General features: G+C 39.7%; 100 protein-coding genes, 1 tRNA gene and 3 rRNA genes (2 of these 104 running past the window's edge). 73 read left to right on the forward strand and 31 right to left on the reverse strand.

Annotation, left to right across the window (positions count from 1 at the left end; all coding sequences use genetic code 11):
* From rbsK to ilvN, 12 genes are all read left to right on the forward strand, one after another.
* Positions 1-379, forward strand: partial view of a ribokinase gene (gene rbsK, locus BTA34_RS00535; protein WP_151434072.1) — the 3' end only. Its footprint begins 542 nt before the window's first position; the window shows 379 of its 921 coding nt (coding positions 543-921); its start codon lies beyond the left edge, outside the window; its stop codon occupies positions 377-379.
* Positions 380-615: 236 nt separating this feature from the next.
* Positions 616-1,527: an N-acetylmuramic acid 6-phosphate etherase gene (murQ, locus tag BTA34_RS00540; protein ID WP_151434073.1), complete on the forward strand. Its 912-nt coding sequence runs from the start codon at positions 616-618 to the stop codon at positions 1,525-1,527.
* A 42-nt stretch (positions 1,528-1,569) separates the two neighbouring features.
* Positions 1,570-2,934, forward strand: coding sequence for a PTS transporter subunit EIIC (locus BTA34_RS00545; RefSeq protein ID WP_151434074.1), 1,365 nt, complete (start codon positions 1,570-1,572; stop codon positions 2,932-2,934).
* Between the two features lie 24 nt (positions 2,935-2,958).
* Positions 2,959-3,810: a MurR/RpiR family transcriptional regulator gene (locus BTA34_RS00550; RefSeq protein WP_151434075.1), complete on the forward strand. Its 852-nt coding sequence runs from the start codon at positions 2,959-2,961 to the stop codon at positions 3,808-3,810.
* Entirely contained in the window at positions 3,810-4,598 is a 789-nt protein-coding gene (locus tag BTA34_RS00555; protein WP_151434076.1) for a sulfite exporter TauE/SafE family protein, read from the forward strand. Before BTA34_RS00550 ends, BTA34_RS00555 begins: the two co-directional genes overlap by 1 nt.
* 306 nt (positions 4,599-4,904) lie before the next feature.
* Positions 4,905-5,006 (forward strand): leader peptide SpeFL, encoded by a 102-nt coding sequence (gene speFL, locus BTA34_RS18505; RefSeq protein ID WP_109372621.1) that lies wholly within the window; start codon positions 4,905-4,907, stop codon positions 5,004-5,006.
* A gap of 135 nt (positions 5,007-5,141) precedes the next feature.
* The gene (gene argF / locus BTA34_RS00565) at positions 5,142-6,134 is read left to right on the forward strand and encodes an ornithine carbamoyltransferase (RefSeq protein ID WP_151434077.1); all 993 of its coding nucleotides are present in this window, start codon (positions 5,142-5,144) and stop codon (positions 6,132-6,134) included.
* Positions 6,135-6,149: 15 nt separating this feature from the next.
* The gene (arcC, locus tag BTA34_RS00570) at positions 6,150-7,097 is read left to right on the forward strand and encodes a carbamate kinase (RefSeq protein WP_151434078.1); all 948 of its coding nucleotides are present in this window, start codon (positions 6,150-6,152) and stop codon (positions 7,095-7,097) included.
* A gap of 104 nt (positions 7,098-7,201) precedes the next feature.
* On the forward strand, positions 7,202-8,713 hold the full coding sequence (locus BTA34_RS00575) for a YfcC family protein (RefSeq protein ID WP_151434079.1): 1,512 nt from the start codon (positions 7,202-7,204) through the stop codon (positions 8,711-8,713).
* A 241-nt stretch (positions 8,714-8,954) separates the two neighbouring features.
* On the forward strand, positions 8,955-9,053 hold the full coding sequence (gene ivbL, locus BTA34_RS00580; RefSeq protein WP_151434080.1) for an ilvB operon leader peptide IvbL: 99 nt from the start codon (positions 8,955-8,957) through the stop codon (positions 9,051-9,053).
* A gap of 107 nt (positions 9,054-9,160) precedes the next feature.
* Positions 9,161-10,855 carry an acetolactate synthase large subunit gene (gene ilvB, locus BTA34_RS00585; protein WP_151434081.1) on the forward strand — a complete coding sequence of 565 codons (1,695 nt, stop codon included), beginning with the start codon at positions 9,161-9,163 and terminating at the stop codon, positions 10,853-10,855.
* A 3-nt stretch (positions 10,856-10,858) separates the two neighbouring features.
* Complete coding sequence (gene ilvN / locus BTA34_RS00590; RefSeq protein WP_069368073.1) at positions 10,859-11,143, forward strand: acetolactate synthase small subunit; 285 nt, start codon at positions 10,859-10,861, stop codon at positions 11,141-11,143.
* A 94-nt stretch (positions 11,144-11,237) separates the two neighbouring features.
* Here the strand turns inward: ilvN and BTA34_RS00595 are convergent, their stop codons facing one another.
* Positions 11,238-11,816: a helix-turn-helix domain-containing protein gene (locus tag BTA34_RS00595; RefSeq protein WP_151434082.1), complete on the reverse strand. Its 579-nt coding sequence runs from the start codon at positions 11,814-11,816 to the stop codon at positions 11,238-11,240.
* Positions 11,817-12,000: 184 nt separating this feature from the next.
* On the opposite strand from BTA34_RS00595, the gene BTA34_RS00600 reads away from it, so the two are divergent.
* From BTA34_RS00600 to BTA34_RS00625, 6 genes are all read left to right on the forward strand, one after another.
* Entirely contained in the window at positions 12,001-12,747 is a 747-nt protein-coding gene (locus tag BTA34_RS00600; RefSeq protein ID WP_151434083.1) for a sulfite exporter TauE/SafE family protein, read from the forward strand.
* 200 nt (positions 12,748-12,947) lie between these two features.
* Positions 12,948-14,135 carry an MFS transporter gene (locus tag BTA34_RS00605; protein ID WP_151434084.1) on the forward strand — a complete coding sequence of 396 codons (1,188 nt, stop codon included), beginning with the start codon at positions 12,948-12,950 and terminating at the stop codon, positions 14,133-14,135.
* Positions 14,136-14,881: 746 nt separating this feature from the next.
* Positions 14,882-16,228: an NCS2 family permease gene (locus BTA34_RS00610; RefSeq protein ID WP_151434085.1), complete on the forward strand. Its 1,347-nt coding sequence runs from the start codon at positions 14,882-14,884 to the stop codon at positions 16,226-16,228.
* Between the two features lie 127 nt (positions 16,229-16,355).
* Positions 16,356-16,859, forward strand: a complete 504-nt coding sequence (locus BTA34_RS00615) for a GNAT family N-acetyltransferase (protein ID WP_151434086.1) — start codon at positions 16,356-16,358, stop codon at positions 16,857-16,859.
* A 394-nt stretch (positions 16,860-17,253) separates the two neighbouring features.
* Positions 17,254-18,903, forward strand: coding sequence for a Na+/H+ antiporter (locus BTA34_RS00620; RefSeq protein ID WP_151434087.1), 1,650 nt, complete (start codon positions 17,254-17,256; stop codon positions 18,901-18,903).
* A 2-nt stretch (positions 18,904-18,905) separates the two neighbouring features.
* Positions 18,906-19,778: a carboxylate/amino acid/amine transporter gene (locus tag BTA34_RS00625; protein ID WP_151434088.1), complete on the forward strand. Its 873-nt coding sequence runs from the start codon at positions 18,906-18,908 to the stop codon at positions 19,776-19,778.
* On the opposite strand, the gene metR is transcribed toward BTA34_RS00625, so the two are convergent.
* Positions 19,693-20,646, reverse strand: a complete 954-nt coding sequence (metR, locus tag BTA34_RS00630; protein WP_075672279.1) for an HTH-type transcriptional regulator MetR — start codon at positions 20,644-20,646, stop codon at positions 19,693-19,695. The genes BTA34_RS00625 and metR overlap by 86 nt on opposite strands.
* A gap of 106 nt (positions 20,647-20,752) precedes the next feature.
* Between metR and metE the strand changes: the two genes are divergently transcribed.
* Positions 20,753-23,026, forward strand: coding sequence for a 5-methyltetrahydropteroyltriglutamate--homocysteine S-methyltransferase (gene metE, locus BTA34_RS00635; protein ID WP_151434089.1), 2,274 nt, complete (start codon positions 20,753-20,755; stop codon positions 23,024-23,026).
* 178 nt (positions 23,027-23,204) lie between these two features.
* Positions 23,205-24,032, forward strand: coding sequence for a hypothetical protein (locus tag BTA34_RS00640; RefSeq protein WP_151434090.1), 828 nt, complete (start codon positions 23,205-23,207; stop codon positions 24,030-24,032).
* A gap of 70 nt (positions 24,033-24,102) precedes the next feature.
* On the opposite strand, the gene BTA34_RS00645 is transcribed toward BTA34_RS00640, so the two are convergent.
* Positions 24,103-24,495: a YidB family protein gene (locus BTA34_RS00645; RefSeq protein WP_151434091.1), complete on the reverse strand. Its 393-nt coding sequence runs from the start codon at positions 24,493-24,495 to the stop codon at positions 24,103-24,105.
* Between the two features lie 688 nt (positions 24,496-25,183).
* Here BTA34_RS00645 and udp point away from each other — a divergent pair.
* The 10 genes from udp to tatC all read left to right on the forward strand — a co-directional run bounded on the left by udp (position 25,184) and on the right by tatC (position 33,742).
* On the forward strand, positions 25,184-25,942 hold the full coding sequence (gene udp, locus BTA34_RS00650) for a uridine phosphorylase (RefSeq protein WP_151434092.1): 759 nt from the start codon (positions 25,184-25,186) through the stop codon (positions 25,940-25,942).
* A 152-nt stretch (positions 25,943-26,094) separates the two neighbouring features.
* Positions 26,095-26,877 (forward strand): tyrosine-protein phosphatase, encoded by a 783-nt coding sequence (locus tag BTA34_RS00655; protein ID WP_151434093.1) that lies wholly within the window; start codon positions 26,095-26,097, stop codon positions 26,875-26,877.
* Positions 26,878-26,946: 69 nt separating this feature from the next.
* Entirely contained in the window at positions 26,947-27,477 is a 531-nt protein-coding gene (locus BTA34_RS00660) for a DedA family protein (RefSeq protein WP_151434094.1), read from the forward strand.
* 102 nt (positions 27,478-27,579) lie between these two features.
* Positions 27,580-28,920, forward strand: coding sequence for a DNA recombination protein RmuC (gene rmuC / locus BTA34_RS00665; protein ID WP_151434095.1), 1,341 nt, complete (start codon positions 27,580-27,582; stop codon positions 28,918-28,920).
* An 83-nt stretch (positions 28,921-29,003) separates the two neighbouring features.
* Positions 29,004-29,759 carry a bifunctional demethylmenaquinone methyltransferase/2-methoxy-6-polyprenyl-1,4-benzoquinol methylase UbiE gene (gene ubiE, locus BTA34_RS00670; RefSeq protein ID WP_151434096.1) on the forward strand — a complete coding sequence of 252 codons (756 nt, stop codon included), beginning with the start codon at positions 29,004-29,006 and terminating at the stop codon, positions 29,757-29,759.
* A gap of 1 nt (position 29,760) precedes the next feature.
* Positions 29,761-30,402 (forward strand): ubiquinone biosynthesis accessory factor UbiJ, encoded by a 642-nt coding sequence (locus tag BTA34_RS00675; RefSeq protein WP_075672295.1) that lies wholly within the window; start codon positions 29,761-29,763, stop codon positions 30,400-30,402.
* A complete protein-coding gene (ubiB, locus tag BTA34_RS00680) occupies positions 30,402-32,039 on the forward strand; it encodes a ubiquinone biosynthesis regulatory protein kinase UbiB (protein ID WP_151434097.1) in 1,638 nt (545 codons plus the stop codon). Before BTA34_RS00675 ends, ubiB begins: the two co-directional genes overlap by 1 nt.
* 125 nt (positions 32,040-32,164) lie before the next feature.
* Positions 32,165-32,434 (forward strand): Sec-independent protein translocase subunit TatA, encoded by a 270-nt coding sequence (gene tatA / locus BTA34_RS00685; RefSeq protein WP_151434098.1) that lies wholly within the window; start codon positions 32,165-32,167, stop codon positions 32,432-32,434.
* 3 nt (positions 32,435-32,437) lie between these two features.
* Entirely contained in the window at positions 32,438-32,953 is a 516-nt protein-coding gene (gene tatB / locus BTA34_RS00690; protein ID WP_151434099.1) for a Sec-independent protein translocase protein TatB, read from the forward strand.
* 3 nt (positions 32,954-32,956) lie between these two features.
* Positions 32,957-33,742 carry a Sec-independent protein translocase subunit TatC gene (gene tatC, locus BTA34_RS00695; protein ID WP_151434100.1) on the forward strand — a complete coding sequence of 262 codons (786 nt, stop codon included), beginning with the start codon at positions 32,957-32,959 and terminating at the stop codon, positions 33,740-33,742.
* Between the two features lie 62 nt (positions 33,743-33,804).
* Here tatC and rfaH read toward each other — a convergent pair whose 3' ends face one another.
* Positions 33,805-34,305 carry a transcription/translation regulatory transformer protein RfaH gene (gene rfaH / locus BTA34_RS00700; RefSeq protein WP_023583494.1) on the reverse strand — a complete coding sequence of 167 codons (501 nt, stop codon included), beginning with the start codon at positions 34,303-34,305 and terminating at the stop codon, positions 33,805-33,807.
* A 290-nt stretch (positions 34,306-34,595) separates the two neighbouring features.
* Here rfaH and pepE point away from each other — a divergent pair, with 290 nt between their 5' ends.
* The 3 genes from pepE (at position 34,596) to fre (ending at position 37,628) form a co-directional block, all read left to right on the forward strand.
* The gene (pepE, locus tag BTA34_RS00705) at positions 34,596-35,321 is read left to right on the forward strand and encodes a dipeptidase PepE (RefSeq protein WP_100158028.1); all 726 of its coding nucleotides are present in this window, start codon (positions 34,596-34,598) and stop codon (positions 35,319-35,321) included.
* A gap of 120 nt (positions 35,322-35,441) precedes the next feature.
* Positions 35,442-36,911 carry a 4-hydroxy-3-polyprenylbenzoate decarboxylase gene (ubiD, locus tag BTA34_RS00710; protein ID WP_151436708.1) on the forward strand — a complete coding sequence of 490 codons (1,470 nt, stop codon included), beginning with the start codon at positions 35,442-35,444 and terminating at the stop codon, positions 36,909-36,911.
* Between the two features lie 15 nt (positions 36,912-36,926).
* Positions 36,927-37,628, forward strand: a complete 702-nt coding sequence (fre, locus tag BTA34_RS00715; protein WP_151434101.1) for an NAD(P)H-flavin reductase — start codon at positions 36,927-36,929, stop codon at positions 37,626-37,628.
* A gap of 150 nt (positions 37,629-37,778) precedes the next feature.
* Here the strand turns inward: fre and fadA are convergent, their stop codons facing one another.
* Together fadA and fadB are read right to left on the reverse strand one after the other, a co-directional pair.
* Positions 37,779-38,942 (reverse strand): acetyl-CoA C-acyltransferase FadA, encoded by a 1,164-nt coding sequence (gene fadA / locus BTA34_RS00720; protein ID WP_151434102.1) that lies wholly within the window; start codon positions 38,940-38,942, stop codon positions 37,779-37,781.
* A gap of 11 nt (positions 38,943-38,953) precedes the next feature.
* Positions 38,954-41,134 carry a fatty acid oxidation complex subunit alpha FadB gene (fadB, locus tag BTA34_RS00725; RefSeq protein ID WP_151434103.1) on the reverse strand — a complete coding sequence of 727 codons (2,181 nt, stop codon included), beginning with the start codon at positions 41,132-41,134 and terminating at the stop codon, positions 38,954-38,956.
* Between the two features lie 267 nt (positions 41,135-41,401).
* On the opposite strand from fadB, the gene pepQ reads away from it, so the two are divergent.
* The 8 genes from pepQ to rrf all read left to right on the forward strand — a co-directional run bounded on the left by pepQ (position 41,402) and on the right by rrf (position 51,011).
* On the forward strand, positions 41,402-42,736 hold the full coding sequence (pepQ, locus tag BTA34_RS00730; protein WP_151434104.1) for a Xaa-Pro dipeptidase: 1,335 nt from the start codon (positions 41,402-41,404) through the stop codon (positions 42,734-42,736).
* The gene (locus BTA34_RS00735) at positions 42,736-43,356 is read left to right on the forward strand and encodes an IMPACT family protein (protein ID WP_151434105.1); all 621 of its coding nucleotides are present in this window, start codon (positions 42,736-42,738) and stop codon (positions 43,354-43,356) included. Before pepQ ends, BTA34_RS00735 begins: the two co-directional genes overlap by 1 nt.
* A 25-nt stretch (positions 43,357-43,381) precedes the next feature.
* Positions 43,382-44,833 (forward strand): Trk system potassium transporter TrkH, encoded by a 1,452-nt coding sequence (gene trkH, locus BTA34_RS00740; RefSeq protein ID WP_151434106.1) that lies wholly within the window; start codon positions 43,382-43,384, stop codon positions 44,831-44,833.
* Positions 44,834-44,853: 20 nt separating this feature from the next.
* Complete coding sequence (hemG, locus tag BTA34_RS00745; protein ID WP_100158035.1) at positions 44,854-45,384, forward strand: menaquinone-dependent protoporphyrinogen IX dehydrogenase; 531 nt, start codon at positions 44,854-44,856, stop codon at positions 45,382-45,384.
* A 419-nt stretch (positions 45,385-45,803) separates the two neighbouring features.
* A 16S ribosomal RNA gene (locus BTA34_RS00750) occupies positions 45,804-47,346 on the forward strand.
* A gap of 84 nt (positions 47,347-47,430) precedes the next feature.
* Positions 47,431-47,506, forward strand: a tRNA-Glu gene (locus BTA34_RS00755).
* 367 nt (positions 47,507-47,873) lie between these two features.
* Positions 47,874-50,776: ribosomal RNA gene (locus tag BTA34_RS00760) — 23S ribosomal RNA — on the forward strand.
* Positions 50,777-50,895: 119 nt separating this feature from the next.
* Positions 50,896-51,011, forward strand: a 5S ribosomal RNA gene (gene rrf, locus BTA34_RS00765).
* Together the 16S, 23S and 5S rRNA genes with 1 tRNA gene alongside form the textbook arrangement of a ribosomal RNA operon.
* 144 nt (positions 51,012-51,155) lie before the next feature.
* Here rrf and BTA34_RS00770 read toward each other — a convergent pair.
* Positions 51,156-51,815, reverse strand: coding sequence for a GntR family transcriptional regulator (locus BTA34_RS00770; protein WP_151434107.1), 660 nt, complete (start codon positions 51,813-51,815; stop codon positions 51,156-51,158).
* 468 nt (positions 51,816-52,283) lie between these two features.
* Here BTA34_RS00770 and BTA34_RS00775 point away from each other — a divergent pair, with 468 nt between their 5' ends.
* From BTA34_RS00775 to BTA34_RS00805, 7 genes are all read left to right on the forward strand, one after another.
* Positions 52,284-53,534 (forward strand): NRAMP family divalent metal transporter, encoded by a 1,251-nt coding sequence (locus BTA34_RS00775; protein ID WP_151434108.1) that lies wholly within the window; start codon positions 52,284-52,286, stop codon positions 53,532-53,534.
* 13 nt (positions 53,535-53,547) lie between these two features.
* The gene (locus tag BTA34_RS00780) at positions 53,548-54,339 is read left to right on the forward strand and encodes a LamB/YcsF family protein (RefSeq protein WP_151434109.1); all 792 of its coding nucleotides are present in this window, start codon (positions 53,548-53,550) and stop codon (positions 54,337-54,339) included.
* Positions 54,336-55,142 (forward strand): putative hydro-lyase, encoded by an 807-nt coding sequence (locus tag BTA34_RS00785; protein ID WP_151434110.1) that lies wholly within the window; start codon positions 54,336-54,338, stop codon positions 55,140-55,142. Before BTA34_RS00780 ends, BTA34_RS00785 begins: the two co-directional genes overlap by 4 nt.
* A gap of 14 nt (positions 55,143-55,156) precedes the next feature.
* A complete protein-coding gene (locus BTA34_RS00790; protein ID WP_151434111.1) occupies positions 55,157-56,734 on the forward strand; it encodes an urea amidolyase family protein in 1,578 nt (525 codons plus the stop codon).
* A 16-nt stretch (positions 56,735-56,750) separates the two neighbouring features.
* A complete protein-coding gene (locus BTA34_RS00795) occupies positions 56,751-58,502 on the forward strand; it encodes an acetyl/propionyl/methylcrotonyl-CoA carboxylase subunit alpha (protein WP_151434112.1) in 1,752 nt (583 codons plus the stop codon).
* A gap of 182 nt (positions 58,503-58,684) precedes the next feature.
* On the forward strand, positions 58,685-59,482 hold the full coding sequence (locus BTA34_RS00800) for a sulfite exporter TauE/SafE family protein (protein ID WP_151434113.1): 798 nt from the start codon (positions 58,685-58,687) through the stop codon (positions 59,480-59,482).
* 104 nt (positions 59,483-59,586) lie between these two features.
* Positions 59,587-59,817, forward strand: coding sequence for a hypothetical protein (locus tag BTA34_RS00805; protein WP_151434114.1), 231 nt, complete (start codon positions 59,587-59,589; stop codon positions 59,815-59,817).
* Between the two features lie 38 nt (positions 59,818-59,855).
* On the opposite strand, the gene BTA34_RS00810 is transcribed toward BTA34_RS00805, so the two are convergent.
* On the reverse strand, positions 59,856-60,296 hold the full coding sequence (locus BTA34_RS00810; RefSeq protein WP_151434115.1) for a PACE efflux transporter: 441 nt from the start codon (positions 60,294-60,296) through the stop codon (positions 59,856-59,858).
* Between the two features lie 110 nt (positions 60,297-60,406).
* On the opposite strand from BTA34_RS00810, the gene BTA34_RS00815 reads away from it, so the two are divergent.
* Positions 60,407-61,309: a LysR family transcriptional regulator gene (locus BTA34_RS00815; RefSeq protein ID WP_151434116.1), complete on the forward strand. Its 903-nt coding sequence runs from the start codon at positions 60,407-60,409 to the stop codon at positions 61,307-61,309.
* Here the strand turns inward: BTA34_RS00815 and narL are convergent.
* A complete protein-coding gene (gene narL / locus BTA34_RS00820) occupies positions 61,306-61,959 on the reverse strand; it encodes a two-component system response regulator NarL (RefSeq protein WP_151436709.1) in 654 nt (217 codons plus the stop codon). The genes BTA34_RS00815 and narL overlap by 4 nt on opposite strands.
* A 25-nt stretch (positions 61,960-61,984) precedes the next feature.
* The gene (gene narX / locus BTA34_RS00825) at positions 61,985-63,790 is read right to left on the reverse strand and encodes a nitrate/nitrite two-component system sensor histidine kinase NarX (protein ID WP_151434117.1); all 1,806 of its coding nucleotides are present in this window, start codon (positions 63,788-63,790) and stop codon (positions 61,985-61,987) included.
* A gap of 297 nt (positions 63,791-64,087) precedes the next feature.
* Between narX and BTA34_RS00830 the strand changes: the two genes are divergently transcribed.
* From BTA34_RS00830 to narI, 5 genes are read left to right on the forward strand one after another with little or no spacing between them, the layout of a single operon-like run.
* Positions 64,088-65,482, forward strand: a complete 1,395-nt coding sequence (locus BTA34_RS00830; protein WP_151434118.1) for a NarK family nitrate/nitrite MFS transporter — start codon at positions 64,088-64,090, stop codon at positions 65,480-65,482.
* A gap of 52 nt (positions 65,483-65,534) precedes the next feature.
* On the forward strand, positions 65,535-69,296 hold the full coding sequence (locus tag BTA34_RS00835; RefSeq protein ID WP_151434119.1) for a nitrate reductase subunit alpha: 3,762 nt from the start codon (positions 65,535-65,537) through the stop codon (positions 69,294-69,296).
* Complete coding sequence (narH, locus tag BTA34_RS00840) at positions 69,296-70,849, forward strand: nitrate reductase subunit beta (protein ID WP_088493882.1); 1,554 nt, start codon at positions 69,296-69,298, stop codon at positions 70,847-70,849. Before BTA34_RS00835 ends, narH begins: the two co-directional genes overlap by 1 nt.
* The gene (narJ, locus tag BTA34_RS00845) at positions 70,849-71,574 is read left to right on the forward strand and encodes a nitrate reductase molybdenum cofactor assembly chaperone (RefSeq protein ID WP_265576140.1); all 726 of its coding nucleotides are present in this window, start codon (positions 70,849-70,851) and stop codon (positions 71,572-71,574) included. Before narH ends, narJ begins: the two co-directional genes overlap by 1 nt.
* Positions 71,571-72,248, forward strand: coding sequence for a respiratory nitrate reductase subunit gamma (gene narI, locus BTA34_RS00850; RefSeq protein WP_151434121.1), 678 nt, complete (start codon positions 71,571-71,573; stop codon positions 72,246-72,248). The genes narJ and narI overlap by 4 nt, the downstream gene beginning before the upstream one ends.
* Positions 72,249-72,293: 45 nt before the next feature.
* Here narI and BTA34_RS18245 read toward each other — a convergent pair whose 3' ends face one another.
* A complete protein-coding gene (locus BTA34_RS18245) occupies positions 72,294-72,443 on the reverse strand; it encodes a hypothetical protein (RefSeq protein ID WP_265576141.1) in 150 nt (49 codons plus the stop codon).
* Between the two features lie 202 nt (positions 72,444-72,645).
* Here BTA34_RS18245 and ycaC point away from each other — a divergent pair, with 202 nt between their 5' ends.
* Positions 72,646-73,269, forward strand: coding sequence for an isochorismate family cysteine hydrolase YcaC (gene ycaC, locus BTA34_RS00855; RefSeq protein WP_109397726.1), 624 nt, complete (start codon positions 72,646-72,648; stop codon positions 73,267-73,269).
* Positions 73,270-73,390: 121 nt separating this feature from the next.
* A complete protein-coding gene (locus tag BTA34_RS00860) occupies positions 73,391-74,587 on the forward strand; it encodes a lactate oxidase (protein ID WP_109374300.1) in 1,197 nt (398 codons plus the stop codon).
* A 93-nt stretch (positions 74,588-74,680) separates the two neighbouring features.
* Here the strand turns inward: BTA34_RS00860 and eptB are convergent, their stop codons facing one another.
* Positions 74,681-76,372 (reverse strand): kdo(2)-lipid A phosphoethanolamine 7''-transferase, encoded by a 1,692-nt coding sequence (gene eptB, locus BTA34_RS00865; RefSeq protein ID WP_151434122.1) that lies wholly within the window; start codon positions 76,370-76,372, stop codon positions 74,681-74,683.
* 524 nt (positions 76,373-76,896) lie between these two features.
* On the opposite strand from eptB, the gene fdhF reads away from it, so the two are divergent.
* The 4 genes from fdhF (at position 76,897) to BTA34_RS00885 (ending at position 83,180) form a co-directional block, all read left to right on the forward strand.
* Positions 76,897-79,041: a formate dehydrogenase subunit alpha gene (fdhF, locus tag BTA34_RS00870; RefSeq protein ID WP_151434123.1), complete on the forward strand. Its 2,145-nt coding sequence runs from the start codon at positions 76,897-76,899 to the stop codon at positions 79,039-79,041.
* Between the two features lie 300 nt (positions 79,042-79,341).
* Complete coding sequence (locus tag BTA34_RS00875) at positions 79,342-80,919, forward strand: PTS transporter subunit EIIC (protein ID WP_151434124.1); 1,578 nt, start codon at positions 79,342-79,344, stop codon at positions 80,917-80,919.
* Positions 80,920-80,933: 14 nt separating this feature from the next.
* Complete coding sequence (locus BTA34_RS00880) at positions 80,934-82,295, forward strand: 6-phospho-alpha-glucosidase (protein ID WP_151434125.1); 1,362 nt, start codon at positions 80,934-80,936, stop codon at positions 82,293-82,295.
* A gap of 108 nt (positions 82,296-82,403) precedes the next feature.
* The gene (locus BTA34_RS00885; RefSeq protein ID WP_151434126.1) at positions 82,404-83,180 is read left to right on the forward strand and encodes a MurR/RpiR family transcriptional regulator; all 777 of its coding nucleotides are present in this window, start codon (positions 82,404-82,406) and stop codon (positions 83,178-83,180) included.
* Between the two features lie 22 nt (positions 83,181-83,202).
* Here the strand turns inward: BTA34_RS00885 and BTA34_RS00890 are convergent, their stop codons facing one another.
* Together BTA34_RS00890 and BTA34_RS00895 are read right to left on the reverse strand one after the other, a co-directional pair.
* Complete coding sequence (locus BTA34_RS00890; protein WP_151434127.1) at positions 83,203-84,090, reverse strand: 2OG-Fe dioxygenase family protein; 888 nt, start codon at positions 84,088-84,090, stop codon at positions 83,203-83,205.
* A gap of 178 nt (positions 84,091-84,268) precedes the next feature.
* Positions 84,269-85,882 (reverse strand): sigma 54-interacting transcriptional regulator, encoded by a 1,614-nt coding sequence (locus BTA34_RS00895; RefSeq protein ID WP_151434128.1) that lies wholly within the window; start codon positions 85,880-85,882, stop codon positions 84,269-84,271.
* Between the two features lie 415 nt (positions 85,883-86,297).
* Here BTA34_RS00895 and hydN point away from each other — a divergent pair, with 415 nt between their 5' ends.
* The 4 genes from hydN to sugE all read left to right on the forward strand — a co-directional run bounded on the left by hydN (position 86,298) and on the right by sugE (position 88,015).
* Positions 86,298-86,855, forward strand: coding sequence for an electron transport protein HydN (gene hydN / locus BTA34_RS00900; RefSeq protein ID WP_151434129.1), 558 nt, complete (start codon positions 86,298-86,300; stop codon positions 86,853-86,855).
* A gap of 72 nt (positions 86,856-86,927) precedes the next feature.
* Positions 86,928-87,269: a hydrogenase maturation nickel metallochaperone HypA gene (hypA, locus tag BTA34_RS00905; RefSeq protein WP_151434130.1), complete on the forward strand. Its 342-nt coding sequence runs from the start codon at positions 86,928-86,930 to the stop codon at positions 87,267-87,269.
* Between the two features lie 8 nt (positions 87,270-87,277).
* Entirely contained in the window at positions 87,278-87,568 is a 291-nt protein-coding gene (gene hybG, locus BTA34_RS00910) for a hydrogenase maturation factor HybG (protein WP_109374307.1), read from the forward strand.
* A 132-nt stretch (positions 87,569-87,700) separates the two neighbouring features.
* The gene (gene sugE, locus BTA34_RS00915) at positions 87,701-88,015 is read left to right on the forward strand and encodes a quaternary ammonium compound efflux SMR transporter SugE (RefSeq protein ID WP_151434131.1); all 315 of its coding nucleotides are present in this window, start codon (positions 87,701-87,703) and stop codon (positions 88,013-88,015) included.
* Positions 88,016-88,080: 65 nt separating this feature from the next.
* On the opposite strand, the gene frdD is transcribed toward sugE, so the two are convergent.
* From frdD to frdA, 4 genes are read right to left on the reverse strand one after another with little or no spacing between them, the layout of a single operon-like run.
* The gene (gene frdD / locus BTA34_RS00920; RefSeq protein WP_006535438.1) at positions 88,081-88,440 is read right to left on the reverse strand and encodes a fumarate reductase subunit FrdD; all 360 of its coding nucleotides are present in this window, start codon (positions 88,438-88,440) and stop codon (positions 88,081-88,083) included.
* A gap of 14 nt (positions 88,441-88,454) precedes the next feature.
* Positions 88,455-88,847: a fumarate reductase subunit FrdC gene (gene frdC / locus BTA34_RS00925; protein ID WP_151434132.1), complete on the reverse strand. Its 393-nt coding sequence runs from the start codon at positions 88,845-88,847 to the stop codon at positions 88,455-88,457.
* A 14-nt stretch (positions 88,848-88,861) separates the two neighbouring features.
* Positions 88,862-89,599, reverse strand: a complete 738-nt coding sequence (locus BTA34_RS00930; RefSeq protein WP_151434133.1) for a succinate dehydrogenase/fumarate reductase iron-sulfur subunit — start codon at positions 89,597-89,599, stop codon at positions 88,862-88,864.
* A complete protein-coding gene (frdA, locus tag BTA34_RS00935) occupies positions 89,592-91,388 on the reverse strand; it encodes a fumarate reductase (quinol) flavoprotein subunit (protein ID WP_151434134.1) in 1,797 nt (598 codons plus the stop codon). The genes BTA34_RS00930 and frdA overlap by 8 nt, the downstream gene beginning before the upstream one ends.
* 942 nt (positions 91,389-92,330) lie before the next feature.
* Here frdA and epmA point away from each other — a divergent pair.
* The gene (gene epmA / locus BTA34_RS00940; RefSeq protein WP_023583702.1) at positions 92,331-93,308 is read left to right on the forward strand and encodes an elongation factor P--(R)-beta-lysine ligase; all 978 of its coding nucleotides are present in this window, start codon (positions 92,331-92,333) and stop codon (positions 93,306-93,308) included.
* 43 nt (positions 93,309-93,351) lie between these two features.
* Here the strand turns inward: epmA and BTA34_RS00945 are convergent, their stop codons facing one another.
* From BTA34_RS00945 to glpT, 6 genes are all read right to left on the reverse strand, one after another.
* The gene (locus BTA34_RS00945; RefSeq protein ID WP_151434135.1) at positions 93,352-93,765 is read right to left on the reverse strand and encodes a hypothetical protein; all 414 of its coding nucleotides are present in this window, start codon (positions 93,763-93,765) and stop codon (positions 93,352-93,354) included.
* Positions 93,762-94,304, reverse strand: a complete 543-nt coding sequence (locus BTA34_RS00950; protein ID WP_151434136.1) for a LemA family protein — start codon at positions 94,302-94,304, stop codon at positions 93,762-93,764. The genes BTA34_RS00945 and BTA34_RS00950 overlap by 4 nt, the downstream gene beginning before the upstream one ends.
* Before the next feature lie 9 nt (positions 94,305-94,313).
* Entirely contained in the window at positions 94,314-95,387 is a 1,074-nt protein-coding gene (locus tag BTA34_RS00955; protein WP_265576142.1) for a hypothetical protein, read from the reverse strand.
* Positions 95,388-95,423: 36 nt separating this feature from the next.
* Entirely contained in the window at positions 95,424-95,981 is a 558-nt protein-coding gene (locus tag BTA34_RS00960) for a LemA family protein (RefSeq protein WP_151434137.1), read from the reverse strand.
* Positions 95,982-96,384: 403 nt separating this feature from the next.
* Positions 96,385-97,464 (reverse strand): glycerophosphodiester phosphodiesterase, encoded by a 1,080-nt coding sequence (gene glpQ, locus BTA34_RS00965; protein ID WP_151434138.1) that lies wholly within the window; start codon positions 97,462-97,464, stop codon positions 96,385-96,387.
* 135 nt (positions 97,465-97,599) lie between these two features.
* On the reverse strand, positions 97,600-98,952 hold the full coding sequence (gene glpT / locus BTA34_RS00970) for a glycerol-3-phosphate transporter (RefSeq protein WP_151434139.1): 1,353 nt from the start codon (positions 98,950-98,952) through the stop codon (positions 97,600-97,602).
* 380 nt (positions 98,953-99,332) lie between these two features.
* Here glpT and glpA point away from each other — a divergent pair, with 380 nt between their 5' ends.
* Genes glpA through glpC form a run of 3 tightly spaced genes read left to right on the forward strand, consistent with a single transcriptional unit; the run spans position 99,333 to position 103,478 of the window.
* Positions 99,333-100,991 carry an anaerobic glycerol-3-phosphate dehydrogenase subunit A gene (gene glpA / locus BTA34_RS00975; protein WP_211838087.1) on the forward strand — a complete coding sequence of 553 codons (1,659 nt, stop codon included), beginning with the start codon at positions 99,333-99,335 and terminating at the stop codon, positions 100,989-100,991.
* Complete coding sequence (glpB, locus tag BTA34_RS00980) at positions 100,981-102,288, forward strand: glycerol-3-phosphate dehydrogenase subunit GlpB (RefSeq protein ID WP_151434140.1); 1,308 nt, start codon at positions 100,981-100,983, stop codon at positions 102,286-102,288. Before glpA ends, glpB begins: the two co-directional genes overlap by 11 nt.
* A complete protein-coding gene (gene glpC, locus BTA34_RS00985) occupies positions 102,285-103,478 on the forward strand; it encodes an anaerobic glycerol-3-phosphate dehydrogenase subunit GlpC (RefSeq protein WP_151434141.1) in 1,194 nt (397 codons plus the stop codon). Before glpB ends, glpC begins: the two co-directional genes overlap by 4 nt.
* 181 nt (positions 103,479-103,659) lie before the next feature.
* On the opposite strand, the gene BTA34_RS00990 is transcribed toward glpC, so the two are convergent.
* From BTA34_RS00990 to BTA34_RS01000, 3 genes are all read right to left on the reverse strand, one after another.
* Positions 103,660-104,805 (reverse strand): phosphoenolpyruvate-utilizing N-terminal domain-containing protein, encoded by a 1,146-nt coding sequence (locus BTA34_RS00990; RefSeq protein WP_151434142.1) that lies wholly within the window; start codon positions 104,803-104,805, stop codon positions 103,660-103,662.
* Between the two features lie 58 nt (positions 104,806-104,863).
* The gene (locus tag BTA34_RS00995) at positions 104,864-105,967 is read right to left on the reverse strand and encodes a glycerol dehydrogenase (protein WP_151434143.1); all 1,104 of its coding nucleotides are present in this window, start codon (positions 105,965-105,967) and stop codon (positions 104,864-104,866) included.
* Between the two features lie 364 nt (positions 105,968-106,331).
* The gene (locus BTA34_RS01000; protein WP_151434144.1) at positions 106,332-107,006 is read right to left on the reverse strand and encodes a 7-cyano-7-deazaguanine/7-aminomethyl-7-deazaguanine transporter; all 675 of its coding nucleotides are present in this window, start codon (positions 107,004-107,006) and stop codon (positions 106,332-106,334) included.
* A 205-nt stretch (positions 107,007-107,211) separates the two neighbouring features.
* Between BTA34_RS01000 and tusA the strand changes: the two genes are divergently transcribed.
* The gene (gene tusA, locus BTA34_RS01005) at positions 107,212-107,466 is read left to right on the forward strand and encodes a sulfurtransferase TusA (protein ID WP_069368408.1); all 255 of its coding nucleotides are present in this window, start codon (positions 107,212-107,214) and stop codon (positions 107,464-107,466) included.
* 64 nt (positions 107,467-107,530) lie between these two features.
* Here tusA and BTA34_RS01010 read toward each other — a convergent pair whose 3' ends face one another.
* Both BTA34_RS01010 and BTA34_RS01015 read right to left on the reverse strand, forming a co-directional pair.
* On the reverse strand, positions 107,531-109,930 hold the full coding sequence (locus BTA34_RS01010) for a zinc/cadmium/mercury/lead-transporting ATPase (RefSeq protein ID WP_151434145.1): 2,400 nt from the start codon (positions 109,928-109,930) through the stop codon (positions 107,531-107,533).
* A gap of 180 nt (positions 109,931-110,110) precedes the next feature.
* Positions 110,111-110,737 carry a lysoplasmalogenase gene (locus BTA34_RS01015; protein ID WP_151434146.1) on the reverse strand — a complete coding sequence of 209 codons (627 nt, stop codon included), beginning with the start codon at positions 110,735-110,737 and terminating at the stop codon, positions 110,111-110,113.
* Between the two features lie 147 nt (positions 110,738-110,884).
* Here BTA34_RS01015 and BTA34_RS01020 point away from each other — a divergent pair, with 147 nt between their 5' ends.
* On the forward strand, positions 110,885-111,271 hold the full coding sequence (locus BTA34_RS01020) for a DUF2500 family protein (protein WP_265576143.1): 387 nt from the start codon (positions 110,885-110,887) through the stop codon (positions 111,269-111,271).
* Positions 111,272-111,351: 80 nt separating this feature from the next.
* On the opposite strand, the gene BTA34_RS01025 is transcribed toward BTA34_RS01020, so the two are convergent.
* Positions 111,352-111,648 carry a DUF1145 family protein gene (locus BTA34_RS01025; protein ID WP_151434148.1) on the reverse strand — a complete coding sequence of 99 codons (297 nt, stop codon included), beginning with the start codon at positions 111,646-111,648 and terminating at the stop codon, positions 111,352-111,354.
* Between the two features lie 17 nt (positions 111,649-111,665).
* Positions 111,666-112,250 carry a 16S rRNA (guanine(966)-N(2))-methyltransferase gene (gene rsmD, locus BTA34_RS01030; protein WP_151434149.1) on the reverse strand — a complete coding sequence of 195 codons (585 nt, stop codon included), beginning with the start codon at positions 112,248-112,250 and terminating at the stop codon, positions 111,666-111,668.
* Between the two features lie 228 nt (positions 112,251-112,478).
* Between rsmD and ftsY the strand changes: the two genes are divergently transcribed.
* The 3 genes in view from ftsY to ftsX are tightly spaced (at most 5 nt apart) and all read left to right on the forward strand, a layout consistent with a single transcriptional unit that may run on beyond the window.
* Positions 112,479-114,314, forward strand: coding sequence for a signal recognition particle-docking protein FtsY (gene ftsY, locus BTA34_RS01035; RefSeq protein ID WP_151434150.1), 1,836 nt, complete (start codon positions 112,479-112,481; stop codon positions 114,312-114,314).
* A gap of 5 nt (positions 114,315-114,319) precedes the next feature.
* A complete protein-coding gene (ftsE, locus tag BTA34_RS01040; RefSeq protein WP_023583735.1) occupies positions 114,320-114,985 on the forward strand; it encodes a cell division ATP-binding protein FtsE in 666 nt (221 codons plus the stop codon).
* Positions 114,978-115,343, forward strand: the start of a protein-coding gene (gene ftsX / locus BTA34_RS01045) for a permease-like cell division protein FtsX (RefSeq protein ID WP_151434151.1). Its footprint extends 612 nt past the window's final position; 366 of the gene's 978 nt are visible here — the first part of the coding sequence; it begins with the start codon at positions 114,978-114,980; its stop codon lies off the right edge, out of view. Before ftsE ends, ftsX begins: the two co-directional genes overlap by 8 nt.

The raw sequence follows: 115,343 nt of genomic DNA on the forward strand, positions 1-115,343 counted from the left end.
TGTTCCGAATGAAACAGAACTTGAAATATTGACGGGTATGCCAATCACCACAATGGATGAAATTCGTGAAGCCGCTTGTTCTTTATTACAAAAAGGCTTTAAGAATGTCATCGTTACATTAGGTGAAAAAGGCGCATTATGGATGAATGGCGACATTGAAAAATATATTCCCGCCATTGAAGTTGATGCAATAGATACCAGTGGGGCGGGGGATGCTTTTATTGGTTGTTTCTCCCATTATTATGTTCACACCAATAATATTGAAAAAGCGTTAAATAAAGCCGTGATGTTTTCTGGTTTAAGTGTTGCAGGTAAAGGCACACAATCTTCTTATCCAAGCATTGAAGAGTTTGGACAATTTCTAGCGCAAGCAAAGTAGTACACTTCTGCACTACCACATCTTTGTATTCCACTTGCTGTCTTATTTAGAGAACAAGTGGAATTCTTTTTAAATCAATAAATTGTTCTATTTTTCATAGTGACTGTTGGGTTTCTGACAAAGAAAAAAGCTTAACTTAATGTGACTAATTTCACAGAGTGGTGATAATCACCATTGAAATACAATTTCATTAGATGTAATTTTTATTGAAATTTGGTTTCATTAAGGTTGTTATGATGAAAGAAGATGCATTAATCGAATGTCTTAAAAATGAAAGCAATCAAGAAACAACACAGTTTTCTGAATTAAGCGCTTTAGAGTTGGTTACGCTTATCAATAGTGCAGATATGACCGTTGCCAATGCAGTTAAAAAAGAATTACCCGCTATTGCTAAAGCGGTAGAAAAAATTACTGAGCGTTTGCAAAAAGGTGGACGTATTTTTTATGTTGGTGCCGGAACAAGTGGGCGATTAGCTGTACTAGACAGTGCCGAATGTCCTCCTACTTTTGGAGTGTCTCCTACATTAGTGCAGGCGATTATTGCAGGCGGTCATGATGCAATGCTAAAAGCGGTTGAAAATATTGAAGATAGCCAAGAGGCGGCAATTGAAGAGCTTCAACGTCGTCATGTTAGCGATAAAGATGTCGTTATTGGCATTGCGGCAAGCGGTCGTACGCCTTTCACTGTCGCGGCTTTGCAATATGGTAAAAAGTTAAAAGCATTGACTGTATCTATTACTACGCGCGGCAAAAGTATGATGAGTGAAATTGCCGATTTATCTATTGCACCAGATGTGGGCGCAGAGGTATTAACAGGCTCTACAAGAATGAAAAGTGGCACGGCTCAAAAAATGATTTTGGGTATGTTAAGTACTAGCGTAATGACTAAGCTTGGAAAAGTGCATAAAAACCTGATGGTGGATGTGATTGCGAGTAATGAGAAATTGCAGCGTCGTGCTGAAGGCATTGTCAGCGAAGTGTGTGGAATTTCACATGAAAGAGCCAGAACCCTGTTACAAATGGTTAATTATCATCCTAGAAAAGCCATTTTAATGTATGAACTTCACCTGAGTGTGGAGAAAGTTGATCAAATTACACAGCAATATCCTTATCGTTCGTTACAACAGCAACTTGCCCTATTTAACTAATAACAATATGAGTAAACACTCTGAACTTTAGCAGGCACGCATATGGCTAATAAAATAGAACATCTCGACACGTTAGCAATAGAAATAGAAAAACACGCTGGTGGGTTTCAAAATGTGGCAACCCTAACACATTGTATGACTCGTATTCGACTGATTTTAAAAGACAGTTCGCTATTTGATGCAGACGCTTTAAAACAAGTCGAAGGCGTTAAAGGTGTTGTATTTAATGGCGAACAGCACCAAGTGATTGTAGGAATGGGAACTGCAGCAAAAGTTTATTCCATTATGAATAAGCGTATGCAAAACAGTTCGGCAAGTAGTGAAGGGGAGCCTGCGTCAACACCAGTGAAAAAAGGCTTCTCGATTCGTCGTATGCTAAATACATTAGCGGCTATTTTTGTTCCGACCATTCCTGCTTTAATTGGCTGCGGTTTGATTATGGGGTTAATTAATATTATCCGTTTAGTCGCGCCGGGCTTAGTTGAGCAATTCCCTGAGCTATTTAAATTATTCAAATTAATTGGTAGTACGGTATTTGCGTATCTCTCTATTATGATTGGGATAAATACCGCCAAAGAATTGGGAGCATCAACGTCGATTGGTGCGGTAATGGCAGGGTTATTAGCTATGCCAGGGCTTGCTGATATCACCTTATTTGGTGAGAAATTGCAGCCAAACAGTGGCGGGATCTTTGCCGTATTAATGGTGGTCGTATTCTCTTCAAAATTAGAATTATGGTTTCGTAGTGTCGTTAAAGAGAGCCTTGATCTTATCTTAACGCCATTTGTGACTATTTTAGTTTCTTCTCTTGTGGCGATTATGATCTTCCAACCTATTGGCCATTATCTTAATCAGTTATTAGCACAAGGCGTATCATTATCACTTTTAAATCAAGGCGGTGGTGCAGTTGTAACCGGTGCTGCGTTAGGGGGAAGTTTCTTATTTTTACTCTTAACGGGATTACATCAAGGGTTAATTCCTATTCATACCGAAATTTTAAATACTTTTGGTTTAAATTACTTGTTCCCTATTTTAGCCATGGGCGGAATGGGGCAAGTAGGCTCTTGTTTTTGGGTCTATCTACGTACTAAAAATCAACGTTTAAAGAAAACGTTAATGGGCGCATTACCTGTGGGTATTTTCGGTGTCGGAGAACCTTTATTATTTGGTGTTTCCCTTCCATTAGGAAAACCATTTGTTGCTGGATGTATTGGTGGTGCGGCTGGTGGTGCATTAATGGCATATTTCCAAGTTGGGATCATTATTCCATTTGGTACAGCTGGGTTATCATTAATTCCGTTAGTGGGCGATGGGCAAATTATTAAGTTCCTGATCGCAGTATTAGGTGCATGGATTGTCGGTTTTATCGCCAGTATGCTAATGGGATTTACCGATCCAGAGAAATAAGTCAGAAATAAAAAGGATAACAGAATGTCAACACTGACCAAAAAGCTTGAAAGCCTACGAATACAAGGCAAAGGCACAGAACAACGTATTGCTCATTATCTATTAGAGAATAGTGAGAATATTGCCAGTATGAATGCGGCTGATCTGGCAGTTAAAGCCGGTGTAAGTAGTGCTTCTGTTATCCGTTTCTCTCGTCAAATGGGGTATCGCGGTTATCCTGAATTTAAAATTGATTATCTTTCAGAAGAAAAGCAACAAAAAAGCAGTGGCGATATTCTCTATGGCAATCTTGCGAAAACAGACTCGACAGAATTAATTATTTCCAAAACAGGGCATCTGTTTACCAGCGCTATTTTGGATTCATTAGCGTTGTTAGATCCCGATACCATTGATGTATTAGCTGAAAAAATGGTATCGGCAAAACGCATTGTATTGTTTGGTATTGGCGCATCTGCCGTTGTGGCGAGTGATATTTTTCATAAATTAATTCGTGTAAATAAAAACACGTTATTTAGTCCAGATCTTCATGCTCAATTGGCTTATTCTGCCAATTTATCTGCGGATGATATTGCTATTGCTGTTACCGCTAGAGGAAATACGACGGATATTAACCGTATGTTGAAATCAGCAAAGAATGAAGGCTGTTTAACGGTAGCATTAACCCGTTTTGGGCAAGATGAAGCGACTCGTTTATCTGATTACACGTTGCCTTATTTTTATGATGAACAACACTCTCAATTAGGGGTGATTACGCCACAAGTTTTACAAATGGTGGCTTTTGATGTGCTGTTTTTTAAATATATGACATTAGCAAGTGAGTCAGCAGAAAAAGCATTATTAAAAGGGCGAGAAGCTGTGATGCAAGGAAATCAATAATGTTACTTATCACCACATTAGCGGTGGGTGCGGCAATTGGCTTAATTATAAGTACGACGGGCGTGGGCGGCGGTGTTATTGTTTTACCTGTATTGACCTATTTCTTTGGTATGAATGCGCTAATGGCAGTGGCAACAGCAAATTTATTATCTATGTTGATGAAAGTGACTTCGTCTTATATGCATTTTCGCCTTGGGAATATTCCCTTTAAAAGAGCGATGATTGTATTAGGAATAATGCTACCAAGTACCTTTTTAGCCAGTGTTTTTGTTAATTATTTAGGTTCGTTAGCGCAGTATCAGCAACAAGTCGAATGGGGAATTAATGCGCTTGTTGTTAGTGCTATTGTTTTTTCTCTATTTCTCTTTGTACAGAGAATGTTTTTCTTCTTACCTCCCGTTGTGGTTGAAAATACAGCGTTAGTACCTTTAAATATAAAAGCACTATTACTTCCTGCGATTGCCGCGGGTGTTGTTTTAGGGGCAACGGGGGTGGGCGGTGGTGTGGTTGTATTACCATTATTGCTACGCTATGCGAACCTTTCTATTAAGCAAGCTATTGGTACTTCTATATTTACCACAACATTGTTATCAGGCTCTTCTGCACTCGCCTATATGCAAGATGGGCATACAGATATTCATTTGGCGCTTTTGTTATTTTTAGGTTCGCTAATCTCTATTCCGCTGTCTAAGTGGCTGTTGATCAGAATGCCTGACAAAGTGTTTCAGTATGCGACTTTAATTTTAATCATTTGTAGTGCCGTAATGATGTTAGCTAAATTATTCTAGTATCAAAATGTATCATTAATGTTAATTATAAAAATGAGATTTAAATCATAGCTAAGCTAAATAAAAATAAATTTTATTGGCTATTTTTTGATTATCTTATTAATTTAATTGAAGTCATTATTAATATAAAATAATTATCCCTGTTTTATTTGTGTGTTAATAAAATGTATTTTTAATGATTTTATTTTTACTGATATATGGTTTTTATCATAAATAGATAATTGAGATGATAATCACATTAAAGTTAATTCCTATATGTTTCACTGTAACCCTCATTTAATACCTATAGATGAAGGTACTAGTATTATGGAAAATAATAATAGGAAAACACCTCATATTAGACGTATTGCCCATATTATGATGTATAAACAACGTCAGTGCTTCCATTTCTCTGTTTTTAACGGATAAGTTCTCATTATTACACGCTAAAAATATCAAGCCTCTTTCCTAATAACTTTTGTTATTGGGGAGTCTTCTATTTTTTAAATAACAAACTATTTTTTAACTCTATTATTATCAAAATAATTAGGAGATAGGATTATTATGTCTATTAATATTAAAGGTAGAAGTTTTCTAAAATTACTCGATTTTACATCTGCGGAAATTCAATATTTATTGAAGCTATCTAAGCATTTTAAATCATTAAAAATGACAGGCATTCCTCATCGTTCTCTTGAAGGTAAAAATATTGTTTTATTATTTGAAAAAACGTCAACACGTACACGTTGTGCTTTTGAAGTCGCGGGTTACGATTTAGGAATGGGTGTCACTTATCTTGATCCAGGTTCATCACAAATGGGTAAAAAGGAATCGATTGAAGATACTGCGCGTGTATTAGGCCGTTTTTATGATGGTATTGAATATCGTGGTTTTGATCAGTCATTAGTTGAAGAGCTTGCTGCAAAATCAGGTGTGCCAGTATGGAATGGTCTGACAGATAAATTTCACCCAACTCAGATGCTGGCAGATATGCTGACAGTTGAAGAAAACTTTGGTCATTTAAAAGGGCTTAAGCTGACTTTCTTTGGTGATGCGCGTAATAACGTTGCTAACTCTTTAATGGTGGTTTGTGCCAAATTAGGCTTACATTTTACAGCATGTGGCCCGGCATCTTTAATGCCAGAAGAGCAACTTGTGAAGGAGTGTCGTGCAATCGCGGCTGAAAACGAAGGCTCTATCACATTAACAGAAGATATCGAGAAAGGGGCAAAAGAGGCTGATGTTCTCTATACCGATATTTGGGTTTCAATGGGAGAGCCAGATAGTGTTTGGGATGAACGTATTCGCTTATTGAAAGCCTATCAAGTGAATAGTTCTATGATGAAAATGGCAAATCCTCATGCGATTTTCTTACACTGTTTACCTTCATTCCATGACCGTTTAACGCTTATTGGTGAAGATATTTACCAGAAGTTTGGCTTGAGTGAAATGGAAGTGGCCGACGATGTTTTTGAATCTCGCCAATCAAAAGTTTTCGATCAAGCTGAAAATCGTATGCATACCATTAAAGCCGTTATGTTTGCCACTTTAAGCTAAAGCAAGGAGCTGACAATGCCTAAAAAGGTATTCATTGCTTTAGGGGGAAATGCATTAGGAAATACACCGCTAGAGCAAAAGCAAATAGTACGAAAAACCGCAAAGCCCATTGTGGATTTGGTTGAGAAGGGTTATCAAGTCATTATTGGTCATGGTAATGGTCCACAAGTTGGAATGATCAACTTAGCTATGGATTATGCATCACAGCAGAATATTGGTACGCCCTATATGCCATTCGCTGAATGTGGTGCCATGAGCCAAGGTTATATTGGTTATCATCTACAACAAGCGATTAATGACGAATTATGTGCAAGAAATCTGAATAAAAATCATGGTTGTGCCACCATTGTGACCCAAGTAGTTGTTGATAAAAACGATCCTGCTTTTTTATCACCGACAAAACCGATTGGTGCTTTTTATACCCAACAGCAAGCTGAGGTTATTCAAAAAGAGCATGGTTTTCACTTTATGGAAGATGCCGGGCGTGGATATCGTCGAGTGATCCCATCACCTAAGCCGTTAGAAATTGTAGAATCACCGATTATTAAACAGTTGGTTGAACGTAATATTGTGGTGATTACTGTGGGGGGCGGCGGTATTCCCGTTATTCGAAAAGGAGATTTATTAGAAGGTATTGATGCTGTTATTGATAAAGATAATTCTAGCTCAAAATTAGCCGTAGAATTAAAAGCAGACATTTTATTAATATTAACGGCTGTTGATAAAGTCGCTATTAATTTTAATAAACCAAATCAAATGAATTTAGATAAATTAACACTTTCTCAAGCTCAGGAATATATTTCTCAAGGGCAATTTGCTAAAGGAAGTATGTTACCTAAAGTGGAGGCTTGTCTTAATTTTCTAAAAGAGAGTGATAAAGGTGTGCAAGCTATTATTACTTCTTTAGAGAATGCATTATCTGCTTTAGAAGGAAAAACAGGCACAACAATTATTTCTGATTAATATCATACTTATCATTATTCTAAATTTAATTCTAATAATAGACTCTGCCAGATAGATATTATTTCTACTGGCAGAGTAGCCTCTTATTTAAGTCGAGGACGCTTATGAAACTTAAAAAGTTTGCGTTTCCGACCGCATTTACTATTTTATTTGCCATTACAGTAATTGTGGTTGGCTTAACGTGGATAATTCCAGCTGGCGAATATCAACGATTAAGTTATAACTCAGCAGAGCCATCATTAGTGGTTGCAAAAATAGATGGTTCTCATGAAGTGTTACCTGCAACTCAGGCGACATTAAATGATTTAAATGTCTCTATTGAGATTAATAAATTTACCGATGGAACCATTAAAAAACCGATAGCGATACCCGGAACTTATGAACGCGTAGCACAGCAACCCAAAGGGATAATGGATATTACCGAAAGTATGGTAAAAGGGACGATAGAGGGGGCTGATGTTATTGTTTTTATTCTGGTCTTGGGGGGGCTTATTGGGGTTGTTAATAAAACTGGTGCATTCAATGCTGGTTTAACAGCACTCGCGAATCGAACCAAAGGTAAAGAGTTTTTAGTCGTGTTTGGGGTCACGATTATATTATCCATAGGTGGGACAAGCTGTGGGATTGAAGAAGAAGCCGTTGCTTTCTATCCTATATTAGTACCCATATTCTTAATCTTGGGTTATGACGCTATTGTGTGTGTCGGTGCTATTTTCCTTGCCTCTTCAATGGGGGCTGGGTTCTCAACGGTAAATCCTTTCTCGGTTGTTATCGCATCAAATGCATCGGGGATCAGTTTTATTGAAGGGATCGGTTTTCGTACTATTGGGTTAGTGATTGGTACGATAGGTGTTTTGCTTTATTTATATTGGTATTGCAAGAAGATCAAAAAAGATCCAACTTTCTCTTACAACTATGAAAATGCCGAAAGTTTTAAACAGCGCTTTTTAAGTAATTACGATCCTAATGAGATATTAGAGTTTTCGTGGCGTCGTAAAGTGATCCTCTGCTTATTTGTTGCTGCTTTTCCCATTATGGTTTGGGGTGTTATGGACATGGGCTGGTGGTTTCCACAAATGGCAGCTCTGTTTCTTGCTATCGCAATCATTATAATTTTCCTCTCTGGATTAAAAGAGAAAACAGCCATTGATGGATTTATTCACGGGGCGTCTGAATTAGTCGGTGTTTCATTAATTATTGGTTTAGCGCGTGGTGTTAACCTTGTGATGGAACAAGGTAAAATTGCTGATACCATTCTTGAATTTATGTCTCATATGGTTGCAGGAATGCCACCAAGTTTATTCTTATTGGCACAGCTCGTTGTCTTTATCTGCTTAGGGTTTATTGTTCCGTCTTCTTCAGGGCTTGCGGTTTTAGCGATGCCTATTATGGCACCATTAGCCGATGCAGTTGGTGTTCCTCGTTATATGGTGGTATCAGCATATAACTGGGGACAATATATTATGTTGTTCTTAGCGCCAACGGGATTGGTCTTAGCGACATTACAAATGTTAGATATCTCCTATAATAAATGGCTTAAATTTATTATGCCGATGGTGATATTTATGTTTGTACTCTCGGCAACATTATTACTGGTTCAGGTCGCTTTTTTATAATATTGAATGGGTGTGTTTACGTTGATAAAGAGATTTTCGGTTATTCTGTAGCGTAGAATTAATCTGGTTTTTTATGCTGTTACTGGGATTACTTTTTGATTTTCATTAGCAGTGATCTAGCTCTCGTTTTTAACAGTGATAAAAAATAAACCGAAAAAAAGGTTGTTAATTTGTAGAAGTTATGTTTTTTTAAATACAGATAACACGTAAACACATCATTAAATTAATTGATAGGTAACCCATGATCATCACTACTCTACTACAAAGCCTACGACTAACAGCGCACATTGCGGCTGTGGTTGTCGTGCGTGTGGTGATGGTCGTCGGCAAAGCGCCGTAACGGGTCCGAATCAACACAGTTTCGCAACCCCGCCGGCGCATTAACCGGGCGGGGTTTTTCTTTTCTACCGCCCACAAAGTCCGGCTTAGAACAAAGGACAGAGAAAAATGGGTGCTCAACAAAATAACGCCACAAGTAGAACCTTTACTGGCGCACAATTAATCGTTTATTTACTGGAACGGCAAGGCATTACGACAATTGCCGGGATCCCCGGTGGCGCGGCATTGCCTTTGTATGACGCATTAAGCCAAAGTAAATCTATTCGCCATATCTTAACTCGCCATGAACAAGGCGCTGGTTTTATCGCTCAAGGTATTGCAAGAGCAAATGGTAAACCGGCTGTTTGTATAGCCTCAAGTGGGCCGGGTGCGACAAATTTAGTCACTGCAATCGCAGATGCTAAATTAGATTCTATTCCTTTAGTGTGTATTACAGGTCAGGTGTCTTCTGCAATGATTGGCACAGATGCCTTCCAAGAAGTTGATACTTATGGCATGTCTATCCCTATCACTAAACATAATTATTTAGTACGCGATATTGCTGACTTACCGGAAATTATTTGTGATGCGTTTCGTTTAGCGATGTCAGGAAGACCGGGACCTGTTTGGGTTGACGTACCAAAAGATATTCAGCAAGCCACTATTACGTTAGAAGCGCTACCGCCTATTCCACAAAAAGATCCTGTACCCGCATTTAATACTGATTTAGTAATACAAGCGGCACAAATGATCAACCAAGCTAAAAATCCGGTTTTATATTTAGGCGGTGGAATAATTAGCTCAGAAGCATGTAAAGAAGCGATTGAATTAGCAGAGAAAAATAACCTGCCTACAACGATGACCTTAATGGGATTAGGATTAATGCCACCTTCACACCCTTTGTATTTGGGAATGCTGGGGATGCATGCGACTCGTAGTACCAATTTTATTTTAGAAGAAGCAGATTTATTAATTGTATTAGGGGCGCGCTTTGACGATCGCGCAATTGGCAAAGCAGAGAAGTTTTGCCCTAATGCTAAAATCATTCATGTTGATATTGATCGCGCTGAAATTAGCAAGATCAAACGCCCGGATATTGCGATCCACGCTGATGCGAAATCAGTGTTATCACTGTTATTACCATTGATTAATAACAATAAACGTAATGAATGGATAGAACGTGTTACGACACTGAAACAAGAATATCCATTGGAGATGAAAAACGCTGAAAATATTCTGAGTGGTTACGGTATTGTATTGGCGGCTGCGAATTGTGTAGATGATGATGCGATTATTACGACGGATGTAGGACAACACCAGATGTGGGTAGCGCAAGCCTATCCGTTAAATCGACCTCGACAATGGTTAACTTCAGGTGGATTAGGCACGATGGGTTTTGGTTTACCCGCAGCGATTGGTGCCGCGTTAGCGGAGCCGCATAAGAAAATCCTCTGCTTCTCTGGGGATGGTAGCATTATGATGAATATTCAAGAGCTTGCTACCGCGGCTGAACACCAATTAGATATCAAAATTATCTTGATTAATAATCAGGCGCTAGGTTTAGTGCATCAGCAACAAACACTGTTTTTTGAAGAGCGTATTTATGCTGCGGCTTACCCTTATCAAACAGATTTTATTCGTATTGCGCAAGGTTTTGGTTTAGATACCTGTGACTTAAATCAGGAAGCAGATCCTGCGAGTGCATTAAAAGCAGCAATTGAAAAACCAGGTCCGTGTTTAATTCATGTCATGATTGATATTCATGAAAAAGTATTTCCAATGGTACCGCCAGGGGCGGCAAATATTGAGATGATAGGAGCTTAATTTATGTCACAACAATCACAACCTATCGCGCTGGAATTGATTGTTCGCAACCATCCCGGTGTTATGACCCATATTTGTGGGCTATTTGCTCGCCGCGCCTTTAACGTTGATGGTATTTTGTGTTTACCGATGAAAAATAGCGATAAAAGCCGTATTTGGCTATTAGTGCAAAAAGATGATCGGCTAATGCAAATGGTGAGTCAGGTAGAAAAGCTTGAAGACGTAAAAGAAGTGAGATTCAGCGACGATTTACGTGTTTTCGAACAAATGGAAAGCTATTTAAACTAACTTGTTATTGTTATGCCATCAGTGGCTTTATTCTTAATTACGGTATTTATAATTAATAGGAATAAAGCCATATTTTTTATCGTGAATAAAAAAGTTAAGGGCGATGATGATAATGCTGTTGATTGGGGCTAGACATAATGACGGATGCACGCAAATGCCCTTCAACACAAATATAAGAGTGAGGGGTATTACCGTGAAAGGCGTAAAAATCACCCGTTTCGAGTAAGACCGTTTCATCATTATCAAAACGCATCATTAATTTACCCGAATAGACCATAATGTGTTCTTGAGTGCCATCTGCGTGAGCGGGGCTATTGATGATCGCGCCATGCTTCATTTCGATATGCCAAATTTCAGTAATATTGCCGATACCAATACGAAATTTAAACTCTTGGGCATAATCACCCACAATAGGCTTATGTCGTTCTAAACGAGGATATTCTTCTCGTGTGAAACTAAATAAATCCCCTAACGGAAAGCCAAGTGCTATCGCGATAGCCTCTAAGGTATCGATTCTAGGATTAGAATCACCCGATTCTAATTTTGACAATGCAGCCTTGGATATTCCCGATTTTCTTGATAACTCATTAAGTGACAAGTTTCGAGACTGTCTTAATTGTTTGACTTTATTACCAAGGTATTCATTCGTTTTTTTAGGAGGTTGTGGGTTCATTGCCAATTCAAAATATCGTTAGTTTAAAAGTGTCATTCCGACTAGATAATAACACTAATTAACCGTATTCGGAAAAATGAGATCCTGTTTCTGCTGTATTTTGTGAATAGTGTGACGATCTCTGTTCGATTTTTAATAATTACGCTAATATCCTTCATTAAATGATAATTATTCAAGGTTTACTATGATGGACTTACTCAGTTGGTCTGATCTTTTTATTTGCCTACTTACCTTATTCTTTGCTTATGTTATTTTCGGTATGGCTGGGTTTGGTTCTGCGTTAATTGCAGGTCCTGTATTAGCTCTTTATTTACCTCTTTCAATGATAGTGCCTTTATTGGCATTAATCGATTTAAGTGCTGCTGTAGTGAATGTTTTAAGAGATGGTAAACAGGCTGATTTTAAAGAGATACGCTACCTTATTCCGCTGATTATTATTGGTAGTCTGGTTGGTGCTACGATTTTATTAACCACACGACCTGATTTGCTTTCTCTTCTTTTAGGTATCTTTGCTACCTGTTATGCAATTTATGCCTTGTTTTGGAAAAAACAAGAAAGCCAATTTTCTCAACGCTTGGTTTATCCTTTCGGGTTAATTGGTGGTGTGTTTAGTGCGTTGTTTGGCAGTGGTGGCTTTTTATATGCAATTTACTTGTCAGGTAGAATTGCAGATAAAAACAAGTTTCGCATTACACAAACTACATTGATTGGCTTTAGCACACTAACGCGAGTGGTAATTTTCTTATTTGCAGGTATTTATTGGCAATTGGATATTCTTAAGTTAGCCGTTATTTTCTTACCGGCTATGTTTGCTGGTGTATGGTTAGGGCGCAATTTAACATTACGGATGTCAAAAGCACGGTTTATGAGTGTGATTTACACCATTGTATTGGCATCAGGTACTGTGCTTATTTATCGTTATTTTTCTTAAGCGTTGTAGGATAAATAATGGTGAAGTGAGAATATTGTGAAAGGCAAAGATCTTTGTGAGTCAAACGGAGATCTTTCTCTAATTAACATTATTTTTTAAGCATGTTTATCTATTTCTTATCCCCTATAATAAAACAATATTTTATTTAACCACCTTCCTTTTATTACAGAGGTTTCTGTTATTCACAGAAACAAAATAATATGTCACATCAAAATTATCGCCAATCTGAAGTTTTTGCGATAACAACTATCACGGTAAGTATTGGCGTTATCGGGATTGTTATCGGATTAACTATTCCTATGGTGGCACTGCGCCTTAATTTAGTGGGTATTAGTGAATCTATCATTGGGCTTATTTCCGCTGCACCCGCTATTGGGATGTTAATTATTTCGCCTTTTGCTCGGCGTATTGTGCAATGGATTGGCAAACGCTTTGCCATGCTATTAGCAACCATTGTTTCTGCGATAAGCCTATTACCATTAATGGGGAGCTTACCTTTAGAGTTGTTATTTCCTTTACGACTTATCACTGGGATTGCTAGTGGTGTGATGATTTGTTTAGGTGAGACGTGGATTAATGAGCTTTCGCCTGATAATAAACGAGGGCGAATTTTAGCGGTATATACGACGGTATTTACTATTAGCCAGTTATTAGGACCCTCAATTATTGCGCTTTATGGCGTCGCAGATAAGACACCTATTTTAATTAGTGTCTTTATTCATATTATCTCTATTGTCCTGTTTTTAATGATGGATCAGAAAACAGGCGATAAATTACCAAAAGATACGCAAGAGCCTAATTTTTCTATTATCCGCTTTGTTAAAGTCGCGCCAGCAATTTGCGGTGGCATTATTTTCTTTGCTTTTTTTGATGGAACCGTACTTTCTATGTTTCCTATTTATGGACTAAGTATGGGACACACGGAAGCTATTGCCGCCATGATGATAAGCGCTATTTTAGCGGGTGATGCCATTATGCAAATGCCATTTGGCTGGCTTGCGGATCATATGAATAGAACACGGTTATATCGAATTTGTGGTGTAGTGACTTTACTAGCAAGCTTATTATTACCTATCACGATGTCTCATACATTTTTGATTTGGCCTTTATTGCTGGTATTGGGTGCAACAGCGGGTGCGATATACACCATTGCGTTGGTACAAATAGGGCAATATTTCTCAGGCAATGATCTCATGGTTGCTAATGCGTCGGCTGCGATGTTATGGGGAATAGGTAATTTATCAGGACCTTTGCTGGCTGGCGCGATGTCAGAAATTTCTTCATCTTCACTGCCATTCTTGTTGGTTGTTATGACAGGTTTATTCTTAGTATCAACGATGGATCGTTGGAACTTAGGTGTTGAAGCACTCAATAGTAGCTCATCTTAATATTATGTTTTCTCTATCGTATTCCATTTAGGCTGAAAGGAATGCGATAGAGGAAGCCTTCCTTCTCTCGATTTCTAAATACTAAAAATTTATCTTATTGTTTTTTTTAAATGATTGTAATTATCTTTCGTAATTGTACTTATTTTAAAGCTTATTAAGAATAATCTAGAAGTGCTTATGAAAAACGGAAAATTATTTGCTAAAACTGCACCTATTCATCTAACGTTAGAAGTAGAAGATGACGTTATCTTCAGGTAAAAAATAATGAATACTGCAAATCGTTAATCGCCACACATTGGGAACGGGAGGTATTATTTATTTAAGTAACTTATTAAAGTTACTAATAATAGATAAATATACCTAGTTATCATGTCGTTTAATATAAATTCAATAAAAACAATCCATTAAGTTATTTTTCTACTGTGAGATAAACATGATATTGGATGATTGTACAAAAGTAGAATGATGAGGAAAGTAGGTAACTGCTTTCCTCTTTTTCTTTTTTTCTAACTTTAAATTATCTTTTTATGACATTTTTATTAAAAATGTATTTTTTCGCTTGATTCTTACCCTAAAAGCACCAGATAATCGTTTGCGTCAAATTCTCTCACTCAATCCACACGAAAAACCAAACGTTTGCTTTTGACTCCCTCTTAAGATTTTTTTTCGATAAGAGGTTATTTTAATTGGTACGTAATCGTTTTCGTTTTTTGGAGAGTGAACCGTTTTTATGTCAGAGGAATGTAATGTCTGCTAATCAATCAGCAAGCACAGGTAAACTGGATAGCTATTTTCAACTTACAGCACGCGGCACAACTGTTCGCAAAGAAATGATCGCGGGTTTGACGACATTTCTGGCTATGGTGTATTCCGTTATTGTTGTTCCTAGCATGTTAGGGCAAGCCGGTTTTCCACATACAGCGGTTTTTATTGCAACCTGTTTAGTCGCGGGATTAGGCTCTCTTCTAATGGGATTGTGGGCAAATCTTCCTATGGCAATTGGTTGTGCTATTTCATTAACAGCATTTACCGCTTTTAGCTTGGTGTTGGGACAAAACATCTCTGTGCCCGTTGCATTAGGTGCCGTATTTTTAATGGGGTGTTTATTCACCGTTTTCTCATTAACGGGCATTCGCACTTGGATCTTAAAAAATATTCCAATTGGTATCGCACATGGTGCAGGAATAGGGATTGGGCTTTTTCTGCTTTTAATCGCAGCAAACAGTGTTGGATTAGTGGTTAAAAACCCATTTGATGGTTTACCTGTCGCAATGGGTAAATTTACCTCATTTTCTGTTCTGATGTCACTTGCAGGATTGGCCGCTATTTTCGGATTAGAAAAACGTAAAGTACCCGGTGGCGTGCTATTAGTGATTGTGGCGATTTCGATTATTGGTCTTATTTTTGATCCTAATGTGAAATATCAAGGCATCTTTAAAATGCCTCAATTAGGTGAAGAGGGGCTTTCTTTATTGTTTGCAATGGATATTAAAGGTGCCTTACAGCCTTTAGTATTACCAAGTGTGCTTGCGTTAGTAATGACTGCCATTTTTGATGCCACAGGGACTATTCGTGCGGTTGCGGGTCAAGCAAACTTATTAGATAAACGCGGGCAAATTATTAATGGTGGAAAAGCGCTGACTTCTGACTCTGTCAGTAGTATTTTTGCTGGGGTGATTGGTGCAGCACCCGCCGCAGTTTATGTTGAATCAGCCGCAGGAACGGCTGCTGGTGGTAAAACAGGGTTAACTGCAACAGTAGTCGGTATTCTATTTTTACTGATCCTTTTCTTATCGCCTCTCTCTTATTTAGTTCCCGCTTATGCAACGGCACCTGCGTTAATGTATGTGGGTTTATTGATGTTAGGTAACGTTACTAAGTTAGATTTCAGTGATTTTGTTGATGCAATGTCAGGCATGGTGTGTGCTGTATTTATTGTTTTAACCTGTAATATCGTCACCGGCATTATGTTAGGTTTCGGCTGTTTGGTTATTGGTCGTGTATTTGCAGGGGAATGGCGCAAACTCAATATTGGCACAGTGTTAATTACTATTGCTCTAGTGGCATTTTATGCGGGTGAGTGGGCAATTTAATTTAAATAATCGGTTTTAAAGACAAAAGGCGGAATATATTTGTATTCCGCTTTTTTGCTATTTATTTCTCTACTTTTATTCGCTATTGTCGAAATTAAATCTAGTGATTAAATAGTTGGTAGAAGATATGCAAGAAATAAAAATACGCCATGGCGAACCTGACGACGCATCAGCAATTCAACAGTTATATACACATCCTGATTTATATATTTGCACTTGCCAATTTCCTTATCCTTCAGTCACGATGTGGAAAAAAAGATTACTTGAATTTTCAGAACAAAATATCCCTAATTTTGTTGCAACCATTGATGGTCAAGTTGCTGGGCATTTAGCACTGATAATCGATAATCATCCTCGTCGTCGCCACATTGTGAGTTTTGGTATCGGTGTGGGCGCTGAATACTCCGGAAAAGGTGTCGGTAAATTACTTATTAATACAGCAATTGATTATGCTTTCAATTGGTTAGCAGCCACACGATTAGAATTAGAAGTGTATTCAGACAATGAAAGAGGCTTGCATCTGTATAAGACATTAGGTTTTGAAGTTGAAGGTGTACGCCGTAAAGCAGCTTTTAGAGAGGGCAAATATTGTGATGTTGTCATGATGTCGATGTTAAGAACAATTGAATAATCATTAGCATTACGCGTTAGCTCTCAAATTTAATCGCTATTGTTATTTATCTATTATTTTTTATTTAATTACTTAACGTTTTACGTTTTTATACGCTCTATTACATTGCTTAGACCGAAAAAGAGAAATAAAAACGTATGCTTTCTATAATTAATGCCGTTAATAAATAGAGAGTAATAAATTGTGTGCAATGTGCGGTGTTAGATACGATTAATCTTAATTTATAAATATTCTCACAGAGTCTGTGTGTGATCTGTTTAGAATAAGCATAGATAAAGAAAGAGGTATGATGCGCGAATTTTACATAATTTGTTTCTTTATTGTTTGGTAGGTTTTCCTTTTATAAGGGAAAGATGACAGGTTTTCAGGATAAAAATAGGCATGTAAGGGTAACATGGAAATTTTCTTTACTATTTTGATTTTAATACTGGTGGTTTCAGTTTCGGGAGTTATCACAAAATTAATTCCCTTTCGTGTTCCGTTACCATTAATACAGATTGTGATAGGGGCTTTATTGGCATGGCCTCAGTTTGGTTTACATGTCACTTTTGATCCTGAATTATTCCTCGTTCTATTGATCCCACCTTTACTTTTTGTTGATGGTTGGAAAACACCGACACGAGAATTTATCCAAAATGGGCGTGAGATTTTTATTCTTGTGCTTGTTTTAGTCATGGTGACAGTTGTTGGTATCGGTTATCTGATTTATTGGATGATGCCAAGTATCCCTCTTATTTCAGCATTTGCATTGGCGGCAGTACTTTCGCCAACGGATGCGGTTGCACTCTCTTCCATTGTCGGTAAAGGGCGAATACCTAAGCGAATAATGGGCATCTTAGAAGGTGAAGCATTAATGAATGATGCTTCAGGTCTGGTTGCCTTGAAATTTGCGGTTGCAGTGGCAATGGGCACAATGGTGTTTACTGTTGGTGGTGCAACCCTTGAATTCTTTAAAGTCGCTGTTGGGGGATTACTGGCTGGTATCGGTGTCACCTTAGTTTACAGTAAATCTTTACGATTAATGAGTCGTTGGAGCGGAGACGATCCGGCTACACAAATCGTCTTTATGTTATTGCTACCTTTTGCCTCTTATCTTATTGCAGAACATATTGGTTTTTCAGGTATTTTAGCGGCTGTTGCTGCCGGTATGACTATCAGTAAATCAGGCGTTATCAGAAATGCACCTCTTGCGATGCGTTTACGTGCTGATAGCGTGTGGTCAATGCTTGAATTTGTCTTTAACGGTCTTGTCTTTATCATGCTTGGTTTACAGCTTCCTATTATCTGGACAAGCTCTGTTATTCAAGCCGATCTTGACCCAGAAGTTGAAGTCTGGATGTTGTTTGCAGCCGTTTTCGTTATCTACTTTGCACTACTGATCCTGCGATTTACATGGTTATGGCTAATGAAAAAAATCAGCCTGATATTTATGAAAAAACATCCTCTTGATTTCGCTAATTACACAACGCGTGAGTTGTGGTTATCGTCATTTGCGGGTGTTCGTGGTGCGATTACGCTTGCCGGTGCGCTTTCTATCCCACTCTTTTTAACCGATGGCAGTACTTTCCCTGGGCGTTATCAAATTATCTTTATTGCTGCGGGGGTCATTTTACTGTCAATTTTAGTGGGTATTATTTCACTTCCTTTCCTATTAAAAGGTGTGAAGGCAACAGACAAAGAAGCAGATAAAAACGAAGTTCGCTATGCGCGTAAAGTGATGGCAGAAGTGGCAATGGTCAGCCTGAATAAAATGGAAGAGCGCTTAGCCGCAAGTACCGATGAGCAGTTGGATGCAGAAGAAATTAATGAAGTTGCTTCTCGTGTAACGGGTTATTTAAGACGCCGTACTGCAGATCAAGATGAAATGATCCATAACGCGTTAGAAGAAGATCTCGAAAGACGTTTTCGTTTAACAGCATTGCGTGCTGAACGTGGGGAGCTTTATCATTTAAGAGCAACGCGAAAAATCAGTAATGAAACACTCCAACTATTGCTACATGAGTTGGATTTAATGGAAGCGTTATTAGTAGAGAAAGATAGCTAATTATGTGGTTGCTTGTTATTACAACATTGTTATGGGCGGCTTCTTTTAGCCTGATCGGCGAGTATCTCGCGGGTCAGGTTGATAGCTGGCTCTCTGTTTTGATCCGCGTTTCTTTAGCGGCTTTAGTCTTCTTACCTTTCTTACGTTGGAAGGGGATCCGCTTTAAGGTGATCCTGCTTTATATGCTGGTGGGTGCTTGCCAACTCGGTATTATGTATCTGTTCGTCTTCCATGCTTATAACTATTTGACTGTTGCAGAATTCTTACTATTTACGGTATTAACACCGCTTTATGTCACGTTAATTTATGATTTATTAGAACGTCAGAAATTACGTTGGGGTTATGCATTTAGCTCATTATTAGCGGTGTTAGGGGCTGCGATTATTCGCTATGACCATTTAAGTGATGATTTTTGGTATGGTCTGTTATTAGTACAACTGGCTAATATTTTCTTTGCAATTGGTCAGGTGGGTTATAAACGATTAATGGAAGTGCATCCTATTCCACAACATCATGCATTTTCTTGGTTTTACCTTGGTGCCGTTGTCGTTTCATTGATTGGCGCTCTGTGTTTTGCTGATTGGCAGAAAATGCCAACAACATCACTACAATGGGGTGTTTTACTCTGGTTAGGAATTGGCGCTTCTGGGATCGGGTATTTTATGTGGAACTACGGTGCCACACAAGTTGATGCTGGAACCTTAGCTATTATGAATAACATGATGGTTCCAGCAGGATTGTTAGTGAATTTTTCTATTTGGCAGCAACATCCAAATTGGCCAAGTTTCATCATAGGCGCGAGCCTGATTGTTGCATCACTTTGGATCCATCGACGCTGGATACGCCGACCTGCTTTACAAAAGGAAGATTGTTAACCGCGTGCTGACCTGATAAACGAATAAACTCTCGAATTGCCGGTTGATGTTGCTCTCCACTACGGTTAGCGGCATATAACCGGCTCCATAATCCCTCACCTAATGTTTTTGTAACAACTAAGCCTTGTTTTTCAAAATTCTCAACAGCCCAATGAGGTAATGCCGCAATTCCCATGCCGGCTGCAACCATTTGAATTAATAACAACGTATTATCGACATGTTTAAAATGTGGTGTGATCCCCGCAGGTTGTAAGAAATGACGCCATACATCAAAGCGCTCTCTTTGTACGGGATAAATAAATAAGGTTTCTGCAATTAAATCTTGTGGCTGAATATGTAAGCGATTAGCAAGAGGGTGATCTGGCGATAAAACTAATTTCACCTCATAGTCAAATAACGGAGTGTAGTGTAAACGAGGATCATCCAAGATATCGGATGTTAACACGACATCTAATTCACGTTGTAATAATGCTGGCTGTGGATCAAAAGTCACACCCGAATGAAAATCAACAGTCACTTCAGGCCATGTTTGACGATATTGCTGTAATGCAGGGGTTAACCATTGAATACAGCTATGGCATTCAATGGCTATATTCAAATTCACACTACCCGGCTCATTACATGCTTCAATGGCTCTACGAACAATAGGCAATACTTCTTCTGCTAATTTAACGAGCACTTCTCCTTGTGAAGTAAAGCGCAGTGGCTGGCTTTTACGCACAAAAATTCGATAACCAAGGCGATGTTCTAATTCACTAAATTGATGTGAAAGAGCCGATTGCGTTTGATGCAATTGATTTGCTGCGTTAGCAAGAGAGCCTGTGTGCTTCAAGGCTAAGATCGTTTTTAAATGTTTTATTTCTATCATGAGAAACCTTCAAGTTGTTGATGAAAAATTTGCGCTTGTGATTTATACACTACCTGTAGATTATGGATGTGTAAACATCTAGACGGCTAAAAATAGGATTTTAATTATGACAATTCGCAATCACACACTTGGCTTCCCTCGTATTGGCTTAGATAGAGAGCTAAAAAAGGCGCAAGAAAATTATTGGGCAGGCAAGATTTCACAAGAAGAATTGGTTGCGGTGGGTAAAGAGCTTCGCGCTCGCCATTGGCAACAACAAGCAGATGCAGGTGTTGAATTATTACCTGTCGGTGATTTTGCTTGGTATGACCAAGTGTTAGGTACAAGCCTACTGTTAGGTAATGTGCCGCCTCGTCACCGTAATGAAGATGGCTCACTTGATCTTGATACTCTATTCAGAGTCGCTCGTGGTAGAGCGCCAACAGGTAAGCCTGCGGCTGCATCTGAAATGACGAAATGGTTTAATACTAACTATCACTATATCGTGCCTGAATTTCAGCAAGGTCAGTCATTTAGCTTTGCATGGAAAGCGCTATTAGAAGAAGTCGATGAAGCATTAGCGTTAGGTCATAAAATAAAACCTGTTTTACTGGGTCCAGTGACTTACTTGTGGCTAGGTAAAGTAAAAGGCCCTGAATTTGATAGATTAACGCTTCTAAAAGATATTTTACCTATTTATCAACAAGTTATTTCCGCATTAAAAGAGAAAGGTATTGAGTGGATACAAATTGATGAGCCTGCATTAGTACTGGATTTACCTATTGAATGGCAAAATGCGTACCAAACAGCTTATCAAGCATTAACAGGACAAGCTAAATTACTGCTGACAACCTATTTTGATGGTATTTCTCATCATCTTGATATTATTAAAAACTTACCTGTTGAGGGGCTTCATGTTGATATTTCAGCAGGGCAAGATGATTTGCAGCACTTACACCAAGCATTACCTAAAGATTGGGTACTGTCATTAGGTGTGATTAATGGTCGAAATGTGTGGAAAGCAGATTTAAGTACACGTTATCAGCAAGTGATTGTATTAAAAGGGAAACGTCCATTGTGGATTGGTACTTCATGTTCATTACTGCATAGCCCAATTGATTTAAATGCAGAGACGAAACTTGATGATGAAGTCAAAAGCTGGTTTGCTTTTGCTGTTCAGAAATGTGAAGAAGTCGCTTTGTTAGCTAAGGCATTGAATGCACCAGAAGGTGAGTATGATGAACAACTGGCACAATACAGTGCGCCAATTCGTCAACGTCAACACTCGACTCGCGTACATAATGCAACAGTTGAAGCTCGTTTACAGGCAATTGAAGCACAAGATAGTGAAAGAAATTCACCTTATACTCAACGTGCAGAAGTACAACGTACTCGGTTTAATTTGCCATTATGGCCAACCACCACGATTGGCTCATTCCCACAAACAACAGAAATTCGTACTGTCCGTTTAGATTTTAAGAAAGGGCGTATTGATACGGCAGCTTATCGTACAAATATCAGCGAACATATTAAGCAAGCGATATCTGAACAAGAAAATCTTGGTCTTGATGTGTTAGTTCATGGTGAGGCTGAACGTAATGATATGGTGGAGTATTTTGGTGAACATTTTGATGGTTATGTGTTTACGCAAAATGGCTGGGTACAAAGCTATGGCTCCCGTTGTGTAAAACCACCTGTGATTATCGGCGATATTAGTCGTCCAGCTCCGATTACTGTGGATTGGGCAACTTACGCGCAGTCATTAACCGAAAAACCAGTCAAAGGCATGTTAACAGGTCCTGTGACAATTTTATGTTGGTCTTTCCCTCGTGAAGATGTAACACGTGAAACGATTGCAAAACAGATAGCGTTAGCACTGCGTGATGAAGTGGATGATTTACAAAAAGCAGGTATTGGGATTATTCAAATCGATGAGCCTGCGTTACGTGAAGGTTTACCACTGCGTCGTAATGAGTGGCAGGCTTACCTTGATTGGGCAGTCGATGCCTTTAAATTAAGTGCCGCCATTGCTGATGATGAGACACAAATCCATACCCATATGTGTTATTGCGAATTTAATGACATCATGGATTCAATCGCAGCGCTGGATGCTGATGTGATTACAATCGAAACATCACGTTCAGATATGGAATTGCTAGAAGCTTTTGAGCACTTTGATTATCCAAATGAAATTGGACCAGGTGTTTATGACATTCACTCACCTAATGTGCCAAATGTGGAATGGATCGTCGGTTTATTAAGAAAAGCACAATCTCGAATTCCCGCAGAGCGTTTATGGGTGAATCCAGATTGTGGATTAAAAACACGAGGCTGGCCTGAAACACGCGCAGCATTAGCGAATATGGTTGAGGCTGCTAAATATTTACGCCAAAACGCGTAATAAAAGAATTAATTGTTTATTAGCCTGTTATTTTTGAACTGTCACTTTAGATAAGTCGCATAGTCAAAATAGCAGGCTAACTTTATATAAAACTTAAAAAAGGTATTCATTAAAACCCAGAGTAAATCTTATTATTGATATTCATTAGAGTTGCTATACTGCAAAACTCTCTAATTTTATGGATATAATTATTGTGCAAACTAGCATTAAACTTTCGGATAAAGTATTAGATGCTTTTCCAACTCGACCTTTGAAATTAGTTCCACTAAGAGGAGACGGTGGATTATTTCGCACCTTATTCTTAGTTATTTTCATGTTAGCAATGACGGTATTTAGTGCTTATCAAATTCCCAATATTCTTTATGATTATAAAATCAGTGAGAATGCAGTACCTGTTGATGCTACGGTAAATGGCTCTTGTCGTTCTCAACTTTTTGTTCTGACTAACTGTAGTGTTGATTTACGTTATAAAGGCAATGAAGTTTCGCGTAATTTTACTTTTTTAGATTTAGGTCCTAAAGATGTATTAGTTGAACCCGTCGCTGATGCTAATGATCTCAGTAAGATGACCGTTGATGTGGCGATAGATAATATTTGGCTTCGCTTAATGAGTACGATTATTTTTATCGGCTTATTTGGTTTTAGTGTGGTCTTTTTTATTTATCGTCAAATATTAACGAGTAAAGTGAGAAAAGCATTATTATCAGTGGGAACTCAGCCTTTAAAGTTAATCGCTATTCCTGCAAAAATGGTAGTGAGTAATAAGCAATTTATTGCGACTTATCATCTTAATTTAGAGGGTAAAGATATCCGTATTGCTTATTCAGGAAATAAGAAAACACCACCTATTGTGATTGAGCAAAATGGAAATACCTACGTATTAGCCGTTTATTCACCACAACAAAATATCCCTTATGCTTTGGATGTACCTTTAGAACGTATTCAGGCAACGCCTGAAGAGAAACAACGTTTTCATGAAGCGTTGATTGAAGAAGGTTTGCTGTAATCAATTTTGATTATTAAGAATATGATGCGTTTTCTCTTATGGGATATAAGGGAAAACGCAGTCTGTTTATTTAGCCGCCAAAAATTTTCGCTTTTAAAATATCCATACCCGCACTGACTAAGTCTAAGTCTTTAGGTACAACGCCATCTGGGGTGACTTTATCAATTAATTTAGGTAAATATTGTGCCGCCATTTCAGAAGCTTCTGTTGCACTTAAATTAATTTTTGACGCAAGTTCATTAATCACCGGTGATGAAAAAACCGCTACGATTTGTTCAGCACTGATAGGTAAATTTGTCTTTGTACTTATCCAAGATTGTATAAGCTCACTTAAACCTGCTGTATCAAATTGCTTTACTAAGCCTTCAATGCCGCCTTGAGATCCAATCCAGTCAAGGACAGTTTTATATTGATTGATTTTTTCGCCACCTAGTAGGCTCGCAATTTGGTTAAATAAGCTCATGTTCACTCCAATGACGATCTGTTTGTCACATTCGATGTTTTTAAGGGCGGGTAGTTTACTCGTTATGTTCGTTGTACTTCAAGCTACTCGTCATACTTGAAGCTACTCGTCATACTTCAAGCCACAGCGTTGTTGACTGCGCTCATTCGCCATACTCGTCATACTTCAAGCCACAGCGTTGTTGACTGCGCTCATTCGCCATACTCGTCATACTTCAAGCCACAGCGTTGTTGACTGCGTTCATTCGCACTAGTCACATACTTATGTATGCTCCTAGCGACTCATTCACTTGTCGCCTAGCTACTCGTCATACTTCAAGCTGTAGCGTTGTTGACTTCGTTCATTCGCACTAGTCACATACTGATGTATGCTCCTAGCGGCTCATTCACTTGTCGCCTAGCTACACCTCGAATTATTTAGAGTATATGTTCAATAATGTATTTATCGCATCTATACTGATGAGAGAAATGTTTACTTTAGTTAATGATTGATGCTGGCGAATATTGATATTGTGCTTGCGGATCATGTCTTTTATATGCCGCTTTTTGTGATGATAATCACAATTTTATGAAATTGTTACTTTGTTTGTTGCCTTGTAAGTGATGTTGGTCACTAAAAAGGTCTGGAAAACTGATACAGTAACTTTTAATTTAATGATCATTGGTTTTGTCCCATTGAGGAGTCCGATATGTCTGATGTATTTCACTTAGGTTTAACCAAAAATGACCTACAGGGTGCCACTTTAGCAATTGTTCCAGGTGATCCTAAGCGTGTTGAAAAAATTGCAAAATTAATGGATAACCCAGTTCATCTGGCTTCTTTACGTGAATACACGTCATGGCGTGGCGAAATTGATGGTAAAGCTGTCATTGTTTGTTCAACAGGTATCGGTGGTCCATCTACCTCTATCGCAGTTGAAGAATTAGCACAGTTAGGTATTCGTACTTTCTTGCGTATTGGTACAACTGGTGCAATTCAAGAACATATCAATGTAGGTGATATTCTTGTGACTACGGCTGCGGTTCGTTTAGATGGCGCAAGCTTACATTTCGCCCCTATGGAATTCCCAGCTGTTTCTGATTTTGAATGTATGAACGCACTGTACAAAGCCGCTAAAGACAATGGCTCCACTGTACACGTCGGTGTTACTGCATCTTCAGATACATTCTATCCAGGACAAGAACGTTACGACACCTATACAGGTCGTGTTATTCGCCGTTTCAAAGGCTCTATGAAAGAGTGGCAAGAAATGGGCGTAATGAACTATGAAATGGAATCTGCAACATTATTGACAATGTGTGCAAGCCAAGGTTTACGTGCAGGTATGGTTGCGGGTGTTATCGTAAACCGTACTCAACAAGAAATTCCAGATGCGGAATTACTGAAGAAAACTGAGAACAATGCACTCGGTATCGTGATTGAAGCGGCTCGTAATTTAATGAAATAATCTTTCGAATCGCTGATAGAAGCCCTTAATACGCAAGTGTTAAGGGCTTTTTTTATGCAATAATTCATTCGCTTAATATACTATGTCAATAGAACTATATTTTTGATAATGTAATTGAGAATTATTTACAATAAAACAATGAGAAAATAAATATGACTGATATTTTGCAGACACACCCTTCAGTGTTGCCTTTAACCGGTGGAATTAACTTCCGTGATCTAGGAGGTAAAAAATTAAGCAACGGTGGTATTATCAAGCCAGGTATGTTATTTCGTGCTGGAGCACTGGATAGGCTGACGGATACGGATCAATCCCTTCTTATTGATAAAAATCTTTTTCAAATCATTGATTATCGCGATAGTGGTGAAATTGTTGATAAACCAGACCGTGTCTGGGAAGGTGCGCAATATTACCATGCCCCTGCAAACCCGCTATCCAAAGAAGTCTCTGCAAACCTTGAAAAGCTGACTCCTGAAATACTTGAGCAATTTGATGCCAAAGCCTTTATGTTTCAGTTATATAAATTACTTCCTATTAATAATCCTGCATATAAACAACTGGCAACATTATTAAAGCAACCTGAGAAAGGGGGCGTTGTACAACATTGTGCTGTGGGTAAAGACAGAACAGGTGTTGGCTCTGCTTTAGTATTATTTGCGTTGGGTGCATCTTTAGATGTAGTAATGGAAGATTACCTACTTACCAATGAAACATTAGCGCCTTATCGCGCTTATCTTTTAGAAGAACATGCCAAAACAATGAGTGATAATATTGTTGATAAATTTGCCTATGTTTATTCAGTACAAGAAGAGTTTCTGCAAACTGCATTGGCGAGTATTAATCAGCATTACGGTAATGTGGATACTTGGCTAGAGAAAGATATCGGTTTAGATGCTTCTAGCCGAGATACCTTACAAAATTATTTTCTCGAATAATAAAGTGATTTATATTCGGTTAATCAATTTATTATTTCACTTAGGTTAACCGAATTTAAGGTCTCTATTTTGACAGTACAAGACATTATTCATACCATCACTCTCTTTGTGAAAGAGCATGAAATCTGGGCTATTCCGATCGTGTTTTTTCTTGCTTTTGGTGAGTCACTCGCATTTATCTCTTTGCTTATTCCTGCCACAGTGATTTTATTAGGATTAGGCGCCTTAATTGGTGAGAGTGGTTTGTTTTTCTGGCCGATTTGGCTTGCTGCTGCATTAGGTGCTTTCTTTGGTGATTGGGTATCCTACTGGGTAGGATTTCACTATAAAGAGGGCGTGAGAAACATGTGGCCCATTTCACGTTCACCACAAACATTAGTTAGAGGTCATCAATTCTTTAATCGTTGGGGAATTTGGGGGGTGTTTATTGGACGATTTTTTGGACCTTTTCGTGCAATTGTCCCATTAGTTGCGGGTATTTGTGCAATGCCACAACGTTATTTTCAAATTGCTAATTTAACATCAGCTATGATTTGGGCATTCGGTATTTTGGCACCCGGTGCTTTTGGTTTGCAATGGCTTGCGAAATGGGTGGGATAACTGCGTCCTTTATCGCAAATAAAGTCATGATGTAAATTGTTGCTAGACAATATTACTTATGCGTTTTAACGTAGCCCGCTGGAAAGTAAAAAGGTCACTTTAGTGGATATTCAGTTGTTATACGGGATCATTGGTTTATTAGGTGGAGTGCTTGTTGGCGGTGCGCTGGTTTGGTGGTCTATCCAACAACGTTTATCCGATAAAGAAGCCATGCTACGTGAAAATCATACACAGCTTGCTATCGCCCAAGAAAAAGCGGTGATTATCCCCTCTTTACAACAACATATAGAACAGCTAGAGCAAGAATTACGTGCTCAACGAGAAATTATTACTTCCCAAGAAGCAGAATTAAGAGAAGTGACAACTCGTTGGGAAGAAAGCCGCATATCCGCAGAAGAAAAACAGCGATTATTAATTAATAGTGAGCAACGGCTTGCAACACAGTTTGAGAACTTAGCTAACCGTATTTTTGAACAGAGTGGGCGTAAAGCCGAAGAGTTAAATCGTCAAGGATTAACCCATTTGCTGTCACCATTTCGTGAACAGCTCGAAAGCTTTCGGCGACAAGTGCAAGATGGTTTTGGGCAAGAAGCCAGAGAGCGACATACTTTGGTTCATGAAATTCGCCAGCTGCAACAATTGAATGTGAAAATGGCACAAGAAGCCGTTAATTTAACTAATGCCCTAAAAGGGGATAATAAAGTTCAAGGTAACTGGGGCGAAACGGTATTAGCACGTATATTAGAGACTTCTGGATTACGTGAAGGCCATGAGTTTGAAACTCAAGTAAGCATTCGACATGAAAATGGTAGTCGCTATCAACCGGATGTGATTGTGCATCTACCTCATGGTAGAGATGTTATTATCGACGCTAAAATGTCGCTGGTGGCATATGAGAAGTATTTTAGTAGTGATAGTGATAATGAACGTAAACAAGCGCTTTATGCGCATGTGAACTCAATTAAAGCGCATATTAAAGGATTGAGTGTAAAAGATTATCATAAACTACCGGGTATAACGTCTTTAGATTATGTTTTAATGTTTATACCTATTGAGCCTGCTTATCTTGTTGCAATTGGTCATTCTCCAGACTTGCTAGATGAAGCATTGAAAAACAATATTATGTTAGTTGGACCATCTACTTTACTTGTTGCTTTGCGTACAATAGCCGCATTGTGGCGTTATGAATATCAAAGCCAAAATGCGCAAGAAATTGCAGACAGAGCGGCTAAAATGTATGACAAATTAAGGCTTTTCGTTGATGATATGCAAGGGTTAGGAAACAGTATTCAAAAAGCGCAATCCGGCTATCTATTAGCAATGAAAAAACTCTCTGAAGGTCGTGGAAATCTTATCAGTCAAGCGGAAGGCTTTAAATCCTTAGGGGTTGAGATAAAAAAAACGATTGATAATGATCTCATTGAAAAATCAGCATCTGATTGATTTGATAAAATAAAGAGATAAAGACTTCTGAAAACGACCAGTACTAAATTTACTAAATTTTGATTAATTAGCGGGCAAATAATATGACTCAACAAACTAAGGAAACAACAGATTTTGGTTTCCAAACCGTTGACAAAGATGATAAACAAACCATGGTTGCAAGGGTTTTTCACTCTGTCGCGTCTAAGTATGATTTAATGAATGACTTGATGTCGTTCGGTGTTCACCGTATTTGGAAACGTTATACCATTGAAGCAAGTGGCGTAAGACGTAACCAACGTGTTCTTGACCTTGCAGGCGGCACGGGTGATTTAACAGCTAAATTCTCTCGTCTTGTGGGCGAAAATGGGGAAGTTGTTTTAGCTGATATCAATGACTCAATGTTGAAAATGGGACGTGAAAAGCTACGCGATCACGGTATTGTGGGTAATGTTAACTATGTACAAGCAAATGCTGAAGAGTTACCTTTCCCTGATAACCATTTTGATTGCATTACAATCTCCTTTGGCTTACGTAATGTGACCGATAAAGCAAAAGCTTTACGTTCGATGTTCCGTGTATTAAAGCCAGGTGGACGTCTGCTGGTACTGGAATTCTCTAAACCCGTTCTTGATCCTTTAAGCAAGATTTATGATGCTTATTCTTTCCATATTCTACCGAAAATTGGTCAAGTGATTGTGAATGACGCTGAAAGCTACCGTTATTTAACAGAGTCAATTCGCATGCATCCAGACCAAGAAACACTAAAAGGCATGATGGAAGACGCGGGATTTGATCAAGTTACCTATACCAATATGACCGGAGGTATAGTTGCATTACACAAAGGATTTAAATTCTGAGATGGAAAAAGCCACTTTTTCTCATGATATTGCTTCTCAAGTACTGTATCCGCTGTTAACAGCATCTATGGAGACAGCACTTAATCACGTTTTATATCAGGAAAATGTGCTTAAACCTGCCCGCAATCGCCTTGCGGGCAAAGTGTTGGCGCTTTCTATCAATGAGTTTCCTCGTTCCATCTACTTAGTCTTTAGCGAACAACAAGTTGATGTATTAAGTCAGTGGGATGATGAAACTGATTGTTTGATAAAAACAAAACTATTAACTCTGATTAAGCTTCGTGACCGTCAAAAAATGTCAGAACTAATCAACCGTGGCGATATCACTATTGATGGCGATATGCAGGTTGTGCAAAATTGGTCTGCATTATTAGATATGGCGCAGTGGGACCCCGCGCAATATTTAGCACCTTATATTGGTGACATTGCGGCGCAAAGCCTGACTGTTGTTGCAGGAAAGGGCGTTCAGTTATTTTCTTCACTCTTAAGTCACCAAAAAGATTATTTACGTGACGCATTAATTGAAGAGTGGAAAACCGCACCTAGTGCATTAGAAACAGTCCATTTTTATGATGAAATAGAAGAACTTGCACAGCAAACCGCCGAGCTGGAAAAACGGTTAGGCACATTGGAGAAAAAATAATGCTCCTGAGTGAGTTAAAGCGCCTCTATCATATTATTCAGGTATTTTTATCTTATGGGCTTGATGAGTTAATTCCTAAACACCGAATTACCTTACCTGTAAGATTAGGATGCCGAACACTATTTTGGATCAAAAATAAACATCCAGAAAAACCATTAGGTGAACGCTTACGACTCGCATTGCAAACATTAGGCCCTGTTTGGATTAAATTAGGTCAAATGTTATCAACTCGACGTGATCTTTTCCCTCCTCAGATCGCTGATCAGCTTGCCTTATTGCAAGACAAAGTTGCTCCTTTTGATGGTAAGAAAGCACGACAATATATTGAAAACTCATTTGGTTGCCCTATCGACCAATGGTTTGATGATTTTGATGAAACGCCACTCGCTTCCGCTTCTATTGCGCAGGTTCACACGGCAAAATTAAAAGAAAACGGCAAAGAAGTGGTACTAAAGGTTATTCGTCCCGATATCCAACCGGTGATAAAAGCAGATATCCGTTTGATGTATCGCTTGGCAAATTTATTACCGTTTTTACCTGATGGTCGTCGTTTACGACCAAAAGAAGTGATCCGCGAATACGAAAAGACATTACTTGATGAGCTAAATTTACTGCGTGAAGCTGCGAATGCTATTCAGCTACGTCGTAATTTTGAAAATAGCTCTATGTTGTATATTCCTGAAGTGTATTCAGATTATTGCCATGAAAACGTAATGGTAATGGAGCGTATTTATGGTATTCCCGTTTCTGATATTGAAGCGTTGAATGCACAAAAAACGAATATGAAGCTTCTTGCAGAGCGTGGCGTAAAAGTCTTTTTTACTCAGGTGTTTAGAGACAGTTTTTTCCATGCTGATATGCATCCTGGTAATGTGTTCATTAGCTATGATCACCCTGAGAACCCATATTATATTGGTATTGATTGCGGTATCGTTGGCTCATTAAATAAAGAAGATAAACGCTATTTAGCTGAAAACTTCTTAGCTTTCTTTAACCGCGATTATCGGAAAGTTGCAGAATTACATGTTGATTCAGGCTGGGTGCCAGCAGATACCAATGTGGAAGATTTTGAATTTGCGATCCGTACTGTGTGTGAACCGATTTTTGAAAAACCACTTTCTGAGATCTCATTTGGACATGTGTTACTTAATCTTTTCAATACAGCACGTCGTTTCAATATGGAAGTACAACCACAGTTAGTTTTACTTCAAAAAACATTGCTTTATGTTGAAGGGCTTGGGCGTCAATTATATCCACAATTGGATTTATGGAAAACGGCAAAACCTTTCTTAGAAGATTGGCTACATAGTCAAATTGGTATCACGGCATTAGTGAATGGCATAAAGAGCAAAGCGCCTTACTGGATTGAAAAAATGCCAGAGATACCAGAGCTGGTTTATGATAGTCTGAAGCAACATAAAAATATGAAGTTAACGCTAGACAAATTGACGGAACAAATAAGTTCGCAAAGAGTCAAACAGAGACAGTCTCTATTTTTATTGGGTATAGGTACAACACTGTTTTTATGCGGTAGCCTGTTTTTTGTTTCTGGTTTTAAAACATTATTCAGTGTTTTTATCAGTTTAGGTCTTCTTGCATGGATTTTGGGTTGGTTTAGATCTGGTAATGCACAATAAAAACGCATCAAAGTTTGTCTTTGAGCAAATTAAAAGATGAATTCGAGATTCCCGAAAATTGAATTCGTTGTATATAATGGGCACTGTTATTAAGTATAACCCCGAAAATAGTTGAGGAACATAAAATGGGCGGTATTAGCATTTGGCAATTACTCATCATCGCTGTCATCGTTGTCTTATTATTTGGTACAAATAAACTGCGCACATTAGGCTCAGATTTAGGCGCATCAGTAAAAGGCTTTAAAAAAGCGATTGGTGACGAAACTGCAGATAAAGACACCAGCAACGCTGAAAAAACAAATAATGACGCAGATTTTGATACTAAAAATTTAGCGCAGAAGACTTCAACAGAAGAGAAGTCTACAACTGAGAGCAAAAACAAAGAGCAGGTGTAAACCGTGTTTGACATTGGTTTTAGTCAGCTGCTATTGGTCATGGTGATTGGTCTTGTTTTTCTGGGGCCAGAACGTTTGCCCGTAGCAGTAAAAACAATTGCTGGCTGGGTAAGGGCGCTACGCTCTTTGGCTGCGAATGTGCAAAATGAACTGGCTCAAGAACTAAAACTTCAAGAACTCCAAGAGAGCTTGAAAAAAGTTGAAGAGAAAGCGAATTTACAAACGTTGTCGCCAGAGCTGAAAGCGTCTATGGATGAGTTAAAAGAGGCTGCACAGTCTTTAAAACAAACTTATCAAGCTCCTGCAACGCCAGACTCCACGAAAGAGCAGTCTGTAAAAACCGACTCTACGGAACCTTCACCTTCTGATTTAGCTGAACTTGCTGAAGCTGATGAAGTTAATGATGATGCTAATCGCCATAAACCTGTGGCAGAAAGTGTTACAAAGACAGAAGTTCCTGTTACTCAGCCAGTAACAATAGAGAAAAAAACAACTGATCAGGTCAATGGTGAGCATTAAAACATGGCAGTAAATGATACCCAACCGCTGATCAGCCATTTAATAGAACTTCGTAAGCGTTTGATGTATAGCTTAATCTCAGTTCTAGTGGTTTTTTTAGCGCTGGTTTATTTTTCTAATGATATCTATCAATTAGTCTCGGCTCCATTACTCGATAAGTTGCCAAAAGGGTCAAATATGAGTGCGACAGATGTTGCCTCTACTTTTTTGACTCCGATTAAATTGACAATAATGGTATCCATTTTTGCTTCTGTACCTATTATTCTTTATCAGGTATGGGCTTTTATCGCACCAGCATTGTATAAACACGAACGCCGCTTAATGCTGCCATTACTTGTTTCAAGTACGGTATTATTCTACCTCGGTATGGCGTTTGCTTATTTTGTTGTGTTCCCTCTCGCGTTTGGCTTCTTTGTTAATACAACCCCTGAAGGGGTTAACTTTATTCCAGATATCAGTAAATATCTAAGTTTCGTAATGACGTTATTTATGGCGTTTGGTGCAGCTTTTGAAGTACCGATTGCGATTATTTTACTGTGTTGGAGTGGTGTAACGACACCGGAAGCATTAAAGAAAAAACGTCCTTATATTCTTGTCGGTGCCTTTGTCGTTGGTATGATTTTGACACCACCAGATGTTTTCTCTCAAACCTTACTCGCAATACCTATGTACTTACTGTTTGAAATCGGTGTCATGGTATCGCGCTTTTATGTAGGCAAGGGAAGAAGAACAGATGAAGAAGGAGCTGAGGAAGCAGAGGCTGAAGCTGAAGCAGAACAGCAAAAATAATTTTAGAACCGATTTTCTAAAATCATATGATATTAGCCCAGCGATTGCTGGGTTAACTTTTTCTAGAGCGACTCTTTTTTAAACTCTTTATTTCCCACGGATTTTTTTACTTCACTATTTAATATATTTAAAAGCAAAATCGAACGGGCTTCACCATCAGGCTCTTGATATATGGCTTTGATCCCTTGAAAAATCCCTTCTGTTATTAATACGCTATCGCCACTGTGAGGTACATTTTCTTCACTATAAGTGAGAGAAGAAAGCTGAGGTATTTGCAGTGTATCAATCACATCTTGAGGAACAGTGACAGGATATTGCCCAAAGCGAACAAACGAGTTTACTCCACGCGTTGAGTTAATCGTCGTGGTGTGGATCACTTCAGGATCAAATTCTATAAAAAGATAATTAGGGAAAAGTGGTTCTGTTACGGTAGTGCGCTTTCCTCTTAATACTTTTTCTATGGTTACCATAGGTGTAAAACAGCCCACTTGCTGACGTTCTAAGTGTTCGATAGCACGAGGAATTTGCCCTCGTTTACAATACAGCAAATGCCAGTTTTTCATAATAGAGACAATAGGTTAGTTAAATTTAATTTAAGTGATAATAGCAAATTTATCATTAAGGTAACAGTTATCTATCGGGGGATGAAATAAAAAATAGAGTAACGTGGTTTTATACTGAAAAAAGCACAGAAAAGCTGTGTTTATAAGCAATAAAAGCGCTTGTTTTTGTTACTTTCACTTGGATCTCGGATAGAGGTAACAAGTTAATAAAAAAGTGATGGTAAAAATAAGAAAAAGCTCTCAAGATAATTATCTTAGAATTTTGTTCATAATTATAAAGAGGTTCTGTAATGGAAGTTTTTTTATTAAGTAACGGAAAAATTGCCGGGGATCCACGTTGGTTAAGTTATGCAAAAGATAATATCGATAGCATGATTAAAAAACGCGGTATTCGTTCCGCTGTATTAATTGCTTATGCCGTTATTCGTTCCGATCATGACCAACGCGCTCGTGATTTATCAGAAGTGTTAGGTATTGAAGTTACTTGCATTGAACATTTTGATTCAGAAGTAGACGCAATCAATAATGCAGAATGTATTTTAGTCAGTGGTGGTAATACTTGGCTATTAAACCAAATGCTGCATGAGAAAGGATTGGTTGTTCCAATTCAACGTGCTGTACGTGAGCGCAATATTCCGTATATTGGTTGGAGTGCAGGTTGTAATGTCGCAACACCAACAATTCGTACCACTAATGATATGCCAGTACGCTCCTCTGTTATTATGCCTTCATTAGGCTTATTCCCTGTCCAAATTAACCCACATTACATTGATGCTTCTATCAGTGGTCATATGGGTGAAACGCGCGATGAGCGTATTGCAGAGTTTTGTGCAATTAACCCTGAAGAGATTGTTGTAGCTATCCGTGAAGGGAGTTACTTATATATTCAAGGTGAAGAATTACGTTATTACAGCGCTAAAAATGAAGGTTTTAAAATCTTCCAACATGGAAAAACATTCCCTGAACAGTTTGATACTAAATTGCTTTCAGAGTGGGTTCCATTCCGCTGTTTATAAGTATAGTGAACGCGACTAAATAAAAAGCATTGCATTTTAGTGAGTTATGCGTTTAGCTTATAGCGTCTCAAAGAGGGCATTGGCCCTCTTTTCTTTCACTCACTGGCTCGTAAGATTATGATGAAATACCGCGATTTAAGAGATTTCCTTTCATTATTAGAAGAAAAAGGTGAATTAAAACGTATCACCTATGAAATAGATCCCTACCTTGAAATGACCGAAATAGCGGACAGAACTTTACGTGCCGGTGGGCCAGCGCTGCTGTTTGAAAATCCTAAAGGGTATGATATGCCCGTGCTTTGTAACTTATTTGGTACACCAGAGCGTGTGGCAATGGGAATGGGGCAAGATGATGTTAAAGCCTTACACGAAGTTGGAAAGTTATTGGCTTTTCTAAAAGAACCTGATCCTCCGAAAGGTTTTCGTGATCTCTTCGATAAATTACCTAAGTTTAAGCAAGTTTTAAATATGCCAACAAAACGCTTGAGTAAAGCCCCTTGTCAGGAGGTGGTTTTAACAGGTGATGATGTTGATTTAACCCAGATCCCTGTTATGCATTGTTGGCCTGAAGATGCGGCACCTTTGATTACTTGGGGATTAACGGTGACTCGTGGCCCATTGAAAGAGCGCCAAAATCTGGGTATTTATCGCCAGCAAGTGCTGGGTAAAAATAAAGTGATTATGCGCTGGTTATCGCATCGTGGTGGTGCGTTAGATTTTCAAGAATGGTGCCAAAAACATCCCGGTGAACGATTCCCAGTTTCAGTGGCATTAGGGGCAGATCCTGCTACTATTTTAGGTGCTGTAACACCTGTACCAGATACATTATCTGAATATGCATTCGCTGGTTTATTACGGGGTAATAAATCAGAAGTTGTAAAATGTCTTTCAAATGATCTTGAAGTACCTGCAAGTGCTGAAATTATCCTTGAAGGTTATATAGAACCGGGCGAATTAGCCCCAGAAGGACCATATGGTGATCACACTGGATATTATAATGAGATTGACTCTTTCCCTGTGTTTACCATTACGCATTTAACGCGTCGTAAAGATGCAATTTATCATTCAACATATACAGGGCGTCCACCTGATGAACCCGCGGTATTAGGTGTTGCGTTGAATGAAGTGCTTGTTCCGATATTACAAAAACAGTTTCCTGAAATTGTAGATTTTTATTTACCTCCTGAAGGATGTTCTTACCGTTTAGCCGTTGTAACAATGAAGAAACAGTATGCGGGTCATGCTAAACGCGTAATGATGGGAGTTTGGTCTTACTTACGGCAATTTATGTACACCAAATTTGTGATTGTTTGCGATGATGATGTCAATGCAAGAGATTGGAAAGATGTGATTTGGGCAATCACGACTAGAATGGATCCTGCAAGGGATACTATTCTGATGGAGAATACGCCTATTGATTATCTCGACTTCGCTTCACCTGTTTCAGGATTAGGATCAAAAATGGGTCTTGATGCGACTAACAAATGGCCGGGTGAGACAGATAGAGAATGGGGTAGACCTATTGTGATGTCTGATGAAGTTAAGCAACGAGTCGATACTATTTGGGAACAGCTCGATATTCTTAAATAATAACAGAGGAACAACATGGCAATATTGAATTGTAAAGTCTCACTTGTTGAGCCGATGACAGATACGGTTTATCGGGTAAGGCTATTACCTGATGGCGAATTTGATTTTCAGGCTGGGCAATATCTTTTAGCTGTTATGGATGAACGTGATAAACGTCCTTTTTCTATTGCATCTATACCTGAGAATAAAGACTTTATTGAACTTCATATTGGTGCGTCTGAACTCAATCTTTATGCGATGGCAGTGCTTGATGTGATATTAGAAAAGCAGCAGCTTACCATTGATATTCCTCATGGAAATGCGTGGTTTAAAAAAGAGAGTCAACGTCCTCTACTATTAATTGCTGGCGGTACAGGATTTTCTTATACCCACTCAATTTTATTGGCGGCATTAGCTGAAAACCCACAGCGATCTATTACGATCTATTGGGGGGGAAGAGAAAGCATTCACCTCTATGATCTTAATGAATTACAAGAATTATCAGAATTGCATCCGTCTTTAACGGTTATTCCTGTGGTCGAGCAACCAGAGGAGACTTGGCGAGGCCGAAAAGGAACGGTATTAACGGCAATAAGCGAAGATTTTGGTGATTTATCAGAATATGATATTTACATCGCAGGACGTTTTGAGATGGCTAAAATCGCCAGAGATCGTTTTTGCAGTGAGCGCAATGCAGATAAAACCCGCCTATTTAGCGATGCTTTTGAATTTATCTGATAAAACGAGAGTACTCCGTTATTTGTTATTATTTTTGTTTTTAAAACCATAAAAAAAACCCGCCCCTGACGGCGGGAAAATGGTTTCTAACCATGCAATCGAAAAGAATACGTTCCTAACGATCAGAACGTGGATATACAGAATACCGTATTAAACACGTTCTATAATCGTTGCAATACCTTGCCCTAATCCAATACACATTGTGGCTAAGCCAAATTGTGCATCTTTACGTTCCATAATATTTAATAATGAAGTGGTTATTCGAGAGCCTGAACATCCTAAAGGATGCCCTAAGGCAATCGCTCCGCCATTTAAATTAATCTTGTCATCGATACTATCGAGCAAATTCATTTTCTTCATGCAAGCTAATGACTGCGCGGCAAAAGCTTCATTTAGCTCAAAAATATCAATATCACCTAATGTTAATCCCGCTTTTTTCAATGCGATTTCTGTTGCAGGAACAGGGCCATAACCCATAATTGCGGGGTCACATCCAGTCACAGCCATTGAACGAATAATGGCGCGAGGCGTTAAATTATGCTCTTTGGCATAACGTTCACTGGTGATAAACATAGCGGATGCACCATCAGAAACTGCGGATGAATTGCCTGCTGTTACAGAGCCTGTCGCTGGATCAAACACAGGTTTAAGCTGCGCTAATTCTTCAAGGCTAGGGTTATAACGAATCACTTCATCATTTTTTACATTGATAAAATTGCCTATAGCATCATGACCATTGATAGGTATTATCTCATTATCAAAATAGCCTTGCTGTGTCGCAATCGCTGCTAAATGATGTGAGCGATAAGCAAATTTATCTTGATCCTCGCGTGAAATTTGGAATGATTTTGCGAGCATTTCTGCTGTTAATCCCATTGAAAATGAGGCTTTAGCAACAGAAAGATTAAGTGATGGATTAAAGTCTGCATTATAAGTCATTGGTACGTGACCCATATGTTCAACGCCGCCGATTAATGCGACTTGACTATCACCCAGCATAATTTGGCGGGCGCCATCATGTAATGCTTGCATTGATGAACCACATAACCGATTAATGGTAACTGCTGGAACCTTGTGTGGAAGTTCAGCCAATAACGCCGCATTACGAGCGATATTAAAACCTTGCTCTAAAGTTTGTTGTACACAGCCCCAAATCACATCACCAATATCATTGGGATTAATATTCGGATTACGTGTTAGTAGTGCTTGCATCAATTGTGCAGAGAGGTTTTCCGCTCTGACATGGCGAAATGCACCACCTTTTGAGCGTCCCATTGGAGTACGAATACCATCAATTATGACAACCTTTTCCATTTCATATCTCCTTAAGCGAGTTCTCTGATGTTAACATCTACTTTTGCGGGCTTTGGATAATAGGTTTCGTTGCGTTGCGCTTTCTGTTTTAAGCTTTCAGGAATTTGATATAGAGGTCCTAATGATGCGTATTGCTGTGCATCGGCAACAAATTGCGCTAATCCGATGGTATCAAGGTAACGGAATACACCACCTCGGAAAGGAGGGAAGCCTAAACCATAAACTAATGCAATATCCGCTTCTGCTGGTGAGGCAATAATACCTTCATCTAAACAACGGATAACTTCATTAATCATTGGGATCATCATCCGAGCGATAATTGCATTTTGGCTAAACTCTTGTGTTTTGCCCGCATTTTGCTGAATAAGCGTTTGAATTTGACCATCAACAGATTTCTGTTTTTTACCCCGTTTATCAACTGCGTAATTATAGAAACCATGATTATTTTTCTGACCATATCGCTGTTGCTCATATAAAAGAGCAATAGCATCTCGCTCAATCGTTCCCATTCTGTCAGGGAAACCCTGAGCCATTACGGCTTGAGCGTGATTTGCCGTATCAATACCCACAACATCAAGCAGGTATGCAGGTCCCATAGGCCAGCCAAATATCTTTTCCATCACTTTATCAACAGCAATAAAATCCGCGCCATCTCTTAGTAATAGAGAAAATCCTGCAAAATAAGGAAAGAGAACTCGGTTTACAAAGAAGCCAGGACAATCATTAACAATAATCGGTGTTTTTCCCATTTTACTGGCGTAACTGACAATACGGTTAATCGTCTCTTCACTGGTTTTTTCACCTTTAATGATTTCAACCAGCGGCATTCGATGAACAGGATTAAAGAAGTGCATCCCACAGAAATTTTCAGGACGCTTCAATGATTTTGCGAGCAGGGAAATAGGGATCGTAGAGGTATTTGACGCAAGTACCGCGTTATCAGCCAATAGCGCTTCTGTTTCTGCAAGTACAGTTGCTTTTACTTTTGGATTTTCAACAACAGCTTCGACAATAACATCGGCATCACTGACAGAAGCATAATTTAGTGTTGGTTGAATAGAGGCGAGCGTTTTTGCCATATCAACAGCACTCATTCGACCTTTTTCTTGGCGTTTTTGTAGCAGGCTTAACGCTTCATTCATACCTAGCTCAAGGGATTTTTGATTAATATCCTTCATTACGACAGGAATACCTTTTAAGGCGGATTGGTAGGAAATTCCACCCCCCATGATCCCAGCACCTAGTACTGCAGCCTGTTTAGGCAATTCGGCATGACGTTTTTTTGTGATATTTTTAACGTACTGATCATTAAGGAAAATACCGACTAAGGCTTTTGCAACATCAGTGCGTGTGAGCTTAACAAAGCTTTCAGTTTCAAGAGCCAGTGCTTCATCTCTATTTAGAAAGGCTGATTTTTCAATTGTTTTTACTGCGGTGATTGGTGCTGGATAGTGAGGTCCTGCTACTTTCATCACCATACCTTTAGCCACACTGAAAGACATTTTATGTTCAAGCTCTGTCAGTCTTAATGGTGCTGTTTTTGGGTGACGTGCAGCTTTCCAATCAATTTTGCCTTCAATTGCTTGCTCGATTAGCGAAATAGCACTTTCTTTTAAATTTTCTAGAGGGACAATTGCTTGGATTAATCCATTTTTAAGTGCAGTTTGGGCATCAACATCTTTGCCAGCAGTAATAATTTCTAATGCGTTATCGACACCAATCAAACGAGGAAGACGTACTGAGCCGCCAAAGCCCGGCATGATCCCAAGTTTTGTTTCTGGTAAACCGATACGCAGATCAGGAGAAGCGATACGAAAATCAGTAGCAAGTACACACTCGCAGCCACCGCCAAGTGCGTAACCATTGATAGCGGAAACGGTAGGAACAGGTAGGTCTTCAAGTCGATTAAAAATCTGATTAGAAAAATGTAGCCACTGAGTCAATTCTTCTTCAGGAGCATCAAAAAGGGATAAAAACTCGGTAATATCAGCACCGACAATAAAAGCCGGTTTTTCGGAACGCAAGATAACACCTTTTAGTCCCGGAGTTGCTTCTAATACTGCTAAAGCTTCACTTAGCATTGCAACCGTTTTGGTATCTAATTTATTAATAGAACCTTTGGCGTTAAAAATGAGTTCAACAATACCTTGTTTCACCCAATCGGCTTGAATATTTTCGCTTTGATAGAGCATTTGTATTCTCCCTAAATGTATAGACTGGTATGACCAGATAATAAGAGTGTGAATACTATGTTAAATAAATGCAAATATTTGATTAAAAAACTGCAAGGGTGATCACAGTGAAATTATTCAACTTATTGAATTCTATGCTGTTGCTCAGTTTGATAAAAAGAGGGGAGATAAATCGGTAATAATCTATTTTTGTTATGGCGTTAGCCACTCAAAGAGTTGGCGTGTTAAGCTGAATCATTAACAATGAATAAGATAAGGTAATTAATAATGGAAAAATTGCTCTCTCTGTACCAAGAACATATCAAAACTCTACAAAATCGTACTCGTGATGCTTTATCCAGACACCATCTTGATTCTGTATTAATTCATTCTGGTGAACCTATCCGTGTTTTCCTTGATGACAGTGATTACCCTTTTAAAGTGAATGCTCATTTTAAAGCATGGGTGCCTGTTACAGATGTACCACATTGTTGGTTATTAGCGGATGGCGTTAATAAACCTAAATTATGGTTCTATTCTCCAGTTGACTATTGGCATAGTGTTGAAGCTTTACCAAGTAGCTATTGGACTCATGAAATTGAGCTAATTCATCTTAAAAATGTTGATGATATTCAAAAAGAGCTAGCACCTTATATTAATAAAAATACTGCTTATATTGGTCCAAATACACAGCGAGCAGAATCATTAGGTGTGAGTATTGATAATATCAACAATCAATCTCTTCTTAATTATTATCATTATTACCGTGCCTATAAAACAGGTTATGAATTAGCTTGTATGCGTGAAGCACAAAAAATGGCCGTCAACGGGCATATTGCCGCTCATGAAGCTTTCCAAGCTGGATTAAGTGAGTTTGATATTAATATGGCGTATTTAATGGCTACGGGTCATCGTGATACCGATGTTCCTTATGGCAATATCGTCGCCTTAAATGAACACGCTGCTGTTTTGCACTACACAAAATTAGATCATGAATCACCAGATGAGTATCGCAGTTTCCTTATTGATGCAGGTGCAGAGTATAATGGCTACGCGGCAGATATCACTCGTACTTATAGCGCAAAAGAAAATCATGAATTTACTTCGTTAGTTAAAGATATGAATGATGCGCAACAAGCACTGATTGCAACGATGAAGGCTGGAGTACGTTACACTGAATATCATGTTCAAATGCATCAACGTATTGCTGGATTACTCAATAAATACGGTATTGTTAAAGGTGTGAGTGAAGAAGAGATGGTAAGTGCTGGATTAACTACACCATTTTTACCTCATGGCTTAGGGCATGCTTTAGGTCTGCAAGTTCATGATGCTGCTGGATTTATGCAAGATGATAAAGGTACCCATTTAGCGGCTCCTTCAATGTATCCATTCTTACGTTGCACACGTATTGTTGAACCGGGCATGGTATTAACAATTGAACCTGGATTTTACTTTATCGACTCTCTGCTAGCGCCATGGAAAGAAGGAAAATACAGTACTCATTTCGATTGGAAGCTTATTGAGCATTTCAAACCATTTGGTGGTATTCGTATTGAAGATAATATTATTATCCACGATAACAAAATTGAAAATATGACCAGAGACTTACATTTAGCCTGATGAAAGCGTATTTGATCCCCGCTGAAACCGTAGAATTCAGTGAAGAAATAAAGAAGAGTCGTTTTATTACATTTATTGCTCACACTGAAGGTATTGATGCAGCAAAAGCGTATATCCAGTCTATCAAAGAACAATTCCCTGATGCCCGGCACCATTGTTGGGCTTTTGTTGCAGGAAGACCTGATGACTCACAACAGTTAGGTTTTTCTGATGATGGGGAGCCAACAGGTACTGCGGGAAAACCTATTCTTGCTCCTCTTTTAGGGAGTGGAATGGGAGAAGTCACCGCAGTGGTTGTACGGTATTTCGGTGGGATCAAATTAGGAACCGGTGGGTTAGTTAGAGCTTATGGCAGTGGTGTTCAACAAGCATTAAAGCTTTTGCCAACGAAAACGAAAGTACCACAGTTGCGTTTTAGTGTAGCGTGTGAATATTCACTGGTTTCATTACTTGAACAAGTTGTTGAACAATATCAGGGGCAAGTACTTTCAAGTGAATATACTGATAAAGTCACTTTTGTACTTTCATTACCTGCCGTGCATAGTGATGAAGTTGAAGTTAAACTACGCGATATAAGTCGTGGCAGTATGCAATTAATCCCGTTAGATAAAAATGAATAATCTTTGCTACCAAGGAAATCGCTAAATGCATTTTCGTTCAATAACCCGTATTGTCGGACTGCTTGTTATCTTATTTTCTGTCACGATGATCATTCCCGGTATTGTCGCATTAATATATCGAGATGGCGCAGGGCGTGCATTTAGCCAAACATTTATTGTCGCCTTGATCATTGGGTTAATGCTGTGGATCCCCAATCGACATAAAAAAAGTGAGCTTAAGCCTAAAGAAGGCTTTCTTATTGTTGTCTTATTTTGGACGGTGCTAGGCAGTGTAGGGGCATTACCGTTTATCTTTTCTGAACAACCCAATCTTTCCATTACTGATGCCTTTTTTGAATCTTTCTCTGGACTGACTACAACCGGAGCCACGACGCTTGTAGGGTTAGATTCATTACCTAAAGCTATTTTGTTTTATCGCCAAATGCTCCAATGGTTAGGCGGAATGGGGATCATCGTATTAGCTGTCGCTATTCTTCCACTTTTAGGTGTTGGGGGAATGCAGTTATATCGTGCAGAAATGCCGGGTCCATTGAAAGATAATAAAATGCGACCTCGAATTGCAGAAACAGCGAAAGCACTTTGGCTTATTTACGTCTTATTAACGATCATTTGTGCCTTAGCATTATGGATTGCTGGTATGGATGTGTTCGATGCTATTTCTCATAGCTTTTCAACTATTGCGATTGGTGGGTTTTCTACCCACGATGCCAGTATTGGTTATTTTAATAGCCCAACCATTAACATCATTATTGGTGTATTCCTTCTGATCTCTGGTTGTAACTTTGGTTTGCACTTTGCCGTACTCACGGGAAGAAGCTTAAATATTTATTGGCGTGATCCTGAATTTCGTATGTTTATCTCAATTCAATTGGGATTAGTCATTATTTGTAGCGGCATTCTATGGCTTTATTCTGTATATGACTCAGGATGGATAACCATAAATCAGGCTTTTTTCCAAGTTGTCTCTATGGCGACAACCGCGGGCTTTGCCACGGATAGTTTTGCACAATGGCCTGCATTTTTGCCTCTTCTATTATTATGCTCTGCGTTTATTGGTGGTTGTGCAGGATCAACGGGTGGGGGATTGAAAGTCATTCGTATCTTGCTTTTATTCCTACAAGGGAATCGTGAATTAAAACGTCTTGTTCACCCTAATGCCGTTTATACCATCAAACTTGGTCACCGAGCATTACCTGAACGCATTATTGAAGCAGTGTGGGGATTTTTCTCCGCTTATGCGTTGGTATTTATTATTAGCTTAATGTTGTTGATAGCGACAGGCGTTGATGAATTTTCTGCATTTTCTGCTATTGCCACTACATTAAATAATCTTGGTCCTGGGTTAGGTATTGTCGCCGATAACTTCACGACAATGAATCCAGCTGCAAAATGGATATTAGTCGTGACAATGTTATTTGGGCGACTAGAAGTTTTCACACTATTGGTTTTATTTACCCCAACGTTTTGGCGTGATTAACCTAATACAAGGAGCAATGTATGAGCGCGCTATTGTTGTATTGTAGTACTGATGGGCAAACTAAAAAGATAATGACACAAATCGCGAATGAATTAAGACAACACGGTCATGAATGTGATGTGAGAGATTTAACCTCTGTTCAGCAGAGTTTAAATTTGTCTGCTTATAATAAAGTCTTAGTGGGCGCTTCGATTCGTTATGGTTACTTTAATAAAGCTCTCGATAAATTTATCACTCGTCATCTTGCACAATTGAATAGTATGCCGTCCGCATTCTTTGGCGTTAATCTTACGGCAAGAAAAGCAGAAAAGAATACACCTGAGACGAATGCTTATATGCGTAAGTTTTTAGATAAGACTCCATGGAAGCCAACGTTAACGGGTGTTTTTGCCGGCGCACTTTTTTACCCTCGTTATAAATGGATTGATAGAGTCATGATCCAGTTAATTATGAAGATGACTAAAGGTGAAACGGACCCAACAAAAGAAATTGAATATACGGATTGGAATAAAGTAAGCGAATTTGCGACGCATTTTGCCAAAATTGAGTGATATTTAATCTTTGCTGTGGGGTTTTTATACGTCTTGTTGGAGTTTTGAACGAACAGAAAATTATTTTAAAAAAACACTTGCGCTAATCCGAGATCTCCCTATAATGCGCATCCACTGACCGGCGATGAGCAAACAACAAGCCACGCAGGACGGTGAAGAGAAAAGAAAAAAGTTTGAAAAAACTCTTGACTCTTCAGAGGAATAACGTAATATACGCCTCCTCGCAACAACGCAGAAGACCGGAAACGGCAGCGAATGTTGCACTGCTCTTTAACAAATTATCAGACAATCTGTGTGGGCACTCGCAGAGACGATATCTTCTAAAATATTAGATGTATCAAGTCTTGAAGAGTGAACAACAAAAGTAAATTCATTTATGAATAGCTAAGTTTTCGATTTCTTTGAGCATCAAACACTTTTAATTGAAGAGTTTGATCATGGCTCAGATTGAACGCTGGCGGCAGGCCTAACACATGCAAGTCGAGCGGTAACAGAGGAAAGCTTGCTTTCTTGCTGACGAGCGGCGGACGGGTGAGTAATGTATGGGGATCTGCCCGATAGAGGGGGATAACTACTGGAAACGGTAGCTAATACCGCATGACGTCTACGGACCAAAGCAGGGGCTCTTCGGACCTTGCGCTATCGGATGAACCCATATGGGATTAGCTAGTAGGTGAGGTAATGGCTCACCTAGGCGACGATCTCTAGCTGGTCTGAGAGGATGATCAGCCACACTGGGACTGAGACACGGCCCAGACTCCTACGGGAGGCAGCAGTGGGGAATATTGCACAATGGGCGCAAGCCTGATGCAGCCATGCCGCGTGTATGAAGAAGGCCTTAGGGTTGTAAAGTACTTTCAGCGGGGAGGAAGGTGATAAAGTTAATACCTTTATCAATTGACGTTACCCGCAGAAGAAGCACCGGCTAACTCCGTGCCAGCAGCCGCGGTAATACGGAGGGTGCAAGCGTTAATCGGAATTACTGGGCGTAAAGCGCACGCAGGCGGTCAATTAAGTCAGATGTGAAAGCCCCGAGCTTAACTTGGGAATTGCATCTGAAACTGGTTGGCTAGAGTCTTGTAGAGGGGGGTAGAATTCCACGTGTAGCGGTGAAATGCGTAGAGATGTGGAGGAATACCGGTGGCGAAGGCGGCCCCCTGGACAAAGACTGACGCTCAGGTGCGAAAGCGTGGGGAGCAAACAGGATTAGATACCCTGGTAGTCCACGCTGTAAACGATGTCGATTTAGAGGTTGTGGTCTTGAACCGTGGCTTCTGGAGCTAACGCGTTAAATCGACCGCCTGGGGAGTACGGCCGCAAGGTTAAAACTCAAATGAATTGACGGGGGCCCGCACAAGCGGTGGAGCATGTGGTTTAATTCGATGCAACGCGAAGAACCTTACCTACTCTTGACATCCAGAGAATCCTTTAGAGATAGAGGAGTGCCTTCGGGAACTCTGAGACAGGTGCTGCATGGCTGTCGTCAGCTCGTGTTGTGAAATGTTGGGTTAAGTCCCGCAACGAGCGCAACCCTTATCCTTTGTTGCCAGCACGTAATGGTGGGAACTCAAAGGAGACTGCCGGTGATAAACCGGAGGAAGGTGGGGATGACGTCAAGTCATCATGGCCCTTACGAGTAGGGCTACACACGTGCTACAATGGCAGATACAAAGAGAAGCGACCTCGCGAGAGCAAGCGGAACTCATAAAGTCTGTCGTAGTCCGGATTGGAGTCTGCAACTCGACTCCATGAAGTCGGAATCGCTAGTAATCGTAGATCAGAATGCTACGGTGAATACGTTCCCGGGCCTTGTACACACCGCCCGTCACACCATGGGAGTGGGTTGCAAAAGAAGTAGGTAGCTTAACCTTCGGGAGGGCGCTTACCACTTTGTGATTCATGACTGGGGTGAAGTCGTAACAAGGTAACCGTAGGGGAACCTGCGGTTGGATCACCTCCTTACCTAAGAGATACGTGTTATGTGCAGTGCTCACACAGATTGTCTGATGAAGAACGAGCAAAAGCGCGTCTGCGAAGCTGACTGAAGTCCCCTTCGTCTAGAGGCCTAGGACACCGCCCTTTCACGGCGGTAACAGGGGTTCGAATCCCCTAGGGGACGCCAATTGCGCGGTATGAGTGAAAGGCGTACCACACTATAGTCTGATAAGAATCAGAGAATAGTTAAGATAATTCGCATGAGTTATTTTACCTATTATGCTCTTTAACAATCTGGAACAAGCTGAAAAATTGAAAACAAATCAATATATCACCGAGGTATATTGATGAGTCTCTCAAAATCTCAAGCTTTGAATGTGTTTTTGACATCAAAGTGGGATGAGCGAGCAATTTACAGTTCGAGGCGGCCAGCGCACAGCAAGCGCAGCATACTAAAGTATGTGAGCATTGCGAGCACTGCCCAACGATGAAATGTAATCTGCGCAGCCATCACCACCAAGAGAGTCATCGAAAAAGACACCTTCGGGTTGTGAGGTTAAGCGAATAAGCGTACACGGTGGATGCCTAGGCAATCAGAGGCGATGAAGGACGTGCTAATCTGCGATAAGCGTCGGTAAGGTGATATGAACCGTTATACCCGACGATTTCCGAATGGGGAAACCCAATATCCAATGGATATTATCATTAACTGAATACATAGGTTAATGAAGCGAACCGGGAGAACTGAAACATCTCAGTACCCCGAGGAAAAGAAATCAACCGAGATTCCCCTAGTAGCGGCGAGCGAACGGGGAACAGCCCAGAGTCTTAATCAACAGCAGCATCAGGAGAACGGTCTGGAAAGTCCGGCAGTAAAGGGTGATAGCCCCGTATCTGAAGATGCTGTTATTGTGAACTCGACGAGTAGGGCGGGACACGTGTTATCCTGTCTGAATATGGGGGGACCATCCTCCAAGGCTAAATACTCCTGATTGACCGATAGTGAACCAGTACCGTGAGGGAAAGGCGAAAAGAACCCCGGCGAGGGGAGTGAAAAAGAACCTGAAACCGTGTACGTACAAGCAGTAGGAGCCTCTTCGTGAGGTGACTGCGTACCTTTTGTATAATGGGTCAGCGACTTATATTCTGTAGCAAGGTTAACCGTATAGGGGAGCCGTAGGGAAACCGAGTCTTAACTGGGCGAATGAGTTGCAGGGTATAGACCCGAAACCCGGTGATCTATCCATGGGCAGGTTGAAGGTTGGGTAACACTAACTGGAGGACCGAACCGACTAATGTTGAAAAATTAGCGGATGACTTGTGGATGGGGGTGAAAGGCCAATCAAACCGGGAGATAGCTGGTTCTCCCCGAAAGCTATTTAGGTAGCGCCTCGTGAACTCATCTTCGGGGGTAGAGCACTGTTTCGACTAGGGGGTCATCCCGACTTACCAACTCGATGCAAACTGCGAATACCGAAGAATGTTATCACGGGAGACACACGGCGGGTGCTAACGTCCGTCGTGAAGAGGGAAACAACCCAGACCGCCAGCTAAGGTCCCAAAGTCATGGTTAAGTGGGAAACGAAGTGGGAAGGCTCAGACAGCCAGGATGTTGGCTTAGAAGCAGCCATCATTTAAAGAAAGCGTAATAGCTCACTGGTCGAGTCGGCCCGCGCGGAAGATGTAACGGGGCTAAACCATGCACCGAAGCTGCGGCAGCGACACTATGTGTTGTTGGGTAGGGGAGCGTTCTGTAAGCCTGCGAAGGTGTACTGTGAGGTATGCTGGAGGTATCAGAAGTGCGAATGCTGACATAAGTAACGATAATGCGGGTGAAAAACCCGCACGCCGGAAGACCAAGGGTTCCTGTCCAACGTTAATCGGGGCAGGGTGAGTCGACCCCTAAGGCGAGGCTGAAAAGCGTAGTCGATGGGAAACGGGTTAATATTCCCGTACTGGTGGTAACTGCGATGGGGGAACGGAGAAGGCTAGGTTGTCCGGGCGACGGTCGTCCCGGTTCAAGCATGTAGGCAGAGTGATTAGGCAAATCCGGTCACTTAATGCTGAGGTGTGATGACGAGCCACTAAGGTGGTGAAGCAATTGATGCCCTGCTTCCAGGAAAAGCCTCTAAGCTTCAGGTTACCAACAATCGTACCCCAAACCGACACAGGTGGTCAGGTAGAGAATACTCAGGCGCTTGAGAGAACTCGGGTGAAGGAACTAGGCAAAATGGTGCCGTAACTTCGGGAGAAGGCACGCTGGCGGTAAGTGAAGTCCCTCGCGGACAGAGCCGAAGCCAGTCGAAGATACCAGCTGGCTGCAACTGTTTATTAAAAACACAGCACTGTGCAAACACGAAAGTGGACGTATACGGTGTGACGCCTGCCCGGTGCTGGAAGGTTAATTGATGGGGTTATCCTTAGGGAGAAGCTCTTGATCGAAGCCCCAGTAAACGGCGGCCGTAACTATAACGGTCCTAAGGTAGCGAAATTCCTTGTCGGGTAAGTTCCGACCTGCACGAATGGCGTAATGATGGCCAGGCTGTCTCCACCCGAGACTCAGTGAAATTGAACTCGCTGTGAAGATGCAGTGTACCCGCGGCAAGACGGAAAGACCCCGTGAACCTTTACTATAGCTTGACACTGAACATTGAGCCTTGATGTGTAGGATAGGTGGGAGACTTTGAAGTGTGGACGCCAGTCTGCATGGAGTCAACCTTGAAATACCACCCTTTAACGTTTGATGTTCTAACCTAGGTCCATAATCTGGATCGGGGACCGTGTCTGGTGGGTAGTTTGACTGGGGCGGTCTCCTCCTAAAGAGTAACGGAGGAGCACGAAGGTTGGCTAAGCATGGTCGGACATCATGCGGTTAGTGCAAAGGCATAAGCCAGCTTGACTGTGAGAGTGACGGCTCGAGCAGGTACGAAAGTAGGTCTTAGTGATCCGGTGGTTCTGAATGGAAGGGCCATCGCTCAACGGATAAAAGGTACTCCGGGGATAACAGGCTGATACCGCCCAAGAGTTCATATCGACGGCGGTGTTTGGCACCTCGATGTCGGCTCATCACATCCTGGGGCTGAAGTAGGTCCCAAGGGTATGGCTGTTCGCCATTTAAAGTGGTACGCGAGCTGGGTTTAGAACGTCGTGAGACAGTTCGGTCCCTATCTGCCGTGGGCGTTGGAAGATTGAGAGGGGTTGCTCCTAGTACGAGAGGACCGGAGTGAACGCACCACTGGTGTTCGGGTTGTCATGCCAATGGCATTGCCCGGTAGCTAAGTGCGGAAGAGATAACCGCTGAAAGCATCTAAGCGGGAAACTTGCCTCGAGATGAGTCTTCCCTGTCACCTAGAGTGACCTAAAGGAACGTTTAAGACTAAGACGTTGATAGGCTGGGTGTGTAAGCGTAGCGATACGTTGAGCTAACCAGTACTAATGAACCGTGAGGCTTAACCTGACAACACCGAAGGTGTTTTGTCTGAGAGACGAAGAGTAGATGAAGTAGGCTTGTTTAAGATTGCATATTGCTGGTTACTGAGGAAGAAACGACAGTAACGGGTAATAAAACCGAATTTGCTTGGCGGCCATAGCGCAGCGGACCCACCTGAATCCATGCCGAACTCAGAAGTGAAACGTTGTAGCGCCGATGGTAGTGTGGGGTCTCCCCATGTGAGAGTAGGGAACTGCCAGGCATTAAATAAGACAAGAAAGCCAACCCAATGGGTTGGCTTTTTTGCGTTTGGAGTTTTTAAAAGATCAAAAATGAGTGAATTTTAAATATTATCCTAAATTCTGAATATAAAAATGCCCTAATTTAAGGCATTTTTTATGATCTTTTAACAGAAGTTATGACGAGAAAATGCTGCTAACACAGTCCTTTCTGAAATTTCTAAATAGTCTTCCATTGCGCCCGCGGCTTCTTGCGCTTTTCCATCCATCAATAGCATTAAAATCTGTTCATTTTTTTCAATATAAGGTGCGTGTAGTAATTGCGGATCATTGAGTAAGCCAAATGCTAAACGTAATTCAGCTAGAATAAGTTGGTATTGTTTAAACAATCTAGGGCTATCTGAAAGCTCCACAATCGCGGTATGAAAGTGCATATTACAGGTTCCTACACCGCTCCAATCTTGTTGTTCTTGAAAAATTTTTGCTTGATTAACACTATCTTGCATTCTAACAATAGCGGGATGCATAGGATAAGAATGTCGTAGAGCATCACATTCAATTAATCGTCTTACACGATAAATATCCATGATACTTGCCATATCTGGTACAGAAACAAAAACACCGCGATTAGGTTTATAAGTCAAAAGCCCTTCTTGGGTAAGAACGCGGAAAACCTCTCTTAAAGTATTGCGCGATATCTCTAGCGTTTCACTTAATGCAGTTTCTGACAATCTTTCACCAGGAGGTAATTCTCCAATAGTGATTTTTTGCCGAATAATATTTGCGACTTTTTGAGAAAGAATTTGTGGAGATGTTTTTTTCTGCATTATCTTCTGCTATTAGCTTAATAGAAGCGTCTATTCTATCAGTGTGTTTTGTAATATATAACCTCTATTATGTCACTCTGTCGTACTTCTCACTGTATCGAGTATAGCTGTCTATTTATTTCCATCAAAAAAAATTAATTTTTCCTTACGATATTTTAGTAATTAAACTTATTTTTCATTCCATCTAGCGCACTATTTTTGTGCGACTGAGCTTTTTATGCCTCATTTAAGTGCATATTCATGGCTCATGAATACGTCATAATTGTCAACAAAATGTTAAAAATGCGATCTTCTTTGCACTTTTATCATCCCGTATTTAAATCTATTTGCTTATTTATTCATCTATTATTATTAATTGTTCAACAATCTAATATCAGGTGATTAACAATTACGTATTCATGCTCAACAATGGCACGCTAATTGCCTTAGTAATAATAATTAAAATAATGATGATAAAGGGGGTAGCTCATGGCTACACAAGACACTGCAAATACAACATCAAGTACGTTTATAAAAAATAGACGCTCTTCACTAATCGCTGCCATTTTTTTAATGGCAACGTCAGCAATTGGGCCAGGTTTTATTACTCAAACTGCAACCTTTACTGCCACGATGGGAGCCGCATTTGCATTTGGTATTTTAGCATCAATCATTATCGACTATGTTGTTCAGCAAAGTATTTGGCGAGTGATCACCGTTACCAATATGCGAGCTTCAGATATTGCTAACAAAGCAATACCAGGTAGTGGCTACTTACTTGCTGTATTAGTTATTTTTGGCGGTTTAGTATTTAACGTGGGTAACATTGCAGGTGCTGGATTAGGGCTTAATGCGATGGTTGGTCTTGATCCTAAATGGGGTGGGATCTTAAGTGCTTTACTTGCGATCTATATTTTCTCATCACGCAAAGCCAGTAACTTTATTGATCGTATGATCATTATTCTTGGTCTCGTCATGATCTTACTGACGGTTTTTGTCATGATTGCGTCTAACCCCCCTGTAGGCGAGGCATTAAGACAAACTGTTTTACCTGATGCAATTAACTTCGCTACGATCACGACAATTGTTGGTGGGACTGTAGGTGGTTATATCTGTTATGCGGGCGCTCACCGTCTTCTTGATAAAGGAACAACGGGTATTGAGAATATTGATGCTGTATCAAGCGCTGCAACCAAGGGAATTTTAGTTGTTGGATTAATGCGCTATATCCTGTTTCTTGCCATTTTAGGTGTAGTTGCCAGTGGCGTAACCTTAGATATTTCTAGCCATGCAGCAAATCCGGCTTCTCAAGCATTTCAACATGCTGCGGGTTTAACTGGATTACGCATCTTCGGTCTTATTTTATGGGCAGCTGCATTAACGAGTGTGATTGGTGCTGCTTATACCTCAATGTCATTTATTACTGTATTTAAAAACGGTGTTACTGAACGTCAACGTAATATCGCAACTATTATTTTTATCGCTATTTCACTCGTCATTTATATGGTTATGGGAACGGCTCCGGCTGCATTATTAGTCTTTGCCGGCGGCTTTAATGGATTGATTTTACCTATTGGTATGACACTTTTCATTTTTGTTGCATGGCGTCGCCAAGATCTCATGAATGGTTATAAATATCCTGCATGGTTACTGTGGTCAGGTATTTTAGTCTGTGCGCTGACTTGGTACATGGGAATTATGTCCGTGGGTGCTATTTTCAACTACCTCAACATTGCTTAAGAGAATAATAACGATGATAAAAGCAGTCGATTTAAACAGTGATTTAGGTGAGAGCTTCGGCCAATGGACGATGGGCAATGATAATGCAGTGCTTGAAATTGTCAGTAGTGCCAATATTGCTTGCGGCTTTCATGCAGGTTCACCAGATGGCATTTTAAAAACATTAAAAGCAGCGAAACAGCACAATGTCGCAATAGGAGCACATGTTGCTTATCCTGATTTAGTGGGCTTTGGTCGCCGCAATATGGATATCGCCAGTGATGAATTAACGGCAGATGTGATTTATCAAATAGGTGCTTTGCAAGGATTGGCTAAAGCCGTGGGTTTGAGTGTGACTTATGTGAAGCCCCATGGCGCGCTTTATAACACTATTGCTCATGATAAACGCCAAGCACTTGCAGTTATTGATGCGATCCTCGCCATCGATCCACAACTTATTTTAGTTGCTTTGGCTGGCTCTCCCCTTATTGAACTGGCAAAAGAAAAGGGGCTTCGTGTGATTGCTGAAGCCTTTGCAGATAGAGCTTATCACGCTGATGGCACATTAGTTTCTCGCAAAAAAGAGGGGGCCGTTTTACATGATCCCCAACTTGTTGCACAACGCATGTTACGACTTGTGCAAGAAGGTGGAATTGAATCTATAGAAGGTATTTTTACCATAATACAGGCTGATTCTATTTGTGTTCATGGTGATAGCCCTGATGCTGTGGCTCTGGCTAAAAGTGTAAAAGAAATTTTAATTAATCATGGTGTTAGCATTAAGCCTTTTGCACCTCTATCTCTTAAAAGTGAGGTACAAAAATGACTAACTTAATGCAAGCAACCGCGGGTGCCATTGCCAAAGCACAAGAAGCTCGACTGGCTATTCGCAATGGTTTAGCTATACCAACAGCGGGTATGGCAAAAGGAATGACACAAGCTAATATGATTAGCTTGCCGCGTGATTGGGCGTTTGATTTTCTGCTCTATGCCCAACGTAATCCGAAAAGTTGCCCTATTTTAGATGTGTGTGAGTCAGGAAGTTATCGCACTGTTTTAGCAAAAGACGCTGATTTACGTACTGACATTCCTCTTTATCATGTTTGGGAAAATGGCAAATTAGTTGATGAAATTACGGATGCTACTGAGCTTTGGGCGCAACATCCCGATCTCGTTACGTTTCTTATTGGCTGTAGTTTCACATTTGAAACGTCAATGTTAGAAGCGGGCATTGAAATTCGCCATATCACAGATAACTGCAATGTTCCGATGTATAAAACGAATCGCTTATGTCGCCCTGCTGGGCGATTAGAAGGCGAGTTAGTGGTTTCAATGCGTCCTATTCCAGCGGATAGAGTCTCTGATGCTGTGATGATCAGTGGGCGCTTCCCTTCTGTACATGGTGCTCCCGTACATATTGGCGCGCCTGATGCGCTGGGTATTAAAGATATTATGTCGCCAGATTTTGGCTCCTCAGTGAGAATTGAAGAAGGCGAGATCCCCGTATTTTGGGCTTGTGGTGTAACTCCACAAGCGGCAGTGATGCGTTCAGGTGTTCCTTTTGCAATCAGCCATGCTCCGGGGCATATGTTTATTACCGATGTGCCTGATGCTGCTTATCACGTATAAGGGAGGAAGATACTTTGCGCTTTTTACCCGTTAACTTATCTCATGTACTTGTCGAGCTATCCTCTTTAAAAGAGACGCTTGCATTGTATGAATCCATTAAACAAGCGGATATTGCTGCTATTGAAGATATTGTTCCCGCAGCGAAAACACTCTTAATTCACTATACGCCGTGGCTAATCACAGCTGAAGAACTTGTGTGTCAGATCCGACAATTAGAAGTTAAAGCGGTATCAGCTCGTCAAACACAATCATTAACGATCCCTGTTCATTATCAAGGTGAAGATCTTAATGAGGTTGCTGAATTATTAGGGATCGCAACCAGTGAGGTGATCCGCAGACACACAGAACAAACCTATCAAGTCGCATTCACCGGTTTTGCGCCAGGTTTTGCCTATTTGATTGCAGATGAAACCCAGCTCTATGTGCCTCGTCGTAAAACACCTCGTACACGCATTCCAGCAGGTTCAGTCGGATTAGCTGGCGAGTTTAGTGGGATTTACCCGCAACAAAGCCCCGGTGGTTGGCAACTTATTGGCACCACAGAAATAAAAATGTGGGATCTTTCTCGTGAACAACCCGCCTTTCTATTACCGGGTAATGAAGTGCATTTTGTTGATGCTCAAAAAGCTCCAATGACAGTCTCATTACCTGAGAAAAAATCAGCAGTCGCTTCTCCGCTCTCGTTAAATGATAAAGGTTTATATGTTATTTCAGCGGGGCTACAGACTTTATTTCAAGATGAAGGACGTATTGGTGCGGCATCAATGGGGGTTTCAGCGTCTGGCGCACTCGATAAACCCGCCTTACATGCAGCTAATCGCCTAGTGGGTAATCCTATCTCATTTGTGGCACTTGAAATAACGCAAGGTGGATTGGCGCTTAAAGCACGACAAGACTGCGTGATTGCTTTAACAGGGGCAGATTGTTCTATTACGCTAAAACATGAATCGGGTAAGAATGAATCCCTATCTGGTTATCAACCTATAGATATTCGTTGTGGCGATGAAATTATTTTAGGTATGCCAAAAGCGGGTGTACGTAGCTATCTAGCCGTTAGAGGTGGATTTGAATTACCAATGGTTTTAGGTAGTCATGCGTTTGATACTTTAGCGCAAATTGGTCCTAATGCTTTACAAGAAGGTGACGTGCTTCATCTTAATCACGAAAGTACGCTAAATGGGATTATTACTGAGGAACAACCTACATCAACACTGCCAAAACAAGATGATATTGTAACACTGGATGTTGTTCTAGGTCCTCGTACAGACTGGTTTACAACGGACGCTATCAAAACGTTAACGTCTCAATTATGGCAAGTGACACCACAGTCGAATCGTATTGGTTTACGTTTATTGGGTGAAACACCTCTTGCACGAGAGCAACAACAAGAGTTATCAAGTGAAGGCACTTGCATTGGAGCAATACAAGTTCCGATTAATGGGCAACCTGTTTTGTTTCTTAACGATCACCCTTTAACAGGGGGATACCCTGTTATCGGTGCTGTTGCGGAATATCACTTACCTCTCGCAGGGCAGATCCCTGTTAACGCTAAAATTCGTTTTAATCCAATTACCGAGTTTCAAGAATATTGATAGGAGAATGCCACTCATGACAACAATTAACCAAAAACAACGAGTGAAGCATAGAGTACTGATTGCCAACCGAGGCGAAATTGCAGTTCGTATCATTCGTGCTTGTCAGGACTATGGTGCGACTTCCATCGCTATTTATGCCAATGATGATATTGATGCACTGCACGTTCGTCTTGCTGATGAAGCTTATGGGCTTAATGGTAATTTGCCGAAAGAGAGCTATCTAGATATTAATAAAATTATTGATATTGCTCATAAAGCCAATGCCACGATGATCCATCCCGGTTACGGTTTTCTTTCTGAGCGAGCTGATTTTGCAAAAGCGGTACAAGACGCAGGATTTATTTGGATTGGACCTAATCCAGAAACGATTGAAGTGCTTGGCGACAAAGTTAAAGCCCGTAAAATTGCACAATCTGTTGGTGCTCCTCTTGTAAATGGTACTGCTGATCCGGTTAATGATGCCAAAGAGGTTCTAGATTTTGCTAAACAATATGGTTTACCTGTCGCAATTAAAGCCGCTTTTGGTGGTGGTGGTCGGGGATTAAAGATAGCTCATAAAATGGAAGAGATTGAAGAGCTGTATCATTCTGCTGTGCGAGAAGCAGTAACAGCCTTTGGACGTGGCGAATGTTATGTCGAGCAATTCCTTGATAAACCTCGCCATATTGAAGCACAAATTATTGCCGATAAACTGGGTAATGTTGTGGTTGTAGGAACGCGAGACTGTTCATTACAGCGTCGTAATCAGAAGTTAATTGAAGAAGCACCCGCGCCTTATTTAACGGATGAACAACGTCAACGTATTCATCAGTCAGCTAAAGATATTTGTGCTAAAGCGGGCTATGTAGGTGCGGGTACGGTCGAGTTTTTATTAAGTGCCAACGGCACTATCTCCTTTCTTGAAGTAAATACGCGTTTACAAGTAGAGCACCCAGTTACCGAAGAAACCGCAGGTATCGATTTAGTGATTGAGCAGTTACGTATTGCGGAAGGTTTACCTCTAAGTATTGATAAAACGCCTGTTCCGCACGGTCACTCTTTTGAATTTAGGATCAATGCAGAAGATCCCGCCAAAGGCTTTTTACCTACACCAGGTTTAATTACACACTTCTCTCAGCCTTCAGGTCCAGGTGTTCGTGTAGATAGTGGGGTTGCTGAAAATAATCATGTTTCACGTCAATTTGATTCCATGATGGCGAAATTAATTGTCACTGGGGCAACGCGTGAACAAGCTATTTCTCGTGCTCGTCGAGCGTTATCTGAGTTTAAAATTGAAGGTGTGGCAAGCGTATTGCCTTTCCATTGTGAAATGATGGAACATACCGATTTTACTGAAGATTTCAGCGTACATACCCGTTGGATTGAAACTGATTTTCAAGCAAAAAATACCCATTTCCCTCGTAGTACATCAGCAAAAAATGAAGAACTTGTGCGTACTTTTATTGAAATTGATGGTCGTCGTCACGAATTAGCCTTACCAGCTCAATTACTTTCTCTCTCTGCGGTAATACCAACAGCCATTGGTGCGAGCCATGAACATGAGAAAAAAGAGAATGAAAAAGCCGTTACTGCACCCATTTCTGGCGTATTGCATAGCTGGGTTTTATCTGATGGCGACAAAGTCAAAGAAGGTGATGTTATTGCTATTATGGAAGCCATGAAAATGGAAGTTCAGGTTGTGGCTTCTCGTAATGGTGTGTTACTGCAAAAAGCAAAAACAGGTGATTATTTTTCAGCAGAAACCATTTTGGCTGAAATTAACTAACTGATTAATCAATAAAATATTTTTTTCAGCATTCGCTCTTTAATATGAATTAACCTAATATTAAGGAGCTTTTTTATAATAACGGTATTTATATTCCTATTTGTTATATCTAATTCCTTTTGGTTATAAGTTATTTTGCCTATAATCGAAGCTTGTGAAATTTTGAGCAAAAAGGAAATAAGATGTTGCTTGTAACACAACTGCTTATTGGCGCTACGATAGGGTTAGTTATTACAACAACGGGTGTTGGCGGTGGTGTTATTTTATTGCCAGTTCTTATTTATCTTTTTGGTATGAATGCACTCGCGGCAGTTGCGACAGCAAATTTACTTTCTATGCTAATGAAGCTCTCATCTTCTTATATCCATTTTCGTTTAGGCAATATTCCATTAAAACCCGCACTATTAATTTTGGGGATCATGTTTCCGGCAACATTCTTGGCGAGTTATGGCGTGACATGGCTGGGATCACAACCTCAATATTATGATCGTGTTGAATCTGGTATTAATATTTTAATGATTGTGGCTATCGTATTTTCATTGATCTTATTTTTACAGAGAATGATAAGAAGAACAGCAATCTCAGATCCTTTAATTGTTTTGCCACCTCCTTCATCCGTCACTTTTTCTTCTTTATTTGTACCGGGAGTCAGTGCTGGATTTGTACTGGGTGCAACTGGCGTTGGAGGGGGATTAGTCGTATTACCAGTATTAATGCGCTTTGCACAAATGGGAATAAAAGAAGCGATTGGCACATCTATTTTTATTACCACGATCCTTTCTGGTGGATCAGCTATCGCTTATAGTGCTGGTGGTTATACCGATGTTCACACGGCACTTATTCTTTGCTTAGGCTCCTTACTCTCCATTCCATTAGCACGCTATTTACTTGTGTATTTATCAGAGCGTTTTTTCCAATATTTAACACTGTCTTTTATTCTGATCAGCATCATTATGATGAGTTGGAAATTAATAAATTAACTTAATGTAATATCGAGTGAGTCAACCTTTCTCTTATTACCTTTAGTTAGACTAAACTTATTCTATCATCATTAGATTAACTACTAAGAGTAAGTAAAAACGAGATGAACATTAAAATAGGTGATGAATTTTTAGTTTATATGGCGCTGGGTGAAGAGAGCTATATGAAAGAGTATTACCGTGTGATTGAAATTGATCCAACGCTTTCTCAAGTAACAGGTAAATTACTAAGAAGAACGACAGCGGATGATAAAAATATTGGTTTAGGTCGTTGTGAGTTAGAAGGCGGTATTGAGCAATTCGCGTTAGAAGATATTTATCCTATTAAAGAGTGATCCGTTATTGGGATCACTCTCCTTACTTAATTTGTCGCTTAGGCAGCGGGTGCATTCTCTGGTAATGCCGATTTTGGTAAGCCAAACACTTTGTCAAATATCCAGTTATAAACGAAGGTATAACAAGGGATGATGATGATCAGTGCAAAATCCATAACTAACGCTTGCCATAACGAAACATTCAACCACCATGCTATTAATGGAATTAAATAGAGCACTAGTGTTAGCTGAAATCCAATCGCATGTACTAAACGGCGTCTAAAAGTTCTGATCCTTGAAACTTGTCGGCTCTCCCAAAATTCAAATATGCAGTTATAAATAAAATTCCAACTTACCGCGATTGTTGTGATCGCAAGCGCTAGTGGACCAGTTACTGCAGTTGAGCTATCAGCTAAAAGGGCAAGCCCGACTGACGAAATAATCCAGCCAAAAATTTCATAAGCTGTCACGTAGACAATTTTTCGTTTGATACCTTGCATTGCGTTCTCTTTTTCTGTGGATCTGTGTCGTTAAGCATCGTAAGATAAATCAGTAAGAATGATAGAAAAAGTTAGCTAGTATCAATTTGATTGAAACATCAGGAGTGAACATGCAGTTCTCAAGTGAACATATTGCGATATTTTTAGCCGTGATGGATAAGGGATCTTTCTCTGCTGCTGCACGTTCATTAAAACGCGTTCCATCAGCCGTCAGTATGGCGATTGCTAATATGGAAGCTGAATTAGGTTATGCGCTGTTTGAGCGTTCATCACGCGAGCCTCAGCCAACTGAAAAAGCCAAAGCACTGGAACCTCATGCCAGAATGATCGCCGAGCAATTAAAATTATTGCAAGTGCATGCACAAGAGCTTTCGATGGATCTTGAAAGTGTCTTAAATATTGGTGTTGCGGCTGATATTAATCCTGATTATTTATTACCTGCATTATCTGAATTAACGCAACGTTATCCATTACTTAATGTGAATGTGATAACCGCGGCGCAAGATGACATTATTGAGATGTTGCATTCGCATAAAATTCAATTAAGCCTCGTTTATGGGGGCTTGTATGTGAATGGTGATGAACAATTTCAATATCTTGGCTCTGAGTCATTGGTAGCAACAATATCTGCAAGTCATATTGCATTAGCACATCCATCTGGCGTATTTATTGAAGATCTCGTTAATGTGCGCCAAATAATGATCGCAAGTCACACCAAAGAGCTTAGAGATGTACGCTCATTAGTCGCGACAAATTATTGGCAAACTGACAGTTTTCAAATGGCTTTGGGTATGGTTGAAGCGGGAATGGGATGGGGAAATTTACCGTATTCGCTGATTTATACTCAATTGCAAAAAGGTAAATTAAAACAGCTTCAGTTTAAGAATACCAAAAATGAGTTACGATTGCCTATTCATGCCATGTGGCTAAAAGGGGAGTCGTTACAAAAGGGGGCAAAAGAGCTAGTGGAGCTGATGAGCACTCACCAGCCCGTTGTACCTAACTTTAATTAATCGACACGTTGTTGATGAACCCAAACAGCGACTTCAACACGAGATTTCAGCTTCATCTTTTTCAGCAGATGTTTTACATGCACTTTGACCGTACTTTCTGTGATATCAAGCTTACGTGCGATCATTTTATTTGATAACCCTTGCGCGATCAGCTTTAAAATATCGCGTTCACGCGGGGTGAGTTGTTCAATATCACGCTCACCTTCAGAACGATCTTCACGTAATGATTCAGCTAAAATCGGGGTTAATGCAGGGCTGACAACCATTTTTCCGGCAGCCGCCTGTTTTAGAGACGCAAGTAATTCTTCAGGCTCCATATCTTTTAAAAGATAGCCATCGGCACCACGTTTTAGCGCAGTGACTAAATCATCACTATAATTTGATACGCTGAAAACAACGATCCGACCTGATAACGACTTTAATCGCAGTTGATCAAGTGTTTCAAAACCATTCATTCCTGGCATATTCAGATCGAGTAAGATTAAGTCAGGATCTAGCTCTTCAGCTAGTTTCACACCTTGAATACCATCTCCCGCTTCCCCAACGACAGTGAGTGTTGTATCAAGACTTAAAAGTTGTTTTACACCATTGCGTAGCATCGGGTGATCATCAATGAGTAAAATTGTCGCTTTTTCTGTGGGTGATCCCATATTATTCATTACGACTTGCTCCAATTTAGATAGGGTCTTTATGAGTAGTTATTAATGGAAATTTAACAAATACTTGAGTACCGCCCTGTTCGCGTACTTTTATAGTATAAGAACCATTTAAGCTATTTGCGCGTTCACGCATAATAATAAGACCATAATGATTTAGTTTTTCAGGCTCTGGGCTAATGCCTTCACCATTATCATTAATTTTGAGTTCAACCATGCCATTATCAAGCGATAAAGAGACCTCTGCCCAATTGGCATTGGCATGTTGCAAAATATTATTTAATGCTTCACGTACAATTTGAACGACATGAATACTTTGATGCGAATTTACGCATTTTGCAGGGAGTTGGTAGTCAAAATTAATCGTAAAACCAAGGCGCTGATTAAATTCGTTCAGCGTACTTTCTAATGCGGCTAATAAGCCTGGCTCCGTAAGTTTTAAACGAAATGTGGTTAATAATTCTCTTAGTTGGCGATAAGCAACATTAAGCTCCTCTCTCATTTCTTTGAGTAGTTTTTGGCAATTATTGGGTAAGGTTTCTGACTGCATTTGCAAATAGCTGACTTGCATTTTTAAACAAGAAAGTGATTGTGCAATGGAGTCATGTAACTCACGGGCAATTGCCGAACGTTCATCCATTAATAAAAGCTGTTGTTGTTGTTCGTTTTGTTGTTCCATTGCCAGCATGGCTGAAATTTGTTTTGTCAGTAAGATCATTAAATTATTTTGTTCATCGGTTAACTCGGTGTTTTCAGGTAACTGTATAACAAATAATCCATAACGATGAATTTGATCGGCTAATTCCCAATGTAATAATTCATTATTTAGCGGTGTATTAATTGGTGGATTATCTTCACAACGCTCACATTGCTGATCAGGACAGTGATGAGGGCGCGATTGTGGTGCTAGGCTAATTTCATTAAATAGTGTGTGATGATTATCTTCATATAAACGTATTTGCAAATAGCTATCAGGAATAATTTGTTGAAGTTCAAATAATATCTGTCTTAATCGAGCGCAAAGAGGTGCAGAGGAGTGTAATTGTTGGCTTGAATGATAGAGGTAAGAGAGCACTTTATTTTTCTGTTGTAAGTCGTGCGTTTTTTCGACCACTCTTTTTTCTAACTCGCTATACAGCGTAGAAAGCTCTTCTGACATGGTATTGAGTGCAATACCCAATGTGGCAATTTCATCATGGTGTGTACGCTGGTGGAAACGTGCTGAAAAATTACCATGACCAATCGAATTAGCCATCGCCATAAGTTGTTGCCAAGGATGTAATAAACGGCGACGGAAATGCCAAACAGAGCCAAACAGCAATAACAGTGTCAGCGCAGTGAAAATAAGCTGGGTATAAGCCACCAGCCTGATTTTTTGCTCTGTTAGCTGGTCGATACTTAATACTAATTTATCTAGCTGTGAAACAAAAAAGATAACTTCTTCTTTTGCATCATCCCGTTGTTTTGCATAGAGCAATGTTGGTTTTAAAGTCTCTTTCCAGTAAGTATTTAGTTGAGCATATTGTGATTGTAGCGATTCATTGCTTAAGACTTGAAGTAATTCACCACTGTCTAAGTCGGTTTCTAATTCGTGAAGATAATAACGATGTTGTTCATCTAGCGGTAAAGCAGATAGCAAGCGATAGCTTTGCATACGCAAAGAGCCTGATTTATTAATCGCATGGGCATTACCTTGCACACTTAGAATAATGTGGTTAGAAATCGCCATCCCCACCACACCCAATAGGGTGAAAAGTAACATTAATATTGCGATTTGATTAATAATTGAAAAACGGTAATGCCATTGGATTTTATGAGTGCTCATCGTTATTTTTCCAAATTTATTCAGGCGCTATCTTGCCTTAAAAAGGCATCAAATGTCATATACTACTAAAGTGTTACTCCTAAATATCTGACAGGGATAATTTCACTTGTAAATTACAATAATCTTAATTTAACTTATTAATTTAAAATGAAAAATTAATAGTAACCCTATTAATACTTAGGTATAAATAACAACTTTAGCTTAAAAATCAAACAAATCTTTGCTTGATGCAGATCATGACTAATTAACAATTCTAATCGTAAAAAGGTGCCAATCTAACCGTTAATCGAGGTTGTTATGGCACTCACTCAACACCCAAAAAAAATGAGAAAAGGGGTGATCGAAGATTGGCATCCTGAAGATAAAGCTTTTTGGGAAAAAACTGGTCAAAAGATCGCTTCACGCAATTTATGGATTTCTGTTCCTTGTTTACTCTTATCATTCTGCGTATGGATGCTTTTTAGTGCAGTTGCAGTAAATTTGAACAAAGTCGGCTTTAACTTTACCACAGATCAGCTATTTATGCTGACTGCGCTGCCTTCTGTTTCTGGTGCTATTTTGCGCGTTCCTTATTCATTTGTTATTCCAATCTTTGGTGGTCGTCGCTGGACTGCAATCAGCACCGTATTCCTCATCATCCCTTGTATTTGGCTTGGCTTTGCAGTGCAAGATACCACAACGACTTACTCAACCTTTATTGTGATTTCACTGCTATGTGGTTTCGCAGGTGCAAATTTTGCTTCCAGTATGGCAAATATCAGCTTTTTCTTCCCTAAAGCACGTCAAGGCGGTGCATTAGGATTAAATGGTGGGTTAGGTAATCTTGGCGTAAGCGTTATGCAATTAATCGCCCCATTAGTTATTGGTGTGGGTGTTTTTGCAATGTTTAGTGGTCCCGGTGTTGTTCAACCTGATGGTTCGCACTTATGGTTAGAAAATGCGGCATGGGTTTGGGTGCCTTTCTTATTGTTTTTTACCTTTGCTGCTTGGTTTGGCATGAATGATCTTGCCGCGAATAAAGCCTCGTTAAGCCAGCAATTACCCGTATTAAAACGGGGTCACCTCTGGCTATTAAGTATTTTATATCTGTGTTCTTTTGGTTCATTTATTGGTTTCTCTGCGGGTTTTGCAATGTTATCAAAAACCCAATTCCCAGATATCGTTATTCTGCATTATGCCTTCTTTGGACCTTTATTAGGGGCTTTAGCACGTCCTGTCGGTGGTGCGCTTTCTGATAAATTTGGTGGCATTCGAGTTACGCTGATTAACTTTATCCTCATGGCAATATTCTCTGCATTACTCTTTTTAACGCTACCTGAAAACGGTGCTGGTGGTTCGTTTATCGCCTTCTACGGTGTCTTTATGGTGCTGTTTTTAACCGCGGGTTTAGGCAGTGGTTCTACATTCCAAATGATTGCCGTGGTGTTTAGAAAAGTCACTGTTGATCGCATGAAAGCTCAAGGTGCCACCGATGAAGCGGCTCAAAAAGAAGCGGTAACAGAAAGTGCCGCAGCACTTGGCTTTATCTCTGCCATCGGTGCAATTGGTGGTTTCTTTATTCCTAAAGCCTTTGGTACATCACTGGCTATGACTGGCTCTCCTGCCGGTGCCATGAAAATCTTTGTTCTATTTTATATCGCCTGCGTCTTGATCACTTGGTTGGTCTATGGACGTAAACACAATAAACAATAATGACGAATTATACGCAATGTGAGAGCGCTCGCGCGCATTGGGAGAGTATCTGATGAGTAAGTTTCTCGATAGATTCCGCTATTTCAAACAACTTGGTGATACCTTTTCAAAGGATCATGGCCAAGAGCTAAATGTTAACCGCGATTGGGAAGATGGTTATCGCAGTCGCTGGCAGCACGACAAAATTGTTCGTTCTACTCACGGCGTAAACTGTACTGGCTCTTGTAGCTGGAAAATTTACGTTAAAAATGGGTTAGTGACATGGGAAACCCAACAAACAGACTACCCGCGTACACGTCCTGATTTACCAGATCACGAGCCTCGTGGTTGCCCTCGTGGTGCAAGTTATTCATGGTATTTATATAGTGCGAACCGCGTTAAATACCCAATGGTACGTAAACGCCTCATTAAATTATGGCGTGAAGCCAAAGCACAACATAGCGATCCCGTTGATGCATGGGCTTCTATTGTTAACGCGCCAGAAAAAACCAAAAGCTATAAGCAAGCGCGTGGGCGTGGGGGTTTTGTCCGATCTTCATGGTCAGAAGTGAATGAAATCATTGCAGCTTCGAACGTGTTTACAGCAAAAGAGTTTGGCCCTGATCGTATTATCGGCTTCTCACCAATTCCTGCTATGTCGATGGTGTCATATGCGGCAGGCGCGCGTTATTTATCGCTTATCGGTGGCGCATGTTTAAGTTTCTACGATTGGTATTGTGACTTACCACCTGCATCTCCAATGACTTGGGGTGAGCAAACAGACGTACCTGAATCAGCAGACTGGTATAACTCTTCTTATCTGATTGCGTGGGGTTCTAACGTACCTCAAACCCGTACTCCTGATGCGCACTTCTTTACCGAAGTTCGTTATAAAGGCACTAAAACTGTTGCCGTAACGCCAGATTACGCTGAAATTGCAAAGCTCTGTGACCAATGGTTAAACCCAAAACAAGGTACAGACAGCGCCATGGCAATGGCGATGGGACACGTTATTCTTAGCGAATTCCACGTTAAACGCCAAACAGAATATTTCCGCAACTATGTGCGCACTTACACTGATATGCCAATGTTGGTGATGCTAGATAAACACGACTCAGGCAAGCTAGTTGCAGGTCGTATGTTGCGTGCTTCTGATTTAGTGAACAATCTGGATCAAGAGAAAAATCCAGAGTGGAAAACTATTGCAATTGATGAGCAAACCCAACAATTGGTTGCGCCTCAAGGCTCGATGGGCTTTCGTTGGGAAGGCGTGGCTAAATGGAACCTAGAGCCTAAAGATGGCAAAAGTGGCGAAAATGTCACATTGCAATTAGGTCTTTTAGATAATCATGATGATGTTGTTGATGTCGCATTCCCTTATTTCGGTGGCATTAAAAGCGAATATTTTGAAGGTGTTGCGCTTGATGATGTGCTTGTTCACAAGCTACCCGTTAAACGCATTACACTTGCTAATGGTGAAGAGAAATACATCACAACAGTCTATGACTTATTGTTAGCCAACTACGGGGTTGATCGCGGTTTAAATGATGAAAACTGTGCGTCAAACTACGATGAAATCAAAGCATACTCACCTGCATGGGCTGAAAAAGTCACAGGCGTAAGTCGCCAAGATATCACTCGTATAGCGCGTGAATTTGCGGATAACGCAGAAAAAACACATGGTCGTTCAATGGTGATTGTGGGAGCGGGTATTAACCACTGGTATCACATGGATATGACGTATCGTGGCATTATCAATATGCTGATTTTCTGTGGTTGCGTTGGTCAAAGTGGTGGCGGTTGGGCGCACTATGTTGGACAAGAAAAACTGCGTCCACAAACCGGTTGGTTACCATTAGCCTTTGGTCTTGACTGGCAGCGTCCACCTCGTCATATGAATAGTACGTCATTTTTCTATAACCACTCAAGTCAGTGGCGTTATGAAACCGTATCACCAACAGAGTTGTTATCACCATTAGCGGATAAATCTCGCTTTAGCGGTAGTTTGGTCGATATGAACGTACGCTCAGAACGTATGGGCTGGTTACCTTCCGCGCCTCAATTAAACTTAAACCCGCTGTCTATTGCGAAAAAAGCGCAGGAAGCGGGCGTGAGTGCCGCGGATTACACCGTTAATGCATTGAAATCAGGTGAAATCCGCTTTGCTTCAGAACAACCTGATAACCCACAAAATTTCCCACGTAATTTATTTATCTGGCGTTCTAACTTGTTAGGTTCGGCGGGTAAAGGGCATGAGTATTTACTGAAATACTTGCTGGGAACTGAAAATGGATTACAAGGTAAAGATTTAGGCGAACAAGGCCAAGTTAAGCCACAAGAAGTGGAATGGCAAGATAAAGGCGGTGAAGGTAAAGTTGATTTAGTGGTGACTTTAGACTTCCGTATGTCAAGTACCTGTCTCTTCTCAGATATCGTTTTACCAACCGCAACATGGTATGAAAAAGATGATATGAATACCTCGGATATGCATCCATTTATTCATCCATTAACAGCTGCGGTTGATCCTGCTTGGGAATCTAAAACAGACTGGGAAATTTATAAAGGTATCGCTAAAACCTTCTCTAAATTGTGTGTAGGTCATTTAGGGGTTGAAACCGATTTAGTGACATTACCGATTCAGCATGACTCTGCCGCTGAAATGGCACAGCCTTTTGATGTGAAAGATTGGAAAAAAGGTGAATGTGATCTTATTCCGGGTAAAACAGCACCGCATCTTATTCCTGTTGAGCGTGATTATCCTAATACTTATGCCCGCTTTACCTCTTTAGGTCCTCTGTTAGATAAGTTAGGAAATGGCGGTAAAGGGATCAGTTGGAATACACAGGCAGAGGTCGATTTCCTGAAGAAACTCAACCGTGTCCGTCATGATGGTGCAGCAAAAGGGCGTCCAGCGATTGAAACCGCGATTGATGCAGCCGAAGTTATCCTCTCTTTAGCCCCTGAAACTAACGGTCAGGTGGCGGTAAAAGCGTGGGATGCACTCAGTAAAGTGACAGGACGCGATCACACTCATTTAGCTAAAGTCAAAGAAGACGAGAAAATTCGTTTCCGCGATATCGTTGCTCAACCTCGTAAGATCATTTCAAGCCCTACATGGTCTGGTCTTGAAGATGAGCATGTCTCTTATAACGCCTGTTATACCAACGTTCACGAGATGATCCCTTGGCGTACTTTAAGTGGTCGTCAGCAGTTGTATCAAGATCACGAGTGGATGCGTGCTTATGGTGAAAGTTTAGTGGTTTATCGTCCACCAATTGATACTAAGGCGATTGATGCGGTTAAAGGTAAAAAACCAAATGGTTTCCCTGAAAAAGCGCTGAACTTCCTAACGCCTCACCAAAAATGGGGTATTCACTCAACGTATAGCGATAACTTACTGATGTTAACGCTCGGTCGTGGTGGCCCTGTGGTTTGGCTGAGTGAAGATGATGCTAAAGAGATGGGAATTCGTGATAACGATTGGGTTGAAGCTTATAACAGTAACGGTGCATTAACCGCCAGAGCGATTGTCAGCCAACGTATTCCTGATGGCATGATTTATATGTATCACGCACAAGAACGCCAAATAAACCTGCCAGGATCTGAAATAACAGGAATGCGTGGCGGTATTCACAACTCTGTGACGCGTGTTTGTCCTAAACCAACTCATATGATTGGTGGATATGCTCAGTTGGCTTATAGCTTTAACTATTACGGCACTGTGGGTTCTAACCGTGATGAGTTTGTTGTGGTGCGTAAAATGAAACAGATTGATTGGCTTGATGGTGAAGGTGATGCTTATCAACAGACCCTGAATGGACAGGAGAAGGCATAATGAAAATTCGTTCACAAGTCGGTATGGTACTGAACCTCGACAAATGTATCGGTTGCCATACCTGTTCAGTAACCTGTAAAAATGTTTGGACCAGTCGCGAAGGTGTTGAATACGCATGGTTCAATAACGTTGAAACCAAGCCGGGTACAGGGTATCCCCAAAATTGGGAAGACCAAGAGAAGTGGAAAGGTGGCTGGATCAAAAATATCAAAGGTAAATTAGTACCAAGAATGGGCAACCGTGTTGGTCTATTATCTAAAATTTTTGCCAACCCAGATGTTCCCGCATTAGATGACTACTATGAGCCATTTGATTATGACTATGAGCATTTAAAAAATGCGCCAGAAGGCTCCTTACCGACGGCTCGTCCTCGTTCGCTGATCACCGGTCAGCGCATGACCAAAATCGAAAAAGGTCCAAACTGGGAAGATGATTTAGGGGGCGAATTTAGTAAACGCGCTGCGGATAAAAACTTCGCCAATATGCAAAAAGAGATGTATGGGCAGTTTGAAAATACATTCATGATGTATTTACCGCGTTTATGTGAACACTGCTTAAATCCTGCTTGTGTTGCGACATGTCCAAGTGGTGCGATTTATAAACGTGCTGAAGATGGCATTGTGCTTATCGACCAAGATAAATGCCGTGGATGGCGCATGTGTTTAACTGGATGCCCATACAAAAAAATCTACTTCAACTGGAAAAGTGGTAAGTCAGAAAAATGTATTTTCTGTTATCCACGTATTGAAGCTGGTCAGCCAACACTGTGCTCAGAAACTTGTGTCGGACGTATTCGTTATCTGGGTGTGATGCTGTATGACGCAGATAAAATCTCACAAGCTGCCAGTGCGGATAATGAAAAGGATTTATACCAAAGCCAATTAGATATCTTCTTAGATCCCTTTGATCCTGAAGTGATCAAAGCGGCTGAAGAGCAAGGTATTCCATTAAGTGTGATTGATGCAGCACAGCGTTCGCCTGTTTACAAAATGGCGGTAGATTGGAAGCTGGCATTACCACTGCACCCTGAATATCGCACCTTACCAATGGTTTGGTATGTACCACCTTTGTCACCAATTCAGTCTGCTGCTGATGCGGGTGTGTTACCACATACAGGCGTTCTACCTGATGTAGAAAGCTTACGTATTCCTGTGCAGTATTTAGCTAACTTGCTGACCGCGGGTGATACTGCGCCTGTGTTATTAGCATTAAAACGTATGCTAGCGATGCGTCATTATAAACGTGCTGAAACGGTAGAAGGGAAAACGGACTTAAGTGCATTAGAGCAAGTCGGTTTGACAGAAGCACAGGCTCAAGAAATGTATCGTTATCTGGCTATCGCAAATTATGAAGATCGCTTTGTTATTCCATCAAGCCATCGTGAACTTGCAAGAGAAGCTTTCCCAGAACGTAATGGTTGTGGTTTTAGCTTTGGTGATGGTTGTCATGGCAGTGATAGCAAATTTAATTTGTTTAATAGTCATCGTATTGATGCGATTGATATCACATCAAGAACACCTCAAGACGAACGCCGATCAGAGGAGAAAATATAATGATCTCTCTGAAAGTTATTTCACATCTCTTAGATTATCCCACACAAGAATTGTGGGATAACCGAGGCGAACTTATCGATGCATTACAGGAAGCTGAGGAGCTTCCTGTGACTCAAGTTGCCAAATTAATGGCATTTATTCATGCCTTAACGCAACAAGAGTTATTAGATGCGCAAGCCAATTACAGCGAGCTTTTTGATAGAGGTCGGGCGCGATCACTGCTGTTATTTGAACACGTTCATGGTGAATCTCGCGATCGTGGTCAGGCAATGGTTGATCTGCTCAATCAATATCAACAAGCAGGGATCACATTAAATAGCCGTGAACTTCCTGACTATTTGCCGACTTACCTTGAGTACCTAACGCTTTTACCGACAACCGAGTGTATTGAAGGGCTAAACAATATTGCGCCTATTTTGGCGTTACTAGGTGAGCGTTTAAAACAGCGAGGCAGTGACTATCATGCTCTCTTTGATGTGTTGCTTTGCCTTTCACAAAGTGGATTAGAAGCATCACAACTGACGGATCAAGTAGAAAAAGAGCCTTTAGATGATACACCGGCTGCATTAGATGCTGTGTGGGAAGAAGAACAAGTGACGTTTCTTGGAGAAGGTACGCAATGTGGCAGTGGCAAAATCAGCCAACATCAGCGCCGTTTTGCACAAGAGACGACAGTTCAATATCTCAACGTGGGGAATTCGTTGGATACGGGAGCACAAAAATGAATTACATCAATATGTTATTTTTTGATATCTATCCCTATATTGCGGGTGCCGTTTTTATTATCGGTAGCTGGTTACGCTATGACTATGGTCAATATACATGGCGTGCCGGCTCTAGCCAGATGTTAGACAAGAAAAATATGCGATTGGCTTCTAACTTATTTCATGTTGGGATCCTCGGTATTTTTGCTGGTCATTTTCTGGGAATGCTAACACCACATTGGATGTATGAATCTTTCCTGCCAATTGAATATAAACAAATTATGGCAATGGTTGGTGGTGGTAGTTGTGGTGTGTTAATGCTGGTGGGGGGCGTGATGTTATTAAAACGTCGTTTAACCAATCCACGCGTTAGGGCCACATCTTCATTTGGTGACATCATGATCTTAACGCTTTTGGTTATTCAAGTCGCGTTAGGTTTACTGACAATTCCATTCTCAGCACAACATATGGATGGGAGCGAAATGATGAAGCTGGTGGCTTGGGCGCAATCTATTGTGACCTTCCACGGTGGTGCTTCTGCTCATCTTGAAGGTGTTGCATTGGTGTTTAAATTGCACATTTTCTTAGGTATGACGATTTTCTTATTGTTCCCATTCTGTCGATTAGTTCATATTTGGAGCGTGCCAGTTGAGTATTTAACTCGTCGCTATCAAATTGTGCGTAATCGTCATTAATGAATACCCATCTCCTGATAGTAAATTAGAGACCTTTTAATGCGCTTATCTCACCCCCGCCCGCGGGGGTTTTTTATTTTTTTCCTGCTCTAAAACTTTTTCCTGCTCTAAAACTTTTTCCTGCCCTAAAACTTCATACAAAATTTTTGAATGGTTAAAACAATAATCTTTAGATTCATTTAAGAATGGTTGCACTTATAATTCTTTTCAACGAAATGAATTTATATAAAGCAATAAATAGTTAATTAAATATCGTGATATTTAATTAAAAATAAAGATTTATAATTTATTGTTTATTATAAATAAACTCAAATTTAAATTAATCTGAATATTGACATGTAAATTTGGTGCTATGATTTAATTGAGTCTTACCTCTATTATACTATCGGAGATTATTATGAGCTTTAAATATCATCGTATTGATAAAAATAATGCCGCTGTTTTGTTGGTAGACCATCAAGCTGGATTACTCTCTTTAGTCAGAGATATCGAGCCTGATAAATTCAATAATAATGTATTAGCATTAGCCAATGCCGCTAAATACTTTAATTTACCTACCATTTTAACGACTTCTTTTGAGGATGGTCCTAATGGTCCTCTAATGCCTCAGCTCGTTGAAATGTTCCCAGATGCTCCTTATATCGCTCGCCCAGGTCAAATCAATGCGTGGGATAATGAAGACTTCGTCAAAGCCGTTAAAGCAACGGGTAAAAAACAACTGATTATTGCGGGTGTTGTGACTGAAGTTTGTGTTGCATTCCCAGCATTATCAGCACTTGAGGAAGGTTTTGAAGTCTTTGTTGTTACTGATGCTTCAGGCACTTTCAATGCCATTTCTCGTGACTCTGCGTGGGATAGAATGTCAAAAGCAGGGGCGCAATTAATTAACTGGTTTGGTTTAGCTTGTGAATTACACCGTGACTGGCGTAATGATATCGAAGGATTAGGCACACTGTTTGCTAATCATATTCCAGACTATCGTAATCTTATGACAAGCTATAATACTTTAACAAAAAAGTAAGCGGTTAATTTAAGCTTTACCTAAAAATAGGGCTTATATTATTTTTTGGAAAATATAATTTAATTGAACTTTAATTTTATTAAATTATAGATATAAGCCCTTAATTAAAAATGGAATAGAAATGAAACGTCAAATATTAAAAGCTACCGCTATTGCTATGGCATTAAGTGTAGGTGTTGCACAGGCCGCTGAATATAAAGCAAGTACTGCTGAAGGTCCAATTAAAATAGTAAACCTAAAAGCAATGGAAGCTCAAGTTCAAGCAAATATGGAAAAAGGTGCCTTCGGTTATATTCGCGGTGGTGCTGAAGATGAAAATAACTTACGTTCTAATACAAGTGCATTTGATAAAAAATATATTATGCCTCGTTCATTACAAGGCATCGAATTTTCTGACTTAGATTTAAAAACAGAATTTTTGGGTATTAAATTAGATACGCCTATTATTCAGGCACCGATGGCAGCTCAAGGGCTTGCACATCAACAAGGCGAAGTTGCCACAGCAAAAGGTATGGCGAAAGCCGGCTCTATTTTTTCATTAAGCACTTATGGTAATAAAACCATTAAAGAAGTGGCGGATGCCCAACCCGGTTACCCATTCTTCTTTCAGTTATACATGAGTAAAAATGATGCCTTTAATGAGTATATTTTATCTCAAGCAAAACAGTATGGCGCTAAAGGTATCATTATGACTATCGACTCTTCAGTGGGTGGTTATCGTGAAGATGATGTGAAAAATAATTTCCAATTTCCATTAGGTTTTGCCAACTTAGAAGCGTTTGCAAAAATCAGTGATGATAAATCTAAAACAGGTAAAGGTGCGGGTATTAGTGAAATTTATGCTCAAGCTAAACAAGCATTTACACCCGCAGATATTCAGTATGTGAAAAAGATGTCTGGTTTACCTGTGATTGTAAAAGGTATCGAATCACCTGAAGATGCAGATACTGCAATTAAAGCGGGTGCAGATGCGATTTGGGTTTCTAATCACGGTGGTCGTCAATTAGATAGCGCACCAGCAACGATTGATGTGTTACCTGCAATTGCTAAAGTGGTAAATAAACGTGTACCTATTGTGTTTGACAGTGGTGTGCGTCGTGGTTCACATGTCTTTAAAGCATTAGCCAGTGGTGCAGATGTTGTCGCTGTTGGTCGCCCAATTCTTTATGGATTAAATTTAGGTGGTGCTGAAGGTGTTAATTCAGTTATCCAACATTTAAATAAAGAATTAAAAATTAATATGATGTTAGGTGGCGCCAAAACAGTAAAAGATATTCAAGCCACTCCACTTTATACCGATGCAAGTTTTAATCAATAATTAGTTTATAAAGTTAAAAGTAATAAAACCCACGCTCAATATTGAACGTGGGTTTTTTCTATCAACTTAAAAGAATATTGTTAGTTTAAAAAATTATTCTTGGGTTGATGGTGTATCACCAAAACAGAGGTTATTTTGATTATTAATGCCACCATCAGGTGATGAATAACCCAAGCAACCTAACATTGAATCAAAAATATTATGGTGATAGAACGTGCGCTGTGCATCTTGATTACGTTTTAGGTTATCAAATAACTGTTTATTTTGAGGCTCTGCCAAATAGCTATCTGACATCCACACTAAGAAAGGGACTCTAAATTGTTCCGGTGGAGCGATTTCTTTTGGTGTGCCGTGTAAGCCACCTTTTTCTGAAATAGATTCACCGTGATCGGAGGTATAAAACACAATGGCTTTTTTATCGCGTAATGTGTCGAGTATACCATCAATAAAATAGTCGGTATAAAGAATAGAGTTATCATAAGCATTCACTAACTGCTCTTTAGTACACTCATCATCCACATTTAAACATTCAGGTTGATATTTTTTGAATGATTCAGGGTAACGCTGTGAGTACATAAAATGAGAGCCTTTAGTATGTAAAATCACTAAATGATTTCCCTTTGGATGTTGGGCAACTGCATTCGCGGTTTCAGCAATTAATAAGGTGTCATCAAGTTCTTTACCAAAGTTGCTATTTTTTGCCGTCATCATCTCTTTCATTGCGTAGTTATTTAAATCAAGCTTATTGTAAAACCACAGTTCGCTTTGCATTGAGAACAATTCTGATGACATACCTAATTGGCTTAATACTGAAAAAATATTGTTCTCTTTTAATGTCCGCTGATCGTTACTTTCTGTTCCGTTTTCTCGTACGAACATACATTTTAAAGAGAGCTTTGTTGCGGTATCACAAGAAATACCTTTAAAGGCAACCAGATTTTTCTCTTGGCTTAATAGCGGATTTGTTTGACGTTCATAGCCTAACAATCCCATATGATCCCATCTTGCTGTTTCACCAATAATAAAAACAACATACACATCTTCATTTGCCTTTGAAGGCTCATAAGTGAAGTGATCAGCAGGATTAAAAATATTTTGGTTATTAAACGTATCGTCATACTGCGTTATTGCATATTGAAATAATGGGATAATCCAATTTGTAGGTAAATACGCATAACTTAAGCCACCACTATAACTTGGCAGATCTAAGTTATTTTTTATTTCATAGGCTTTTTGTTTTGAATCAAGCGTTTTTAAATAGGCAAAAACAGCCAGTGCAATCACAAGCATTTTGGCGGTATTTTTTATCCAGATTTTTTTCTTTTGCTGTGTAGTTAGATTTTTCTCTGGTTTTTTGCATAGCCAAATAAGAGCCAATGGCAAAATAGATAAGCCAATAATCCAAATAATGACATTTGGGCTAACCAGCTCTTTAGATAAATCCGTATCCGTGGTTAGTGTTGAAATGATAATGCCATATCCAATAACGACATCATAAAAAGAAATATAGTAACTAGCACAAACACTCACGACAAGAATAAAAGAGGCGACGATTTTAAAGAATAGAGAGCCGAAAAAAGAGAGTAGTCGTAAAAGAAAGAAGGTAAAGGCAATGTTAACGGCAATTTCACCTAGAATATATAATGCATCAATGAGGGGGTTGTTTGTATTTTGTGTGCCGTATCGGCCAATGTAAACGGAAAGATTAAGAAAGAAACCAAGGTAGACAGCTAAAAAAAGGGCAATGTTCTCTTTAGAAAAACGTAAAAACTTTAATTTTTGCATGTTCAGTTATTATCAATTTATAGGGTGTAGAGGTCTTTAAGACCGTGAAGTTGTTTCCAGGTTCAGTATTATGTTCTTTTTTTTATTGAAGTTTAAAAATTTTTATTTGAATTACATTAATATCAAAATTATTAATTTTAAATAGTTTTAGTAGATAGGAATATTGATAGAGATATTAGAAGGTTGTCATCATTATATACGGCAAGATCCCGATAAAGGCAGATAAGAAAGCGTATTTATTATTTTAATTCCGCAGATAAATAAGTACTATTACGTTATAAGCATTAATGTATAACGAATTTTGATAGAAACATGAATCGACATAAATATCGTCATTAGTGTCGAGCGCTTCCTATTATTTTAGTTTTCATTGTTTACTCATTCATTCAACGGATTTATTTCTCTTTATTTTTCATTGTGTTGTAGAAAAATGAAAAAGCGTGCTTATTTGGCACACTCTCTGCATAGATAGAGGAGAAGATCAGGTAATAACCTGAAAGTTGATGAACACAGGAGCAATGTTGATGAAAAAAGTCATCACGGTCTGTCCGTATTGCGCCTCAGGATGCAAAATCTACCTGAAGGTGGAAAACGGTAAAATTATTGGCGCTGAAGGAGCCAATGGTTTAACAAACCAAGGTGAGCTGTGTCTGAAAGGGTATTATGGATGGGATTTTATCCATGATACTAAGATACTGACTCCACGTCTTAAAACACCAATGATCCGCCGTGAAAGAGGCGGAAAATTAGAATCGGTTTCTTGGGATGAAGCGATTGAGTTTGCAAGTAGCAAGCTTCTTGCTATCAAAGAGAAATACGGTGCTAAATCTATTATGACAACCGGCTCTTCACGAGGCCCGGGTAACGAAGCTAACTTCGTTATGCAGAAATTCGCTCGTGCGGTTATCGGAAATAATAATATAGACTGCTGTGCTCGTGTCTGACACGGCCCTTCGGTTGCAGGTCTGCAGCGTTCGGTCGGTAATGGTGCTATGAGCAACTCAATCGTTGAGATTGAGGATACCAAATGTCTATTTGTCTTCGGCTATAACGCCGCAGACTCGCATCCTATTGTTGCTCGCCGTATTGTTAAGGCGAAAGAAAAGGGTGCCAAAATTATTGTATGTGACCCTCGTTACATCGAAACAGCACGTTTAGCCGATTTACACTTAGGCTTAAAAAATGGCTCTAACATTGCGCTATTAAATGCCATTGCGCATGTGATTATTGAAGAAGGATTACATGATAAATCCTTTATCGAAAATCACACCGAGCAATTTGAAGAATATTGTAAATTAGTTGAAAGCTATACACCTGAATCCGTTGAAGAAACCACAGGTTTAAGTGCTTCAATTATTCGTGAAGCTGCACGTATGTACGCGAAAGCAGAAACAGCAACAATTCTTTGGGGAATGGGTGTCACTCAATTCTACCAAGGTGTTGAAACGGTGCGTTCACTGACTAGTTTGGCTTTATTAACGGGTAATTTAGGTAAAAAATACGTCGGGGTTGGTCCTGTTCGTGGTCAAAATAACGTACAAGGTGCGTGTGATATGGGTGCATTACCTAACACACTGCCAGGTTATCAATACGTTACTGACGAAAAAGCGCGTGAAAAATTTGCCAAATTCTGGGGCATTGAATCCATGCCTGATGAAGTGGGCTATGCGTTAAGTGAAGTCCCTCATAATATCGATCATGGCTTATTAAAAGCTCACTATATAATGGGTGAAGATCCACTACAAACAGAGCCTGATTTAGCAACCATCCGTAGAACGTTTGAAAAACTGGATCTACTGATAGTGCAAGATATCTTTATGACCAAAACAGCGTCTATTGCTGACGTTATTTTCCCTGCAACATCATGGGGTGAGCATGAAGGTGTTTATACCGCAGCAGACCGTGGCTTCCAGCGCTTCTATAAAGCGGTTGAGCCTGTTGGTGATGTAAAAACAGACTGGCAAATTATCAGTCTGATGGCAACAGCAATGGGTTATCCAATGCATTACAACAATACCAAAGAAATTTGGGATGAGTTGCGTGAGTTATGCCCAATTTATTATGGTGCGACTTACGAAAAAATGGCGGACTTGGCTTATATTCAATGGCCTTGCCCAACAGAAGATAGCCCAGGTACACAATATCTGTACGATGGTGGTAACTTTGATACCCCTAATGGTAAAGGTCAATTCTTTACTTGTGAGTGGGCGCCACCAATTGACAAACTTTCTGATGAATTCCCAATGGTACTGGCAACAGTCCGTGAAGTTGGACACTACTCTTGTCGTTCAATGACGGGTAACTGTAAAGCATTGGCGGCGTTGGCTGATGAACCGGGTTATGTTCAATTAAACACAGAAGATGCCAAACAGCTGGGTATTAAAGATCAAGAGTTAGTTTGGATACGCTCTCGTCAAGGTAAAGTTATTACGCGTGCTGCAGTCAGTGATAGACCGAATAAAGGCGCGATATATATGACTTACCAATGGTGGATTGGTGCTTGTAACGAACTGGTTGCAGAGAATTTAAGCCCCATTACTAAAACACCTGAGTATAAATATTGTGCAGTATGTGTGGAGCCAATCAAGGAACAGGCTCAGGCAGAACACTATGTGAAAACGGAATATAGCAATATTAAACGTCGTTTAAGAGAAGCCGCCGAGGGCTAATCTGACCTAATTAGTATTGTTTTTCTGCCTTAAGACCGAGTTTATTGACCTTGTGTTAGTAAGCTCGGTTTTTTTATGATTTTTTATTGTTGTCGGGGTTTTTTCTTTTCTGCTTATCGTCGAAAAATCACTTAACTTTTGTCTGAATACTCACCATGCGTTGGTTCACAATAAAAAAAGTAACATGTGACTTTTAACGTAATCCGTTTCTAAATCAAGTGGATAAATTGCTTTTTATTTAATGCCAGCGCAGGATGCTGTCATGGAAATGAGTGTAAGAAAACAACAACGAGATATCATATGAAAAAACTCATTAATGCCCTACAAGCGTTTGGTAAATCCCTATACGGCCCCGTCTTGATATTACCTATTGTCGGTTTGTATATCGCTTTAGGCAATGTCTTTGGCAATGGCAATCTTGCGGAATATATTCCGTTTTTAAATCACCCGGTTATTCAAAGTATTGGGCAATTACTTGCAAAATCATCCGTTGCTATTTTAGTTAATTTAGCACTGATTTTTGCTGTGGGTATTCCCGTTGGTTTAGCGAAAAAAGACAAAGGTTATGCAGGTTTAATTGGCTTAGTGGTGTTTGTTATTTTCACAAATGCCATGAACATTACGCTAACACTGCAAGGTAAACTGGTTAGTGCAGAAGAGATGCGAGCTGCCGGCCAAGGCATGGTATTAGGTGTCCAAGTCCTCGAAATGGGCGTATTTGCAGGTATTTTAACGGGGGCAATATCAGGATGGCTTTATAACCGTTATTCAGGTCGTCAGTTTAACGGCATTATGGCTATCTATTCAGGGCACTGTTTTGTGGCGATCATCGCCATTCCATTTACGATAGCATTAGCGGTTTTAATGTGTGAAATTTGGCCTTTTGCACAAGCGGGCATTACCAAAATGGCGCTCGTTATCCATGATTCAGGCGCTTTTGGTGCGCTAATTTATGGCTTCTTAGAACGTATTCTGATCCCAACAGGATTACATCATTTAGTTTATACCCCATTCTTATATACCGAATTAGGCGGTGTTGCTGATGTTTGTGGCACAACTTACCAAGGTGCAAGAAATATCTACTTTGCTGAAATGGCATGCCCTGACGTTAAGCAACTGAGTAGCACGGTAATTTGGGATGCTCGTGGCATCGCTAAAATGTTTGGTTTAACGGCTGCTGCGGCTGCCATGATCTCTGTGGCTAAAAAAGAGAAAAAACAGATAGCGAAGGCGATTTTAATTCCGGCAGCCGCTACCTCTTTTTTACTGGGTGTCACAGAGCCTCTTGAATTTTCCTTCTTGTTTGTTGCCCCTATTTTGTTTTTAGTTCACGCCGTATTAACCGGTATTGGCATGATGTTGTTCTACTTATTAGGTGTTCATGCGATTGGTGCAAATGGTGTGATTGATTTCATTTTATATAACTTGCCGTTAGGCACTGAAAAATCAAATTGGCCTATGTATATCGTGGTGGGTTTGATTATGTCAGCGCTCTATTTCGTCATCTTTAGAACCTTGATTTTAAAACTCAATCTTAAAACACCGGGTCGTGAAGATGATGATGAAGAGACGCGTTTATACAGCAAAGAAGACTACAAGAAAAAAGCAGAAGCAGGCACTGCCTCTGAAGAAACCACTCAAACTATCAATGAGTTAGGTGAAGAGATTATTGAAGGGCTAGGCGGGCGTGACAATATTGAAGTGGTTGATAATTGTTATACCCGATTAAGAGTCATTGTTAAAAATGTCGATGCAATTCATGAAGATATCTTGAAAAAAACCGGAGCTAAAGGCGTTGTACGCCACGGTAATAACGTTCAAGTGGTTTATGGATTACATGTGAAAAAAATGCGTGAAGCGGTCGAAGCCGCACTTTAATAGGAGAAAGAAAGATGACTAAATCACCCTTTATCTTAAGTATTGCAGGCGGCGGAAGCACCTATACACCGGGAATTGTAAAAAGCTTAATGGTTCGTTTAGAGGATTTTCCACTGAGTGAAATTCGCTTATACGACATCGATCAAGAGCGTCAAGAGACTATTGCACCCGTGGTTGAAAAGGTGATCCGTGATCATAGCGATACCATTAAATTTACGGTGACAACGGATGCTAAAACAGCGTTTGATGGCGCTCATTTTGTGTTTGCTCAAATGCGTGTGGGTCAATACAAAATGCGTGAGCAGGATGAAAAAATCCCATTACGTCATGGTGTTGTAGGGCAAGAAACTTGTGGACCTGGCGGGCTGGCTTACGGTCTACGTACTATTTTACCTATGGTTGAGCTAATTGATTTAGTTGAGAAATATGCTTCTCCGAAAGCATGGATTGTAAACTATTCAAACCCAGCCGCGATTGTTGCTGAAGGTGTGCGTCGTTTACGTCCTAATGCTCGTGTATTGAATATCTGTGATATGCCTGTTGCAGCGATGCGTAATATGGCTGCTGTATTGAATGTTGATCGTCATGATTTAGATGTGGACTATTTTGGTCTAAATCACTTTGGTTGGTTCACTTCTGTACGTGTAAAAGGTGAGGAAAAATTACCTGAATTACGTGAACATATCGCTAAATTTGGTCTTCTAACAGAAGATGCTGCTCAAACTGATCCACAACACTCTGATCCATCATGGGTAAAAACATGGCGTCATATTCAGCCGTTAATGGAAGCATTCCCTGAATATATTCCAAATCCATATTTGCAGTATTACTTGATGCCAAATTATATCGTTGAACATCAAGATCCAGATTACACTCGTGCAAATGAAGTTATGGATGGTCGTGAAAAACGTCTGTTTGAAGCCGCGCGTGAATACAAAGAGACGGGTATTTTACCTGATGCGTTCCACGTTGGTGTACACGGTGCTTTTATTGTTGATGTAGCATGCTCTTTAGCCTTTGATTTACGTCAGCGTCATTTAGTGATTGTTGAGAACAAAGGTGCAATTGCTGATTTACCTTATGATGCAATGGTTGAAGTGCCTGCATATATCACTTCGCACGGACCAGAGCCTATTCGTGTTGGTGATATTCCGCGCTTTCATCGTACGTTGTTAGAGCAACAATTGGCATCAGAGCAATTGCTGGTAGAAGCAACGCTTGAAGGTAGTTACGAAAAAGCGCTGGAGGCATTTACACTGAATAAAACGGTGCCAAGTGTGATCCACGCTAAGAAGATCCTTGATGATATGATTGAAGCAAATCGTGAGTATTGGCCTGAATTGCGCAAAGCTTATGTAAATGGTAAGCGTGTTTGATCTCAAGACTTGCTGTTAACGAATAATTGAATAAGAATGCTGTTCTATCACCAGAACAGCATTTTCCTTTTATGTTGGTAAGGACGATGTATCAATAAGGTAACGGGTATGTCGGCACGATTATCATCTTTACTATCAAGAGCAACGGAATTAACCCGTGCAGAATATCGCATTCTTTCCTATTTAATTGATAACCCAACACAAGTTGGCAAACAGACCATTAGAGAACTTGCACAAGCCAATTTTGTTTCGACAACAACTATTATGCGACTTTGCCAGAAATTAGGTTTTTCTGGTTATAGTGAGTTGGTTTATTACTGCAAACAGTTGTTATCTTCAGGTGAAAAAAAACACCCATTGAAAAGTGATGAAAACGAAACAACAGAGCCTCTTTTTGATCAGTTTTTGGCAAATTATTTAAAAACTTTCACGTTAATTTCAGACGAACGAAGACAAGCTTTTGCTGATTTAATTAACAGCAAGAACTCATTTTTTATTTATGGTGCAGGTTTTTCTCATATATTTTCAGAATATATCAGTAAGCGGTTACAACTGATTGGTAAAGATGCTTTTCTTTCTGGGCTGAGTGACAGTAAGAATATCTTTATTAATAATGCCTCTCGCTATACGGTTTTTATTGCGATATCTCGTAGTGGAGAAACAGAACAAGTCGTTGAAAAAGCAAAAATAGCAAAAAGTATTGGTATGAAGATTGTTGCATTTACTCGAGCAAGTGCCAATCCGTTGGCTGAACTTGCTGATCTTCATTTTCCCATTTATGACGATGCAGTGAATTATCATTGTGACACTATCGAAAGCTCCTCTTTTGAATCAAACCTCGTCTTGATTATTGATTTATTACTCAGCCAAGCTCAACGATTTTAATTGATGCGATAACGCGTTATGACTAAGCGACAGACTGATTTAAATAAAGTGTTAAAGGCAAGTCTGGATGTAAATTTATCGAATCAAATTGATGTGATGGGTGAGAATCTATAGTCGGATAGCGAGATAGTAAAAGGATAAAATCTTGGTAAGCCTGCTTTTTATTATCATGCGTAAAAATAGGTGTACCGCTATGATTTAATTCATTATCTGCAATCAATAAAATATCAAGATATTGCGCATTATTGTGTTCATAAAGCACATTTTCAGGATCAATTTTTTCCCAAGGTGTTCCTATCGCTTCTTTCGGTGAGTGAACACGTAAAGAACCTGTCTTATCCTTAACGTTATTCTTATTAATCGTCACAATCATGGTGTGATCAACGCCATCTTGATGAACGCCTTCAATTGAAAGTTCACTTAAAGAATCAGGTTGGGCAATTAATCTTAAATGAAAAACAGTGGATATCGATTTAGGCGAATTTTGATCTGTTAAGTGGCGAGGTGTAAATGTATTACCTTGAATTAATAACATTTTTAATTTTAATAACGCTTGATATGCTGTATTGCTCTGCCAGCGATCATCAAGCGCTCTAAAATGCCTTTGTGCGCCACTGTCTTCACGAATAAATCCATCTTCTTCAGAGAGAACAAAAGGTTGATACTCTAGTCTGGAGATTGTTTTTATATCATTATCAAAAAGGTAGCGGCCTGTTCGAGAGTGACGAAATGAAAGTGTTGGGTCTTGCACTAAATAATCACCATATTCCATTAGTGCGTTAATATCTTTTTCTTCAGCACCTAATTGTTTTATTAAATCAATAACAATATTTTGAGGAATAAAAACATATTTATTATTTTTGTATTCTTTTTTTATTTCACTAATTTTATTTATAAGCAGGTTATTCATATATAATATGCTCCATTGATGGTTTATATTATTAATAATTTATCAGAGAATATAACTAATAAAATACAATCAGATTAATTATAGATGGAGATTAATAACTTTCAAACAAATAGAAAAAGAGAGTGTAATAAATTAATTACACTCTCTTTAAATAAATTAGAGATTGATTATTTCAGAATTAAAGTATTTCAGGAATTGAAATACCTAAACGTTGCATCCGTGATAATAATGTTGTTCTCTTTAATCCTAATTTTAAAGCAGCACCTCTGGCACCCGCAACTACACCATTGGTTTCTCTTAATGCTTGAATTATTCTTTCTCGCTCTTCATCATCGCTTTCTGGCGCATTCGTCTGCATGCGCTTTTCAATGGATGAAGGTTGAGTCAGTACCTGCTTTAAACGAGAGGGCTTGTTAATATGAAGCTCTTTTAACTGAAGGTTTAATGTTGATCCTCGCGTTAAAATAACGGCACGCTCAATAATATTTTCAAGCTCACGAACATTACCTGGCCATGGATAAAGTGTTAGCTGCTCCAATGCGTTAGCAGGAATACAATCTATTTTTCTATCCATTCTACGCGCAATTTTTTGCGTAAAATGTTTAACCAAGAGTGGAATATCTTCAGGTCGCTCTCTTAGTGGTGGAATAATAATAGGAAAAACATTAAGACGATAATAAAGATCTTCTCTAAATTCACCTTCATCTGTTAATTCATGCAGATCTTTATTGGTGGCAGCAATTAGCCTAACATCAACCGGGATTACTTTATTACCACCCAACCTTTCTATTTCACGCTCTTGAAGCACGCGAAGCAATTTGGGTTGTAAGTCAATGGGCATATCACCAATTTCATCAAGAAATAGCGTGCTTTTATCTGCCATCTCGAATCGGCCAATATGTGTATTGGTTGCACCCGTAAATGCGCCTTTATCATGACCAAAGAGATCACTTTCTAACAGACCAGAAGGTACTGCGGCACAGTTCATTTTTATCATCGACTTATTTTTTCGCTGACTTAGACGATGAATAGCGCGCGCAATTAATTCTTTACCTGTGCCTGTTTCACCTAATATAAGTACAGTACTATCACTTTGTGCCACTAATTCAATTTGTTCGAGCACATTATGCATAGCGTCACTTTGATAAATGATCTCATTGAAGCATGCATTGTTATCTATTTGCTCATTAAGCCAAATATTCTCATTCTTTAAACTGTCTTTTAAGTGTGTTATTTCTTCATAAGCTGCCGCATTTTCAATCGCGATACCAATACGTGCGGCAATCTGTTGAAGCAATTGGCAAGTATCGTTAGTAAAAACACTTCCTATTTCATGCGCTAAAATTAATAAGCCTAGCGGTTTATGATTAAAAGCCAGTGGCAATAACAAAGCCGTCTGCATATTTTGCTTAACTAGACGCTTAATCAAAACATCTTCCTGATCTTCTTTATTAATATCAATTAAGACAGGTTTATTCTGATTAATAATTTCTTCGGCTTTGTTATTCGCGCTACTAAATTTACGCTGTTGACGAATGACAGATTTCCCAGTCTGATAACGACTAGAATAAAGAACACCTTCACTACTATTTTGTGAAGAGGCACGGCATAACATAAGACTAATATGGTTCAGTCCAAAAAAACGATGTATTTCTTTAGAGACTTCAGAAATAAGACCATCCATGTCTAGATGAGCTAATACAGAGTTTGTGATATCAACCAATATTCGATATTGGTTACGCTCATTACGAAGGCTCTCCATAGTTTCAGCATTGTTACTGCTTAATTTCATGACACCACCGATTGCCCTAAAAAATTAGCTATATTGTAGTAGGTTTATAATAAATTTATATCAATGACTGAATCATTTTTGATCCAACCCGCTATTTTTGTATATGTAATGAAACTTAATAATATAAATGCATCAAACCACTATATAATCAAATATATAGCGATTTATTTTATCGTCAAAATTGTCGAATAATTTGACGAAGCGACTTATTTATTAATTAATAATCATTTTTATTTAGAAATTATTTAATTGAAAAATAAGGAATAGTTATATCAAGAATATATTGGCATGAACCGTGCTAGATTCATTCTATTGATACTCTAATTATTACTATTAATTAGAATAACTCGTTGCATTTATTGCCATATATAACGGCTATATATAACAGCTATATAACAAAAAGCAGGAGAATATGATGAACCGTTTCATCATTGCAGACCCTAAAAAATGTATTGGTTGCCATACTTGTGAAGTGGCTTGTGTTGTTTCACATCAGCAAGCAGACCAAGATAATTTAGCCATTGAGCAAATTAGTGAGCAGAATTTCCAACCTCGCATTCATGTTATCAAAGGATTTTCAATCAGCACGGCAGTTGTATGTCATCAATGCGAGGATGCCCCTTGTGCCAATGTGTGCCCAAATGGCGCTATCATTCATAACAAAGATTATTACTATGTTGATCAGGACAAATGTATCGGCTGTAAAACCTGCGTACTAGCTTGTCCTTATGGCACGATGGAAGTGGTTTCTCGTCCAGTTATGCGCAAATCAACCGTACTTAATGCGATTGAGGCATTTAAAGCGGAAGCTAACAAATGCGACTTATGCCACCACCGTGAAGCGGGTCCTGCATGTATTGAAGTCTGCCCAACTCATGCTTTAGTGTGTATTGATAGAGATGCACTTGAAGAGATGGTTAAAGAGCGTCGTCGTAGAGCCGCTTTTGAAACCGGTGCTGAATTGTTGTTCTAAGATCAATAATAAAGCAACTATGTGCTGATACTATAGTTGCTATTATTTATCCTGCTTCAATAAGGTATCGATATGCATGAAATCACGCTTTGCCAGAGCGCATTTGAGATAATAGATTCTCAAGCTAAATTAAATAATGCAAAAAAAGTAAAAAGCGTATGGATGGAAATTGGCGCATTATCTTGTGTTGAAGTTAGCGCACTTGAATTTTGCTTTGATATTGTTTGCAGAGATACCCTTGCCCAAGGTTGTGAATTACATATTGAGATTATCCCCGCGAAAGCATGGTGTTGGGATTGTCATCAAGTTGTCACTGTTTCAACGTTTAATGCAGGTTGTCCGTCTTGTGGTAGCCAAAATTTGCGTGTTGAAAATGATGATGCAATGCGAATAAAGCAAATAGAGATCGAATAGGGGTTGTTATGTGTCTTGGTATTCCAGGTCAGGTTGTTGAAGTTGGAAAAACAATCACTGAAAATGCAATGGTCGATGTTTGTGGCGTTAAGCGAGAAGTGAATATTGCGTTAGTCTGTGAGGGGGAGCCTCATACGATGATCGGTAAGTGGGTACTGGTACACGTTGGTTTCGCCATGAGTATTGTCAATGAAGAAGAAGCAAAAGAGACGCTGGATGCTCTGATGGCAATGGGAGAAGTTGAAGACGATGTCTCTGCTTTTCTTTATGGTGAAGAGGGCGCACCTCAAAAAAATTGAGTTAATTTTATACTATTGCATGATTAATTTCTTTTTTTTATACTTGAACTTCATCTTTCGAAAGCTGGGACGACCCAGCTTTTTGTCTTTGTATTCAGGGGACGACCCCAATTTATCAAATAGGGGTAGTTTATGTCTTGGATCATTCTTTTTGTCGCCGGTTTATTAGAAATCGTTTGGGCTGTCGGCCTTAAATACACACACGGTTTTACACGCTTAACACCCAGTATTATTACCATTAGCGCCATGATTTTAAGCATGGGCATGTTGTCTTATGCCATGAAAGGCTTACCAGCAGGTACTGCCTATGCAATTTGGACCGGTATTGGTGCAGTAGGCACGGCAATCTTTGGTATTTTAGTTTTTGGTGAGTCCGCTAATATTTATCGTTTACTGAGTTTAGCGATGATTATTTTCGGCATTATTGGTCTGAAATTGGCGAGTTAAACCTGAATATCAGGTATAAAAAAGCCACTCAATTGAGTGGCTTTTAATCTTTACGTATTAATCAATTACAGAGTAAATACACCAATGATAGCGATAACGCTGATAATTGCTGCACCACCATAGAATACCCATTTGCTTGCAGGTACATGCACTTTAAAATCGTGCAGAGTATGGTGAATACGGTGTAATGCACACCAAACTGGCAGAATAATCATTAGCAGTAAGAACAGACGGCCAATGATGCTTTGGCTAAATGCCATAATACGTTCATAAGTAAATGCTTCTGGCGCAATACCCATAGGGATTAGGATACCGAGCAGGATGATGATTGCTGGAGAAACAATCGCACTCCACATACCACCTGCACCAAATAATCCCCAGAAAATAGGTTCATCAGAGCGCTTAGGAAGTTGATTCTGATTCATTATTTCCTCCTGGGTTAAATTAACGCCACTGCCAGAATAGCGGCAGTAACAACGATAGTGACACCCCAGAAACCACGAACAATAGGTTCTTGCGGCAATTTTTCATCTTTAACAATGATAACCACTGCTTTTGGTGCAAGTTTGAACCAAGTTGCAGAGTGGAAGACTGTTGCAATAAGGGTCACAATGTTAATTAGCATTACAATTGGGTTGCTCAGGAATCCAACGAAACCTGCCCAACTTTCTGGTCCATTTTTCAGTGCGAATACACCAAACAGAACAACCAGACTGAACCAAAGTTGTGGAAGACAAGTCCCTTCACGGGTGATATAGAAACGATAGAATCCAAGCTTCGTCCACCAGTTTGGTTGCATGCCACGAACATAAGGCTTACGTTTTGTTGTCATGTCTTGTTTCCTCCTTAACGTGGTTTCAGCATCGCAATGACAAAGTCTTGCGCACTGGCTGCTTTACCTTGCTGAATAGCGGCAGCAGGATCCACATGTTTTGGACAGACTTCAGAACAGTAGCCAACAAAGGTACAAGACCAGACACCGTTCTCACCATTTAACTGAGGCATACGTTCTTTTGCCCCATGGTCGCGACTATCTGTGTTGTAACGTTGAGCTAATGTAATCGCTGCTGGTCCAATAAACTCTGGGTTTAAACCAAATTGTGGACATGCTGCATAGCAAAGACCACAGTTGATACAACCAGAGAATTGGTGGTATTTCGCCATTTGAGCAGGAGTCTGTTTATTTGGCCCTTCTGAAGGCTTACGATCATTACCGATAATATAAGGTTTAATCGCTTCTAAGCTTTCAATAAAGTGAGTCATATCGACAACAAGGTCACGCTCAACAGGGAAGTTACCTAATGCTTCAACTCTTATACCGTTTGGATATTCACGAATAAACGTTTTACAAGCCAATTTAGGCACTTTGTTGACCATCATGCCGCAAGAGCCACAAATCGCCATACGGCAAGACCAACGATAAGAAAGATCAGGCGCTAAATTGTCTTTAATATAACCCAATGCGTCCAGTAATGAGGTTTGCTCATCATAAGGAACATCATAAGTGACGAAATGAGGCGCTTCGTCCGTTTCTGGGTTATAGCGCATGACTTCTATTTTAATGTGCTTCATGTCATCAGCCATTCGCTTTCTCCTTATTCTGCTTGTCTTGTGCAGTCGCTTCACCACCATAGACACGTTTAGCAGGAGCAGATTTCGTGATCTTCACATCGCTATATTCTAAACGAGGGGCACCTTCTGGGTTATAGAACGCCAGAGTATGTTTCAGGAAGTTCACGTCATCACGCTCAGTACAACCTTCGTCAAGACGTTGGTGTGCACCACGAGACTCTTTACGATTGATTGCGGAATGAGCCATACATTCAGCGACATCTAAACCAAAGCCAAGCTCAATTTTATACAGTAAATCTGTATTAAAGACGCTACTGGTGTCTTTAATTTCAACGTGTTTGAAACGTTCTTTTAATTCAGCCAGTTTATCAATGGTTTTTTGCATTAATTCAGGTGTACGATAGATACCGCAACCTTCTTCCATTGATTCACCCATTTCATCGCGAATTTGTGACCAGCTTTCAGAACCTTTTTGGTTCATCAGATTTTTCAGGCCATCTTCGATATCACGAGTACGCGCATCTAATGCTGAGGCGTTAGCTGGCGCAGCTTCTTGTGCGCAACGAACCGCTTCTTCACCAGCAAGACGACCGAATACAACCAGTTCTGCCAGTGAGTTAGAACCTAAACGGTTAGCACCGTGTAAACCAACAGATGAACATTCACCCACTGCAAACAGACCTTTAATACGAGTCTCTGTTTGTTGGTTAGTTTCGATACCACCCATAGTGTAGTGAGCAGTAGGACGAACAGGGATTGGTTCATTTACTGGGTCAACACCCACATACGCTTTTGCCAATTCACAAATAAATGGCAGACGTTCATGCAGTTTTTTCGCACCCAGATGACGTAAGTCAAGATAAACAACGTCACCACGGTGAGTTTTGATGGTACGACCTGCGCGCCACTCATGCCAGAAAGCTTGAGAAACTTTATCGCGAGGACCTAATTCCATGTATTTATTTTCTGGTTTACCTAATGGTGTTTCTGGTCCTAGACCGTAATCTTGCAGATAACGATAGCCATCTTTATTGACCAGAATACCACCTTCACCACGACAACCTTCGGTCATCAGGATACCTGAACCTGGTAGCCCTGTTGGGTGATATTGAACAAATTCCATATCACGCAGTGGAACGCCATGACGTAAAGCGATACCCATACCATCACCCGTAACAATACCGCCATTGGTATTGAAACGATAAACACGTCCTGCACCACCGGTTGCCATAATGACAGCGTTAGCACGAATTTGAACTTTCGTCCCTTCCATCATATTAATTGCAACAAGACCACGAGCGTGACCTTCATCAACAAGAATATCGAGAACAAAGTGTTCGTCGAAACGTTGAATTTGTGGGTATTTTAAGGATGTTTGGAACAGGGTATGTAGCATATGGAAGCCGGTTTTATCGGCTGCGAACCAGGTCCGTTCGATCTTCATCCCACCAAAACGTCGGACGTTGACTGACCCGTCTTCTTTACGGCTCCAAGGACAGCCCCAGAGTTCTAGTTGAGTCATCTCTGTTGGACAATGCTCAACGAAGTAATCGACGACATCCTGTTCACACAACCAGTCACCGCCTGAAACGGTATCATTGAAGTGGAAATCATAGGAGTCGTGAGCCTGAGTCACTGCTGCTGATCCGCCTTCTGCTGCCACGGTGTGGCTACGCATTGGGTAAACTTTTGAGATCAGAGCAATTTTCAGTTGAGGATTAGCTTCCGCAGCAGCTATTGCTGCTCGTAAGCCTGCGCCCCCGGCTCCGATTATCGCTATATCGGCATTAAAGGTTTGCACTGCGCTTCTCCATTGTTCAAGTGAAAATTGGAATAATTGTCTAGAATTCAATTCACTGACATTATTAATTTGTAATGCTATTTTTTTACGCTATCCGTAACGAAATTGTTTCACTACCTTGTGACTGCGCTTGATAACATCTTTATTATCATTGACTGTAATTTTAGTATAACGAAATGTAGGACACCGAAATTTGATATGAATGATGGTTTTCCCGTATTTCGCAAAAAAAGTGTGATCTACGCCAAGAATTCTGGGTTTAACTAATAAGCCACCAGAGAAACTTGAAGATCAAATAGAATATATTTTTCTAAATTGAAAATTATAAATAGTAATGAATAATTTTTTTGAAAGTATAGATAACTTTAATTGAAAATGACAATGGTTTTTTATTACGTATTGATTTTAAAGGGTAAATATTTTTATCTTTCTTAAGTGTAATTTAAATTAATAAAAGTCCATTTTAAAAACTAAAATAAATTTTTTACTATTTATCTAAAACAAATCGGTTTGTCTTGTTAATTGTTAATAGAATATTAATAATATTTCTAAAGGTTTTTAATTCTCATCAAAATACGTAGATTTAAATAGAAAGTTAACTTTGAAGTTTAGATGAGTTTGGCTATTTAAATATAAGCATAGTGTTAGTTTATTGTTATTCGCAATTGAGAAAAAGAATTATTCTAATTAACTCTTTTTATAAAAATAGCGAAAAAGCACTGAGTTTATTACTCTAAACTGGTGTTTATTTAAACGATAAAAAGCGCATCAAAGTAGATGTTTTGTAGAATTATATTTATTTGCCTTATGTGTTTTTACTTAATAAAAGAAAAAATCAGTGAAAAAATATAAAATGAAACCCCTCTTTATTAGGAGAAATTTGTCTGTTGAAGAGGATGCGAGTAAACTGCACGCTTTGTTTTCTGTTGGAGTTTTTCGTTCATGAGTGAAATCGCGGATTGGCAGCCAAGCGCCTCAATCGCCAACTTATTAAAAAAGGCGAAAATAGTCAGTAATATTAGGCGTTTTTTCACTGATCGTGGCGTGTTAGAAGTTGAAACACCGATGATGAGTCAGGCTACCGTTACCGATGTTCATCTTTACCCATTTGAAACTCAATTTGTGGGGCCTGGGGCTTCTCAAGGGTTAAAACTTTATTTGATGACAAGCCCTGAATACCACATGAAGCGTTTATTAGCTGCAAACAGTGGGCCGATTTATCAAATGGGGCGTTGCTTCCGTAATGAGGAAGCCGGTAGATATCATAATCCGGAATTTACGATGTTAGAGTGGTATCGCCCTTGTTTTGATATGTACCGGTTGATGAATGAAGTCGATGATCTACTGCAAGAAGTATTAGATTGTGAAGCATCAGAGTCACTCTCTTATCAACAAGCATTTTTGCGTTATCTCGATATTGACCCTTTATCTGTCGATAAAGAAAAATTGCGTGAAGTGGCAGCAAAACTGGATCTATCAAATATTGCAGATACTGAAGAAGATAAAGATACGTTACTTCAGTTGCTATTTGTTTCTGGGGTTGAACCGCATATCGGTTTAGAAAAGCCAACCTTTATCTATCATTTCCCTGCGTCACAAGCTTCATTAGCTGAAATCAGCTCTGAAGATCATCGTGTAGCAGAGCGTTTTGAAGTCTATTTTAAAGGTGTTGAGTTAGCGAACGGATTTCGTGAGCTGACGGATGCACAAGAACAACGTCATCGCTTTGAACGTGATAATCGTCAGCGAGTAGCAATGGGATTGCCAGAACAGCCTATTGATGAGCGCTTTTTAGCTGCGCTTGAAGCAGGATTACCAGAGTGTTCTGGCGTTGCTTTAGGGGTTGATCGCCTTATTATGCTGGCACTGGGTGTTGAACGCCTTAGTGATGTTATTGCATTCCCTGTTTACAGGGCATAAATGCGATATCGATAATGCTAAAAAAGAGAGCTTAGGCTCTCTTTTATTTTTTGGATTTTCGGCTTTTTCTGTGTTTTTCTTCTGCTTCAAGGGCTTTTTCTTGAAACTTCGCAAACTTATTTCCTGTTACGTCTTTTATATAGCGATAATTAATAAACCAAAATGTAATACACGAAAATAAAATAACCCACCAAATTAAGAGTAGCTTTAATGCAGAATTAATACCCAGCATTAAATTAAAGCTAATTAAGACCATTAAGCTGACAAATATCGAACTAAATAATCCTCCTGCAATCTGCGGCATATATTTTTTTAAAGGTGTGATACTGATTAATGGCAAAATAATGGCCATAGAGAACAGTACGCCAAATGTGGCAAACATAATAATCGAAATAGGTTCATTAAAGCTGAGAAACCAATCCGTTATACCAAAAAAAGAAAAGGGAATTTCTATCATGATATTGCCTCCCTACTAGGGCAAAAAAGAGGGATATCTTTAAATTTAAAAATAAATGTAAACACTATATTAGGAAAAATACGTATTTCAGTATTATAGAGAGTCACGGATTGATTGAAGAATTCTCGCCTGTCAGTAATGCATTCTTCTAATTCTTTCGCTTGAATTTGTAATAGGTGTAAGTTTTTCCCACTGATAAGCTCAGGGTATTTTTCAGCAATAATGAGTGATTTTTGTATTTGTGGTAATAACTGATTCGCTAAATTAACTTTTTTATCTAATATATCTGCATGTAAATAGCGCTCTCTATTTTCAGCTAATTGTTCAAATAAAGCTTTTTCATGATCCATTGCTTTTTGTGTGATCACGATCAGCATGGGGATCAAGTCGGCTTGTTTTTTTAATAAAACATCAATATTTGCAAAGGCTTTATAGCAATTATTTTTTAGCATCACCATGTTGTTATAAATCATCACTAATTGGCGTATTAAAAAATAAACCAAGGTGAGAATAAAAATGATGAAAATAAGCCATTCCATATTAATTAATTACCGAGGAAGAGAAGTGCTATTAAAATAAAGCGTTAAAATGCCGTTTTGATAATCCATTGGTATTACTAGAATGGAAAAGATAACAAAAAGAGCAATGATAACGATGATAGTCGCATTACGACGTAAAGGACGCGCTTTGTTCCAACTCACAATATAATCTTGTGGCGATAAACCCAGTAGGTAATGAGGCGCTTTGCGTGTGATAACCACTTCGCCATTGATAGACTCTGCATCACCAATTAATAAATATGTGGTGTCTTTGTCTAAAATGTACTCTTTAAAACGTTTATTGTTGGACTCAAAATCTTGATGAGGTTTGATACCAAAGTGTATAAAGGGAGTATCAGCAGCGAGAACTTGAATTGACCCAGTATCGTCTGTCATCGTGAAATTATTGATTTTTTTTTCGCAAAACGTTTGGTGATAGCTTTTTTTACCTTCTTTGTCTGTGGATACATTATATTCATAATAGAAGTAGCCATAACACTCTTTTCTACCTAATCGACTATTTAAGCTTTTCCCAGCCGTTATTTTGCCTTCAATTTCAACCAGCCCAATAGCCAAAGAGCGGATCTTAGATGTGGCTAGAATTTTTTGAAAGCGTAAAAAACGTTTTTCAGGTGTTCTTTTGACAATTTGGTAAACGAACATTAAAACGAAACTTAAAAAGAACAATCTTTGGTCAATAAACAAGCTGAAGCTTAAACTCAGTAATAAAAGGCTAATAAATACTGTGTTGATAAGTGCTGAAAATTTAGAGGTTCCTTCATTTTGTAATTGATGATAATTTTTTATCGCTTTCTCACCAATATTCGCAATATGGGTTGAAATACCGTATGCAAACAGCAAAATAACAGCGAATGCAATGCAAGAGATAAGAGTAGCAACAGAGTTTTCACCACTAGGATAAAGATGAGTTTCTCGTGAAAAAAATAGGTAGTTTCCAGCAGAAAACGCGATCCCTAAAAAGGGAATAATGCTCAAGCTGTTCTTCTTTTTTTGAGGGCGTTTGCTGCGTAAAAAATAGATTAATGCGCCCACAGCACAGCCGATAAAAAAATAAATTAACACTGCAATTTATCCTTAATGCGGTAATTTAACTGGCTATTATTTAAAATGAATTCCTTCAAATTTTATTTCTTCTTTTGGTATTTCTAGTAATTGCATACGTTCAAAGCGGAAAAGACCAGCAATTAAGCTATCAGGAAACATCTCTATTGCGGTGTTGTAGTTAGTTGTTGCATCATTAAAGCCTTCACGACGTTGAGCAATTTTATTTTCTACATCACTAACCGCAGTTTGAAGTAGTGCCAATTGTTCGCCTGAGATTAACGTCGGATAATTTTCAGCAAGGGCAATCATGCCTCGCAGTGCTGTATTCATCTCATTTGTTGCGCTGATTTTTTCGTTAATATTTTGTGCTTTAAAATAGCGTTGTCTTGCGTCACTTAAGGCAATAAATACACTTTTTTCGTGCTCCATCGCTTTTTCAGCTATCGTCATTAATTGAGGAATTTGGTCAGCTCTTTGTTTTAAAATAACGTCAATATTCGCAAACTGATTACTGACTTGATTGCGTGTTGCAATAAGACGGTTGTAAATGGAAATTCCCCAACCAATAAAAAGAACGATAAGAACAAGTAAAATAATAGCCATTATTGTCATCGTGATCCCTTCCTCTAAATATTTAATAAATAATGATAGCTAAATCAAAAAGTGATTATGGTTTTTAATTAAATTATGAGAATAAGTTAGAGAAAGATGAAGGAATATACAATCAGAAAGGGCGCAATTATCTAGGATACTCGTCATACTTCAAGGTGCAGCGTTGTTGACTACATTCATTCGTACTAGTCACATACTTATGTATGCTCCTAGCATCTCATTCATTTGTCGCCTAGCTGCATCTTGAATTATTTAGAGTATCTACTGGCTATACTCTAATAGTTGCATCTTGAATTATTTAGAATATCTACTTGTTAGACTGCAAGTTGCAGCGTTGGTGACTACATTCATTTGTCACCTAGCTGCACCTTGAATTATTTAAGCATAAATAAAAAACGATGAGTTATTTAGCTTGTTTTTGTAAGAATTTAACGCCTAAATCTGGGAAGTCAGTAAAGACACCCTCAGCACCCGCTTGGTTATAAATGATGTCGTAAAGCTGATCACCATCTTTTGCGTATTTAGGCAGTTTATCAACACGAACAGTAAACGGATGAATGGTTAGTTTATTAGCATGAGCATCAGCAGCCATTCCCGTTAAGGTGATTTTTTCTGGCGTTGAATCTGCCTCTACTAACATATGGTAGTCAGGGCCAATAGCATCAGCATAAGTTGCAATTTCTTTCATTGCACCGGGCTTGAACATCCACTCATAGCTGTAGTTTGTCCATGTACCATCAGGCTGTTTCTCATATGTCTCATTCCAGTCGGTATAGGCAATTAACTGCACAAGTTTTAGATCCATGCCCATTTTTGGCATCAATTCTGTTTTGATGCGTTTTAGATCGTTAGCATCGAATGATTGCAGATAAACATTGTCGGTTTTTTTCGTATAACCGTACTGTTTAAGTACTTCCAGTACTTTGGTGGTAATGTCTTTACCTTCTTGTTCATGGAACCAAGGTGCTTTAATTTCAGGGTAAATGCCAATATCTTGGCCGGTTGATTTGTTTAAACCTTGGATAAATTCAATTTCTTCTTGGAAAGTATGTACACGGAAATCCGATTTACCCATAGGGAAACGGTTTGGGTAACTTTGGACTTTTTTACCGTCAACAATGTCGAAACCTTCAGTAAATTTCAGCCCTTTAATTTCTTCAAGCGTAAAGTCGATAGCGTAATAACGACCATCTTTTCTTGCTCTATTAGGATAACGATCAGCCACATCTGTTACGCGATCAAGATAGTGGTCATGTAAAACAACTAATTCGTTGTCTTTGGTCATCACTAAGTCTTGTTCGAGATAATCTGCGCCTTGGGCATAAGCTAATGCTTTGGCAGGAAGCGTATGTTCAGGCAAATAACCACTTGCACCACGGTGAGCAATAACGACCTTATCACTTGCCGCTTGTGCGATTGCACTTAAAGATAGAGTTAAAAGAACGCCTGCAACTAACGGTTTTATTCTAAAAGATGTACTCATAAAGCTGCTCCATTTTAATTCTACGTACAACAAAGTTATGTACAGTTGGCAATAAAAAAGCCACATCAAAACAGTTGATGTGGCTTGGTTTTTAGAGATGAGATTTAACTAATTTCATAAATAATCAGTTAGCGATTATTCGTACTTCTGAAGCATTTCACGTTTGTGTTTGGTTTCAGTAACCATCACGATAAGTAATAACACAACAGATAGCGCACTACCGCCGATCATGACCATAAAGCCGCCATCCCAACCGAAGTAGTCAACTGTGTAACCTACGATAGCACTCGCTGCAACAGAACCACCTAAGTAACCGAATAGACCGGTAAAGCCTGCTGCTGTACCTGCTGCTTTTTTCGGTGCAAGCTCTAGCGCATGCAGACCAATCAACATAACAGGACCGTAGATTAAGAAACCGATGATTAACATACACGCCATATCAACATTCGGGTTACCCGCTGGGTTCATCCAGAATACGATAGTTGCGATAGTTACTAAGGTCATGAAGAACACGCCTGTTGCACCACGGTTACCTCTGAATACTTTATCCGACATCCAACCACACAGCAGTGTGCCAGGGATACCAGCGTATTCATATAAGAAGTAAGCCCATGATGATTTATCCATTGCGAAGTCTTTTACTTCACGCAGATAAGTCGGTGACCAGTCCAGTACGCCATAACGCAGTAAGTAAACAAACACGTTAGCAATCGCAATCATCCACAGAAGTTTGTTAGGGAACACATACTTCATAAAGATTTCTTTTGCAGTCAGCTCTTGTTCGTCAGTTTCTTTATAATCAGGTGGATAGTCGTTTTTGTATTCTTCAATTGGTGGAAGACCACAAGATTGTGGTGTATCACGCATTAATGCGAATGCAATCATAGCAACTAAGATTGCCGCAAATGCTGGCATATATAACGCTGCTTTCCAGTCGTTAAACCATGCCATACCTAATAAGAACAGTAATGGAGGTAAGCCACCACCAACGTTATGCGCACAGTTCCAGATAGAAACGATCCCGCCACGTTCTTTTTGTGACCACCAGTGTACCATTGTACGTCCACAAGGAGGCCAACCCATACCTTGGAACCAACCACAAAGGAACAACAGAACGAACATTATCATAATGCTCGAAGTTGCCCATGGTACAAAGCCCATAAATAGCATCACTAGAGATGCTAAAATAAGACCTGCTGGTAAGAAATAACGAGGGTTAGCACGGTCAGAGAATGAGCCCATGATAAACTTAGAGAAACCGTAAGCAATCGAGATCCCTGATAAAGCAAAACCTAGGTCACCTTTAGAGAACCCTTCTTCTACAAGATAAGGCATTGCTAGTGCAAAGTTTTTTCTTACTAAATAATAAGCAGCGTAACCGAAGAAAATCCCCATAAAGATCTGCCAGCGCAGACGACGATAGACAGGATCTATCTGCTCTTTTGGCAAACGCGCTTTATGTGGCGCAGGTCTAAACAGACTTAACATATTAGCCTCCGATGGCTTTTATTTTAATATGTTGATATTAAATAATGACAAAACGAACAGTGAAGTTATCAAAAAATTTTCTTTAACGAACTTAATAGTAAACTTATACAATCAAATTTACTGTGAGGTATTACTCAGTTGTCGAATAATTTTTCAAGATGTGCAATTTTGAGTGATATGTTAACTTTATCAAATACTTTTTGTTAAATAATTTGTGATTAGTATCACACTTGTGGTTTTAATTTTTCACTCGTGAGCGTTTCTCTTTCGTTTTTGCTCATTATCAAACATTAACCACATTTTTTGTGTATCTTATACACTATAATTAACGCTAAAGAATAATTAAGCGTTTGCTGAATGTAATGTGAGAGGGCATCTCTATGATGAGCGGTTCACCAGTGACAGAAACAGATGTCATTATTATTGGCGGGGGAGCAACCGGTGCAGGCATGGCAAGAGACTGTGCACGCCGTGGATTACGTTGCGTCCTGCTAGAAAGACATGATATTGCAACCGGTGCAACCGGTCGAAATCATGGATTGTTACACAGTGGTGCGCGTTATGCAGTAACAGACCCTGAGTCAGCGCGTGAGTGTATTGAAGAAAACATGATTTTAAAACGGGTCGCTCGTCATTGTGTTGAAAAAACGGATGGCCTTTTTATTACCCTTCCTGAAGATTCTTTAGAGTTTCAACAGACTTTTATTCAATCTTGCCAAGCCGCAGGTATTGATGCTCAAGCGATTTCACCCGAAGAAGCCATTCGCTTAGAGCCATCTGTTAACCCGAATTTAATCGGTGCGGTTAAAGTGCCAGATGGTACTGTCGATCCTTTCCGTTTAACTGCCGCAAATATGTTAGATGCCCGCGAACATGGCGCCCAAGTACTGACTTATCATGAAGTCGTGGGGCTTGTTCGTGAAGGCGACCGCGTTAAAGGTGTGAAAGTTTACGATCACCAAGCGAAAAAACTGTATGAAATTCGCGCGCAAATAGTGGCAAATGCAGGGGGAATTTGGGGACAAAAAATCGCTGAATATGGCGAGCTAAAAGTTCGTATGTTCCCAGCCAAAGGTGCGTTGCTGATTTTGGGTCATCGCATTAACAATATGGTGATTAACCGCTGCCGTAAACCTGCGGATGCCGATATTTTAGTGCCTGGCGATACCATTTCATTGATTGGTACAACATCAACACGCGTACCTTACGATGAAATCGATAATATGTATGTCACCCCAGAAGAAGTCGATATTCTCATCCGTGAAGGTTCAATGTTAGCGCCAAAACTGGCTCAAACTCGCATTTTACGTGCTTATGCTGGTGTGCGTCCTTTAGTTGCAAGTGATGATGATCCATCAGGTCGTAATGTTAGCCGTGGTATTGTTTTACTCGACCATGCGCAACGTGATGGATTAGAAGGCTTTATTACCATTACGGGCGGTAAATTAATGACTTACCGTTTAATGGCTGAATGGGCAACAGATAAAATCTGCGAAAAATTAAATGTCTCTGCTAAATGTACAACCGCAGAAGAAGCCTTACCTGGCTCTCGCCAATCTGCAGAGCAAGCATTACGTAGTGTTGTTTCATTGCCTGCACCAATTCGTGGTTCTGCAGTTTATCGTCACGGTGATTTGGCGAATAAATTATTGAGTAATGAACGCAGTGATAAGAGTTTAGTCTGTGAATGTGAAGCTGTTACCGCAGGGGAAGTTCGCTATGCGGTTAACTCTTTAACCGTCAATAACTTACTTGATTTACGTCGCCGTACTCGTGTGGGTATGGGAACATGCCAAGGTGAGCTTTGTGCTTGTCGTGCTGCGGGTTTATTAAACCGTTTACAAGTCACGACTCCTCATGAATCAGAACAACAGCTTGCCCATTTCTTAAATGAGCGTTGGAAAGGTATTCGACCAATTGCTTGGGGTAATGCGTTGCGTGAGAGTGAATTTACCAGTTGGGTTTATCAAGGTTTATGTGGTTTAGATGCTGATATGATTGAAAAAACAGCTTCAGCGGAGGCAGATAATGAAATTTGACGTCATCATTATAGGTAGCGGGCTTGCAGGTTTAACCGCAGGTATTCGTCTTGCTGAAGCCGGTAAGTCTTGCGCAATTATCAGTAATGGTCAGAGCGCACTACATTTTTCATCAGGTTCGCTAGATCTATTAACTCATCTTCCTGATGGTTCATTAGTGACTCAACCTAAAAAAGCGTTAGCCGCATTGGCTGAACTTGCCCCGAAACATCCTTATAGCCGTATGGGTGAAATTCAGGTTTCAACCTTAATTGAACAGGCTCAAGCATTATTATCAAGTACGAAAGGTCTTGAATATCAAGGCAATGGTGATGAAAACCATTATCGTATTACACCCGTTGGACGTTCACGTATGAGTTGGATGAGTCCAAAACGTGTGCCAACTCATGGTGTTGATCAAGGGTTGCCATGGAAAAAGCTGGCTGTTGTTGGCATTGAAGGCTTCTTAGATTTTCAGCCACAATTTGCAAGTAATACGCTGAATGAGCAAGGTGTTGAGGCTATTCCTTATCATATTCACTTACCGCTATTAGACAGATTGCGTGATAATCCAAGTGAATTTAGAGCCGTTAATATTGCGCGTTATTTAGATAAGCCTGAAAACACTAAAGCGTTAGCGGAAGAGCTGAAAAAGCATATCGATGATAGTGTTGAAGCAATTATTTTACCTGCATGTATTGGGCTGGATGCTGAAGAGCCGGTGACGCTACTTCAACAACTTGTAGGTAAACCTATCTGTTTATTACCGACATTGCCACCATCACTATTGGGTATTCGTTTACATCAAGCATTAAAACTGCGTTTCCAAAAAGCGGGCGGTTTAATCATGCCGGGTGATCGTGCAGAACAAGTTGATTTAGTGGGGAGTAAAGTTACAGGTATTCATACTCGAAACCATACTGACATTCCTATTCGTAGTGAACATGTTGTATTGGCAACGGGCAGTTTCTTCAATAATGGGTTAATTGCAGAGTTTGATCGTGTCTATGAACCTTTGATGGAACTTGATTTGCTAGAGACATTACCACGCAATGAGTGGACACAAGTCAATGTCTTTGCAAAACAGCCTTATATGCGATTTGGTGTTGATACAGATAGCCAATTAAGACCGATGAAATATGGCGAAGTCTTAGAGAATGTTTACGCTGTAGGCGCTGTATTAGGTGGGTTTGACCCTCTTAATGAAGGTTGTGGTGCCGGTGTTTCAATGATCAGCGCACTTTATGCAGCGCAACAAATTTTACAGCGCAATAAATCAGAACAGACCACATCTGCGGTTGTGGAGGCAGCACAATGAGTTTACATGATAACAGTTTTGAAGCGTGCATTAAGTGTACTGTTTGTACAACTTATTGCCCTGTTGCAAAAGTAAATCCACTTTATCCGGGTCCTAAACAAGCGGGTCCTGATGGTGAGCGTTTACGTCTAAAAGATCCGATGCTTTATGATGAAGCATTGAAATATTGCACGAATTGTAAGCGTTGTGAAGTTGCTTGTCCGTCAGATGTGAAGATTGGTGACATCATTTCGCGTGCGAAACTGAACTACAATACAAAAACACCAAAACTTCGTGATGCTATTTTAAGTCATACGGATCTAATGGGGTCATTATCAACGCCAATGGCGCCGATAGTAAATACCATTACAGGATTAAAACCTGTACGCAAGATCTTGGATAAAGCACTTAAAATTGACCATCGTCGCGAATTGCCAAAATACTCTTTTGGTACATTTAGAACATGGATGAAAAAACAAGTTGAAGAGCAGGCGCGTTTTAAAGATCAAGTTGCCTTCTTCCATGGTTGTTACGCTAACTATAACCACCCACAATTAGGTAAAGATTTAGTTAAAGTATTCAACAAAATGGAGATTGGTGTTCAGTTATTAAAACGTGAAAAATGCTGTGGTGTTGCATTAATTGCGAATGGTTTTGTTAAACAAGCTAAAAAACAAGCTGCGGTAAACCTTGAATCTCTGACAGAAAAAATTGTTGAAAACAATATTCCTGTCGTTGCAACATCATCAACCTGTACTTTTACTATTCGTGATGAGTATGAACATATCCTTGATGTTGATACATCCAAAGTACGTGAAAATATTGAATTAGCGACACGTTATATTTATCGTTTATTAGAAGAAGGTCGTGAATTACCACTGAAACACACTCCGTTAAAAGTGGCATATCACACACCTTGTCATATGGAAAAAATGGGATGGACTGCGTATTCCATTGATTTAATTAAGCGTATCCCGGGTGTTGAGGTCATTGTTTTAGATTCTCAATGCTGTGGTATTGCCGGAACTTACGGTTTTAAATCTGAAAACTACGATGTTGCTCAAGGCATTGGTGCGGGTTTATTCCGCCAAATTGAAGAGAGCGGCTGTGATTTGGTAATTACAGACTGTGAAACCTGTAAATGGCAAATTGAGATGTCAACGACGAAAAAATGTGAACACCCCATTAGTTTATTGGCAAGAGCATTATAAGTATTGCCTATTAGATAATAAAAAAGTAATTGATTACTAAGATAACAAGCAGCTAGGGAATAAAAGAGGATCTTTTATTCCCTTTTTTTTATTTTTAGTAAAACAGATGTGAAATATAAAAGAATAAGGAAATTAAATAACCTGATACAGGGAAATTCAGGTCATTTAAATATGCTTATTTTTAATGTGAAATATAGGTGTTTTGATAAAGCCAAATATTCTGGACTTTTTTTAGCGTTATATTTTGTCCGTCAGTCAGCGAGAGCGCTTGATTTCCCGCTTCATTAATAATTGGAATATCTAGTGCATTCGCTAATACGGTTGTATTAGACAGAGGATTACCGTGACTTAATAAAATTCCTTTGATCTTATTGGTATCAAGGGTCATTAATGTGGAGGGATGAAGCTGTTTTGTTACCAGAATTGCGTTTGTATAAGGAGGATGCGTGATTGGCGGAGGCGCAGAAGTTAAATAGCGCAGTAATCGAGATAAAATATCATCTAAATCACTTTCACGAGCGCGCATATTATCATCATCCATTTGCGCATAAGTATCTATTAAATCAATAAATGTCTGCTGTAAGGCAAATTCCGCATTACAGTGATGTTTGCTTATCATGCTACATACAGTCAGTTGTAATTCGGTATTTTCTAATAAGAAACGGTGACTAGAAAAAATATGGGCATATTGTTCTCCAATCTTGCGGTACGCTTCTTCGGTTAACCAGTCTATATCCTTTTTGGATCGCTCAATGGCTTTTACGAGACGTTTTTGCTCTTCAAGTAATAAGTGAGAGGATATTTTTTTACGCGGGATCACAAAACGATGATAAGGATATAGCCAAACAGGTGCGGTGATAATTCTGACAGGTTCGTAATTTGTGTTTTTAGGATGAAGATTTAAATTAGGCAGATTTTCGCCTAATTGCAGTTTTTTAATTGTAATGGTTTTATGCGCTGCTTTTTCAGCTTCTTCAAGTGATGCACCTAACGCAATACTATTGGCGGCAGCCAAGGTGCCTTCAACAATCGGCGCTGAACTTAACGCGACGTTAGTGGCAACGTCATGCTCAAGATTAGCGATAGCGAGTGCTGCATTTTGTGCTGAATGATAAGTATCGAGTAAAACGAGTACACCTTGTTTGCTATAACATTTTTTAATTGCTGTGAGTATAGTTTCTGGTGACACTTCATTAGCAAGATCAGAAGGTGTTTGATAATTGGTTGCAATGACAATTTTTACTTGGCGATCTACAGTCTGATTAACAAGCTCTTTAATACCATTGGCGAGCGTAAGGCTTTTTGAAACTAATACGATACTGACCATAAATCACCTTTTTTGTAAATGCAAACAGGGAGATAAACACTCCCTGTTTACTCAAGCTTTAATAAAGCCATTCCCGTCCTAATTGGTCGGCAGTTAAAATAGCGGCATAAACCTTATCGGAATCAACATCAAATGGCATGTTGTAAATTGTCTCGCCCTCAGCACAACTTAACTCAGCAACTGCCATGATTTTTTCATTTAATTCATCGCCTGTTGCATTGATCCCCAGCTCTTCTAAAGTGACCGGCAGCCCGACTAAAATACAGAAATCAAGGAACTCTTCTAACTCTTCTAATGGACTGTTTTCTAACACTAATTGGACTAATGTACCAAAGGCGACTTTTTCACCATGGTACATATTGTGACACTCTTCTAATGCCGTAAATCCATTATGAATGGCATGAGCTGCCGCAAGCCCCGCGCTTTCAAAACCGATACCACTTAAGAAGGTATTAGCTTCGATAATATTTTCTACCGCAGTGGTACAAACACCTCGGCTTACTGCGAGTTTTGCTTTATAGCCATCTTCTAAAAGGGTGTTATAGCAAAGTTCAGCCAGAGCTAAGGCTGCTAGTGTTGATTTACCCCCTGCCATGGTTTGTTTTTGAGCATGACTACAGGCTCTTGCTTCGAAGTAAGTTGCTAAAGCATCCCCCATTCCTGCCACTAATAAACGAGCTGGTGCAGACGCGATGATATTTGTGTCCATCACGACAACATCAGGGTTTGTTGGGTAGAAAAGGTAGCTATCAAACGCGCCTAATTCTGTATAAATCACAGAAAGTGCGCTTGTTGGCGCATCAGTAGAAGCAATTGTTGGGGAGATGACGACAGGAAGCTGGCATTTATAAGCAACTGCTTTGGCAGTATCAAGTGTTTTACCACCACCAACGCCGATGATCACAAGGGAGGCTTGTGCTTTTGCAAGTTCAGATAACCGATTGATTTCGTTGTGTGTGCATTCACCATTAAACAGTTCAAAGTGCCCATTCACTTCATATTGAGACATACTGTCTTTGACAGTACTGCCGACGAGATCCATAACAAATTTATCAGCAATAATCAGCGCTCTATCGCCAAAAGGTTTTGCGTATTTACCAATATGGTATAACGCATCTGGCCCTTGAATATATTTAGCGGGGGATTGAATAACTTTTAACATAATAGACTCCTACTATTCGCAAAAGAGAGTAAAAAATCCTTATGGTGGGGCTTGTCATTCCAATTGACAGAGAATTCTATGGAGATGAACTTAAATACATTAACAGTTTAATAGATGAATAAAATATTTCATTGTAAATAATTAATCATTTTTATATTAGCATGCAAAAAATATCACAATAATGATATTTAAGTAATATTCTGTACGTTGTTTGACTAATCATGCTAATTAATTACTATAAGAAATATTTACATAAAATAATAAATTATTTAATTTAGAATAAAGCTTCATAAAATTGACTTATGAAGCTTTATTATTTGAATTATGACATTTATACCATTATTTTTTTGCGAGGTAAGACAGATTATGAGCGAATTTCAGCATAATCTTGTTTTTCATTTTCTTGTGCGAAAAAGTGACGCAAAATAAAATTCAGCAAAACACCATATGCAGGCAAAAAGAACAGCATACAAATGGTCAATTTAAACACGTAATCAACCAATGCAATTTCAACCCAATTCTCTGCCATAAATGCGTCAGTACTACGATAAAATGCAATAAAGAAGAAGGCGAGAGTATCGAGTAAATTCCCAAAGAACATCGCTGCACTTGGTGCTACCCACCATTTTTGTTGTTGTCTTAAACGGTTAAAGACAGACACATCCATGATTTGACCTAACACATAAGCCATAAAGCTTGCTGTCGCAATTCTTGCCACCATGATATTAAAATCAGCTAATGAGGCAAAACCTTGCCAACTTCCTTGGAAAAAGAGCGTTGAGATCAGGTAAGAAATCGCTAATGCAGGGATCATGACGGCAGTAATAATGCGTCGAGCCAAAGGCGCACCATAAATACGAACCGTTAAGTCTGTTGCCAGAAAAATAAACGGAAAAGTAAAGGCACCCCAAGTGGTATGGAAACCAAAAATGGAAATAGGTAATTGCACAAGATAGTTACTAGAAGTAATTATCAGGATATGGAACAAAGAAAGCCATAACAGCGCCACCGCTTTTTGGCGGGGAGTAAACGTATACATAAATTGTACCTTTTTAGTGATTGGGGTGAGGGAACCCAATAAAACAGTGATTTCTCTCTTAAATGAGAGGATGCGCATAATACGCCTGTTGCGCAACAAAAGCAAAGGTTAGCAGGTATACCTTTGTGCTTAATGTGCCGTGATGTGAACACAAAAGCGAGATATAATGGCGCAATCTGTCAGTGTAAGAAGAATGGTTAATAGAATGAATGCTCAATTTGATGATGCAACTAAAACATTAGATACGCTAGGTCTACGTTGCCCAGAGCCTGTGATGTTAGTGCGTAAAACCATAAGAAATATGGCATTAGGTGAGACGCTTTTAGTGATTGCGGATGATCCCGCCACAGTACGTGATATCCCCGGCTTTTGCCGTTTTATGGAACATGATTTATTAAATCAAGAGACTGAGTCTGCACCTTATCGTTACCTGATCCGTAAAAAAGAGAGCAATCTGTAATTGATTATCGTGCTAAAAAATAACCCAAACCTCAATCATTGAAGTTTGGGTTTTTTAATTTACTTTATTCTTTGCTAGATGATTTCAGCTTTACTCGTAACAGTCTTACGGCATTGGCTGTGACAAGGGCGGTTGCCCCTGAATCTGCAAGTACTGCAACCCAAAGCCCTGTTATTCCTAATAAGCTAGTTACTAAGAACACAGCTTTTAAGCCTAGTGCGATAGTGATGTTTTCACGAATGATTTTGCGTGTTGCACGAGATAACTGAATAATTTCAGGTAAACCTGTTAAACGGTTATGTGTTAATGCTGCATCTGCGGTTTCAAGTGCAACATCAGTGCCACTTCCCATTGCAACACCAATGGTGGCAGCCTTCATTGCTGGCGCATCATTGATACCATCACCGACCATCATGGTGTTATGCGTTTTACTGATTTCCATTACTGAAGTGACTTTATCTTCAGGCAGTAATCCTGCACGGAAATCCATGCCAAGTTTTTTCGCAATTGCCGCAGCGGCTCTTGGGTTATCTCCTGTTAGCATCACGGCATTGATGTTCATCTCTTTCAATAATTTCATTGATTCGATGGCATCATTGCGTAAGGTATCTTGCATCGCAATAACACCGATAAGTTGACGCTCTTTTAAAACAACAACAACGGTTTTTCCTTCATCTTCAAGGCGTGCAACCTCTTGTTGCCATTGAGGCGATAATGTTGTTGTTTCTGATAATTGAGACGGCGCACTGACAAGAATGTGCTGGCTATTTAAATAACCTTCAATTCCTTTACCCGCTAAGGCTTTACGATCTTCCGCTTCAACAACAAGTACACCTTGTTCTTGTGCTTTATTGATAATGGCTTTTGCTAATGGGTGATGTGATCCGACTTCTACGGACGAAGCCAAAGTTAGGATTTCTTTTTCATTAAACCCCGTTTCAGCAACAACATCCGTCACTTGAGGTTTCCCTTCAGTCAATGTACCGGTTTTATCGAGGGCGATGGTATTAACGGTGCCTAATTGCTCTAACGCTGCACCCCCTTTAATTAATGCACCACGTTTTGTCGCAGCCGCTAATGCTGAGGTAATAGCGGCAGGCGTTGAGATAACCAATGCACAAGGACAACCAATCAATAACAGCGTTAAGCCGCGATAGAACCATGTTTCCCAAGGCTGAGCAAAGAACAGTGGCGGTATAATAATCACTAATGCGGAGAACAGCATAATGGCAGGGGTATAGTAGCGACTAAAGCGGTCAACAAAACGCTCAATTGGCGCTCTACGCTCTTCAGCTTCTTCAATCAGTTGCAAAATACGGTCGATAGCATTTTGCCCTTGCTCAGATACCACTTTCATCTGTACAGATCTATCCACAGATAAACAACCGGCTGCTACTTTTTCGCCTTGTAGACGCTCTACGGGCACTGATTCACCCGTTAATGCACTTTCATCAAAGCTTGCAAATGCACTAACTAATTCCGCATCTGTCGGTAAACGTGAACCTGGTGCAATTTCAATAATGTCGCCTGGACGTAATTGCGCCGCAGGGATCGTTTGTTTTTTACCATCTTTAACTAATGTTGCTTCTTCTGGCACTAATGCCATTAATGCGCTTACACCTCGACGAGCACGTCCTGCGGCGTAAGACTCCAGCATTTCACCAATCATAAACAGCAAAATAACCATTGCTGCTTCTTCGGTAGCATTAATAAATAGAGCGCCAATTGCGGCAACACTCATCAATGTTTCTATGGCGAAAGGCGTACCACTGCGAATAAGTTGTAAGGACTTCTTCACAATGGGGAATAAACCAATCAAGGTTGTCGCAATAAAGGCTGCTCGACCTGCTTGAGGATCAATAAATTCAGCACCCCAGCTAATCGCCATTAAAATCGCAAGCACAATAACAAATGCGCCTTCTTTTAATAGGCTTTGCTTAACGGGCTTTTTAGATCCAGGTGATGAGAGGTCGAACAGTTCAAAACCCGCACTTTTTACTGCGCTAATCACATTGGTGCGCAAATCACTATCAGCGTCAACAACCAGTTTTTCGGTAGCAAAAAGAATTTTGGCTTGTTTAACGCCAGCGACTTTTAGTACAGCGGTTTCAATTTTTTGTGCGCAACTTGGGCAATCCATACCTTGCACTTTCCAGCTAAAGCGCTGTTGTGCAAGCTTTTCTGGCTCTATATTAGAAACTGGGGCGTTGATATCACAGCTTCCATGAGCATGATTGTGCCCATCATGGCTATGATCGTGAGCATCATGATTATGTTGGTGGGAGTGCTCGTGGTGATGCTCATCCTCGCATTCAGGATCACTTTTATCTATTTTGGTGTGCGAATGTCCACTTTCAGTATGTGAGTGCGTACTATTCTCTGAGTGACCTGAACAGCATTGAGAGCTTGAGCAGCAAGCATCGGTATGTTTATGGTTATCGTGTTGATGAGCATGTTTAGTCATAACTGGCTCTCCTTGTTCAACAAAGTAAAGTTTAAATTCATTTATCTGATAAGTACTTTACAGCTTGGAGTAGAGTCCAGAGTCAAGATACCAAAGGCATATTCATTGGCAAAAAATGCGAATTAGGTCAAAAAATTAACCCCTTATTCTATGTTTGTAAAAACAAGGGGTTAATGGAGTCTAAAGGAATAAAGCTCTGACGATGAAGAAATGCCCAATAAAATAACAGGCACTGACAAGCCCTTTAGAAGCTGAAAATGAGAAGCGGAAGCGGTTGATTAGCCATATAGAGTAAGCGATTACTAACAATAATGAGCCTATCATTACTGATAAGTTATAATCATTGCTTAAGTAGAAGAATTTTTCGCCAGCAATCCAAAACATAGCAAATGCGGCTAATAAAGTTAGAGAGGCTGGAATGGCTAATTTATCAAGCTTAGTCCAAACAATGGCTAAAATGATAATAAAAGCAAGAATAACGAACCCAAGTAAAGGAAGATAGAAAGAGAGTTGGAGTGGTAGTAAAAAACTCACCATATAAAGTATGTAGCTTAGAAAAACCAAGGCAAAAGAAGGTAGTAAATACTTACCATCAAACATTCTTAAAATATCAGAAAGTAGTGTCGCTAATAATGCACCTACAATAAGGTAGCTATTAATACTGTGTTCAGGAACTTGCCATGCCCAAAGTAATAAAAGAAGTAGCGTGATAGGACGGAATAACCATCGTTGCCAATTAGGACCTCGATATGCGGCATCGATATAAAGCCATCCGGAGAATAATACGGCGAGAAAAGGCCAACTCATAATATCTTCCTTATATTCAGAACTGTTTTATTATTCATAACAGAAAGATTAATTTAAGAATAGCGGTTAATGACGAAACTGATGGACTTATTAAAATAATATAAAGCACACTGTTTTTTAATCCATATAACGATAGGAATTAATGTAATGAATAAAGCGGCTATTTTAGGAATTGCGGTACTGATCGTTATTATAGCGTCAGCAACTTATCGTTTCTTCGAACAAAGAAAACAGCGAATAAGTGATGATAATTCACCCGTTATACTCTATATGGTCGAAGTGATTGATAAAAAAGAAGTGGCGGCAAATGAACGACGCTCAAGAGAAAATGATGTAACTGGCCCAGAAATAACACATTATTATCAAGTTACGTTTCGTTTAACCACTGACTCTCGTAAAGATTTAGTGTTAAGGGTTGATAAATTTGCTTATCAAAATATTGAGCCTGAAATGAAAGGGCGTCTGTTTATGCAGGGGAGTCGTTTTGTAACGTTTGAAACAGATATGCCAAGTAATGAGCAAAATAATAAATAAGATAATTTATTCATAAAGTTGGCAACCTCTGGGGTTAATATTGACCCCAGATAATTGCGAGGATATAACAATATTTACGGCTATTGTTTGGTCTTATTTTTCTGTTTTTCTTCGTATTCTTTTCGTAATTCTTTTTGTATTTTTAATAGCTCAAAGATCCCAAAGAAGAAAATACGAAATTGTAATGCCGTTGATGGTTTTTGATCTTTAGGTTGTCCTGCTTTATACATTACGATTTGTAATCCATGCATAATTACCATAAAAATCAATGCAATATCCATAAAGTATTTTAAAGGTTTAGGAAACGGGGAAATAATATTTAAAAACAGAAAACCCCAAACACCGACCATTAAAAATCGGCCAAAAAAGATTAACATAGCAGCTCCATAAAAAATTAAGCAGATAAATTGCGAATATAAAGGCGATACGCGACTTGCCCCGCGATCTTCTCTCTATGCAATGTCCAATGAGTCGGGATCGTATAAGTCTGCGCTTTAATTTCTTCCTCAATATAAATATAGCAATCTTGCGCTAACCAACCGTTATTTTCTAATAACTGAATAGTGTCTGACAACATGCCTTTATGAAAAGGAGGATCTAAAAAAACGACGTTATAAGGTGAACCTTGCTTGGCGAGATATGACAATGCACTGTCTTGAATGACATGCCCATTTTCTGCATTAAGTAAGGTTAAGTTTGCGGTGATTTGTTGGGCAACTGCACGTTCATATTCGATAAACGTGGTTTCACGAGCATAGCGAGAAAGAGCTTCAATGCCTAAACCACCGCTTCCTGCAAAACAGTCTAGACAACGGGCGTCTTGGATAACAGGCATTAGCCAATTAAAGAGTGTTTCTTTCACTCTATCCGTTGTTGGTCGTAATCCTTGGCTATCAAGAACAGGAAGTTTACGACCACGCCATTTTCCCCCAATTATTCTGATTTGTCCCATTGGGGCTTTTTGTGGTTTTTTGGCCATATTATTTTGATTTATATCGTTTAAACGTGAGTTTTGATGTGTCTTTTGGGATAAGGAATTCGTGTCAGTTGTTATCTCGATGACTTCCCTTGATTTAATCCGCAATAATTTACCATAAAATTCGTATAAAAGATGCGTTTATCTATGATCAAATGATAGACTTCATTATTATTTTCAATATCGTCAATGTATTCGCGCCATGATTTAGTGCGAGGAGTTTAGTAGCTAATGGCAAAAGAAAAAAAAGGTTTTTTCTCGTGGCTCGGTTTTGGGCGTAACAAAGAAGAAAATATTGAGCAAGAGAAAGAACAGCAACGCTTAGAAGAAGAGCGTTTAGAACAAGAACGTTTGGCAAAAGAGGCGCAAGAAGAAGCCACTCGCCAAGCGCAATTAGAAGCAGAACAAGCACGTTTAGAAGTAGAGCGCCAAGAAGCGCAACCTGTAGTGCAAGATAGATTGGCACAAGAAGCTGAAAAACAACGTTTAGAACAAGAGAAAGCCCAGCGCCAAGCAGAAATAGAGGCGGAGCAAGCACGTTTAGAAGCCGAGCACGCAGAACAAGCACGTTTGGCACAAGAAGCACAAACCCAACGCCTAGCTCAAGAAACAGAAGCACAACGCCTTGCGCAAGAAGAAGCTCAGCGCCAAGCGGAACTTAAAGCCGAACAAGAGCGCCAAGCGGAGCTTAAAGCGGAGCTTAAAGCGGAACAAGAGCGTCAAGAAGCGCAATGCCAAGAAGCTGCGCGTTTAGAGCAAGAACGTTTGGCTCAAGAAGCCGAAGCACAACGCCTTGCGCAAGAAGAAGCTCAGCGCCAAGCGGAACTTAAAGCGGAACAAGAGCGTCAAGAAGCACAACGCCAAGAAGCCGCGCGTTTAGAGCAAGAACGTCTAGCTCAAGAAGCCGAAGCACAACGCCTTGCGCAAGAAGAAGCTCAGCGCCAAGCGGAGCTTAAAGCCGAACAAGAGCGTCAAGAAGCCGAGCGTTTAGAGCAGGAACGTCTGGCACAAGAAGCAGAAGCTCTACGTTTAGCGCAAGAAGAGGAAAACGAACGTCTCGCTATTGCGCAAGCACAAGCGGAAGATATTGAAGCTTTACGCGAAGAAGTACTGGCAGATAAAGTTGTTGAACAAGAGAAACCTAAAAAAGAAGGCTTCTTTAGCCGTCTGAAAAAGGGTTTACTGAAAACTCGCCAGAACTTAGGTTCAGGATTCCTTGGTCTATTTCGTGGTAAGAAAATTGATGAGGAGCTTTTTGAAGAGTTAGAAGAGCAACTCTTAATTGCTGATGTGGGTATGGAAACCACCACTAAAATCATCACTAGCCTGACCAAACATGCTACTCATAAAGATCTTAAAGATGCTGAAGCCCTTTACGGAAAATTACGTGAAGAGATGGGCGATATTTTAAGTAAAGTTGATAAACCATTAAATATTGAAGGTAAAAAACCTTTTGTTATTTTAATGGTTGGTGTTAATGGTGTTGGTAAAACAACCACAATCGGGAAATTAGCACGACAATACCAAGCTGAAGGTAAATCTGTCATGTTAGCTGCGGGTGATACATTCCGAGCAGCGGCGGTTGAACAGTTACAAGTTTGGGGTGAGCGTAATAATATCCCTGTTGTGGCACAACACACTGGCGCTGATCCTGCCTCTGTTATTTTTGATGCAATTCAATCAGCCCAAGCAAAAGGTGTCGATGTTCTTATTGCTGATACCGCAGGACGATTGCAGAATAAATCCCATTTAATGGAAGAGCTGAAAAAAATCGTTCGTGTTATGAAGAAATTAGACGAAGAAGCACCACATGAAGTGATGCTGACGTTAGATGCAAGTACCGGACAAAATGCAGTTAGTCAGGCAAAACTCTTTAATGAAACAGTTGGGCTAACTGGATTAACATTGACTAAACTCGATGGTACAGCAAAAGGGGGCGTTATCTTCTCTATTGCTGATCAGTTTAGTATTCCTATCCGTTATATCGGGATAGGTGAAGGTATTGAAGATCTACGTCCGTTTAAGGCCGACGATTTTATTGAGGCTCTGTTTGCCCGCGAGGAGTAGTTTTAATGATCCGCTTCGAACACGTCAGCAAGGCTTATTTAGGTGGAAGACAAGCATTACAGGGGGTTGATTTTCATCTTCGCCCTGGTGAAATGGCTTTTTTAACGGGTCACTCTGGTGCCGGTAAAAGTACATTGCTTAAGTTAATTTGTGGAATAGAACGACCAAGTGATGGTGCTATTTGGTTTGCTGGTCATGATATCAGTAGACTAAAAAATAGTGAGATCCCTTTTCTGCGTCGTCAAATTGGGATGATCTTCCAAGATCACCACTTATTGATGGACAGAACGGTTTATGACAACGTTTCTCTTCCCCTAATTATTGCTGGCGCGAGTGAAGAGGATATTCGGCGAAGAGTTTCAGCCGCTTTAGATAAAGTAGGGCTATTGGATAAAGCTAAAAATTATCCTATTCAGCTCTCTGGTGGTGAACAACAGCGTGTTGGTATTGCGCGCGCTGTTGTGAATAAACCGACAGTTTTACTCGCAGATGAACCAACAGGTAATCTTGATGGGGAGCTTTCAGAAGGTATTATGCGCCTTTTTGAAGAGTTCAACCGTGTTGGTGTAACGGTGCTAATGGCGACGCACGATATGTCTTTAATAGAACGCAGAAATTATCGCATTCTTACATTAGGGCAAGGCAGAATGGTGGGAGGGCAAAATGGCTAAAGCAAAAAGTTCCCGTAAATCAATGCCAACGCCAGGTGCAAAAACCAAGGCGCTAAAAGGGGGAAGACGAGAACAGTGGCGCTATGCATGGCGTAACACAATGGCTGATTTTTTACGCCAGCCGCTCTCCTCTTTTTTAACGGTAATGGTTGTCGCGATATCTCTCACCTTACCGAGCATCTTTTATATTGTCTGGAAGAATGTCTCAACGGCATCAGAACAATGGTATCCAACACCACAATTAACGGTTTATCTTGATAAATCACTGGATGACTCATTAGCTGAAGCCACGATCAAAAAAATAGAAGCCTTAGAAAAAGTTGAAGATGTTAACTATCTTTCACGACAAGATTCACTA

The sequence above is a fragment of the Proteus sp. CD3 genome, from assembly GCF_008808075.1.
Classification (GTDB): Bacteria; Pseudomonadota; Gammaproteobacteria; order Enterobacterales; family Enterobacteriaceae; genus Proteus; species Proteus appendicitidis.

What these genes read in the sequence shown, in the direction of transcription:
- eptB (WP_151434122.1), bottom strand. Translation starts at nt 76,372, where the DNA reads ATGCAAAAATTAAAGTTTTTACGTTTTTCTAAAGAGAACATTGCCCTT.
- narI (WP_151434121.1), top strand. Translation starts at nt 71,571, where the DNA reads ATGAATTACATCAATATGTTATTTTTTGATATCTATCCCTATATTGCG.
- BTA34_RS00835 (WP_151434119.1), top strand. Translation starts at nt 65,535, where the DNA reads ATGAGTAAGTTTCTCGATAGATTCCGCTATTTCAAACAACTTGGTGAT.
- BTA34_RS00735 (WP_151434105.1), top strand. Translation starts at nt 42,736, where the DNA reads ATGAAAGCGTATTTGATCCCCGCTGAAACCGTAGAATTCAGTGAAGAA.
- glpB (WP_151434140.1), top strand. Translation starts at nt 100,981, where the DNA reads ATGAAATTTGACGTCATCATTATAGGTAGCGGGCTTGCAGGTTTAACC.
- BTA34_RS00555 (WP_151434076.1), top strand. Translation starts at nt 3,810, where the DNA reads ATGTTACTTATCACCACATTAGCGGTGGGTGCGGCAATTGGCTTAATT.
- BTA34_RS01015 (WP_151434146.1), bottom strand. Translation starts at nt 110,737, where the DNA reads ATGAGTTGGCCTTTTCTCGCCGTATTATTCTCCGGATGGCTTTATATC.
- tusA (WP_069368408.1), top strand. Translation starts at nt 107,212, where the DNA reads ATGAATGCTCAATTTGATGATGCAACTAAAACATTAGATACGCTAGGT.
- BTA34_RS00930 (WP_151434133.1), bottom strand. Translation starts at nt 89,599, where the DNA reads ATGGCTGATGACATGAAGCACATTAAAATAGAAGTCATGCGCTATAAC.
- BTA34_RS00960 (WP_151434137.1), bottom strand. Translation starts at nt 95,981, where the DNA reads ATGACAATAATGGCTATTATTTTACTTGTTCTTATCGTTCTTTTTATT.
- ftsE (WP_023583735.1), top strand. Translation starts at nt 114,320, where the DNA reads ATGATCCGCTTCGAACACGTCAGCAAGGCTTATTTAGGTGGAAGACAA.
- BTA34_RS00625 (WP_151434088.1), top strand. Translation starts at nt 18,906, where the DNA reads ATGTGGTTGCTTGTTATTACAACATTGTTATGGGCGGCTTCTTTTAGC.
- BTA34_RS01025 (WP_151434148.1), bottom strand. Translation starts at nt 111,648, where the DNA reads ATGTTAATCTTTTTTGGCCGATTTTTAATGGTCGGTGTTTGGGGTTTT.
- glpC (WP_151434141.1), top strand. Translation starts at nt 102,285, where the DNA reads ATGAGTTTACATGATAACAGTTTTGAAGCGTGCATTAAGTGTACTGTT.
- tatC (WP_151434100.1), top strand. Translation starts at nt 32,957, where the DNA reads ATGGCAGTAAATGATACCCAACCGCTGATCAGCCATTTAATAGAACTT.
- BTA34_RS00780 (WP_151434109.1), top strand. Translation starts at nt 53,548, where the DNA reads ATGATAAAAGCAGTCGATTTAAACAGTGATTTAGGTGAGAGCTTCGGC.
- rfaH (WP_023583494.1), bottom strand. Translation starts at nt 34,305, where the DNA reads ATGAAAAACTGGCATTTGCTGTATTGTAAACGAGGGCAAATTCCTCGT.
- tatA (WP_151434098.1), top strand. Translation starts at nt 32,165, where the DNA reads ATGGGCGGTATTAGCATTTGGCAATTACTCATCATCGCTGTCATCGTT.
- narX (WP_151434117.1), bottom strand. Translation starts at nt 63,790, where the DNA reads ATGAGCACTCATAAAATCCAATGGCATTACCGTTTTTCAATTATTAAT.
- BTA34_RS00545 (WP_151434074.1), top strand. Translation starts at nt 1,570, where the DNA reads ATGGCTAATAAAATAGAACATCTCGACACGTTAGCAATAGAAATAGAA.
- BTA34_RS00890 (WP_151434127.1), bottom strand. Translation starts at nt 84,090, where the DNA reads ATGAATAACCTGCTTATAAATAAAATTAGTGAAATAAAAAAAGAATAC.
- pepE (WP_100158028.1), top strand. Translation starts at nt 34,596, where the DNA reads ATGGAAGTTTTTTTATTAAGTAACGGAAAAATTGCCGGGGATCCACGT.
- BTA34_RS00600 (WP_151434083.1), top strand. Translation starts at nt 12,001, where the DNA reads ATGATGGACTTACTCAGTTGGTCTGATCTTTTTATTTGCCTACTTACC.
- hybG (WP_109374307.1), top strand. Translation starts at nt 87,278, where the DNA reads ATGTGTCTTGGTATTCCAGGTCAGGTTGTTGAAGTTGGAAAAACAATC.
- glpA (WP_211838087.1), top strand. Translation starts at nt 99,333, where the DNA reads ATGATGAGCGGTTCACCAGTGACAGAAACAGATGTCATTATTATTGGC.
- ubiE (WP_151434096.1), top strand. Translation starts at nt 29,004, where the DNA reads ATGACTCAACAAACTAAGGAAACAACAGATTTTGGTTTCCAAACCGTT.
- murQ (WP_151434073.1), top strand. Translation starts at nt 616, where the DNA reads ATGAAAGAAGATGCATTAATCGAATGTCTTAAAAATGAAAGCAATCAA.
- ivbL (WP_151434080.1), top strand. Translation starts at nt 8,955, where the DNA reads ATGATCATCACTACTCTACTACAAAGCCTACGACTAACAGCGCACATT.
- narJ (WP_265576140.1), top strand. Translation starts at nt 70,849, where the DNA reads ATGATCTCTCTGAAAGTTATTTCACATCTCTTAGATTATCCCACACAA.
- BTA34_RS00860 (WP_109374300.1), top strand. Translation starts at nt 73,391, where the DNA reads ATGAAACGTCAAATATTAAAAGCTACCGCTATTGCTATGGCATTAAGT.
- ftsY (WP_151434150.1), top strand. Translation starts at nt 112,479, where the DNA reads ATGGCAAAAGAAAAAAAAGGTTTTTTCTCGTGGCTCGGTTTTGGGCGT.
- udp (WP_151434092.1), top strand. Translation starts at nt 25,184, where the DNA reads ATGTCTGATGTATTTCACTTAGGTTTAACCAAAAATGACCTACAGGGT.
- BTA34_RS00605 (WP_151434084.1), top strand. Translation starts at nt 12,948, where the DNA reads ATGTCACATCAAAATTATCGCCAATCTGAAGTTTTTGCGATAACAACT.
- BTA34_RS00800 (WP_151434113.1), top strand. Translation starts at nt 58,685, where the DNA reads ATGTTGCTTGTAACACAACTGCTTATTGGCGCTACGATAGGGTTAGTT.
- narL (WP_151436709.1), bottom strand. Translation starts at nt 61,959, where the DNA reads ATGGGATCACCCACAGAAAAAGCGACAATTTTACTCATTGATGATCAC.
- BTA34_RS01000 (WP_151434144.1), bottom strand. Translation starts at nt 107,006, where the DNA reads ATGTATACGTTTACTCCCCGCCAAAAAGCGGTGGCGCTGTTATGGCTT.
- ubiB (WP_151434097.1), top strand. Translation starts at nt 30,402, where the DNA reads ATGCTCCTGAGTGAGTTAAAGCGCCTCTATCATATTATTCAGGTATTT.
- BTA34_RS01010 (WP_151434145.1), bottom strand. Translation starts at nt 109,930, where the DNA reads ATGACTAAACATGCTCATCAACACGATAACCATAAACATACCGATGCT.
- speFL (WP_109372621.1), top strand. Translation starts at nt 4,905, where the DNA reads ATGGAAAATAATAATAGGAAAACACCTCATATTAGACGTATTGCCCAT.
- ycaC (WP_109397726.1), top strand. Translation starts at nt 72,646, where the DNA reads ATGAGCTTTAAATATCATCGTATTGATAAAAATAATGCCGCTGTTTTG.
- BTA34_RS00990 (WP_151434142.1), bottom strand. Translation starts at nt 104,805, where the DNA reads ATGGTCAGTATCGTATTAGTTTCAAAAAGCCTTACGCTCGCCAATGGT.
- BTA34_RS00810 (WP_151434115.1), bottom strand. Translation starts at nt 60,296, where the DNA reads ATGCAAGGTATCAAACGAAAAATTGTCTACGTGACAGCTTATGAAATT.
- hypA (WP_151434130.1), top strand. Translation starts at nt 86,928, where the DNA reads ATGCATGAAATCACGCTTTGCCAGAGCGCATTTGAGATAATAGATTCT.
- trkH (WP_151434106.1), top strand. Translation starts at nt 43,382, where the DNA reads ATGCATTTTCGTTCAATAACCCGTATTGTCGGACTGCTTGTTATCTTA.
- BTA34_RS00595 (WP_151434082.1), bottom strand. Translation starts at nt 11,816, where the DNA reads ATGAACCCACAACCTCCTAAAAAAACGAATGAATACCTTGGTAATAAA.
- BTA34_RS00640 (WP_151434090.1), top strand. Translation starts at nt 23,205, where the DNA reads ATGGATATAATTATTGTGCAAACTAGCATTAAACTTTCGGATAAAGTA.
- BTA34_RS00620 (WP_151434087.1), top strand. Translation starts at nt 17,254, where the DNA reads ATGGAAATTTTCTTTACTATTTTGATTTTAATACTGGTGGTTTCAGTT.
- BTA34_RS00785 (WP_151434110.1), top strand. Translation starts at nt 54,336, where the DNA reads ATGACTAACTTAATGCAAGCAACCGCGGGTGCCATTGCCAAAGCACAA.
- BTA34_RS00875 (WP_151434124.1), top strand. Translation starts at nt 79,342, where the DNA reads ATGAAAAAACTCATTAATGCCCTACAAGCGTTTGGTAAATCCCTATAC.
- BTA34_RS00945 (WP_151434135.1), bottom strand. Translation starts at nt 93,765, where the DNA reads ATGATAGAAATTCCCTTTTCTTTTTTTGGTATAACGGATTGGTTTCTC.
- sugE (WP_151434131.1), top strand. Translation starts at nt 87,701, where the DNA reads ATGTCTTGGATCATTCTTTTTGTCGCCGGTTTATTAGAAATCGTTTGG.
- BTA34_RS00950 (WP_151434136.1), bottom strand. Translation starts at nt 94,304, where the DNA reads ATGGAATGGCTTATTTTCATCATTTTTATTCTCACCTTGGTTTATTTT.
- BTA34_RS00655 (WP_151434093.1), top strand. Translation starts at nt 26,095, where the DNA reads ATGACTGATATTTTGCAGACACACCCTTCAGTGTTGCCTTTAACCGGT.
- BTA34_RS00795 (WP_151434112.1), top strand. Translation starts at nt 56,751, where the DNA reads ATGACAACAATTAACCAAAAACAACGAGTGAAGCATAGAGTACTGATT.
- BTA34_RS00815 (WP_151434116.1), top strand. Translation starts at nt 60,407, where the DNA reads ATGCAGTTCTCAAGTGAACATATTGCGATATTTTTAGCCGTGATGGAT.
- glpT (WP_151434139.1), bottom strand. Translation starts at nt 98,952, where the DNA reads ATGTTAAGTCTGTTTAGACCTGCGCCACATAAAGCGCGTTTGCCAAAA.
- frdD (WP_006535438.1), bottom strand. Translation starts at nt 88,440, where the DNA reads ATGAATCAGAATCAACTTCCTAAGCGCTCTGATGAACCTATTTTCTGG.
- epmA (WP_023583702.1), top strand. Translation starts at nt 92,331, where the DNA reads ATGAGTGAAATCGCGGATTGGCAGCCAAGCGCCTCAATCGCCAACTTA.
- pepQ (WP_151434104.1), top strand. Translation starts at nt 41,402, where the DNA reads ATGGAAAAATTGCTCTCTCTGTACCAAGAACATATCAAAACTCTACAA.
- metR (WP_075672279.1), bottom strand. Translation starts at nt 20,646, where the DNA reads ATGATAGAAATAAAACATTTAAAAACGATCTTAGCCTTGAAGCACACA.
- BTA34_RS00575 (WP_151434079.1), top strand. Translation starts at nt 7,202, where the DNA reads ATGAAACTTAAAAAGTTTGCGTTTCCGACCGCATTTACTATTTTATTT.
- rsmD (WP_151434149.1), bottom strand. Translation starts at nt 112,250, where the DNA reads ATGGCCAAAAAACCACAAAAAGCCCCAATGGGACAAATCAGAATAATT.
- BTA34_RS00895 (WP_151434128.1), bottom strand. Translation starts at nt 85,882, where the DNA reads ATGAAATTAAGCAGTAACAATGCTGAAACTATGGAGAGCCTTCGTAAT.
- hydN (WP_151434129.1), top strand. Translation starts at nt 86,298, where the DNA reads ATGAACCGTTTCATCATTGCAGACCCTAAAAAATGTATTGGTTGCCAT.
- frdC (WP_151434132.1), bottom strand. Translation starts at nt 88,847, where the DNA reads ATGACAACAAAACGTAAGCCTTATGTTCGTGGCATGCAACCAAACTGG.
- glpQ (WP_151434138.1), bottom strand. Translation starts at nt 97,464, where the DNA reads ATGAGTACATCTTTTAGAATAAAACCGTTAGTTGCAGGCGTTCTTTTA.
- hemG (WP_100158035.1), top strand. Translation starts at nt 44,854, where the DNA reads ATGAGCGCGCTATTGTTGTATTGTAGTACTGATGGGCAAACTAAAAAG.
- metE (WP_151434089.1), top strand. Translation starts at nt 20,753, where the DNA reads ATGACAATTCGCAATCACACACTTGGCTTCCCTCGTATTGGCTTAGAT.
- ilvN (WP_069368073.1), top strand. Translation starts at nt 10,859, where the DNA reads ATGTCACAACAATCACAACCTATCGCGCTGGAATTGATTGTTCGCAAC.
- BTA34_RS00550 (WP_151434075.1), top strand. Translation starts at nt 2,959, where the DNA reads ATGTCAACACTGACCAAAAAGCTTGAAAGCCTACGAATACAAGGCAAA.
- fre (WP_151434101.1), top strand. Translation starts at nt 36,927, where the DNA reads ATGGCAATATTGAATTGTAAAGTCTCACTTGTTGAGCCGATGACAGAT.
- fadB (WP_151434103.1), bottom strand. Translation starts at nt 41,134, where the DNA reads ATGCTCTATCAAAGCGAAAATATTCAAGCCGATTGGGTGAAACAAGGT.
- fadA (WP_151434102.1), bottom strand. Translation starts at nt 38,942, where the DNA reads ATGGAAAAGGTTGTCATAATTGATGGTATTCGTACTCCAATGGGACGC.
- argF (WP_151434077.1), top strand. Translation starts at nt 5,142, where the DNA reads ATGTCTATTAATATTAAAGGTAGAAGTTTTCTAAAATTACTCGATTTT.
- BTA34_RS00615 (WP_151434086.1), top strand. Translation starts at nt 16,356, where the DNA reads ATGCAAGAAATAAAAATACGCCATGGCGAACCTGACGACGCATCAGCA.
- BTA34_RS00830 (WP_151434118.1), top strand. Translation starts at nt 64,088, where the DNA reads ATGGCACTCACTCAACACCCAAAAAAAATGAGAAAAGGGGTGATCGAA.
- BTA34_RS00645 (WP_151434091.1), bottom strand. Translation starts at nt 24,495, where the DNA reads ATGAGCTTATTTAACCAAATTGCGAGCCTACTAGGTGGCGAAAAAATC.
- BTA34_RS00805 (WP_151434114.1), top strand. Translation starts at nt 59,587, where the DNA reads ATGAACATTAAAATAGGTGATGAATTTTTAGTTTATATGGCGCTGGGT.
- narH (WP_088493882.1), top strand. Translation starts at nt 69,296, where the DNA reads ATGAAAATTCGTTCACAAGTCGGTATGGTACTGAACCTCGACAAATGT.
- BTA34_RS00610 (WP_151434085.1), top strand. Translation starts at nt 14,882, where the DNA reads ATGTCTGCTAATCAATCAGCAAGCACAGGTAAACTGGATAGCTATTTT.
- BTA34_RS00770 (WP_151434107.1), bottom strand. Translation starts at nt 51,815, where the DNA reads ATGCAGAAAAAAACATCTCCACAAATTCTTTCTCAAAAAGTCGCAAAT.
- BTA34_RS00675 (WP_075672295.1), top strand. Translation starts at nt 29,761, where the DNA reads ATGGAAAAAGCCACTTTTTCTCATGATATTGCTTCTCAAGTACTGTAT.
- arcC (WP_151434078.1), top strand. Translation starts at nt 6,150, where the DNA reads ATGCCTAAAAAGGTATTCATTGCTTTAGGGGGAAATGCATTAGGAAAT.
- BTA34_RS00775 (WP_151434108.1), top strand. Translation starts at nt 52,284, where the DNA reads ATGGCTACACAAGACACTGCAAATACAACATCAAGTACGTTTATAAAA.
- ilvB (WP_151434081.1), top strand. Translation starts at nt 9,161, where the DNA reads ATGGGTGCTCAACAAAATAACGCCACAAGTAGAACCTTTACTGGCGCA.
- BTA34_RS00880 (WP_151434125.1), top strand. Translation starts at nt 80,934, where the DNA reads ATGACTAAATCACCCTTTATCTTAAGTATTGCAGGCGGCGGAAGCACC.
- BTA34_RS00995 (WP_151434143.1), bottom strand. Translation starts at nt 105,967, where the DNA reads ATGTTAAAAGTTATTCAATCCCCCGCTAAATATATTCAAGGGCCAGAT.
- BTA34_RS00885 (WP_151434126.1), top strand. Translation starts at nt 82,404, where the DNA reads ATGTCGGCACGATTATCATCTTTACTATCAAGAGCAACGGAATTAACC.
- BTA34_RS01020 (WP_265576143.1), top strand. Translation starts at nt 110,885, where the DNA reads ATGAATAAAGCGGCTATTTTAGGAATTGCGGTACTGATCGTTATTATA.
- ubiD (WP_151436708.1), top strand. Translation starts at nt 35,442, where the DNA reads ATGAAATACCGCGATTTAAGAGATTTCCTTTCATTATTAGAAGAAAAA.